The 106636-nt window shown below is 74.2% G+C and carries 105 protein-coding genes, 2 pseudogenes and 3 riboswitches; of the genes and pseudogenes, 46 read left to right on the top strand and 61 right to left on the bottom strand.

The window, feature by feature from the left end; all coding sequences use genetic code 11:
• From IH44_RS48205 to rsmH, 3 genes and pseudogenes are all read right to left on the bottom strand, one after another.
• Nucleotides 1–326: pseudogene (locus IH44_RS48205) on the bottom strand (hypothetical protein); the annotation flags it as partial.
• Nucleotides 323–790: a cell division protein FtsL gene (locus IH44_RS0120175; RefSeq protein WP_327059362.1), complete on the bottom strand. Its 468-nt coding sequence runs from the start codon at nt 788–790 to the stop codon at nt 323–325. The gene IH44_RS0120175 and the pseudogene IH44_RS48205, both read right to left, overlap by 4 nt.
• A gap of 126 nt (nt 791–916) precedes the next feature.
• Entirely contained in the window at nt 917–1885 is a 969-nt protein-coding gene (gene rsmH, locus IH44_RS0120170; protein ID WP_030461033.1) for a 16S rRNA (cytosine(1402)-N(4))-methyltransferase RsmH, read from the bottom strand.
• A gap of 658 nt (nt 1886–2543) precedes the next feature.
• Here rsmH and IH44_RS0120165 point away from each other — a divergent pair.
• The 3 genes from IH44_RS0120165 to IH44_RS0120155 are packed head-to-tail and all read left to right on the top strand — an operon-like array spanning nt 2544 to nt 7310.
• Entirely contained in the window at nt 2544–3563 is a 1020-nt protein-coding gene (locus IH44_RS0120165) for an AAA family ATPase (RefSeq protein WP_030461032.1), read from the top strand.
• A 1-nt stretch (nt 3564) separates the two neighbouring features.
• On the top strand, nt 3565–4893 hold the full coding sequence (locus tag IH44_RS0120160) for a DUF58 domain-containing protein (RefSeq protein ID WP_035955693.1): 1329 nt from the start codon (nt 3565–3567) through the stop codon (nt 4891–4893).
• Nucleotides 4890–7310: a DUF3488 and transglutaminase-like domain-containing protein gene (locus tag IH44_RS0120155; protein ID WP_030461030.1), complete on the top strand. Its 2421-nt coding sequence runs from the start codon at nt 4890–4892 to the stop codon at nt 7308–7310. Before IH44_RS0120160 ends, IH44_RS0120155 begins: the two co-directional genes overlap by 4 nt.
• 168 nt (nt 7311–7478) lie before the next feature.
• On the opposite strand, the gene IH44_RS0120150 is transcribed toward IH44_RS0120155, so the two are convergent.
• The 3 genes from IH44_RS0120150 to IH44_RS0120140 form a co-directional block, all read right to left on the bottom strand.
• On the bottom strand, nt 7479–7856 hold the full coding sequence (locus IH44_RS0120150) for a DUF3040 domain-containing protein (protein WP_030461029.1): 378 nt from the start codon (nt 7854–7856) through the stop codon (nt 7479–7481).
• 229 nt (nt 7857–8085) lie between these two features.
• Entirely contained in the window at nt 8086–8838 is a 753-nt protein-coding gene (locus IH44_RS0120145) for a methyltransferase domain-containing protein (RefSeq protein ID WP_030461028.1), read from the bottom strand.
• 146 nt (nt 8839–8984) lie between these two features.
• Complete coding sequence (locus tag IH44_RS0120140; protein ID WP_030461027.1) at nt 8985–9515, bottom strand: SAV_6107 family HEPN domain-containing protein; 531 nt, start codon at nt 9513–9515, stop codon at nt 8985–8987.
• Nucleotides 9516–10017: 502 nt separating this feature from the next.
• Here IH44_RS0120140 and IH44_RS0120135 point away from each other — a divergent pair.
• On the top strand, nt 10018–10617 hold the full coding sequence (locus IH44_RS0120135; protein ID WP_030461026.1) for a DUF4126 domain-containing protein: 600 nt from the start codon (nt 10018–10020) through the stop codon (nt 10615–10617).
• A 45-nt stretch (nt 10618–10662) separates the two neighbouring features.
• Complete coding sequence (locus IH44_RS0120130; RefSeq protein ID WP_030461025.1) at nt 10663–12051, top strand: NAD(P)/FAD-dependent oxidoreductase; 1389 nt, start codon at nt 10663–10665, stop codon at nt 12049–12051.
• 7 nt (nt 12052–12058) lie between these two features.
• Here the strand turns inward: IH44_RS0120130 and IH44_RS42920 are convergent, their stop codons facing one another.
• Together IH44_RS42920 and metF are read right to left on the bottom strand one after the other, a co-directional pair.
• Nucleotides 12059–12868, bottom strand: a complete 810-nt coding sequence (locus IH44_RS42920) for a hypothetical protein (protein WP_051817091.1) — start codon at nt 12866–12868, stop codon at nt 12059–12061.
• 105 nt (nt 12869–12973) lie between these two features.
• A complete protein-coding gene (gene metF / locus IH44_RS0120120; RefSeq protein WP_030461023.1) occupies nt 12974–13888 on the bottom strand; it encodes a methylenetetrahydrofolate reductase [NAD(P)H] in 915 nt (304 codons plus the stop codon).
• A 182-nt stretch (nt 13889–14070) separates the two neighbouring features.
• Between metF and IH44_RS0120115 the strand changes: the two genes are divergently transcribed.
• Nucleotides 14071–15177: a polyprenyl synthetase family protein gene (locus IH44_RS0120115; protein ID WP_030461022.1), complete on the top strand. Its 1107-nt coding sequence runs from the start codon at nt 14071–14073 to the stop codon at nt 15175–15177.
• 7 nt (nt 15178–15184) lie between these two features.
• On the opposite strand, the gene IH44_RS0120110 is transcribed toward IH44_RS0120115, so the two are convergent.
• From IH44_RS0120110 to IH44_RS0120095, 4 genes are all read right to left on the bottom strand, one after another.
• The gene (locus IH44_RS0120110) at nt 15185–15850 is read right to left on the bottom strand and encodes a VanZ family protein (RefSeq protein ID WP_030461021.1); all 666 of its coding nucleotides are present in this window, start codon (nt 15848–15850) and stop codon (nt 15185–15187) included.
• Between the two features lie 219 nt (nt 15851–16069).
• Nucleotides 16070–16717: a thiamine phosphate synthase gene (gene thiE, locus IH44_RS0120105; RefSeq protein ID WP_030461020.1), complete on the bottom strand. Its 648-nt coding sequence runs from the start codon at nt 16715–16717 to the stop codon at nt 16070–16072.
• On the bottom strand, nt 16714–17079 hold the full coding sequence (locus IH44_RS0120100; protein WP_030461019.1) for an Rv2175c family DNA-binding protein: 366 nt from the start codon (nt 17077–17079) through the stop codon (nt 16714–16716). Before IH44_RS0120100 ends, thiE begins: the two co-directional genes overlap by 4 nt.
• Before the next feature lie 16 nt (nt 17080–17095).
• Nucleotides 17096–18292: an FAD-dependent oxidoreductase gene (locus tag IH44_RS0120095; protein WP_030461018.1), complete on the bottom strand. Its 1197-nt coding sequence runs from the start codon at nt 18290–18292 to the stop codon at nt 17096–17098.
• 138 nt (nt 18293–18430) lie between these two features.
• Nucleotides 18431–18543, top strand: a riboswitch (TPP riboswitch).
• Here IH44_RS0120095 and thiO point away from each other — a divergent pair.
• The 5 genes from thiO to pknB all read left to right on the top strand — a co-directional run bounded on the left by thiO (nt 18512) and on the right by pknB (nt 22881).
• Nucleotides 18512–19693, top strand: coding sequence for a glycine oxidase ThiO (thiO, locus tag IH44_RS0120090; protein WP_051817095.1), 1182 nt, complete (start codon nt 18512–18514; stop codon nt 19691–19693). (Overlaps the previous riboswitch by 32 nt.)
• Nucleotides 19690–19899 carry a sulfur carrier protein ThiS gene (thiS, locus tag IH44_RS0120085; RefSeq protein WP_030461016.1) on the top strand — a complete coding sequence of 70 codons (210 nt, stop codon included), beginning with the start codon at nt 19690–19692 and terminating at the stop codon, nt 19897–19899. The genes thiO and thiS overlap by 4 nt, the downstream gene beginning before the upstream one ends.
• A 3-nt stretch (nt 19900–19902) precedes the next feature.
• Entirely contained in the window at nt 19903–20694 is a 792-nt protein-coding gene (locus tag IH44_RS0120080; protein WP_030461015.1) for a thiazole synthase, read from the top strand.
• Nucleotides 20695–20772: 78 nt separating this feature from the next.
• Nucleotides 20773–21129, top strand: a complete 357-nt coding sequence (locus tag IH44_RS0120075; RefSeq protein WP_157852403.1) for a hypothetical protein — start codon at nt 20773–20775, stop codon at nt 21127–21129.
• Nucleotides 21130–21144: 15 nt separating this feature from the next.
• Nucleotides 21145–22881: a Stk1 family PASTA domain-containing Ser/Thr kinase gene (gene pknB, locus IH44_RS0120070; protein ID WP_051817090.1), complete on the top strand. Its 1737-nt coding sequence runs from the start codon at nt 21145–21147 to the stop codon at nt 22879–22881.
• Nucleotides 22882–22932: 51 nt separating this feature from the next.
• Here pknB and IH44_RS0120065 read toward each other — a convergent pair whose 3' ends face one another.
• Nucleotides 22933–23562, bottom strand: a complete 630-nt coding sequence (locus tag IH44_RS0120065) for a sulfite oxidase-like oxidoreductase (RefSeq protein ID WP_030461012.1) — start codon at nt 23560–23562, stop codon at nt 22933–22935.
• Nucleotides 23563–23860: 298 nt separating this feature from the next.
• Here IH44_RS0120065 and bfr point away from each other — a divergent pair, with 298 nt between their 5' ends.
• Nucleotides 23861–24343, top strand: coding sequence for a bacterioferritin (bfr, locus tag IH44_RS0120060; RefSeq protein WP_030461011.1), 483 nt, complete (start codon nt 23861–23863; stop codon nt 24341–24343).
• A gap of 42 nt (nt 24344–24385) precedes the next feature.
• Here the strand turns inward: bfr and IH44_RS0120055 are convergent, their stop codons facing one another.
• Together IH44_RS0120055 and IH44_RS0120050 are read right to left on the bottom strand one after the other, a co-directional pair.
• Nucleotides 24386–24634, bottom strand: coding sequence for a bacterioferritin-associated ferredoxin (locus IH44_RS0120055; protein ID WP_030461010.1), 249 nt, complete (start codon nt 24632–24634; stop codon nt 24386–24388).
• A 131-nt stretch (nt 24635–24765) separates the two neighbouring features.
• Nucleotides 24766–26097: a class II 3-deoxy-7-phosphoheptulonate synthase gene (locus IH44_RS0120050; RefSeq protein WP_030461009.1), complete on the bottom strand. Its 1332-nt coding sequence runs from the start codon at nt 26095–26097 to the stop codon at nt 24766–24768.
• Nucleotides 26098–26399: 302 nt separating this feature from the next.
• Here IH44_RS0120050 and IH44_RS0120045 point away from each other — a divergent pair, with 302 nt between their 5' ends.
• The 5 genes from IH44_RS0120045 (at nt 26400) to IH44_RS0120025 (ending at nt 31584) form a co-directional block, all read left to right on the top strand.
• Complete coding sequence (locus IH44_RS0120045; RefSeq protein ID WP_030461008.1) at nt 26400–28337, top strand: anthranilate synthase family protein; 1938 nt, start codon at nt 26400–26402, stop codon at nt 28335–28337.
• Between the two features lie 105 nt (nt 28338–28442).
• Entirely contained in the window at nt 28443–28793 is a 351-nt protein-coding gene (locus tag IH44_RS47325; protein WP_051817089.1) for a CU044_2847 family protein, read from the top strand.
• A complete protein-coding gene (locus IH44_RS0120035; protein ID WP_030461006.1) occupies nt 28790–29689 on the top strand; it encodes a serine protease in 900 nt (299 codons plus the stop codon). The genes IH44_RS47325 and IH44_RS0120035 overlap by 4 nt, the downstream gene beginning before the upstream one ends.
• A 2-nt stretch (nt 29690–29691) precedes the next feature.
• Entirely contained in the window at nt 29692–30681 is a 990-nt protein-coding gene (locus IH44_RS0120030; RefSeq protein ID WP_030461005.1) for a hypothetical protein, read from the top strand.
• A 9-nt stretch (nt 30682–30690) separates the two neighbouring features.
• Nucleotides 30691–31584, top strand: a complete 894-nt coding sequence (locus IH44_RS0120025) for a transporter substrate-binding domain-containing protein (RefSeq protein ID WP_030461004.1) — start codon at nt 30691–30693, stop codon at nt 31582–31584.
• Nucleotides 31585–31597: 13 nt separating this feature from the next.
• Here the strand turns inward: IH44_RS0120025 and IH44_RS0120020 are convergent, their stop codons facing one another.
• From IH44_RS0120020 to IH44_RS0120010, 3 genes are all read right to left on the bottom strand, one after another.
• A complete protein-coding gene (locus IH44_RS0120020) occupies nt 31598–32269 on the bottom strand; it encodes a response regulator transcription factor (RefSeq protein WP_030461003.1) in 672 nt (223 codons plus the stop codon).
• Nucleotides 32259–33371 (bottom strand): MacS family sensor histidine kinase, encoded by a 1113-nt coding sequence (gene macS, locus IH44_RS0120015; protein ID WP_051817094.1) that lies wholly within the window; start codon nt 33369–33371, stop codon nt 32259–32261. The genes IH44_RS0120020 and macS overlap by 11 nt, the downstream gene beginning before the upstream one ends.
• A gap of 129 nt (nt 33372–33500) precedes the next feature.
• Nucleotides 33501–34337 (bottom strand): 1-acyl-sn-glycerol-3-phosphate acyltransferase, encoded by an 837-nt coding sequence (locus tag IH44_RS0120010; RefSeq protein ID WP_035955720.1) that lies wholly within the window; start codon nt 34335–34337, stop codon nt 33501–33503.
• A 176-nt stretch (nt 34338–34513) separates the two neighbouring features.
• Here IH44_RS0120010 and IH44_RS0120005 point away from each other — a divergent pair, with 176 nt between their 5' ends.
• A complete protein-coding gene (locus IH44_RS0120005; protein WP_030461000.1) occupies nt 34514–35293 on the top strand; it encodes a carboxylesterase in 780 nt (259 codons plus the stop codon).
• A 10-nt stretch (nt 35294–35303) separates the two neighbouring features.
• The gene (locus IH44_RS0120000; RefSeq protein WP_030460999.1) at nt 35304–35933 is read left to right on the top strand and encodes a hypothetical protein; all 630 of its coding nucleotides are present in this window, start codon (nt 35304–35306) and stop codon (nt 35931–35933) included.
• Between the two features lie 51 nt (nt 35934–35984).
• On the opposite strand, the gene IH44_RS0119995 is transcribed toward IH44_RS0120000, so the two are convergent.
• The 5 genes from IH44_RS0119995 to IH44_RS0119975 all read right to left on the bottom strand — a co-directional run bounded on the left by IH44_RS0119995 (nt 35985) and on the right by IH44_RS0119975 (nt 40012).
• Nucleotides 35985–36755: an endonuclease/exonuclease/phosphatase family protein gene (locus IH44_RS0119995; RefSeq protein ID WP_051817088.1), complete on the bottom strand. Its 771-nt coding sequence runs from the start codon at nt 36753–36755 to the stop codon at nt 35985–35987.
• A gap of 160 nt (nt 36756–36915) precedes the next feature.
• Nucleotides 36916–37857, bottom strand: coding sequence for an ROK family glucokinase (locus tag IH44_RS0119990; protein WP_030460997.1), 942 nt, complete (start codon nt 37855–37857; stop codon nt 36916–36918).
• Nucleotides 37858–38053: 196 nt separating this feature from the next.
• On the bottom strand, nt 38054–38362 hold the full coding sequence (locus IH44_RS49735) for a DUF5304 family protein (RefSeq protein ID WP_030460996.1): 309 nt from the start codon (nt 38360–38362) through the stop codon (nt 38054–38056).
• A 43-nt stretch (nt 38363–38405) separates the two neighbouring features.
• On the bottom strand, nt 38406–39572 hold the full coding sequence (locus IH44_RS0119980; RefSeq protein WP_030460995.1) for an ArsA family ATPase: 1167 nt from the start codon (nt 39570–39572) through the stop codon (nt 38406–38408).
• Nucleotides 39573–39580: 8 nt separating this feature from the next.
• Nucleotides 39581–40012, bottom strand: coding sequence for an SRPBCC family protein (locus IH44_RS0119975; RefSeq protein WP_030460994.1), 432 nt, complete (start codon nt 40010–40012; stop codon nt 39581–39583).
• 247 nt (nt 40013–40259) lie between these two features.
• Between IH44_RS0119975 and IH44_RS0119970 the strand changes: the two genes are divergently transcribed.
• Complete coding sequence (locus IH44_RS0119970; protein ID WP_030460993.1) at nt 40260–42056, top strand: long-chain fatty acid--CoA ligase; 1797 nt, start codon at nt 40260–40262, stop codon at nt 42054–42056.
• A 225-nt stretch (nt 42057–42281) separates the two neighbouring features.
• Here the strand turns inward: IH44_RS0119970 and IH44_RS0119965 are convergent, their stop codons facing one another.
• Nucleotides 42282–43427: a glycosyltransferase family 4 protein gene (locus tag IH44_RS0119965; protein ID WP_030460992.1), complete on the bottom strand. Its 1146-nt coding sequence runs from the start codon at nt 43425–43427 to the stop codon at nt 42282–42284.
• 256 nt (nt 43428–43683) lie between these two features.
• Between IH44_RS0119965 and IH44_RS0119960 the strand changes: the two genes are divergently transcribed.
• Together IH44_RS0119960 and IH44_RS0119955 are read left to right on the top strand one after the other, a co-directional pair.
• Entirely contained in the window at nt 43684–45042 is a 1359-nt protein-coding gene (locus IH44_RS0119960) for a glycosyltransferase family 87 protein (protein ID WP_051817087.1), read from the top strand.
• A gap of 103 nt (nt 45043–45145) precedes the next feature.
• Nucleotides 45146–46048 (top strand): carbohydrate kinase family protein, encoded by a 903-nt coding sequence (locus IH44_RS0119955; protein ID WP_030460990.1) that lies wholly within the window; start codon nt 45146–45148, stop codon nt 46046–46048.
• A gap of 74 nt (nt 46049–46122) precedes the next feature.
• Here the strand turns inward: IH44_RS0119955 and IH44_RS47320 are convergent, their stop codons facing one another.
• From IH44_RS47320 to IH44_RS0119925, 6 genes are all read right to left on the bottom strand, one after another.
• Entirely contained in the window at nt 46123–47172 is a 1050-nt protein-coding gene (locus tag IH44_RS47320) for a hypothetical protein (protein ID WP_051817086.1), read from the bottom strand.
• Between the two features lie 227 nt (nt 47173–47399).
• Complete coding sequence (locus tag IH44_RS0119945; protein ID WP_081966990.1) at nt 47400–48446, bottom strand: C40 family peptidase; 1047 nt, start codon at nt 48444–48446, stop codon at nt 47400–47402.
• Between the two features lie 208 nt (nt 48447–48654).
• Entirely contained in the window at nt 48655–49734 is a 1080-nt protein-coding gene (locus IH44_RS0119940; RefSeq protein WP_030460987.1) for a C40 family peptidase, read from the bottom strand.
• A gap of 10 nt (nt 49735–49744) precedes the next feature.
• Nucleotides 49745–49898, bottom strand: a riboswitch (cyclic di-AMP (ydaO/yuaA leader).
• Nucleotides 49899–50277: 379 nt separating this feature from the next.
• A complete protein-coding gene (locus IH44_RS0119935; RefSeq protein WP_030460986.1) occupies nt 50278–51315 on the bottom strand; it encodes a C40 family peptidase in 1038 nt (345 codons plus the stop codon).
• 184 nt (nt 51316–51499) lie between these two features.
• A complete protein-coding gene (locus IH44_RS0119930) occupies nt 51500–52885 on the bottom strand; it encodes an NYN domain-containing protein (protein ID WP_030460985.1) in 1386 nt (461 codons plus the stop codon).
• Between the two features lie 180 nt (nt 52886–53065).
• Nucleotides 53066–53332, bottom strand: a complete 267-nt coding sequence (locus tag IH44_RS0119925) for a hypothetical protein (RefSeq protein ID WP_030460984.1) — start codon at nt 53330–53332, stop codon at nt 53066–53068.
• A gap of 149 nt (nt 53333–53481) precedes the next feature.
• On the opposite strand from IH44_RS0119925, the gene IH44_RS0119920 reads away from it, so the two are divergent.
• On the top strand, nt 53482–54285 hold the full coding sequence (locus tag IH44_RS0119920; RefSeq protein ID WP_232795018.1) for a rhomboid family intramembrane serine protease: 804 nt from the start codon (nt 53482–53484) through the stop codon (nt 54283–54285).
• Nucleotides 54282–54563 (top strand): Lrp/AsnC ligand binding domain-containing protein, encoded by a 282-nt coding sequence (locus IH44_RS0119915; protein ID WP_030460982.1) that lies wholly within the window; start codon nt 54282–54284, stop codon nt 54561–54563. The genes IH44_RS0119920 and IH44_RS0119915 overlap by 4 nt, the downstream gene beginning before the upstream one ends.
• A gap of 4 nt (nt 54564–54567) precedes the next feature.
• Here the strand turns inward: IH44_RS0119915 and IH44_RS0119910 are convergent, their stop codons facing one another.
• From IH44_RS0119910 to IH44_RS0119900, 3 genes are all read right to left on the bottom strand, one after another.
• A complete protein-coding gene (locus tag IH44_RS0119910; protein WP_030460981.1) occupies nt 54568–55932 on the bottom strand; it encodes an aminotransferase class V-fold PLP-dependent enzyme in 1365 nt (454 codons plus the stop codon).
• A 48-nt stretch (nt 55933–55980) separates the two neighbouring features.
• Nucleotides 55981–56098: riboswitch (SAM riboswitch) on the bottom strand.
• A 194-nt stretch (nt 56099–56292) separates the two neighbouring features.
• The gene (gene trpD, locus IH44_RS0119905) at nt 56293–57366 is read right to left on the bottom strand and encodes an anthranilate phosphoribosyltransferase (RefSeq protein WP_030460980.1); all 1074 of its coding nucleotides are present in this window, start codon (nt 57364–57366) and stop codon (nt 56293–56295) included.
• A 131-nt stretch (nt 57367–57497) separates the two neighbouring features.
• Nucleotides 57498–57923, bottom strand: coding sequence for a hypothetical protein (locus IH44_RS0119900; RefSeq protein ID WP_030460979.1), 426 nt, complete (start codon nt 57921–57923; stop codon nt 57498–57500).
• Between the two features lie 305 nt (nt 57924–58228).
• On the opposite strand from IH44_RS0119900, the gene IH44_RS0119895 reads away from it, so the two are divergent.
• From IH44_RS0119895 to IH44_RS0119875, 5 genes are all read left to right on the top strand, one after another.
• Nucleotides 58229–58849, top strand: coding sequence for a heme-copper oxidase subunit III (locus IH44_RS0119895; protein WP_030460978.1), 621 nt, complete (start codon nt 58229–58231; stop codon nt 58847–58849).
• Nucleotides 58850–58940: 91 nt separating this feature from the next.
• Entirely contained in the window at nt 58941–59762 is an 822-nt protein-coding gene (locus tag IH44_RS0119890) for a c-type cytochrome (protein ID WP_030460977.1), read from the top strand.
• Between the two features lie 8 nt (nt 59763–59770).
• Nucleotides 59771–60826, top strand: a complete 1056-nt coding sequence (locus tag IH44_RS0119885; protein ID WP_232795017.1) for a ubiquinol-cytochrome c reductase iron-sulfur subunit — start codon at nt 59771–59773, stop codon at nt 60824–60826.
• On the top strand, nt 60823–62481 hold the full coding sequence (locus IH44_RS0119880) for a cytochrome bc complex cytochrome b subunit (RefSeq protein WP_030460975.1): 1659 nt from the start codon (nt 60823–60825) through the stop codon (nt 62479–62481). Before IH44_RS0119885 ends, IH44_RS0119880 begins: the two co-directional genes overlap by 4 nt.
• Nucleotides 62482–62587: 106 nt before the next feature.
• Nucleotides 62588–62953, top strand: a complete 366-nt coding sequence (locus IH44_RS0119875; protein WP_030460974.1) for a GntR family transcriptional regulator — start codon at nt 62588–62590, stop codon at nt 62951–62953.
• A gap of 77 nt (nt 62954–63030) precedes the next feature.
• Here the strand turns inward: IH44_RS0119875 and IH44_RS0119870 are convergent, their stop codons facing one another.
• The gene (locus IH44_RS0119870) at nt 63031–64635 is read right to left on the bottom strand and encodes an amidohydrolase (RefSeq protein ID WP_030460973.1); all 1605 of its coding nucleotides are present in this window, start codon (nt 64633–64635) and stop codon (nt 63031–63033) included.
• Between the two features lie 25 nt (nt 64636–64660).
• Complete coding sequence (locus IH44_RS0119865) at nt 64661–65293, bottom strand: TetR/AcrR family transcriptional regulator (RefSeq protein WP_030460972.1); 633 nt, start codon at nt 65291–65293, stop codon at nt 64661–64663.
• Nucleotides 65294–65402: 109 nt separating this feature from the next.
• Here IH44_RS0119865 and IH44_RS0119860 point away from each other — a divergent pair, with 109 nt between their 5' ends.
• Entirely contained in the window at nt 65403–66836 is a 1434-nt protein-coding gene (locus IH44_RS0119860; RefSeq protein WP_030460971.1) for a cytosine permease, read from the top strand.
• A 70-nt stretch (nt 66837–66906) separates the two neighbouring features.
• Here the strand turns inward: IH44_RS0119860 and IH44_RS0119855 are convergent, their stop codons facing one another.
• From IH44_RS0119855 to coxB, 4 genes and pseudogenes are all read right to left on the bottom strand, one after another.
• Nucleotides 66907–68214 (bottom strand): Ig-like domain-containing protein, encoded by a 1308-nt coding sequence (locus IH44_RS0119855; RefSeq protein ID WP_081966994.1) that lies wholly within the window; start codon nt 68212–68214, stop codon nt 66907–66909.
• A gap of 219 nt (nt 68215–68433) precedes the next feature.
• The gene (locus IH44_RS0119850; RefSeq protein ID WP_030460969.1) at nt 68434–68850 is read right to left on the bottom strand and encodes a cytochrome c oxidase subunit 4; all 417 of its coding nucleotides are present in this window, start codon (nt 68848–68850) and stop codon (nt 68434–68436) included.
• Nucleotides 68847–70537 (bottom strand): annotated as a pseudogene (locus IH44_RS41220) (cbb3-type cytochrome c oxidase subunit I). The gene IH44_RS0119850 and the pseudogene IH44_RS41220 overlap by 4 nt, the downstream one beginning before the upstream one ends.
• The gene (gene coxB / locus IH44_RS0119840) at nt 70534–71394 is read right to left on the bottom strand and encodes a cytochrome c oxidase subunit II (protein WP_030460968.1); all 861 of its coding nucleotides are present in this window, start codon (nt 71392–71394) and stop codon (nt 70534–70536) included. Before coxB ends, IH44_RS41220 begins: the two are co-directional and overlap by 4 nt.
• A gap of 353 nt (nt 71395–71747) precedes the next feature.
• Here coxB and IH44_RS0119835 point away from each other — a divergent pair, with 353 nt between their 5' ends.
• Nucleotides 71748–73142, top strand: a complete 1395-nt coding sequence (locus IH44_RS0119835) for a cysteine desulfurase/sulfurtransferase TusA family protein (protein WP_030460967.1) — start codon at nt 71748–71750, stop codon at nt 73140–73142.
• 9 nt (nt 73143–73151) lie between these two features.
• Here the strand turns inward: IH44_RS0119835 and IH44_RS0119830 are convergent, their stop codons facing one another.
• A complete protein-coding gene (locus tag IH44_RS0119830) occupies nt 73152–74129 on the bottom strand; it encodes a carbohydrate kinase family protein (RefSeq protein ID WP_030460966.1) in 978 nt (325 codons plus the stop codon).
• 204 nt (nt 74130–74333) lie between these two features.
• Between IH44_RS0119830 and IH44_RS0119825 the strand changes: the two genes are divergently transcribed.
• Together IH44_RS0119825 and IH44_RS0119820 are read left to right on the top strand one after the other, a co-directional pair.
• Nucleotides 74334–74552 carry a hypothetical protein gene (locus IH44_RS0119825; RefSeq protein WP_030460965.1) on the top strand — a complete coding sequence of 73 codons (219 nt, stop codon included), beginning with the start codon at nt 74334–74336 and terminating at the stop codon, nt 74550–74552.
• 85 nt (nt 74553–74637) lie between these two features.
• A complete protein-coding gene (locus IH44_RS0119820; RefSeq protein ID WP_030460964.1) occupies nt 74638–75264 on the top strand; it encodes a hypothetical protein in 627 nt (208 codons plus the stop codon).
• 82 nt (nt 75265–75346) lie between these two features.
• On the opposite strand, the gene erpA is transcribed toward IH44_RS0119820, so the two are convergent.
• A complete protein-coding gene (gene erpA, locus IH44_RS0119815; protein WP_030460963.1) occupies nt 75347–75700 on the bottom strand; it encodes an iron-sulfur cluster insertion protein ErpA in 354 nt (117 codons plus the stop codon).
• A 206-nt stretch (nt 75701–75906) separates the two neighbouring features.
• Between erpA and IH44_RS0119810 the strand changes: the two genes are divergently transcribed.
• Nucleotides 75907–76788, top strand: a complete 882-nt coding sequence (locus tag IH44_RS0119810; protein WP_030460962.1) for a GNAT family N-acetyltransferase — start codon at nt 75907–75909, stop codon at nt 76786–76788.
• Between the two features lie 3 nt (nt 76789–76791).
• On the opposite strand, the gene IH44_RS0119805 is transcribed toward IH44_RS0119810, so the two are convergent.
• From IH44_RS0119805 to IH44_RS0119795, 3 genes are all read right to left on the bottom strand, one after another.
• Nucleotides 76792–78159 carry a pyridoxal-dependent decarboxylase gene (locus IH44_RS0119805; protein ID WP_107066579.1) on the bottom strand — a complete coding sequence of 456 codons (1368 nt, stop codon included), beginning with the start codon at nt 78157–78159 and terminating at the stop codon, nt 76792–76794.
• 145 nt (nt 78160–78304) lie between these two features.
• Nucleotides 78305–78766: an Lrp/AsnC family transcriptional regulator gene (locus IH44_RS0119800; protein ID WP_051817085.1), complete on the bottom strand. Its 462-nt coding sequence runs from the start codon at nt 78764–78766 to the stop codon at nt 78305–78307.
• A gap of 167 nt (nt 78767–78933) precedes the next feature.
• Nucleotides 78934–79860: an NADP-dependent oxidoreductase gene (locus IH44_RS0119795; protein ID WP_030460959.1), complete on the bottom strand. Its 927-nt coding sequence runs from the start codon at nt 79858–79860 to the stop codon at nt 78934–78936.
• A 181-nt stretch (nt 79861–80041) separates the two neighbouring features.
• Between IH44_RS0119795 and nadA the strand changes: the two genes are divergently transcribed.
• Complete coding sequence (nadA, locus tag IH44_RS0119790; protein WP_030460958.1) at nt 80042–81223, top strand: quinolinate synthase NadA; 1182 nt, start codon at nt 80042–80044, stop codon at nt 81221–81223.
• Nucleotides 81224–81321: 98 nt separating this feature from the next.
• On the opposite strand, the gene IH44_RS0119785 is transcribed toward nadA, so the two are convergent.
• A complete protein-coding gene (locus IH44_RS0119785) occupies nt 81322–81615 on the bottom strand; it encodes a hypothetical protein (RefSeq protein WP_030460957.1) in 294 nt (97 codons plus the stop codon).
• A gap of 27 nt (nt 81616–81642) precedes the next feature.
• Complete coding sequence (locus IH44_RS0119780) at nt 81643–82431, bottom strand: PspA/IM30 family protein (protein WP_081966988.1); 789 nt, start codon at nt 82429–82431, stop codon at nt 81643–81645.
• A 204-nt stretch (nt 82432–82635) separates the two neighbouring features.
• Between IH44_RS0119780 and IH44_RS0119775 the strand changes: the two genes are divergently transcribed.
• Both IH44_RS0119775 and IH44_RS0119770 read left to right on the top strand, forming a co-directional pair.
• Nucleotides 82636–83238: a DUF3043 domain-containing protein gene (locus tag IH44_RS0119775; protein WP_030460955.1), complete on the top strand. Its 603-nt coding sequence runs from the start codon at nt 82636–82638 to the stop codon at nt 83236–83238.
• A 209-nt stretch (nt 83239–83447) separates the two neighbouring features.
• Nucleotides 83448–84140 (top strand): bifunctional 2-polyprenyl-6-hydroxyphenol methylase/3-demethylubiquinol 3-O-methyltransferase UbiG, encoded by a 693-nt coding sequence (locus tag IH44_RS0119770; RefSeq protein ID WP_030460954.1) that lies wholly within the window; start codon nt 83448–83450, stop codon nt 84138–84140.
• A 27-nt stretch (nt 84141–84167) separates the two neighbouring features.
• On the opposite strand, the gene IH44_RS0119765 is transcribed toward IH44_RS0119770, so the two are convergent.
• Nucleotides 84168–84368: a hypothetical protein gene (locus IH44_RS0119765; RefSeq protein WP_030460953.1), complete on the bottom strand. Its 201-nt coding sequence runs from the start codon at nt 84366–84368 to the stop codon at nt 84168–84170.
• Nucleotides 84369–84460: 92 nt separating this feature from the next.
• Here IH44_RS0119765 and cobU point away from each other — a divergent pair, with 92 nt between their 5' ends.
• Nucleotides 84461–85021 (top strand): bifunctional adenosylcobinamide kinase/adenosylcobinamide-phosphate guanylyltransferase, encoded by a 561-nt coding sequence (gene cobU, locus IH44_RS0119760; RefSeq protein ID WP_051817084.1) that lies wholly within the window; start codon nt 84461–84463, stop codon nt 85019–85021.
• Nucleotides 85022–85032: 11 nt separating this feature from the next.
• Complete coding sequence (locus IH44_RS0119755; RefSeq protein WP_030460951.1) at nt 85033–86151, top strand: nicotinate-nucleotide--dimethylbenzimidazole phosphoribosyltransferase; 1119 nt, start codon at nt 85033–85035, stop codon at nt 86149–86151.
• A gap of 312 nt (nt 86152–86463) precedes the next feature.
• Here IH44_RS0119755 and IH44_RS0119750 read toward each other — a convergent pair whose 3' ends face one another.
• Entirely contained in the window at nt 86464–87198 is a 735-nt protein-coding gene (locus IH44_RS0119750) for a hypothetical protein (RefSeq protein WP_030460950.1), read from the bottom strand.
• 144 nt (nt 87199–87342) lie between these two features.
• The gene (locus IH44_RS0119745) at nt 87343–88593 is read right to left on the bottom strand and encodes an aromatic acid exporter family protein (RefSeq protein ID WP_030460949.1); all 1251 of its coding nucleotides are present in this window, start codon (nt 88591–88593) and stop codon (nt 87343–87345) included.
• A 223-nt stretch (nt 88594–88816) separates the two neighbouring features.
• On the opposite strand from IH44_RS0119745, the gene IH44_RS0119740 reads away from it, so the two are divergent.
• Nucleotides 88817–90055, top strand: a complete 1239-nt coding sequence (locus IH44_RS0119740; RefSeq protein ID WP_157852399.1) for an MFS transporter — start codon at nt 88817–88819, stop codon at nt 90053–90055.
• A gap of 112 nt (nt 90056–90167) precedes the next feature.
• Here IH44_RS0119740 and IH44_RS0119735 read toward each other — a convergent pair whose 3' ends face one another.
• Nucleotides 90168–90338 (bottom strand): hypothetical protein, encoded by a 171-nt coding sequence (locus IH44_RS0119735; RefSeq protein ID WP_030460947.1) that lies wholly within the window; start codon nt 90336–90338, stop codon nt 90168–90170.
• A gap of 131 nt (nt 90339–90469) precedes the next feature.
• Here IH44_RS0119735 and IH44_RS43685 point away from each other — a divergent pair, with 131 nt between their 5' ends.
• From IH44_RS43685 to IH44_RS42910, 4 genes are all read left to right on the top strand, one after another.
• Entirely contained in the window at nt 90470–90643 is a 174-nt protein-coding gene (locus IH44_RS43685) for a CsbD family protein (protein ID WP_030460946.1), read from the top strand.
• Between the two features lie 55 nt (nt 90644–90698).
• Nucleotides 90699–90992 carry a hypothetical protein gene (locus IH44_RS0119725; RefSeq protein ID WP_030460945.1) on the top strand — a complete coding sequence of 98 codons (294 nt, stop codon included), beginning with the start codon at nt 90699–90701 and terminating at the stop codon, nt 90990–90992.
• A gap of 63 nt (nt 90993–91055) precedes the next feature.
• A complete protein-coding gene (locus tag IH44_RS0119720) occupies nt 91056–91403 on the top strand; it encodes a PadR family transcriptional regulator (protein ID WP_030460944.1) in 348 nt (115 codons plus the stop codon).
• Nucleotides 91400–92374: a hypothetical protein gene (locus IH44_RS42910; protein WP_030460943.1), complete on the top strand. Its 975-nt coding sequence runs from the start codon at nt 91400–91402 to the stop codon at nt 92372–92374. The genes IH44_RS0119720 and IH44_RS42910 overlap by 4 nt, the downstream gene beginning before the upstream one ends.
• Before the next feature lie 110 nt (nt 92375–92484).
• Here the strand turns inward: IH44_RS42910 and IH44_RS0119710 are convergent, their stop codons facing one another.
• Nucleotides 92485–93450, bottom strand: a complete 966-nt coding sequence (locus IH44_RS0119710; protein WP_030460942.1) for a GlxA family transcriptional regulator — start codon at nt 93448–93450, stop codon at nt 92485–92487.
• Between the two features lie 122 nt (nt 93451–93572).
• Here IH44_RS0119710 and IH44_RS0119705 point away from each other — a divergent pair, with 122 nt between their 5' ends.
• The gene (locus IH44_RS0119705) at nt 93573–94469 is read left to right on the top strand and encodes an NAD-dependent epimerase/dehydratase family protein (RefSeq protein WP_030460941.1); all 897 of its coding nucleotides are present in this window, start codon (nt 93573–93575) and stop codon (nt 94467–94469) included.
• Between the two features lie 3 nt (nt 94470–94472).
• Here IH44_RS0119705 and IH44_RS0119700 read toward each other — a convergent pair whose 3' ends face one another.
• The 9 genes from IH44_RS0119700 to IH44_RS0119660 form a co-directional block, all read right to left on the bottom strand.
• A complete protein-coding gene (locus IH44_RS0119700) occupies nt 94473–95351 on the bottom strand; it encodes a helix-turn-helix domain-containing protein (RefSeq protein ID WP_051817082.1) in 879 nt (292 codons plus the stop codon).
• Nucleotides 95352–95400: 49 nt separating this feature from the next.
• Nucleotides 95401–96285 (bottom strand): trans-aconitate 2-methyltransferase, encoded by an 885-nt coding sequence (locus IH44_RS0119695; protein WP_051817081.1) that lies wholly within the window; start codon nt 96283–96285, stop codon nt 95401–95403.
• Entirely contained in the window at nt 96282–97769 is a 1488-nt protein-coding gene (locus IH44_RS0119690) for a 4-hydroxyphenylacetate 3-hydroxylase N-terminal domain-containing protein (protein ID WP_051817080.1), read from the bottom strand. The genes IH44_RS0119695 and IH44_RS0119690 overlap by 4 nt, the downstream gene beginning before the upstream one ends.
• Nucleotides 97766–98326 (bottom strand): flavin reductase family protein, encoded by a 561-nt coding sequence (locus IH44_RS0119685; RefSeq protein WP_051817079.1) that lies wholly within the window; start codon nt 98324–98326, stop codon nt 97766–97768. Before IH44_RS0119685 ends, IH44_RS0119690 begins: the two co-directional genes overlap by 4 nt.
• Complete coding sequence (asnB, locus tag IH44_RS0119680; RefSeq protein ID WP_030460936.1) at nt 98323–100152, bottom strand: asparagine synthase (glutamine-hydrolyzing); 1830 nt, start codon at nt 100150–100152, stop codon at nt 98323–98325. The genes IH44_RS0119685 and asnB overlap by 4 nt, the downstream gene beginning before the upstream one ends.
• Entirely contained in the window at nt 100152–100895 is a 744-nt protein-coding gene (locus tag IH44_RS0119675; RefSeq protein ID WP_051817078.1) for a hypothetical protein, read from the bottom strand. Before IH44_RS0119675 ends, asnB begins: the two co-directional genes overlap by 1 nt.
• A 167-nt stretch (nt 100896–101062) precedes the next feature.
• Nucleotides 101063–102382 carry a UDP-glucose/GDP-mannose dehydrogenase family protein gene (locus tag IH44_RS0119670; protein ID WP_030460934.1) on the bottom strand — a complete coding sequence of 440 codons (1320 nt, stop codon included), beginning with the start codon at nt 102380–102382 and terminating at the stop codon, nt 101063–101065.
• Between the two features lie 69 nt (nt 102383–102451).
• On the bottom strand, nt 102452–102895 hold the full coding sequence (locus tag IH44_RS0119665; RefSeq protein WP_030460933.1) for an NUDIX domain-containing protein: 444 nt from the start codon (nt 102893–102895) through the stop codon (nt 102452–102454).
• 28 nt (nt 102896–102923) lie between these two features.
• A complete protein-coding gene (locus IH44_RS0119660; RefSeq protein WP_030460932.1) occupies nt 102924–104690 on the bottom strand; it encodes an asparagine synthetase B in 1767 nt (588 codons plus the stop codon).
• Between the two features lie 247 nt (nt 104691–104937).
• On the opposite strand from IH44_RS0119660, the gene IH44_RS0119655 reads away from it, so the two are divergent.
• Nucleotides 104938–106329 carry a hypothetical protein gene (locus tag IH44_RS0119655; protein WP_030460931.1) on the top strand — a complete coding sequence of 464 codons (1392 nt, stop codon included), beginning with the start codon at nt 104938–104940 and terminating at the stop codon, nt 106327–106329.
• Nucleotides 106330–106363: 34 nt separating this feature from the next.
• On the opposite strand, the gene IH44_RS49135 is transcribed toward IH44_RS0119655, so the two are convergent.
• Nucleotides 106364–106636: response regulator transcription factor (locus IH44_RS49135; RefSeq protein WP_030460930.1), on the bottom strand; the 273-nt coding region annotated here is incomplete at its 5' end.

Genomic DNA, 106636 nt, shown 5'->3' with positions numbered 1-106636 from the left:
TCGCGGTGCCCGGCGGCGGCGCGCGGCCGGGCCGGACGGGCGGGGGCGCCGTCGGCGGTGCGGCGCGGCTCGGCGACCCGGCGGCGCGGCGACTGCTCGGCGGAACGGCCCGAACCGGCGCGCCCCGCACCGGAACGGCCCGCGGCGGAACCCGAACCGGCGCGCCCCGCAACGGGCTTGGCCGGCTTGTCGGCCCCGGACCGGCCGCCGGAACGGCCCGCGCCCGCGCCCGCGCCGGAGCCCGAACCCGAGCCCGAGCCCGAGCCGGAGCCGGAGGCGGAGGCGGTGCGGCGCGGCCGGGGCGCGTCCCCGGGCGGGCGGCTCACCGCTGCGCCCCGGCGGACGGCGGGGCGGACGCGGGCGGGGTGGCGGAGGCGGGCGGGGCGGGCGCGAGGTCGATGCCGGGGTCGCCGGGGCTCGCGCTCGCCCCGGGCGAGGCGGCGGCGGCCGGGTCGGAGGGCGCGGCGGTGCTGGGGCGCGGCACCGGCGGCTTGTCCTCGGCGGGCTTGGCGGTGCCGGTGACGGTGCCGTCGGGGTTGAGGAAGGCCGGGTCGCCGCCGGCCACCATGCCGAGTTCGCGGGCGCGCCGCTCCAGCGCGTCGGGCGCGGACTGCTCGGCGATCTGCTGCTGCAGGGTCTGCTGCTGGTCGGTGGCCCCGGTGGTCTGCTTCTTGAGCCGGGAGAGGGTGAACGATCCTTCGTTCAGGGCGGTGTTGAGCATCAGCAGCCCGAGCAGCCCGGCCGACAGCAGGGTGACCACCAGCACCGCGAAGGGGGTGCGCCCCCGCATCGAGCGCGCCCCGGGCCGGACGGTGATCCGTGCCCTGCCCCCCTGCCCGGGGACGCTCCCCCGGGTCCGCTCGCCGGCCACCGGCACCGCTCCACTCCCCTTCGCTCCGCTGCTCCCGGCGGCTGGCTACCTCCGGGTCCGTCTGATCCTCTCCGCCACGCGCAGCCGCACGGGCGCGGCGCGCCGGTTCTCCTCGATCTCCTCCTCGGTGGCCAGTTCGGCTCCGCGGGTGAGGAGTTTCAGCCAGGGCTGGAGCTCCTCGGGGATCACCGGCAGGCCCGGCGGGGCGGTGGAGGTGGCACCCGCCTGGAGGTACTGCTTGACCAGGCGGTCCTCCAGCGACTGGTAGGACATCACCACGATCCGGCCGCCCACCGCGAGGGCGTCCAGCGCGCCGGGGATGGCCCGGTCCAGCACCTCCAGTTCGCCGTTGACCTCGATCCGCAGCGCCTGGAAGGTCCGCTTGGCCGGGTTGCCGCCGGTGCGCCGGGTGGCGGCCGGGATGGCGTTGCGGACCAACTCCACAAGACGAGCACTGGTGCTGAACGGTTCCCGCTCGCGCTCGCGCAGCACCGCGGAGGCGATCTTCCCGGCGAACCGTTCCTCGCCGTAGACCTTGAGGATCCGGGCCAGGTCGCCGTGGCTGTAGGTGTTGAGCACCTCGGCGGCGGAGATGCCGCGGGTCTGGTCCATCCGCATGTCCAGCGGGGCGTCCTGGGCGTAGGCGAAGCCGCGGTCGGCCTCGTCCAGCTGCATCGAGGAGACGCCGAGGTCGAACAGCACGCCGTGCACCTCGGGGACGTCCAACTCGTCCAGGACCCGCGGGATCTCGTCGTACACGGCGTGCACCAGGGTGGCCCGGTCGCCGAACGGGGCGAGCCGCTTCGCGGAGAGCTCCAGGGCCTGCGGGTCGCGGTCGACGGCGATCAGGCGGACGTCCGGGAAGCGGGTCAGCAGGGCCTCGCTGTGGCCGCCCAGGCCCAGGGTGGCGTCCACCACGACGGAGCCGGGTGCCGAGATCGCCGGGGCGAGGGCGTCCAGGCAGCGCTCCAGCATCACCGGGACGTGCCGGGGGGCGGGGCTGTCGGTACTCATACGGGGGCGGGGCCCTTCCTCAGGTGCGGTGTGGCCGGGCCATTCTCGCGCACCGGGCCGGCCGGCCCGCACACCGCCCGTGGTCCCCGCCCGCTCGCTCGGGGGAAGGAGCGACCGCCCGGCACCGGGGAAGGTGCGCCAGGTGGGCACGGAGCGGGAGGAGGCCGCGGATTGCGTACGGGCCGGCCGGCCCGGCGCGGAGAGCGGGCCGCCCGCCCGGTTGCCGGGCGCCGTCCGCCGTGCTCCACTGCGCCTGCAGCCTATCGTCCGCGCCCCGGCAGTCAACGTTCCGCTCCGGCGCACCACCCGGCCGGCGGTATCGGTTTGCGCAGGTGGGGCCGGTGTGCGGGCCCGGACGGGGGCGGGGCGCGGGGCCCGGCCCCCCGCGCCGGGCGAACCGGGGCGAAGGCGCCCGAACGGCCCCGGCCGGACCGGCGGCGCCGCCCTCGGGCGAGCGGGGCGCCCGTCCCGGTCCGCGGGATCCGCCGGGCCGCGCGAAACCGCCGGGGCCCGTCCCCCGTCCCAAACCGGGACAGCCTTCGCGTGTCGCCCGGCCGGGTGACTTCTGACCGGGGGACAGGGAAGAATGCGCCAAGTATTCGGGGTGGGCCGGGCTCGAACCAGCCGCCCGGTGACTGGGCAACATGGGAGCGTACGGGTGACGACCATCAACGGACAGGGCACCGACCAGCCGGAACCGGGGCGCTACGACCGGCGGGAACCGGCCGGTCTGGCCGAGCTGGCGGCGGTGGTCGGCCGGGTCCGGAAGTCCGTGGAGAGCGTGATCGAGGGCAAGCCGGAGGCGGTCCGGATCGCGCTGACCGTGCTGCTCGCCGAGGGCCACCTGCTGCTGGAGGACGTGCCCGGCGTCGGCAAGACCATGCTGGCCAAGGCCCTGGCCCGCTCGGTGGACTGCACGGTGCGCCGGATCCAGTTCACCCCGGACCTGCTGCCGTCCGACGTCACCGGCACCAACGTGTTCGACCAGCACCAGCGGGACTTCGAGTTCCGGCCCGGCGCGATCTTCGCGCAGATCGTGGTCGGCGACGAGATCAACCGGGCCTCGCCGAAGACCCAGTCCGCGCTGCTGGAGTCGATGGAGGAGCGCCAGGTCACCATCGACGGCACCACCCACGAACTGCCCTCGCCGTTCATGGTGATCGCCACCCAGAACCCGGTCGAGATGGAGGGCACCTACGCCCTGCCCGAGGCCCAGCGCGACCGCTTCATGGCCCGGGTCTCGATCGGGTACCCCAGCGCCGACGCCGAGTTCGCCATGCTCGACCTGCACTCGGCGGCCAACCCGCTGGACGACCTGCAGCCGGTCGCGCACGCCGCCGACCTGCTCAAGCTGATCGACCTGGTGAAGACCGTCTACGTGGCCGACCCGGTCCGCCGCTACGCCGTCGACCTGGTCGCCGCCACCCGCACCACCTCCGAACTGCGGCTCGGCGCCTCCCCCCGGGCCACCCTGCACCTGGTCCGGGCGGCCCGCGCGCACGCCGCCCTGGACGGCCGCGACTACGTGCTGCCGGACGACCTCCAGGCGCTCGCCGTCCCGGTGCTGGCCCACCGCCTGCTGCCCACCTCGGAGACCCAGCTGAGCCGCCGCACGGTCGAGCAGGTGGTGCTCGACCTGGTGGCCCGACTGCCCATCCCGCGTCCGCAGGGCCGCTGAGGTGGCGCGCCCCGCCCGCGCCTCCGGGGTGCGCGCCGCGCTGCGCGGACTGACCACCCGGGGGCGCTCCTTCCTGGCGGCCGGTGTGACCGCCGCGCTCTGCGCGTTCCTGTTCGGCCAGCCCGCCCTGCTCCAGGTCGGGGTGCTGCTGGCGGCGCTGCCGCTGGCCGCCGCCGCGCTGCTGGTGCGCACCCGCTACCGGGTCGCCTCCGGCCGCCGGCTCAGCCCGCAGCGGGCCGCGGCCGGCCAGGAGGCCCGGGTGCACCTGCGGCTGGACAACGTCTCCCGGGTGCCCACCGGCCTGCTGCTGCTGGAGGACAAGGTCCCGTACGTGCTGGGCCCGCGCCCGCGCTTCGTGCTGGACCGGGTCGAGCCGCGCGGCTTCCGCGAGGTGTCCTACCGGGTCCGCTCCGACCTGCGCGGCCGCTACCCGCTGGGCCCGCTGCAGCTGCGGCTGTCCGACCCGTTCGGGATGTGCGAGCTGACCCGCGCGTTCAGCGCCGCCGACGTGCTGACCGTCGTCCCGCAGGTCCAGGACCTGCCGCCGGTCCGGCTGCCCGGCGAGTCCGGCGGGCAGGGCGAGTCCAACACCCACACCCTGGCGCTGGCCGGCGACGACGACGTCATCCCGCGCGAGTACCGGCACGGCGACGACCTGCGCCGGGTGCACTGGAAGTCCACCGCCCGGTACGGCGAGCTGATGGTCCGCCGGGAGGAGCAGCCGCTGCAGGCCCGCGCCACCGTGCTGCTGGACACCCGGGAGACCGCGCACCGCGGCTCCGGCCCGGCGTCCTCGTTCGAGTGGGCGGTGTCCTGCGCCGCCTCGGTCGCCGTCGACCTGGTGCAGCGCGGCTACCGCACCCGGCTGCTCACCGACACCGGCTTCTCGGTGCCCGACCCCGGCACCGGCGGCACCGGGGCCGGGGCGGCCGAGTCGGTCGGGATGCTGCTGGACGCGCTGGCCGTGGTCGAGCACTCCGACGGCGGCACCCTGGCCCGGGCCGAGGAGGTGCTCCGGCTCGGCGGCGAGGGCCTGCTGGTGGCGGTGGTCGGCGACCTCGACGAGGAGCAGGCCGAGCGGCTGGCCCGGCTGCGCCGCCGCACCGGCGGCGCCGTCGCCCTGCTGCTGGACACCGGCACCTGGTCCGGGCTGCGGCTCCTGCTGCCGGACACCCCCGACGAGGAGGCCGCCGCCCGGGTCGCCCGGCTGCGCGAGTCCGGCTGGACGGTGCTGCCGGTGCGGGCCGGCGACTCGCTGCCCGCCCTGTGGCGGGCCGCGGACCGCACCCAGAACACCACCGTTCCCTACCGAGACGAGGTCGGCGCGTGACCACCCGGGCCAAGTTGACGCTCTGCGCGGCCCTGGCGACCGCCCTGGCGGCGCTGTGCCTGTCCCCGCTGTTCCGGGACTCCTTCGCGCTGGCCCCGCACGGCCTGCTGATGATCGCCGTCACGGCCGGCGCCGGCGCCGGGCTGCGCGCCCTGCCGCTGCCCCGGGCCCTGGTGACGCCGCTGCAGCTGCTCGTGGTGCTGTACGTGCTGATGCTCACCACCGTGCAGTCCGCGATGAGCTTCGGCGTGCTGCCCGGCCCGGGCGCCCTGGACGCCGTCTCCACCCTGCTGAGCAGCGGCGGCACCGACATCCAGGAGTACGCGATCCCCGCCCCGGCCACCGACGGCCTGCGGCTGATCGTGGTCGGCGCGATCGCCCTGGTGGCCGTGCTGGTCGACGCGCTGGCGGTCACCTACCGCCGGGCCGCCGCCGCGGGCCTGCCGCTGCTCGCCCTGTACTCGGTGGCCGGCGGCCTGGTCGACTCCCCCGGCGGCATGTGGCTGTGGTTCCTGTTCGGCGCGGCGGGCTTCCTGGCCCTGCTGTACACCGAGGGCCAGGACCGGCTCACCCGCTGGGGCCGGGTCTTCCACGGCACCGGCCGCTCGGCCGTGACGCTCTCCAACGGCGGCCGCCGGATCGGCGTGATCGCGCTGGCCGCCGCCCTGCTGCTGCCGGTGTTCGCCCCCGCGGTCGGCCCCGGCCTGTTCGGCAGCGTGGGCGGCCACAGCGGCGAGGGCGGCGGCAACGGGAACGGCAAGGGCGACGAGCGCTCGCTCAACCTGGTCGTCGCGCTCACCGCCAACCTGCGCTCCAGCGACGACACCCCGCTGCTGAGCTTCTCCACCGACGCGCCCGACGCCGACCAGCTCTACCTGCGGATCGCCGCGCTCAGCGAGTTCAACGGCCAGGAGTGGCTGCCCGGCGAGCAGAACGCCCAGCCGCTGCCCGCCACCGTGCCCGCCCCCGAGGGCCTCGCGCCGAACCTCCCCACCACCACGGTCCGCACCAAGGTCACCGTCACCGAGCAGCTCAGCACCGCCTGGCTGCCGATGCCGTACCCGATGTCCTGGCTGGAGGTACCGAACACCGGGAACTGGCGCTTCGACCCGGCCGGACGCACCGTCAGCGGCGCCAACGGCCAGAAGAGCAAGGGCCTGACGTACTCGGTCGGCTCGGTCGCGGTCAACGCCACCCCCGCCCAGCTGCGCGCGGCCGGCCCGGCCCCCGAGGACATCACCAAGCGCTACCTGGGCCTGCCGTCCAACCTGCCGCCCGTGGTCGCCGAGACCGCCAAGGACGTCACCAAGGGCAAGAGCACCCCGTACGACCAGGCGGTCGCCCTCCAGCAGTACTTCACCAGCGGCGGCTTCACCTACAACACCAAGATCGAGGCCCGCACCGGGCCGGACGCCATCGCCAAGTTCCTCCAGGACAAGGAGGGCTTCTGCGTCCACTTCGCCGCCACCATGGCCGCGATGTCCCGCTCGCTGGGCATCCCGGCCCGGGTCGCCATCGGCTTCACCCCGGGCACCGGCAACGGCACCGACCGGGTGGTGCGCAGCTCCAACTACCACGCCTGGCCCGAGCTGTACTTCGACGGCTACGGCTGGATGCGCTTCGAGCCGACCCCGAACCGGGGCAGCACCCCGCTGTACTCCGTCCAGCAGACCACGCCCACCAGCGCGCCCAGCGCCGCCCCGAGCAGCGCCGCGCCGAGCGACCAGCCCTCCGCCCAGCCGTCCTCCTCCAGCAGCTGCCCCCCGCAGCAGCACCGGATCGGCGACTGCGCCGACGAGCAGGCCCAGGCCGCCCACCAGGGCGACAGCACCTCGTGGTGGCTGTCCTGGCCGGGCCTGGTCACCGTGCTCGCCGTCCTGCTGCTGCTGGCCGCGCTGGCCTTCCCGCTGCTCTGGCGCACCAGGCTGCGCCGCCGCCGCCTCGGCGCCGGCCGCCACCTGTCCGGCGCGGACGGGCCGCGGCTCACCGACGAGCAGGTGCTCGCCGCCTGGGCCGAACTCGTCGACTCCGCCTGGGACCTGGGCATCCCGCCGGACGAGGCCCGCACCCCCCGCAACGCCGCCCGCCGGCTCGCCGAGGACGCCGGCCTCGACGCCGACGCCGCGGCCGCCGCGGGCCGGGTCGCGCTGGCCACCGAGCGGGTCATGTACGCCCGCGAGTCCGAGGCGCCCGCGCACCTCGGCGGGGACGTCCGCACCGCCCGGCAGGCGCTGCTGGTCCGCGCCACCCGCACCCGCCGGCTGCGCGCCCTGCTGCTGCCCGCCTCCGCGGTCCGCCTCTGGTGGCGCGCCCAGGACCGGGCCGCCGCCCGCCGGGAGCGCACCGCCGAGCGGGCGGCCGCGGTGCGGGCCGCGCTGGCCAGGCCGTTCCGGCGGCGGAAGAAGGAGCAGGAGTGAGGCCCCGCCCCGCCGGGTGACCACCGGGGAGCCGGGGCCCGGCCGGGGCCCCGGGCGCCCTGGGCTCCCCGAGCGCCCTGGGCTCCCCGAGCGCCTTGGGCGCACACGAAAGATCCGCCCGGCGGAGGGTTTCCCCTCGCCGGGCGGATCACGTCTCGGTGGGTGCTGCTACAGCCCGCTCTGCTCGTCGCGGCGCCGCTGCCAGCGCTGTTCCATACGGTCCATGACGCCGGTCCGCCGGCGTGGCGCTGCCGCCTGCCGTGGGCCGGGCCCGGCCGGGCCGCGCCGCCACGCGGTGACCGCGAGGACCGCACAACCAAGCATCACCAGGAACCCGACCACACTGACCCAGATGACCTGCGTGACCAGGCCGCCCATGAGCAGCGCGACGCCCGCCACGAACCCCGCCACGGCCAGGTAGACCCGCCGACGGGTGTAGGTGTGCAGGCCGGTTCCCTCGAGCGCTGACGCGAACTTGGGATCTTCGGCGTACAGCGCTCGCTCCATCTGCTCGAGCAGTCGCTGCTCGTGCTCCGAGAGCGGCACGGAGTCCTCCTACTCGTCGGTCGCGGGGCGACCGGTCCGCCACCCCTGGCTCGGGCCTGTGTGGTCCATATGCCCCACCGGTCTGGCCGTCATGCTTACCGGCTTTACCCAGATCATACGGTCCACGGCCCTGGTTCGGCGTGGTCAATCAGGCGTGGCTCGGGCCACCTCGGCGGTGGTCCCACCCGTGCAACGAGCGGGGGGCCCGCTTGGTGCCCCCCGCCGGGGGTCAGATCGCCTCGGCGAGCAGGTGCAGCTGGGTGGCGACGGCGTGGAAGGCGGGCTGTTCGGCGGCCGCGAGCTCGAGCTTGAGCAGGGCGTCGAGCGCGCCGGGCTCGGTGTCGACCAGCACGCCGGGGACGAGGTCGGCGAAGACCCGGATGCCGTGCACGGAGGTGACCCGCAGCCCGGCGCCGGCGGCCAGGGCGTCCAGCTGCTCGCCGGTGAAGCGGCGGGGCATCGGGTCGCCGGCGCCCCAGCGGCCGTCGGCGGCGTCCAGCGCGGTGCGGGCCTCGGTGAACTGGCCGGCCACCGCGCGGGCCAGCACGGCGCCGTTGCGGTTGGCGGCGAGCAGGCTGACCAGGCCGCCCCCGCCGAGGGTGCCGACCAGGTTGCCGAGCGCCTCGGCGGGGTCGTCGACGACCTCCAGGACGCCGTGGCAGAGCACCGCGTCGACCGATCCGGCCGGGACGAGGTCGGGCAGCGTCTGAGTGTCGCCCTGGACGGCCCGGACCAGCTCGGTGACGCCCGCCTCGGCGGCCCGGCGCTCCAGCGCGAACAGCGCGTCGGGGCTCGGGTCGACCACCGTCACCCGGTGGCCCAGCCGGGCCACCGGCACCGCGAAGTTGCCGGTGCCGCCGCCGGTGTCGACGACCTCCAGGACCGGCCGTCCGAGCTCGGCGGAGCGCCGCTCCAGCGCCTCCCGCAGCACCTCCCACACCACGGCGGTACGCAGCGCACTGCGGGGACGAGTCGGATACAAGGCGGCACCCCTCTTGGCAGGTTCTTCCACGGCGGTCTTCCACGCCGGGAACGGCTCCCAGCTTATCCGCCGGGGCCGGACGGCTCCGGCGCGGCGCAGCCGCCGCGGCCGCCGGGCGCTGCGGTCAGGGGTGCAGGGCGCTGCGGTCAGGGGTGCAGGGCCAGGATCCGCTCCACGATGCGCAGGTACAGGGCGGTGTTGCGGATCAGGTCGTCCGCGTCCCGCGGCCCGGCGGCGCCGGCGATGCCCGCCTCGGCGGCGGCCCGGCGGCGGGCGCCGGCCGCGAAGTAGGCGGCCCACTCGGCGAGTTCGGGGGCGACCTCGGGCAGCAGCTCCCAGGCCGGGCGGATCGCCTGGCGGCGGCGCGGGTGGCGCACCGGGCGGCCGCGGACGGCGAGCACGGCGGCGGTGGCCCGCAGCGCGGCGAGGTGCGCGGTGGCGTAGCGCTCCAGCGGGTCCTGTCGGCCCCGGGCGTGCACCAGGGTGCGGTGCGCGTGCCGGAGCAGTTCGAGCGCGGCGGGCGAGGCCGAGCTGCGGCGCAGCACCGGGTGCGCGTCCCCGCCGCGGCCGGCCGGCAGGGTGGGCTGCTCGACGGCGGGCCGCCCGGCGGCGGTTCGGTCGGCGGCGGATTGATCGACGGCAGGGCGGGCGACAGGCTCAGGACGGCTGATGGTCATGGGTCTCCCCCGTTCACTCCGGACCTTTGCCCGGACCGGTCGGTCCGCGCATGCATCCATCGTGAACGGGGGGTCTGACAACTCGGAGTCCCCCGACTCCGCGGGGTCCCCCGACCCCGTCCCGTCGTCCCCGTCCGGCCGGATCCCCAGGATCCCCCCCGGGGGAGGGAGGGCCGGGCTCCGCCGCCCCGTGTCGGCGGTGCCCGGCCCTCCCGCTCCGGCCGCTGGTCGCGCTCCGGGCCTGTGGTGCGGGCCGTCGTTCCCCCGGACCGGCGGCCTGCCCAGAGCGCTCCCGGGTGGCTCCGCCCGGCGGCGGCCTTCCCGGTGCGCACTACTCTGCCGCCGGGCGGGAGCGGTGGGTATCCGTGCGGGTACTCAACCGGCGATCTGAGTACGGATACTCAGTCCGCCCGGTCGGCCTCCCCTCCCGGGCCGTCGGCCGGGCCGGGTACGGTGGCCGCGTCCCGTCCGAGGTCCGGGCGGGTACGGGGAGGGGGCCGCGGTGGGAGCCGTTCCGCTGATCTTCACCAGCGGCTGGGCGAGCGGGATCAACGCCTACGCCGTGGTGCTGCTGCTGGGCCTGTTCGGCCGCTTCGGCGGGGCCGACTCGGTGCCACCGGTGCTGGAGCGCACCGACGTGCTCGTCGCCGCCGGGGTGCTGTTCCTGTGCGAGGCGGTGCTGGACAAGATCCCGTACGTGGACAGCGTCTGGGACGTCGTCCACACCTTCGTCCGGCCGGTCGCGGGCGCGACGGTGGGCGCCCTGCTGGCCGCCCACGACCCGGGCTCGCTCGGCGAGGTCGCGGCCGGGGCCCTCGGCGGCACCACCGCCCTGGTCAGCCACGGCGTCAAGGCGGGCCTGCGGATGGCCGCCAACACCTCGCCCGAGCCCGCCTCCAACATCCTGCTCAGCCTCGCCGAGGACCTCTCGGTCGCGGGCCTGGTCACCCTGGCGATCTTCCACCCCTGGCTGGCCGCGTCCACCGCCGCGGTGCTGCTCGCCCTCGGCGTGCTGGTGGTCTGGTTCGCGGTCTCCCGGATCCGCCGCTTCTGGCTCCGCCGCCGGGAGCGCCGGCTGGCCCGCGCCGCCGCGGCGGCCTGAGGCCGGGCCCGGGGCCCGGCCCGGGGGCGCATAGGATCTGCTGCCATGGCTCGGATCATCGTCGTCGGTGCAGGCATGGGCGGACTGGCCGCCGCTTCGCGGTTGGGCACGCTCGGGCACCGGGTGACGGTGCTGGAGGCCGCCGGGACGCACGGGGGGCAGGTCGGGGCGTACCGGCGGGACGGGTTCGGGTTCGACACCGGGCCGGGGCTGCTCGCGCTGCCCGCCGTCTACCGGGACCTGGCGCTGAAGACCGGGCGGGAGCCGCTGGAGCAGCTGGTCGGGCTGCGGCCGGTCGACCCGGAGAGCCGGCACCTGTTCCCGGACGGGACGGAACTGCTGCTGCCGAACGCCTCCCGGGGCGGGGTGGGCCAGGCGCTGGACGCGGCGTTCGGCGCGGGGACGGGCGCCCGCTGGGGCGAACTGCTCAACCGGGGGCGGACGGTGTGGGAGGCCACCCGGCGCCCGCTGCTGGAGGAGCCGCGCCCGGCCGCCGACCCGGCGGACCCGTACCCGGTGCCGCCGCGGCGCGGGCTGTCCCGGCTGCTGCCGCGCGGGCGGCACACCCTGGCCGACGCGGCCCGGGAGCTGGGCGGCGGCCCGGGCCCGGCCGCGCTGCTGGGCGAGTACGCGCTGCGGTACGGCCTGGACCCGCGGTCCGCGCCCGCCTCGGCGACGGTGCTGCCGTACATGGAGCAGTCGTTCGGCGTCTGGTACGTGGACGGCGGGCTGCGGGCGCTGGCCGACGCGGTGTTCGAGCGGTGCGGGAAGCGCGGGGTGGAGTTCCGGTTCGACACCCCGGTGCGGGCCCTGGAGCAGGACGGCGACCGGGTGGTCGGCGTCCGCACCGACCAGGGGGTGCTGGCCGCGGACGCGGTGCTCTCCGCCGTCCCCGGCCTGGGGGTGGCCGAGCCCGCCGCGCCCGCGCCGGGCCGGTTCACGGTGCTGCTCGCGCTGGACGGCGCCCGCCCGGCCGGCACCGCGCACCGCACCGTGGTGCACGCCGCGGACCCGGCGGCCGAGGCCCGCGCGGTGTTCGCCGGACGGGCGCTGCCGGACCGGCCGACCGTGCAGGTGCTGCGCCCGGACGACCCGGCGCTGGTGCCCGGCCCGGACGCGGAGGCGGCCGTGCTGACCGTCACGGTGCCCGCCGGGCTCACCCCCGCCGACGCCGAACGGGACGCCTACGCCGGGCGGTTGCTCGACCACCTGGCCGCCGCGGGCCTGGACCTGCGCCCCCGGGTGCGCTGGCGGGAGACCCGGCTGACCGCCTCGGTGCCGGTGCCCTCGCTGGCCGGCGGCCACCTCGCGCAGGCCAACCGGCCGGGCCCGGCGGGCCTGTACCTGATCGGCGCGCACGCCCACCCGGGCGGCGGGCTGGCCCGGGTCGGGATGTCCGCCTCGATCACCGCCGGGCTGCTCGGCCCGGCCTGACGGAGCGTCAGTACTGCTGCTGGTAGTACCAGTTCTGGTCCGGCGACTGCTGCTGCTGGGGCTGCGGCTGCTGCGGGATCCAGGGCTGCTGGTACTGCTGCTGGGTGTACGGGTCCTGGTAGACCGGCTGCCCGTACTGGTCGTAGCCGATCAGCTGCAACTGCGGCTGCTGCTCCGGCTGTTGCTGGAACTGCGGCTGCTGGAACTGCGGTTGGTACTGCTGCTGGTACTGCTGGTGGTCGGCCCACTGCTCCTGCTGGGCGTAGCCGTGGTCCTGCTGCTGGTAGCCGTACTCCTGCGGCGCCTGCTGGGCGTACTGCGGCTGCTGCGGGACCTGGTAGGCGTTCGGGTCGTCGGCGTAGACGCCCGCGTCGAGCTGCTGGAACTCCTCGTAGCCGGCCGCGCGGTCGTCGAACGGGTCGGCGGACTCGTCCTCGATCGGGCCGACCTCGCCGACCGGGGCGACCGGTTCCGGCTCGGCCGCGGCGGCGGCCGTCGCGCCGGTGGCGGCGGCCAGCAGCGGGACCTTCGCCAGCGGGCCGGGCAGGGCGCCGTCGGGGCGGCGCAGCGACCAGCCGACCGGGCGGCCGCGCTTGACCGAGCCGGTCACCAGCACCTGGCCGAGTCCGAACGCGGCGGCGCCCGCCGCTATCACCGGCAGCGAGGAGGTGCGCATCCCGGCGACCACGCCGAGGAAGCCGAGCAGCGCGAGCGCCCGCCAGTGCAGCGGGGCCCGGTGCTGGAGCAGGAGTTCGGCGGTCAGCCAGAGCGCGACCAGGGCCAGCGCGCCGTAGAGGAGCAGGTACCCGAAGCTCATCCCGCAACCTCCAGACGCCACCATCACCGCGCGGTTGCGGGCGACTGTACAGCCTCCGGGCGAACAGCACCGCATCCCGGACCGGGCCGTCCGCGCGGCCCGTGCTCAGCGGGTGTGCAGGCCCAGGTTCTGGTAGATCTCCAGCGTCGAGGTGGAGTGGTTGAGGGTGATGAAGTGCAGGCCGGGGGCGCCCTCCGCGAGGAGGCGCTCGGCCATCGCGGTGGCGTGCTCCAGGCCCGCCGCGCGGACCGCGACCGGGTCGTCGGCGACGGACTCCAGCTTGCGCCGGAAGTCGGGCGGGAAGTCGGAGCCGGACAGCTGCGGGAAGCGCACCAGCTGGCGGATGTTGGTGACCGGCATGATCTCCGGGATGATCGGGGTGTCGCAGCCGGCCGCGGCGACCCGGTCGCGCAGCCGCAGGTAGTCCTCGACCTCGAAGAACATCTGGGTGATCGCGTAGTCCGCGCCGGCCCGGCACTTGGCGACGAAGTGCCGGATGTCCTCGTCCCAGTTCTCCGAGCGCGGGTGCATCTGCGGGAACGCCGCGACGCCCACGCAGAAGTCGCCGATGTCCTTGATCAGCCCGACCAGTTCGGCGGCGTAGCTGACGCCCTCGGGGTGGCGCACCCACTCGCCCATCGGGTCGCCGGGCGGGTCGCCGCGGACCGCGAGCACGTTGCGCACGTTCTGGTCGGCGTACTGGCCGATGATGTTGCGCAGTTCGGCCACCGAGTGGTCGACGGCGGTGAGGTGGGCGACCGGGGTCAGGGTGGTCTCGGTGGCGATCCGGCCGACCAGGTCGACGGTGCGGCCGCGCGAGGAGCCGCCGGCACCGTACGTCATGCAGACGAAGTTCGGTTCCAGGCACTCGACCCGGCGGATCGCGTCCCAGAGCTTGCGCTCGCCCTCGTCGTTGCGCGGCGGCATGAACTCGAAGGAGAAGGAGCGGTCGCCTGCCGCCAGCAGGTCGCGCACGGTCTGTGCGCGGTCGCTTCTGGTGGAGGGAATCCCGAGTGCCATGCAGGCAGGTTAGCCGTCGGCGGCGCGGCCCGGACAAACGACGTCCAGCAATTGAGACACCACGTGAGATTTCCGGCCGCGGGCCGGGCCGCCCCGCGCGCCCCGGGCCCGGCCTCGGTGGAACGGGGCACCCGACCGCGCACGTTAATCTGACTGTCAGCCCCCTCGATCCGGAGTTCCAGGTGCCCTCCTCCATCCGCCTTCCCCGCAACCCCGTCGACGCGGAGGACGTGCGCGAGCGCGTGAACACCACCCTCGGCGCGTTCATGGCCGAGCGGGCCGCCCTGCTCTCCGGCATCTCCGACGACCTCGGCCCGGTCGCCGACGCCCTGCGCGACTTCCTGCTCGACGGCGGCAAGCGGCTGCGCCCCGCGTTCTGCTACTGGGGCTGGCGGGCGGCCGGCGGCGCCGACGACGAACCCGGCATCGAACGGGCCGCCGCCGCACTGGAACTGCTGCAGGCCAGCGCCCTGGTCCACGACGACCTGATGGACCGCAGCGACACCCGCCGCGGCCTGCCCGCCGTCCACCGCCGCTTCGAGAACCTGCACCGGGCCGGCGGCTGGCGCGGCGACCGCGAACAGTACGGGGCGAGCGCGGCGGTCCTGCTCGGCGACCTGCTGCTGATCTGGTGCGACGAGCTGTTCCAGCGCTCCGGGCTGCCGGTCGCCGCCGTCTCGGCCGCCAAGCCCGCCTTCGACCTGATGCGCACCGAGGTCATGCTCGGCCAGTACCTGGACGTGCTGGAGCCGGTCGCGGGCGACTCCACCGACGCCGGCGCGATCGACCGGGCCCGCACCGTCCTGCACTACAAGTCCGCGAAGTACACCATCGAACGCCCGCTCCAGGTCGGCGCGCTGCTGGCCGGCGCCGGACCCGACCTGGTCGACGCCCTCGGCTGCTTCGGCCTGCCGCTCGGCGAGGCGTTCCAGCTCCGCGACGACCTGCTCGGCGTCTTCGGCGACCCCGCCGTCACCGGCAAGCCCGCCGGCGACGACCTGCGCGAGGGCAAGCGCACCCTGCTCGTCGCCCACGCCATGCGCGGCCTGTGCCCGGCCGACGCCGCCCGCCTGGACGCCCGGCTCGGCGCCCCCGGCCTGGATGCCGGCGAGATCGCCGCCCTGCGCGACCTGATCACCCGCAGCGGCGCCCCCGAACTCGTCGAGGCCCGGATCGACGCCCTGCTCGCCGAGGCCCTGACCGCCCTCGACGCCGCCCCGATCGCCGACGGCCCGACCCGCGAAGTGCTCCGGGCGCTGGCCGACGCCGCCACCGTCCGCAAGTACTGACGGACCGTCAGGACGCCCGGCGCCGCCACCAGCGGCGCGAGGCCAGCGCCGCCAGCGCCGCCCCGACCGCGTTCAGCAGCACGTCGTCCACCGAGGAGACCCGGTCCAGCCGCAGCACGTACTGGGCCGTCTCCACCAGCACCGAACCCGCCGCCCCCAGCGCCAGCACCCGCCACGCCGAGGCCAGCGCCGCGAACCGCAGCGGCGCCAGGAACCCGAACGCCGCGAACACCAGCATGTTGCCGACGATCTGCGCCACCGCGGTCGCCGGCGGCCCGGCGCCGACGATCTCCGCGATGTCGTGCAGCGGCACCAGGTTCACCCGGCGGCGCGGACCGCCCGGGTCGACGCCCGGCAGCAGGATCATCCACACCCACGGCACCGTCCCGTAGACCATGCCGACCTCGGCCAGCGCCGAACGCCGCGCCCACCCCGCCGCCACTCCGGCCGCCCGGCGGCGACGGGCCAGCGCCCACACCGCCAGCACCGCCACCGGCAGCGCGGCCGCCGCCAGGAACACGATCCCGTTGACCGTCCCCACCCAGCCGTTCCACCCGGCGTGGTCACCGAGCGGCCGCTGGGCGAGGAACGCGACGGCGGCGGCGCCGAGCAGCGCCGGAACGAGGAGCGCCACCCGGCGGGCGCGACGGGCGGCGGACAGGGTCTGATCCATGCCTGCACGGAGTACCGCCCGGCCCCGCCCGGTTCCCGCCCGGGGCCGGATCTTCCCGTGTCGGATCTTCCCGTGGTCGGCCGGATCTTCCGCCGGTGGCCCTTCCGCTCCGCGGTTCCCGACCGGGGGCGGGGCTTTCCTCTTGGACCGGATCTTCCCCTGACTGCCCTTCCGCCTCGCGCAGTTCCCCGCGCCCCTGACGGGGCTCGGGACGCGGCGTCAGCGGAGGCGGGCCGCCAGGGCGGTTGCGGCGGCGCGGGGGTCTTCGGCGGCGGTGAGGGCGCGGACGACGACGATGCGGGTGGCGCCGGCGGCCAGGACCTGGTCGAGGTTGCCGGCGTCGATGCCGCCGATGGCGAACCAGGGGCGGTCGGGGCGGCGGGCGGCGGCGTGGCGGACCAGGTCGAGGCCGGGCGCGTGGCGGCCGGGCTTGGTGGGGGTGGGCCAGACCGGGCCGGTGCAGAAGTAGTCGACGCCGGGTTCGGTGAGCGCGGTGTCGACCTCGGTCTCGCTGTGGCAGGAGCGGCCGATCAGCACGTCCTCGCCGAGGATGCGGCGGGCGACGGCGACCGGCAGGTCGTCCTGGCCGAGGTGCAGCACGTCGGGGCGGGCGCCGTACGCGACGTCGGCGCGGTCGTTGACGGCGAGCAGCTTGCCGTGGCGCCGGGCGGCGTCGGCGAAGACCTCCAGGTGCTCCAGCTCCTGCTTGGCCTCCAGGCCCTTGTCGCGGAGCTGGACGATGTCGACGCCGCCGCTGAGCACCGCGTCCAGGAACTCGGGCAGGTCGCCCTGTTCGCGGCGGGCGTCGGTGCAGAGGTAGAGCCGGGCGTCGGCCAGGCGCTGCCGGGCGGTGGGTGCGGCGGTCACAGGGCCATGGCCTGGGCGCGGCGCTTGACCTCGGTGCCGCGGTTCTCGCGCAGGGCCTGGATCGGGCTGCCGGGCAGGGAGTCGTCCTCGGTGAACATCCACTCGAGGATCTCCTGGTCGGAGAAGCCGCAGTCGCGCAGCACGGTGAGGGTGCCGGCCAGGTGCTTGACCAGGCCGTCGTCCTCGATGAAGTCGGCGGGGACCTGCAGGGAGTTGTTGGGGCCGCGGCGGACGGCCAGCAGGGTGCGGTTCTTCACCATGGCGCGGACCTCGGTGATCACCACGCCCCACCGCTCCGAGATGTCGGGCAGGTACAGCCACGCGGGGACCAGGGCGTCAATCTTGGGATCAATCTCGCTCACTCCCCCAGCCTAGGCGCTACCGGGCCGCCGCCTTCAACTGGACGGCCGGGTCGGCGGCCCGGGCCGGGTCGAGCGCGCCGCCGCGTTCGATCAGGCGGCGGCCCTGGGCCAGGTCGCGCGGCCGGTCGACGGCGAGCAGCGCGACGAGTGCGCCCTCGCGCAGCCAGAGCACCGTCCAGTCGGGGTCGGACGGGGAGCCGCGCCACAGCAGGTGGTCGGCCCCGGCGTGCCGGCCGGCGTACTGGACCATGCGGCCGAACTGCTCGGACCAGAAGTAGGGGACGGGGTCGTAGGGGGCGTCCAGGGTGCCGAGCAGCGAGGCCGCGGCGGCGGCGCCGGAGTGCAGGGCGTGGTCCCAGTGCTGGACGGCGAGCCGGGTGCCGGAGCGGACGGAGGGGTAGGAGGCGCAGTCGCCGGCCGCGAGGACGCCGGGCAGGGCGGTGCGCAGCCGGTCGTCGACCGGGATCGTGCCGTCGGGGTCGGGGGCGAGCGGGCCGCCGCGCAGCCAGTCGGTGGCGGGGGCGGCGCCGATGCCGACCAGGACCTCGTCGGCGGGCAGGTGGGTGCCGTCGGCGAGCAGCACCCCGCCGTCGGCGGCTCCGGCGACGGCGGCGCCGCAGCGCAGGTCGACGCCGGCGTCGGCGTACCAGTCGGCCATCAGGGCGCCGAGTTCGGCGGGCAGGGCGCCGGCCAGCGGGGTGGCGGCGGCTTCGACGACGGTGACCTCGCAGCCGAGGTGGCGGGCGACGGTGGCGGTCTCGGCGCCGATCCAGCCGGCGCCGACCAGCACGATCCGGCGGCCGGGGGTGAGGGCGGCGCGCAGCGCGTGGGCGTCGTCGACGGTGCGCAGGGTCCGGGCGCCGGGCAGGCCGGGGAGGGTGCGGGGTGCGGCGCCGGTGGCGATCACCAGGGCGTCGTACGGGAGTTCGCCGCGGTCGGTGTGCAGGACGCCGTCGGCCAGGCCGGTGGCGCGGCGGCCGGTGAGCAGGTCGACGCCGAGGCCGTGCCAGTCGATCTCGAAGGCGGTGGCGTCGGTCTTGCCGAGCAGCACGTCCTTGGAGAGCGGGGGGCGGTCGTAGGGGAGGTGGAGTTCCGCGCCGACCAGGGCGAGCGGGCCGTTCCAGCCGCCCTGCCGCAGGTTGAGGGCGGTCTGGGCGCCCGCCATGCCCGCGCCGACCACGACGACCCGGTCCGTTGCCTTCAGCTCAGCCACCACGGCGTCCACCCCGAGTCCGGGCGGTGCCGACGAGGGAGCCGTGGCGGAGCCACGGCGACTGAGGAGAAGCCGTCCGGGCGACAGCCATCGGCCCGCGACGCCGCCCTCCATTTGGCGGTCGGTCTAAGGTGGGGGTACTTACCTCACGGGAGCCCGGTGCACCGGGCTGAGAGGCGGGCTGTGGCGGCCCGCGACCGTCCGAACCTGATCCGGGTCATGCCGGCGAAGGGAGAATCAGCGGCTGTGGCACCTTCCGACGCGCCTGACGTGCTGGTGGTCGGCGGCGGCATCATCGGTCTCGGCGTGGCCTGGCGCACCGCGCAGCGCGGCCTGTCCGTCGCGGTGGTCGACCCGCACCCGGGTGGCGGTGCGGCGCAGGTCGCCGCGGGCATGCTCGCCCCCGTCACCGAACTGCAGTACGGCGAGGAGCCGTTGCTGCGGCTGGGGATGGCGTCGAACGAGCGGTACGCCGCGTTCGCCGCCGAACTGACCGAACTGACCGGGCTGGACACCGGCTACCGGGCCACCGGCACGCTGGCGGTGGCGCTGGACTCCGACGACCGCGCGGAGCTGCGCGAACTGCACGCCTTCCACGGCCGGTTGGGCCTGGCCTCGGAGTGGCTGACCGGCCGCGAGTGCCGCCGGCTGGAGCCGATGCTGGCGCCGGGCGTGCGCGGCGGGCTGCACGTCGCCGACGACCACCAGGTGGACGGGCGCCGGCTGGCCGCCGCGCTGGTCGCCGCCTGCGCGCTGGCGGGCGTGGCCTTCCACCGGGCGGAGGCCGCCGAGCTGCTGGTGGCGGACGGCCGGGCCGTCGGCGTGCGGCTGTCGACCGGCGAGCGGCTGGCGGCGGGGCGCACGGTGCTGGCCGCCGGTTCGCGCAGCCACCTGCTGCCGGGCCTGCCGGACGGGGTGCTGCCGGCGATCCGCCCGGTCAAGGGGCAGGTGCTGCGGCTGCGGATGCCCACCGCGCACGGGCCGTTCCTGTCCCGGAACGTGCGGGCGGTGGTGCGCGGGCAGCACCTGTACCTGGTGCCGCGGGCCGACGGCGAGCTGGTGGTCGGCGCGACCACCGAGGAGCTGGGCCACGACACCACCGTCACCGCGGGCGGCGTCTACGAGCTGCTCCGGGACGCGCACGAACTGGTGCCCGGCATCACCGAGTTGCCGTTGGTGGAGACCTGCGCGGGCCTGCGTCCGGGCTCCCCCGACAACGCTCCGGTGCTGGGCCCGACCGCGCTGGCCGGGCTGGCCGCCGCCACCGGGCACTACCGCAACGGCGTGCTGCTCACCCCGGTCACCGCCGACCTGCTCGCCGACTACCTGGCCACCGGCGAACTGCCCGCCCTGGCAGCCGACTTCACCCCTGACCGCTTCGCCCCGAAGGTCCCCGCATGAACACCGTCGCCCTGACCGTCAACGGCGAGCCGCGCACCCTGCCCGCCACCACCACGCTGGACGTGGTGGTCGCCGAGGTGTCGGCCGCCAACACCGGCGTCGCCGCCGCCGTCAACGAGGCCGTGGTGCCCCGCAGTTCGTGGCCCGCCACCACCCTCGGCGAGGGCGACCGGGTCGAGATCCTCACCGCCGTCCAGGGAGGCTGAACCATGGCGGACGACGCACTCGTCATCGGCGGGACCACCTTCGACTCCCGCCTGATCATGGGCACCGGCGGCGCCCCCAGCCTGGAGGTGCTGGAGCAGGCGCTGCGGGTCTCCGGCACCGAGCTGACCACGGTGGCGATGCGCCGGGTCGACACCGCCACCCAGGGCTCGGTCCTGGAGGTGCTGGCCCGCAACGGCATCCGGGTGCTGCCCAACACCGCGGGCTGCTACACCGCGGGCGAGGCGGTGCTGACCGCCCGGCTGGCCCGCGAGGCGCTCGGCACCGACTGGGTGAAGCTGGAGGTGATCGCCGACGAGCGGACCCTGCTGCCCGACCCGATCGAACTGCTGGACGCCGCCGAGACGCTGGTCGACGACGGCTTCACCGTGCTGCCGTACACCAACGACGACCCGGTGCTGGCCCGCAAGCTGGAGGACGTCGGCTGCGCGGCGATCATGCCGCTGGGCTCGCCGATCGGCTCCGGCCTGGGCATCCGCAACCCGCACAACTTCCAGCTGATCGTCGAGGCGGCGAACGTCCCGGTGGTGCTGGACGCGGGCGCGGGCACCGCCAGCGACGTCGCGCTGGCGATGGAACTCGGCTGCTCCGCCGTCATGCTGGCCTCCGCGGTGACCCGCGCCCAGGAGCCGGTGCTGATGGCGGAGGCGATGCGCAAGGCCGTCGAGGCGGGCCGGCTGGCCCACCGCGCGGGCCGGATCCCGCGCCGCTACTACGCCGAGGCGTCCTCCCCCACCGCGGGCCTGGCCGACACCCGCGAGCGCCCCGCGTTCTGACGCCCCCGGCCGCCGCGTGTCCCGGTTCGGGAACGGTTCGCCCGGCGGCCGTGCCCGGACCGCGGGCAGGCTGCCAGCATGGCAGCACCGTACGGGAACCGGGGGGGGGATCTCATGGTGGGGGCGGACGGCCGCGAGGCGGACGTGCTGGGCGCGGTGCTGGCCTGCGGCCCGGTGGTGCTGCTCGACGGCTGGGCGCTGTCCCAGTCCCTGGGCACCCGGGCGGCGGGACTGGTCCTGGTGCTGATGGTCCCGGTGCTGATCGGCGCCGGGATCGGTGCGGGCACCGCGCCGTCGGGCTCGCCGCCCTCGGTGCGGCTGCTGCGGGCCGGGATCGGCGCCCTGGCCGCGCACCTGCTGCTGGCCGCCCTGCTGCTGGTGCTGTTCGCGCTGCGCCGCCCCGCCGACAGGCCCGTCCCGATACCGAACCCCTAGACTCCTCAGGTGGACATGACCCTCGACGACCCCCTGCACGGCGTGCTGCTCGACGGCCGCTACCGGGTCGAGCAGCGGATCGCGGTGGGCGGCATGTCGACCGTCTACCGGGGCACCGACACCCGGCTGGACCGCACCGTGGCGCTGAAGGTGATGCACCCCTCGCTGGCGGGGGACGGCGAGTTCACGGCCCGCTTCATCCGGGAGGCGAAGGCGGTGGCCCGGCTCGCGCACCCGAACGTGGTGAACGTGCTGGACCAGGGCGCCGACCCGCGGGCGGTGTTCATGGCGATGGAGTACGTCCCCGGCCGCAACCTGCGCGACGTGCTGCGCGACCGCGGCGCGCTGTCGGTGCGGGCCGCGCTGGACGTGCTGGAGCCGGTGCTGGCGGCGCTCGGCGCGGCGCACCGGGCCGGGCTGGTACACCGGGACGTCAAGCCGGAGAACGTGCTGATCACCGACACCGGCATGGTGAAGGTCGCCGACTTCGGCCTGGTCCGGGTGCTGGCGGGCGCCGACTCGACGGCCGCCTCGACCACCGAGACCGGGCAGCTGCTGGGCACCGTCTCCTACCTGGCGCCGGAGCAGATCCGCCAGGAGCCCACCGACCAGCGGGTGGACGTCTACGCGACGGGCATCCTGCTGTACGAGATGCTGACCGGCGGCAAGCCGCACACCGGGGAGAACGCCGCCCAGGTGATGTACCGGCACCTGCACGAGGACGTCCCGCCGCCGTCCCGGACCGCCCCCGCGGTGGGCCCGGAGCTGGACGCGATAGTGGCCGCCGCGACCGCCCGCGACCCGCAGGCCCGCCCGTGGGACGCGGTGGAGCTGCTGGCCTCGGTGCAGCGGGCCCGCCGCTCGCTGCCCGCCGCGCAGCTGGACGCCGAGCCGCCCGCCTCGACCCGGCCCACCCCGCGCTACGGCCCGGGCGAGGCCACCGCGGTGATCGAGAAGGTCCCGGCGCTGGAGCGCACCAGCGTGCTGGAGGTCCCGCCGGAGCTGCTGCCGCCGGTGCGCCCGGTGGTGAACGACGACCCGCCGCGCGGCCGCCCGGACCGGGCCCGCGGCCGGGGCCCCGGCCGCCGGCCGGTGGTCTGGTCGGCGGTGCTGGTGGCGCTGCTGCTGCTGGTCGGCGGGGTGACGTACGCGCTGTCCAGCGCGGTGTACGCGACGGTGCCGAGCGTGCTGGGGCAGAGCCGGGAGCAGGCGTCGGCGACGCTGGACGGGCAGGGCCTGCACGGGGCGTTCAGCGAGCAGTTCAGCGAGTCGGTGCAGGCCGGCCGGGTGATCTCCACCGACCCGGGGGTGGGCGTCCGGGTCCGCAAGAGCGACCCGGTGAAGGTGGTGCTCTCGCGCGGCCCGGAGCGGGTCCAGGTCCCGGACCTGGCGGGCCGTCCGCTGGCGGACGCCACCAAGGCGCTGGGCGGGGCCCGGCTGGTGGCGGGCGGGACCACCGAGGAGTTCAGCGACACCGTGCCGAAGGGCTCGGTGATCTCCACCGAGCCGGCGGCGGGCGCCGCCCTGTCGCCGAACTCACCGGTGGCGCTGACCGTCTCGCAGGGCATGCACCCGGTGCCGGACGTCGGCGGGATGAGCAAGGAGGACGCGAGCAAGGCGATCCAGGACGCCGGGTTCGTGCCGCAGGTCGCCGGGCTGATCCCGATCGGCAAGGTCACCGGCCAGTCCCCGCAGGCGGGCACCCCGGCCCGGCAGGGCAGCACCGTGACGATCACCGTCAGCCTGTTCTAGCCCCTGCGGGGCACAGCCGTTCCGAGCGCAGCCGTTCCGGTCCGGTCGGCCTCAGCGCAGCGGGCCGTCCCCGGGCTGCTCCTGGTAGGAGTAGCGCTGCTCGCGCCACGGGTCGGCCAGGTTGTGGTAGCCGCGCTCCTCCCAGAAGCCGCGCCGGTCGGCCCGCATGTACTCGACGGCGCGCACCCACTTGGGGCCCTTCCAGGCGTACAGGTGGGGCACCACCAGGCGGACCGGGAAGCCGTGTTCGAGGGTGAGCGGGCGGCCGTCGTGGTGGGTGGCGAAGACGGTGGCCGGGTCGGCGAAGTCGGCGAGCCGCAGGTTGGCGCTGTAGCCGTACTCGGCCCAGACCATCACGTGGGTGACGGCCGGGTCGGGCGGGACGAGGTCGAGCACGGTCCGCGCGGCGACGCCGGTCCACTCGTTGCCGAGCATCGAGAACTTGGTGACGCAGTGGAAGTCGCCGCGGACGGTGGTCTTGGGCAGCGCGTGGAAGGCGGTGAAGTCCCAACTGGCCTTCTCCGCGTCGGCGGTGGCCCCGAACACCTGGAAGTCCCAGCTCTCCGGCTTGAACCGGGGCACCGGCCCGTAGTGCAGGACCGGCCAGCCGCGCTGCGGGCGCTGCCCCGGGGGGAGCCTCGGGTCAGTCGGCGGCTGCGGTTCCGATCGGTGCTGACCCATGCCTCCATGGTGACAGACGGCGGACGGCGAATCGCGCGCGCCCTCGCCGCACGCCCCCGGCGGAAATCCGACCGCCGGAGGGGGGCACCGCACCCCGAATCCGCGCGCGCGTTCGGGCCAGATACCGCCGAACGGCCTAATCGATCCGACATCACCGCAGGTCAGAGCGGTGCGAAGCGGGCGGAAATACCGCCCGCGACCGCGTCTGTAAGCGTGAACTTACTGGAAGCGCACCCGTTCAACTGCCACGATGCGGGGCATCCGGACAGCGACCGGAATGCGCACAGGAAGGCAGGCCATGCAGGGCGACCCCGAGGTCATCGAGTTCCTCAACGAGCAGTTGACCGCCGAACTCACCGCCATCAACCAGTACTTCCTGCACGCGAAGATGCAGGAGAACTTCGGCTGGACCAAGCTCGCCAAGTACACCCGGCACGAGTCCTTCGACGAGATGAAGCACGCCGAGGTGCTGACCGACCGGATCCTCTTCCTGGACGGCCTGCCGAACTACCAGCGGCTGTTCCACGTCCGGATCGGGCAGACCGTCAAGGAGATGTTCGAGGCCGACCGACAGGTCGAGGTCGAGGCGATCGACCGGCTGCGCCGCGGGATCGTGGTGATGCGCGCCAAGAACGACGTCACCTCGGCGAACATCTTCGAGTCGATCCTCGCCGACGAGGAGCACCACATCGACTACCTGGACACCCAACTGGAGCTGCTGGACAAGCTCGGCGAGGCGCTCTACATCGCGCAGCTGATCGAGCAGCCCGAGAGCAGCTGAGCCGGGAGCAGCCGAGCGGGAGCAGCCGAGCCGAGGGCTGCGTCAGGCGGCCCTGGGGGCGCCCTCCGGGGCGGCTCCCGGGTCGGCCAGGCCGAGGCGCTCGGCCAGCCGGGCGGTGGGGCAGGGGCGGGCGCCGTGCTCGCCGAGCAGCGCCTGGATGCGCCGCACGCAGGAACCGCAGTCGGTGCCGGCCCGGCAGCCCTGGGCTATCTGGCGCGGGGTGCTGGCCCCCTCGTCGATCTTCTGCTTGACCTGGGCCTCGGTGACCGCATGGCACATGCACACGTACATGTGCGGCCCCTTCCACGTTCGGTGCGGTGTACTGAGCCTTACCTTACCTGGCGCTCCGGGTACGAAGAAGGCCCCTCCGCACCGGATCGCCCGGAAACGGAGGGGCCTTCGTCACATCTGCCGCTACGGCCTCACTGGCCGCGGTACATCTCGGCGACCAGGAACGCCAGGTCCAGCGACTGGCTGCGGTTGAGCCGCGGGTCGCAGGCCGTCTCGTAGCGCTGGTGCAGGTCGTCGACCAGCACCTCGTCGCCGCCGCCGACGCACTCGGTGACGTCGTCGCCGGTCAGCTCGACGTGGATGCCGCCCGGGTGGGTGCCGAGCGCGCGGTGCACCTCGAAGAAGCCCCGGACCTCGTCCAGCACGTCGTCGAACTTGCGGGTCTTGTGGCCGCTGGAGGCCTCGTAGGTGTTGCCGTGCATCGGGTCGGTGATCCACACGACCTGGGCGCCGGACGCGGTGACCTTCTCCACCAGGGTGGGCAGGTGGTCGCGGATCTTGCCCGCGCCCATCCGGGTGATGAAGGTGAGGCGGCCGGGCTCGCGCTCCGGGTCGAGCCGGTCGATCAGGGTCAGCGCGTCGTCCACCGTGGTGGTCGGGCCGAGCTTGACGCCGATCGGGTTGCGGATCTTGGACGCGAACTCGATGTGCGCGTGGTCCAGCTGCCGGGTGCGCTCGCCGATCCACACCATGTGGCCGGAGACGTCGTACAGCTCGCCGGTGCGCGAGTCGGTGCGGGTCAGCGCCGTCTCGTAGTCCAGGATCAGCGCCTCGTGCGAGGAGAAGAACTCGACCGTCTTGAACTCCTCCGGGGCCACCCCGCAGGCGTTCATGAAGGCCAGCGCCTGGTCGATCTCCCGGGCCAGCTGCTCGTAGCGCTGCCCCGCCGGGGAGTTGCGCACGAAGTCCTGGTTCCAGGCGTGCACCTGGCGCAGGTCGGCGTAGCCGCCGGTGGTGAAGGCGCGCACCAGGTTGAGCGTCGCCGCGGAGGCGTTGTACATCCGCTTCAGGCGCTCCGGGTCCGGGATCCGGGCCTCGGCGGTGAACTCGAAGCCGTTCACCGAGTCGCCGCGGTAGGTCGGCAGGGTGACGCCGTCGCGGGTCTCGGTGCTCTTCGAGCGGGGCTTGGAGTACTGGCCGGCGATCCGGCCGACCTTCACCACCGGCACGGACGCCGCGTAGGTGAGCACCGCCGCCATCTGCAGCAGGGTCTTCAGCTTGTTGCGGATGTGGTCGGCCGACACGGCGTCGAACGCCTCGGCGCAGTCGCCGCCCTGGAGCAGGAACGCCTCACCACGCGCGACGGCCGCGAGCCGGGCGCGCAGCTGGTCGCACTCGCCGGCGAAGACGAGGGGCGGATAGGAGGCGAGCTCGGCAAGGGTCTTGCGCAGAGCCTCTTGGTCCGGCCATTCAGGCTGCTGCGCCGCGGGCAGGGACTGCCAGGAGTGGTTAGTCACGGTCACAGGGCAAGGCTACGGGTTGGCACAACCGGATTGGGGATGCCGCCCGGTGGGTGAGACAGCTCGTGGACATCCGGCCGATCCCTCCCGCCGCCGCCCGCCGGTGGGCTAAGGTCGGCTCCGTGACCGCGACGCACACCTTCTCCTGGTGGTGGGCCAGCCCGTTGGGCGGCCCACGGATCGCGCGTCCCTAGCGACGAACGACGGCCGCCCTCCGGGGCGGCCGTCGACGTGTGTGTGCAGCGTCACGGCCTCCCGGAGGCGGCGGAACCCCGCAGCAACCTCCCGGAAGGAACACCGCAGTCGTGACCACCACCACCGCCGACCTGCTCGCCCGGCTCACCGCCCCCGGCGCCCCGGCCTTCGCCCTGCTGCACCGCCGCGCCCCCCGGCTGGCCCCCGACACCGTCGAGCTGCTGATCGGCGAGGTCTCCGACCACGCGGCGCTGGCCGACCTGCCCGTCCCGGCCGGCGTCCCGGCCGGCGGCCCCCGGCACGACCTGCTGGCCCTCGTCCCGTACGCGCAGATCCGCGAACGCGGCTTCGCGGCCCGGCAGGACGGCACCCCGCTGCGGGCGCTGTCCGTCGAGGAGCAGTACGCGCTGCCGCTGGCCGGGGTGCTGGCCGCGCTGCCCGACGCGCCGGTTCGGCTGCGCGGCGGGGAGTTCGACATCGACGACGAGGAGTACGCGGAGATCGTCCGCCGGGTGATCGCCGACGAGATCGGGCGCGGCGAGGGCGCCAACTTCGTGATCCGGCGCGACTTCCGGGCCGAGCTGGCCGGGTACTCCACCGCCACCGCGCTCACCCTGTTCCGCCGCCTGCTGGAGCACGAGCGCGGCGCGTACTGGACCTTCCTGGTGCACACCGGCGACCGGGTGCTGGTCGGCGCCTCCCCCGAGGTCCACGTCCGGCAGTCCGGGGGCACCGTGGTGATGAACCCGATCTCCGGCACCTACCGCTATCCGGCCGCCGGCCCGACCGCCGAGTCGCTGCTCGAATTCCTGCACGACCCCAAGGAGTTGGAGGAGCTCACCATGGTGGTCGACGAGGAGCTGAAGATGATGTGCGCGGTCGGCGACCTCGGCGGGCAGGTGCTCGGCCCCCGGCTGAAGGAGATGTCGCACCTCGCGCACACCGAGTACGAGCTGCGCGGCCGCACCTCGCTGGACGTCCGCGAGGTGCTGCGGGAGACCATGTTCGCCGCCACCGTCACCGGCAGCCCCGTGCAGAACGCCACCCGGGTCATCGACCGCTACGAGCGCGGCGGCCGCGGCTACTACTCCGGCGCGCTCGCCCTGATCGGCCGCTCCGCCAGCGGCGGCCAGCAACTGGACTCGCCGATCTGCATCCGGGCCGCCGACATCGACCCCGCCGACGGCTCGCTGGTCGTCCGGGTCGGCGCCACCCTGGTCCGGCACTCCGACCCGCACTCCGAGGTCGCCGAGACGCACGCCAAGGCCGCCGGCGTGCTCTCCGCGATCGGCGCCCGCCCGGCCCGCTCCGCCCGGCAGAGCGCCGCCCGGCCCCGGCTCGGCGAGGACCACCGGGTGCAGGCCGCGCTCGACGCCCGCCGGGCCGGCCTGGCCCCGTTCTGGCTGCGGATGCAGCAGCCCGCCGCGCCGCTGCCCGGCGCCGATACCCTGATCGTCGACGGCGAGGACACCTTCACCGCGATGCTCGCCCACCTGCTGCGCTCGCTCGGCCACACCGTCACCGTGCTCCGCCACGACACCCCCGGCCTGCGCGAGCGGGCCGCCGCCCACCCCGGCCCGCTGGTGCTCGGTCCCGGCCCCGGCGACCCGGCCGACCCGGCCGACCCGAAGATGGCGCTGCTGCGCCCGATCGTCGCCGACGCGCTGGCCGCCGCCCGCACCGGGGCGCGCACCGCGCCGCTGCTCGCGGTCTGCCTCAGCCACCAGCTGCTCGCCGCGCAGCTCGGCCTGCCGCTGGCCCGCAAGGCCGTCCCCTACCAGGGCGCCCAGGAGAGCATCGACCTGTTCGGCACCCGCCGCACCGTCGGCTTCTACAACACCTTCACCGCCCGCTGCGACGACCAGGCCGCCGCCCGGCTGGCCGCCGAGGGCGTCGAACTCGCCCGGGACGCCCGCACCGGCGACGTGCACGCGCTGCGCGGGCCGGGCTTCGCCGGGCTGCAGTTCCACCCCGAGTCGGTGCTCACCCGGGAGGGGGTGCGGATCGTCGCCGACCTGCTGCGCACCGCCGCGGCCGTCGGCGGCTGAGACCGACCGACCGACGCATGATCCCGCCGGTTCCGGAAAGGTATGGATCTCGCCGAACCTGACTGGTATTCATGTCCTGCCGCACAGTCATGAGTTGGGGGATACATGACGTACTCGTCCGTGCCCGGCACCGTCGAGATCACCATGGACGACGGCAGCGTCCTGCACGCCGCCGTCCGACCGGGCTCCGAACGCGCCGCGGGAGACGCCGGCGCGGTCTCCGCCACCGTCGCGCACAGCCTCGGCGAAGTCCGGCGCACGGTGCGCTCGGTCGGGCGGTGGGCCCGCGAGACGGCCCGGGAGGCGGGCGACCCGGACGGCTTCGAGGTGGAGTTCGGCCTCACCCTGGGGATGAAGTCCGGCCGGCTGATCGGCGTCCTGGCCGAGGCCAGCGGCGAGGCCAGCCTGGTGGTCCGGCTGAGCTGGAAGCGGCCGGACGACCGCCCCGCCGAGTGAGCCCGTCCACCGCGCCCGCCGCGGCGGTCCGGCTCACCGACCCGGCCGGGACCTTCCTCGGCAGCGGCTTCCACCTCGGCGCGGGCCTGCTGGTCAGCTGCGCGCACGTGGTGCACGGCCGCCCGGAACTCACCGCCCGGCAGGGCGGGTCGGCCCACCCGGTGCGCGCCGTCCGGCTGTTCCCGCCCGAGCCCGGGCCCGGCGCCGCCTACCCGGAGCCGGACCTCGCCCTGCTCACCGCGCCCGGGCTGGCCGGCGCCCCGGCGGTGCCGCTGGGCGGCGCCGACCCGGCGGGCGACTCCGCCGTCCTGGTGCACGGCTTCGCGGTCAACCCGGTGACCGGCGAGGTCGGCCCGGAGTCGGCGCTGCTGGCCGTCGCCGGGCCGTCCGGACTCGGGCTGCGGGTCCAACAGGGCTGGATCCAGCGCGGGTTGAGCGGCAGCATGGCGGTCGACCGGCAGGGCCGGGTGGTCGGCGTGGTCAAGGCCACCGCGGACGGCGGCGGCCCGGCCGGCGGCTGGCTCACCCCGCTCTCCGCGCTGCTCCCGCTGCTGCCCCCGGAACTGGCCCCCGCCCCCGCCCCCGCGCCCCTGGCGGCGGTGACGGCCGGCCAGGTGGCCCGGCTGCTCGGCGCCCCCGCGCTGTTCCAGGACCCGGCGGCCCGGCTGGAGCTGGTCCAGGCGGTCGGCGAGCGGCTCGGCCCCGGCGAGGAGATCCGGGTGCCGTACCACGCGCACGCCGCCGTGCACCTGCGCGCCGTCGCCGCGGCCTGCCTGCACCACCGCCGCCCGGACCGGGCGCTGCGCGCCCTGCTCGCCGGGGCCCGCGAACTGTGCGGCCCGCACCGGGCCCTGGACGAGCTCGCCGCCCTGCTGGCCGTCGACCCGGAGGAGTGAGGATGGACCGCTGCACCTGGGAGACCCGGCAGCTGCTGGAGCGCATCCTGTCGGGCTGGCACGAGCTCGCCCCCGTCCTGCCGGACCTGGAGCAGCATCTGGCCGAGACCGTCCGGTACCCCGTCCACGTCCAGCACTACGAACTGTCGGTGTCCGCCCGCCGGATCGCCCGCTTCCTGGCCGAGGAGCACGGGCAGCCCGGCGCCGCGATCGGGCACCTGCACGACTGGCTGGTCAGCGTCACCGGCGCGCAGTTGCGCAACGACTGGGTGGCGTTCCTGGCCCGGGTCCAGGGCGCCCCCGGGCTGACCGTGCGCGAGCGGGCCGACCTGGTGGTGATCGCGGGCGTGCTGTGCTTCCCGCCGGTGACCCCGGTCCGGGCGGACGGCCGGCGGCTGGTCGAACTGGCCACCCACGCGCTGGTGATCGGCAGCCCCACCCTGCTGCTGGAGGACCTCGCCGCCCAGCAGGAGCAGGAGTTGGCGCAGCACGCCCGGGCGGCGGTGGAGAAGTCCCACCACGGCCCGCAGCCGCCCAAGGAGCCGGACCCCGGGCCGGGGCCGCGGCCGGTGCCCCGGCCCGTGCTGGCCGCCGCCGCGGTGGTGGCCCTGCTGGCCGCGGCCGGCCTGGGCACGGTGCTGCTGCTGCCGGACGGCCCGACCGTCCTGCAGGAGCAGCAGGTGATCTGGACCCGCTCCACGGTCGAGCCGAACGGCAAGGTCAGCGCGTCCGTGGACATCCCCGCGGGAGCGACCCGGCTGGACGCCCAGCTGCTGCTGGCCGACCCGGCGCCCGGCACCGGCAGCTGCCACGACCTGAAAGCCCGACTCACCACCGACCAGGGCGACGAGAGCGACTGGCAGGCTCCCGGCCAACGGGTCTCCGTCGCCGTCCCTCCCGGCCGCACCACCATGACGCTCAACCTGTGGCTGCGCGGCATGGCCGGCTGCGCCCAGCAGGTCCAGATCCAGAACGTCCGGTTCACCCGCTAGGAGACCCCCGTGCCCATCCCGCGCCCGCTCCGCCTGGCGGTCGTCCTCGCCCTGCTCGCCCCGGCCGCGGCCGGCTGCGGCGGCGGCGACGAGCCCGCGTTCAGCAGCGACCGGATCAACATCGGCTTCAAGGGCGACCGGCCCGGCATGTCCGAGTTCACCGACAAGGGCACCTACGACGGCTTCGAACCGCACCTGGCCACCATGGTCACCGGCACGATCACGGTCGGCAAGAAGCCGCTCACCTACACCGCGACGCCGGTCACCACCGCCAACTGGGAGGACGCCCTGCTCGACGGCCAGGCCAACCACAACAAGGCCGACCTGGTGATCGCCGACGTCTCCGAGCGCGACGACCTCAAGAAGGAGTACGACCTGGCCGGCCCCTACCTGCAGACCCCGCTGGGCGTGCTGCTGAAGGCCGACGATACCCGGGCGGTCGGCAAGGCCGAGGACCTCAGGGCGCTGCGGGTGTGCGTGTCGACCGGCACCACCGCCGAGGCCCAGCTGAACGAGATCGGCGGCCTGCCGCCCGTCCACGGCGAGAACCTCACCCAGTGCCTGGCCCGGGTCGACGACGGCACCGCGGACGCCGTGCTCTCCGACTACCTGGTCCTCAAGGGCGTCGCCGCCAACTCCGGCAGCAACGGCCGGCGCGCCTACCGGGTCGCCCGGGACGCGCACATCGGCAAGACCCAGTTCCTGATGATGGTCCTGCCCAAGGGCCACCAGAAGGCCTGCGAGCAGCTCCGCAAGGCGATCAACGACTACCTGCAGACCCCGGACTGGATGAACAGCCTGCGCCGCTACTTCGACTTCGCCCCGGCCGACTTCACCGACAAGGAGCTCCGCGACACCTTCCAGCCGATCACCACCTCGGCCGGCGACCGCTGCTCGGCCTGAACTCCCGCCCGGCTCAGCCGAGTTCCTCGTCCAGGCCCTGCTCGATCGCGTACCGGACCAGCTCGACCCGGTTGTGCAGCTGCAGCTTGCCCAGGGTGTTCTGGACGTGGTTCTGCACGGTGCGGTGCGAGAGCACCAGGCGGTCGGCGATCTGCCGGTAGGACAGGCCCTTGGCGACCAGCCGCAGCACCTCGGTCTCGCGCGGGGTGAGCTGCGGGGCGGCGGGCTCGGCCGGGGTGCCGGGCTCGCCAGCGAGGCGGCGGAACTCGCCGAGCACCAGGCCCGCTAGGCCGGGGGTGAACACCGGGTCGCCGACCGCGGTGCGGCGCACCGCGTCGAGCAGCTCCTCGCGGCCCGCCGACTTCACCAGGTAGCCGGTCGCGCCGGACTTCACCGCCTCCAGCACGTCCCCGTGCTCGCCGCTCGCGGACAGCACCAGCACCCGCACCGCCGGGTCGGCCTCCACCACCCGGCGGCACACCTCGGCGCCGGACAGCGACGGCAGGTTGAGGTCCAGCACCACCACCTGCGGGGTGCTGGCCCGGGCCCGGCGGACCGCCTCCTCGCCGTCCCCCGCGGTGGCGACCACCGCGAACCCGGCCTCGGCCAGGTCCCGGGCCACGCCCTCGCGCCACATCGGGTGGTCGTCCACCACCATCACCCGCACCGGCTGATCAGCCGTCATGTCCCCTCCTCGGCCACCGCAGTTCCACCTCGACGCCCTCGCCGGGTACCGAGTACAGCTCGGCGCTGCCGCCGAGGTCCAGCATCCGGCCGCGGATCGACTGCGCGACCCCCAGCCGGCCGTCGCGCTGCGCCTCGGCCAGCCGCCCGGCCGGGAAGCCGGGCCCGTCGTCGCGCACCGACACCGTCACCGCGTCCGGCTCGTCCTCGACCAGGATCCAGGCCCGGGCCGCCTCCCCCGCGTGCCGGCGGACGTTGTCCAGCGCGGCGGCCACCGCGGCGGCCAGCTCGGCCGCGGCGGCGGCGGGCAGCAGGACGGGCGTGGCGGGCGCGGCGACGGTGATCCGCTCGTCGGCGTGCCGGGAGACCAGCGGGCGCAGGTCCTGCTCGCCGTCCGGTTCGGGCTGCTCGGGCAGCCGTCCGCCGGTCATCAGGGCCCGCAGCGCCCGTTCCTGCTCGCCGGCCAGCCGGCCGAGCTCGGCGGCGTCGCCCTGCTGGCGGTGGACCAGGGCGAGCACCTGCAGCACCCCGTCGTGGATGTCCCGGGAGAGGCGCTCGCGCTCCCGGGTGGCGGCCTCCACCTGGAGCGCCCGGGTGAGCACCGCCTCGCTGGCCCGGGCCAGTTCGATCACGTAGCCGATGGCGCAGCCCGCGAGCAGCAGCAGCACGATGTTGTGCAGGTTGTCGGGGCTGACCCCGCCGTGCCCCAGGATGTTGGCCGCGCCGATCACCGCGCCGGCGAACGCGGCGGGCCGCCAGCCGCCCTTGCCCGCGAAGCCCAGCACGGTGCCGGCCGCCCAGATGGTCGGCAGGGTCGGCGCGCCCGCGTGGATCCGGGCCGGGGTGTCGATGTACCCGCTCATCACGATGCCGGTGACGGCCGCGGCCAGGTCGGTGCCCAGCACCGGCCAGGTGCACCGCTGCGGCCCGGCGAACGCCCGGGTGGAGGCCAGCGTCCACAGCGACAGCGCGCCCAGGAAGATCCAGCCGGACACCGGGTGCAGGAACTCCCGGTACGCGGTGAAGTACCGCAGCACCGCGTACGCCAGCGCGAGGACCCGGAAGTACCCCATGGCGCGCCACAGCGGCAGCTCCACCGACATCCCGCCGGCCGCCACCGCCGCCGCCACCCCGGCGGGCGCCACCGGCACGGCCGGCGCGGCCGGCCGGCGCCGCGGCGCCGCGACGGGTCTGTGGTCCTCGCTCACCCCGAGCCCCCTCGTGACGGGCCGTCAGGCCCCGGCGTCCTTCGCGTCGTCCGCGGCCGCCTTGCCGTCCGCAGCCGTCTTGCCGTCCGAACCGGCCTCCGCCTCGGCCTTGGCCGCCTTGGCCTCGGCGTCGGCCTCCGCCTTCTCGGCCTTCTGCTGCGCCTTGCGGTCGGCGTCCGCGGCCTTCTTCTCCTCGGCGAGCTGCCGCTTGGCGGCGGTCGCGTAGATGTCCACGTACTCCTGGCCGGACAGCCGCATGATCTCGTACATCACCTCGTCGGTGACCGAGCGCAGGATGAACCGGTCGTTCTCCATGCCCTGGTAGCGCGAGAAGTCGAGCGGGCGGCCGATCCGGATGCCGGGCCGGACGCCGAAGTTGGGCACCACCTGGCCGGGGGGCTGCACCTTCTCGGTGTCGATCATCGCCACCGGGATCACCGGCGCGCCGGTGGCCAGCGCGACCCGGGCCAGGCCGCCGACCTTGCCCCGGTACAGCTTGCCGTCGGGCGAGCGGGTGCCCTCCGGGTAGACGCCGAACAGCTCGCCGCGCTCGACCACCGCGATGCCGCTGCGGATCGCCGCCTCACCGGCGCCGCGGGCGCCCGAGCGGTCCACCGGCAGCTGGCCGACGCCCTTGAAGAACGCGGCGGTCAGCCGGCCCTTGATGCCGGGCGTGGTGAAGTACTCGGCCTTGGCGATGAAGGTCACCCGGCGCTTGAGCAGCGCCGGCAGGAAGAACGAGTCGGAAAACGAAAGGTGGTTGCTGGCGAGGATGGCCGGACCCTCGTCCGGGATGTTCTCCTCGCCCTCCATCCACGGCCGGAAGAAGATCCGCAGCAGCGGCGCGACGATCATCTTCATCAGTCGGTAGAACAACCGGGGCCTCCTGTGGTGCGGACCGGACGATCCTAATGCCCCCGTCTGCCGCCCGGTGCACCCGGCGAACCGCCGGTGCCCGCGCCGGGCCCCTGTACGGCGCATCGCACCCGTGGGACGATCGAGCTACCCCCACCTGCCCGCACCTCCAGGAGTCCTGCATGCCGCTGCTGCCGGGAGCCGAGCCGTACCGCCGCGCGGGCGGTCCGGTCGGTGTGCTGCTGGTCCACGGTTTCACCGGTTCACCGCAGTCCATGCGTCCGTGGGCCGAACACCTCGCCGAGGCCGGCCTGACCGTCTCCGTCCCGCTGCTGCCCGGCCACGGCACCCGCTGGCAGGACCTCCAGCCGACCCGCTGGGAGGACTGGTACGCGACCGCCGGGGCCGCCTTCGAGGAGCTCGCCGCCGACTGCGAGCAGGTCTTCGTCTGCGCGCTGTCGATGGGCGGCTCGCTGGCCCTGAAACTGGCCGCCGAGCACGGCGACCGGATCTCCGGACTGGTGCTCGTCAACCCGTCGGTGCGTTCCGACAACCCCGCGACGGTGCTCCTGCCGGTGCTGCGCCACCTGCTTCCCTCGCTCCCCGGCGTGGCCGGCGACATCGCGCTGCCCGGTGCCGCCGAGGTCGGCTACGACCGCCTGCCGCTGCACGCCGCCTGGTCACTGTCGAAGCTGTGGGAGGGCGTCCAGCAGGGAATGCCGGCGGTGACCCAGCCGGTTCTGCTGATGCACAGTCCGCAGGACCACGTGGTCTCGCCGCGCAACTCGGCGCTGGTGCTCGCCCGGATATCCTCGACCGATGTGACGGAGCTGCTGCTCGAGCGCAGCTTCCACGTGGCCACGCTGGACCACGACGCCGGTCTGATCTTCGGGGCGAGCCTCGACTTCGTCCGGCGGCTGGCCCCGGCAGCGGCGGTCGATGCCGGGAACCACTCGGGCTGAAAGGCCGAATGTGAACGAGACCAGCAAGGCGAACGACGACGAGGACCTGCCCCGCGACGAGCCGGCGGCGGCCCCCGACTCCCCCGCCCCGGCCGCCGGGGCCGACGGGGGCGCGCCCGCTCCGGCGCCGCGCCGCCCCGCCGCGGGCAGCCAGGCCGAACAGGACGCCATCTTCGCCGCGCTGGTCGCCCAGTTCGACGACCCGGTCGACCTCACCGACCCGGCCTGGCCCGAGGTGGAGAACCTGCGCGCCCAGCACGAGCGCGGCGAGCGGCCCCGGCCGACCGCGCCCGCCGCCGGCAGCGGCGGCCTGGGCGACTTCACCCCGCGCCCGGTGCCCCGCCCGGGTGACGGTCCGCGCGACTTCACCCCCGCCGAGGACCCGGACGAGGGCCACTTCGTCCCGCCGGAGCCCCCGCCGCTGCCCGCCGCCGACACCACCGCCAAGTTCGCCTGGCTGGCCGTCCTGGGCGGCCCCGCGCTGCTGCTGTTCGACGCGGTGGTGTGGCGCGAGGTCTCCGGCTGGCCCGCCTGGGTCGGCATCCTGTCCTTCCTGGGCGGCTTCGGCACCCTGGTGGCCCGGATGAAGGACCGCGACGAGGACGAGCCGGAGGACCCGAACGGCGGCGCCGTCGTCTGAACGCCCGCCGCCCGCCCGGGGGTTGACGACAGACCCTAGGGCTGAGAGTCCCTAGGGCTGCGGGTCCGGGGCCGGGACGCGCAGCGCGGCCAGCACCGGCAGGTGGTCGGTGGCCGCCCGCAGGTCCGCCGCCGTGACGCCCGGCAGCGGGTACGGCACCCCGCAGCCCAGCACCTCGACGTCCGGCGTGGCGAACACCCCGTCGATCCGCTGGTAGGGCTGCGCGGGCACCGAGGTGTACGTCCCGCCCCAGGGCGCCGCGGCGTGCGCGTCGGTCAGTTCCGCCGCGAGGCCGCGCCAACCCGGGCCCTCCGGCGGCTCGTTGAAGTCTCCGGCGATCACTCCCGGTTCGCCCGGCCGCAGTTGGCCCCGCAGCAGGCCGAACTGCCGCAGCCGCTCGGCGGGTTCGAGGCTCAGGTGGCAGCTGGTCACCGAGAACGGGCGGCTTCCGCCGATCCGCAGCAGCGCGCTCGCGAAGCCGCGCGCGTGCAGCCCGCGGGTCTTGGGCAGCAGCACGTCCCGCAGCTCCAGCAGGTCCACCCGCAGGTTGCCCAGCAGCAGCGGCCCCGCCGCCACCCGCCCGCCGCCGGCCAGGATCACCAGGCCGGTCCGGTGCGCCAGCCAGGCCGCCGCCTTCTCGGTCTTCCAGTACCGGGGCGACTCCTGCACGCACACCACGTCCGGTTCGCAGGCCCGGATCACCCGGGCCACCGCGGCCCGGTCGTCCCGCAGCGACCGCACGTTGTAACTCAGCACCCGCACCCGGCGCGCCCCGTCCGGCTCCGCCCCGGACGACGCCAACGCAACCTCAGTGTCCGTCACCTGACCGACAGTAACAGGGATGGGGCGGCGGTTGGTTGAGGAAGCGTGCAGCGGCCGGGAGGCCGTGCCGCAGCACGCGACCGGGGCGCGGGGAGCGGCGCGCGGCGGGCGTCACCGCCCGGCCCGTGCCGTTCCCCGCGCCCCGGTCGGGCGCCCGTCGTCAGATCCGGGCCAGGTCCGCCGCGCCCGCGATGCCGGACGCCGAGCCCATCGACGCCAGCACCACGTGGGCGCGGGGCCGGGCCGGGCCGCCGGTCAGGTACTTCTCGAAGCTCGCCGCGACCGGGTCGAGCAGCAGGTTGCCGGAGTCCGAGACGCCGCCGCCGAGGACGAAGACGGCCGGGTCGAACAGCGCGGCGAGGTCGGCCATGCCGCGGCCGAGCCAGTCGGCGAGCTCCGCGTAGCAGGACAGCGCCAGCGGGTCGCCCTCCTCGGCGGCCTCGGTGATGTGGATGCCGCGGATGGTCTCGGCGACGCCGTCGTTGAGGTCGAGCATCCGCTTGCCGGCGATCGGGTCGGCGGCGGCGCGCTCGCGGCCGTAGCGGCGCAGGGCGCGGCCGGAGCCGTACTGCTCCCAGCAGCCGTGGCCGCCGCAGCCGCACTCCAGGCCGTCGGGGACCATGTTGAGGTGGCCGATCTCGCCGGCCACGCCGAACCGGCCGCGGTGCAGCCGGCCGTCGAGGACGATGCCGCCGCCGATGCCGGTGCCGACGGTGATCAGGACCATGTCCTCGTACTCGGCGGCGGCACCGAACCGGAACTCGGCCCAGGCGGCGCAGTTGGCGTCGTTCTCGACGACGGTCTCCAGGCCGGTGAGCTCCTCGACCCGCTGCTTGAGGGGCTCGTTCTCCCAGGCGATGTTCGGCGCCATCAGGACGGTGGAGCGGTCCCGGTTGACGAACCCGGGCGCGCCGACGCCGACCGCCGCGACGTCGGGGAACTGCTCCTTCAACTCCCGTACGCCCTGGGCGATGGCGTCGACCGCCCACTGGGGGTCGGCCGGGGTCGGCACCCGGGTCTTGGCCAGAATCTCGCCGGACTCGTCGACCACGCCTGCTGCGATCTTGGTACCGCCGACGTCCACGCCGATGGTCAGAGCCATGTGTCCCTCAGCTATTCACTCGTTCCCGCTCAGCGGAACCGTACCCGCTGAGGGGTACCCACGTATACAGCCAGGCGTACATTATTCGAAGGCAATTGCCGACCCATTGGTCATGGTGCCTTCAGAAGTCATACCAACGGTACCGTTCGGTAATGAGTTTTCATCGTAGCGTGACGACGATATTCGACCGCCTTAACTACTTGTCGGAGGGCCCGTCGGCCCCGTCCAGGTCCACCCGTTCGGTCCCGGCGTGTTGGGGCGCGGACCAGCTCCGCTCGTGGCCGGCCACCGCGGCCCGGTAGGCGGCCAGCAGCTCACCGCCCGCGGCGGCGAGGTGGCCGTACACCTCGGGGTTCGACTCGCGCAGCCGGCCGCCGAACTCCACGGCCTTGCCGCCCAGTGCGGTGGCGAACCTCCGCACCTCCTCCACCAGCGGCGCGAACTCCCCCGCCCCGGACGGCCGTTCCCGCTCCTGCCGCTCCGCGTCCTGCTGTTCCGTGCTCACCGCGCCACTCCCTCTCTTCTCCGGCGTTCTTCCCCGGTCCCGTCTACCCGCGCGGCCACAGCGCGGGATCGGGCGTGAACCGCACCGACAGCACCCCGTCCGCCAGTCCGGCCCCGCTGACCGTGCAACGGCGCAGACCGGACGGGAGTGCCAGGACCCGCCGGTAACCTCCGACGCCGAGCACCAACTCGTCGCCGCGGCGCAGCAGTTCGAGCTCGCCCCGGTCGGCGCCGGGCAGCGGCAGGTGCCAGACCAACCGGTTCTCCTCGGCCAGCCGGTCCTCGACCCGGGGCTCGGCCGGGGCGGGCGGCCGGGGCGCGCCGGCCGCGTAGAGCCGCTCGGCGAGCGCCTCCAGGTCGCCGTCGGGCTGCCGGGCGACCAGCACCGGCGCCCCGCCGACCTGCTCGGCGACGGCGGCCAGCTGCTCGTCCTGCCGGGCGGCCGCGGCGGCCAGCCAGGGGTCGGCGGAGCCGGTCGCGGCGGCGGGCAGCGCGCCGTGCGCGACCACCGCGTCCAGCGGGAGGCCGTGCAGCGCCAGCCCGGCCCGGATCCGGGCCAGCGCGCGCGGCGCCGGGCGGGCGGCGTCCAGCACCAGGCGGACGGTGGTGCCGGGCGCGGTGATCGCGGCGGCCGCCTCGGCGAGCGCGGCGGACGCGGCGGCCCGGGCCTCGAACAGCTTGTCGGTGGGCATCGGGACGCCGGCCAGGCCCGCCAGCAGCGGGCGCAGCGCCCGGGCGGCCTGCCGCTGCTCGGGCAGCAGCCGGGCCAGGTAGCGCTCCAGCTGGGCGGGCAGCGCCAGGGTGGCGATCAGCTCGGCGGGCGGCGGGGCGGCGACCACCAGCACCTCGGCCTTGGCCCGGGGCAGCGCCCGCAGCAGGGCGAGGGCGCGGGTGCCGGGCAGCGGGGCGAGCTCGTCGGGGTCCAGCGGCTGGGCGCCGATCAGGTCGAGCGCGGGGGCGAGCCGGTCGCGGTAGCCGTCGAGGGCGGCCCGGAAGGCGGCCTGCTCGTCGAGCCGGACGGCGGCCAGGTGCCGCTCCAGGTCGACCGGTTCGGGCCCGAGCCGGACGCCGAGCAGGTCGTCCACGGCGCGGTGCGGGTCGTCGGCGGCCAGCAGCAGGGTGTCGCTGCCCTGCCGGGCGTGGTGCAGGGCGGTGGCGGCGGCGATCCGGCCGGACTCCGGGCCGCTGACCAGTACGGTGCGGGTGGCCACGAGCCGGGTCAGCCCTCGACGCGCTTCTTCAGGCCGGCCAGCGCCCGGTCGATGATGACCTTCTCGGCCTTGCGCTTGATCATGCCGAGCATCGGGATCTTGACGTCCACGGCCAGCTGGTAGGTGACCTCGGTGCCCTTCCCGGCGGGGGCGAGCGCGTAGGAGCCGTCCAGGGAGCGCAGCATCTGGCTGCTGACCAGCGTCCAGCTGACCACCCGGTCGCCGTCCCAGGTGTAGGCGAGGGTGTGCTCGTCGCGGATCGCCCCGGCGTCCAGCAGCAGCCGGACCTTGGCGGCGCGGCCGTCGGGGCCGGTCTCCAGGACGTCGATCTCCTTCACCTCGCCGGTCCACTCCGGGTAGGCGGCGAAGTCGGCGATCACCGCCATGACCTCGGCCGGGGTGGCGTCGATGACAATGCTCGACCTGGTGTGCTCCGCCATTGCGGCCTCCGCGATCTCCCTGTGCTGCTGTACGCCCAGCAGAGGCTATCGCGGGCGGGACCGCGCGCTTCCCGCGCGGGCACCTACCGGCGGGTCACCTCCGCGCTGCCGTAGGGTGCGAATCGGCCCGCCGCACTTCCGACCTGCGGTGTGACGATCGGAACACCGGGGCCGACCCCCCTGGCCGAACCCGCCTACCCGGCAGTAACGTCCAGTCGTCCCGCAGCGTCGCAGACGAGGAGCAGTCTTGCTCGACGAGTTCAGCCTTCCGGCCCGCTACCAGGTCCCGAGCGACGGCAACCTCGCCGACCTGGTCCACCAGAACGCGGAGCGCCACCCGGGCGTCGCTGTGCTCAGCCGCAAGTCCGCCGGGCAGTGGCAGGACCTCACCGCCGCACAGTTCCTCGCCGAGGTGCACGCCGTCGCCAAGGGCCTGATCGCCACCGGCGTCGGCCCCGGCGACCGGGTCGCCGTGATGTCCCGCACCCGCTACGAGTGGACGCTGCTCGACTTCGCGATCTGGACCGCCGGCGCGATCACCGTCCCGGTGTACGAGACCTCCTCCGCCGAGCAGGTGCAGTGGATCCTCGGCGACTCCGGCGCGCTCGCCGTCGTCACCGAGACCGACCAGCACGCCGCCGTGGTCGAGCAGGTCCGCGGCGAACTGCCGGAGCTCAAGCACACCTGGCAGATCGAGCGGGGCGGCATCGCCGAACTGACCCGGACCGGCGCCGGCGTCGACGACGCGGTCGTCGCCGAACGCCGGCGGCTGGCCCGGCCGGACTCGATCGCCACCATCGTCTACACCTCCGGCACCACCGGCCGCCCCAAGGGCTGTCAGCTCACCCACGGCAACTTCCTCGCCGAACTGGGCAACGTCACCGCCCGGATGCCCGAGCTGTTCCGCACCGGCGAGTCCTCCGTCCTGCTCTTCCTGCCGCTGGCCCACGTGCTCGGCCGGATCGCCGAGATCGCCGCCGTCATCGCCCCGGTCAAGCTCGGCCACGTCTCCGACATCAAGAACGTCACCGCGGAACTCGGCTCCTTCCGGCCGACCCTGATCCTCGGCGTCCCCAGAGTGTTCGAGAAGGTCTACAACACCGCCCGCGCCAAGGCCCAGTCCGACGGCAAGGGCAGGATCTTCGACCGCGCCGCCGACACCGCCGTCGCCTACAGCCGGGCCCTCGACGCCGGCGGCCCCTCGCTCGGCCTGCGGATCCGCCACGCCGTCTTCGACAAGCTGGTCTACAGCAAGCTCCGGGCCGCCCTCGGCGGCCGCTGCAAGACCGCCATCTCCGGCGGCGCCCCGCTCGGCGAGCGGCTCGGCCACTTCTACCGCGGCATCGGCTTCTCCGTCCTGGAGGGCTACGGCCTCACCGAGTCCTGCGCCGCCACCGCCTTCAACCCCAACGACAAGCCCAAGATCGGCACCGTCGGCCAGCCGCTGCCCGGCTCCGCGATCCGGATCGCCGAGGACGGCGAGGTCCTGCTCAAGGGCCCGCAGATCTTCACCGGCTACTGGAACAACCCCGCCGCCACCGCCGACGCCCTGCAGGACGGCTGGTTCGCCACCGGCGACCTCGGCTCCCTCGACGACGAGGGCTACCTCACCATCACCGGCCGCAAGAAGGAGATCATCGTCACCGCCGGCGGCAAGAACGTCGCCCCCGCCGTGATCGAGGACCGCATCCGCGCCCACGCGATCGTCGGCGAGGTCATGGTGGTCGGCGACCGCAAGCCCTTCATCGCCTGCCTGGTCACCGTCGACGACGAGTTCTTCCCCCGCTGGAAGGCCCTCAACAACAAGCCCGCCGACGCCACCGTCGAACAGCTCCGCGACGACCCCGACCTGCTCGCCGCCGTCCAGGCCGCCGTCGACGACGGCAACCAGGCCGTCTCGCACGCCGAGGCCGTCAAGAAGTTCCGCCTCCTCACCACCACCTTCACCGAGGCCGGCGGCCACCTCACCCCCTCCCTCAAGCTCAAGCGCAACGTCGTCCTCAAGGACTTCGCCGCCGAGATCGAGAGCCTCTACACCCGCTAGGGGCCCACCCGAGCGACATCAGGGGCGCCGGGAAGAACTGCCGCGCCAGGCCCTGCGCAAGCAGGGGCGCGGGGAACTGCGCGGCCAACCGAGCACCCACAGCCAGATCGCCTCGTAGGACAGCGTGTTGCACTATCCCGCGACCGCACCGACGTGCGACTCCCGCCGCGCGCAGTTCCCCGCGCCCCTGCTTTCGCACCATCCCGCCCGCGTCCCGCGCCCGCCCTACCGCTCCGGCGACAGCAACCCCGTCAGCCGCTCCGCGAGCATGTCCCAGCGCCAGGCCTCGTGCACCCACTTGCGCCCGGCCTCGCCCATCTCGCGTCGCAGACCCTCGTCGCCGAGCAGCCGCACCAGCCGCTGCGCCAGCAGCTCCTCGCCGCCCTCGCCCGGCACCACGTACCCGGTCTCGCCCTCGCGGACGGCGTCCGGCGCCCCGCCCGAGTCCCCGGCGACCACCGGCAGTCCGGTCGCGGAGGCCTCCAGGTAGACGATGCCGAGGCCCTCGACGTCCAGCCCGCCCCGCCGGGTGCGGCAGGGCATGGCGAAGACGTCGCCGGCCCCGTAGTGCGCGGGGAGCTCCTCCCAGGGGACGGCGCCGGTGAAGACCACCGAGGAGCGGACGCCCACCGTGTCGACGAGCTTCTCCAGCTCCGCCCGGTACGGCCCGCCGCCGACGATCAGCAGCACCGCGTCGGGCTGGACGGCCAGCACCCGCGGGAGGGCCCGGATCAGGGTGTCCTGCCCCTTGCGCGGCACCAGCCGCGACACGCACACCACCACCGGCCGCTCGCTGAGCCCGAGCCGGGCCCGGACGGCGTCGCCCCCGGAGTCCGGCCGGAAGGTGGACTCGTCGACGCCGGGCGGCAGTTGGACCATCCGCGCGGCGGCGGCCGGGCCGACCGCGCGGGCGATCCGGGAGCGGGTGTACTCGCCGAGGTAGGTGAGCACGTCGGTGCCGGCCCCGATCCGGCGCAGCAGCTGTGCGGAGAGCGGCAGTTGGGCCCAGGCGGCCTCGTGGCCGTGGGTCATGCCGAGCAGCCGCCCGGCGCCGGCCCGGCGCAGCGCGGGGGCCATCAGCCCGAGCGGGGCGGCGGCGCCGAACCAGACCGAGGTGCAGCCCTCGGCGCGGAGGATCTCCGCGGCCCGGCGGGTGACCCGCGGGGTGGGGACCATCATCCTGGTCCGGTCGCGGATCACCCGGAAGGGCTGCTGGGCGTCGAACTCGGCGACCTCCCGGCCGTCCTTCCAGGTGGAGGCGTACACCACGACGGACCCGGCGGGCTGCCGGACGGCCATGTTGTGGACGAACGCCTGGATGCCGCCGGGCCTGGGCGGGAAGTCGTTGGTGACGATGAGGGTCTTGTGCATTGCCGCGGCTCGCTCGGTCGGGGGGTGCTCGGACTACCTGTGAGTGGTCCGTACGATAGGTCACCGTGCCCGTTCGCCGGGAACGCGGCCCGGGCCCGGCCGGAGCGCCGGCCGCCCCGCCGCCCCGGGCGGTTCGGACACGGTTCGGTGACGCCGGTGGCGCCGCCGCAACCGTTCGGGCCCGGCGGCGGTCCTTCCGGTGAGGGCCCCGTCCGTCCGGTGTTCCGGCGTGCACGCGACGACCTGAAGGAGCGCAGTGGAGTCAGCCCAGGCCGAGAGGTCCGGTGGCGCGGAGCCGTCGGCGCCGTCGTCCCCGGCCGGTGCCGCGCCGAGCCGCCGTCCGCTGTGGGCGCTGGCCGCCGGCTGGGTGGCGACCCGGGCGCTGATCGTCCTGATGGCGCTCAACGTGCTGCGGATCGGCGACGTCAGCTCCGACATCTCGGTGATCTACCACAGCTGGTACGAGGTGCTGCGCACCGGCACCTTCCCGCTGGACGACGTGACCTGGCAGTACCCGCCGGGCGCGGCGCTGGTGATCCTGCTGCCGGGGCTGCTGCCCTGGTCGTACCTGGTGTCGTTCTTCGTGATCTGCGGGGTGGTGGACGCGGCCGCGATGGCGCTGCTGATGCGCGCGGGCGTCCGCCGGGGCCGCAGCTACCTGGGCGGCTGGTACTGGGTGGCGGGCGTGCCGCTGCTGGGGCCGACGGCGTACTGCCGCTACGACATCATCGTGACGGCGCTGGCGGTCGCGGGCCTGCTGGTGATGCTGCGGCGGCCGGCGCTGAGCGGGGTGCTGCTGGGCCTGGGCGGGCTGCTGAAGGTGTGGCCGCTGCTGGCGCTGATCGGTTCGCCGCGCGGCCGGCGGACCAGGCGGGCGTGGACCTCGGCGGTGGCGTTCGCGGCCGCGCTGGGCTTCCTGCTGACGGCGGGCATGAACGGGGCGTTCGAGTTCCTGAAGTTCCAGTCGGAGCGCGGCATCGAGATCGAGTCGGTGGGCGCTCTGCCGCTGCACTTCGCCCGGCTGGCGGGGTCCTGGCACGGCACCGTGACGATGAACTACGGCTCGACGGAGTTCCTCGGGCCGTGGGTGCCGGTGATCTCCAAGGTGATGGTCGGGCTGTCGGTGCTGGGCTTCGGCTGGCTGCTGGTGTGGCGGCTGCGGGCGGCCCGCTGGACGGCGGCGACCACCTTCGACGCGGCGCTGTGCGCGCTGCTGATCTTCGTCACGACCAGCCGGGTGATCTCCCCGCAGTACCTGATCTGGGTGGTCGGCCTGGTCGCGGTCTGCCTGACGGTGCGCGGCAGCAGCCAGCGGCCGGTGGCGGTGCCGGTGCTGGTGGCGGCGGCGCTGACCACGCTGGAGTTCCCGGTGATGTTCGGCGCGGTGAACCACAGCCAGCTGAGCGGCATCCTGGTGCTGACCGCCCGCAACCTGCTGCTGGTGGTGTGCACGGTGCTGTCGGCGTACCGGCTGTGGCGCTCGACCCGGCACCGGGAGGCGCTGACCACGGTGGTGCTGCCGGCCGGGCAGGCCACCCCGCAGTACCCGGTGCGGCCGGGCATCGCCTACGAGCAGGACCTGCTGGACGAGCTGACCCCGGCCGACCGCCCCTGACCTCCGGCTCCGTCCTCCGGAGGCGCTCCGACTCCCCCGAAGCACCCTTGCAAGTTTCTGAAAACTCTTGCAGGGGTGGCTTCCGGGCTGCCACCATCGCCGGATGATCGACTACGACATCCTGATCGTCGGCGGCGTCGGCGTGGACACCATCGTGCGGGTGGACCGGCTGGAGGTCCCCCCGGGCCGCGACTCGGTGGGCGTGCTCCCGGTGCTGGACTACCCCGCGCACACCGGCAACGGCGTGGCCCTGGCCTGCCTGGCGCTCGGCCTGCGCACCAAGTTCGCCGACTTCCTCGGCGACGACCCGCAGGGCGCCCTGATCCTCGCCGAGTACGCCCGCCGCGGCCTGGACTTCAGCCACCTGCCCGCCCCGGCCGGCACCCCGCGCAGCGTCAACCTGGTCGACCGGGACGGCCTGCGGTTCTCCTTCTACGACGGCCGGCACCCGGCGGACGCCCGGCTGCCGCGCGAGTTCTGGCTGCCGCTGCTGGAGCGCTCGGCGCACGTCCACCTGTCGATCACCGGCGTCAACCGGGACATGTACCCGGACATCGAGCGCCTGGGCCGCAGCAGCTCCACCGACCTGCACGCCTGGGACGGCGTCAACGAGCACCACCTGCACTACGCCCTCCGCTCGGACCTGGTGTTCCTCTCCGCGGCGGGCCTCGGCGGCCGCCCGGAGGCGGCGATGCGCGCGGTGCTGGCCCGGGGCCGGGCCGAGCTGGTGGTGGCCACCGCGGGCGCGGACGGCGCCTTCCTGCTCACCCGCGAGGACGCCGCGCCCCGGCACTTCCCGACCGTCGACCCGGGCGCCCCGGTCGTGGACAGCAACGGCGCGGGCGACGCCTTCGTCTCCGGCTTCCTGCACCGGCGGCTGGCGGGCCGCCCGGTGGAGGAGTGCATGCGGGCCGGCGCGGTGGCCGGCGCGTACACCTGCACCGTCGCGGGCACCCACACCGCGTTCCTGGACGCGGCCGGCCTGGAGCGGGCGCTCGCCGCCTGACGCGGGGGCGGCCGCCACCAAGCGGTGGGGCAAGACGGCACAGGAGCGCTCGCCGCCTGACGCGGGGGCGGCGCTCAGCTCCGGAGCTTGGCCACCTCGGCCGTCCAGTCCTTGGTGAACTCCGCGACCCCGATGCCGAGTTGGGCCTTCATGGCGCGTTCGAGACCGCCCTCGCCGAAGGCCCCGACGGTGCGGTAGAACGCCACCAGCCGGTCCTGCCCGTACCGGCGGGCGATCAGGTCGCAGGCCAGCCAGGCCAGCTCGTAGGCCTGGGCGATGCCGGCCGCCCCGGCCGCGAACGCCTCGTCGGCGGGCAGCGCGGCGGGCATCCGGCCGGCCTGGACGTCCTTGGCCAGCTCGGGGGCGATCTGCCGGACGGTGCGCCCGGTGTCCCGGTAGCCGGTGTAGTCGGCGACGCCCTCGGAGAGCCACAGCGGCGTCCAGGACCTGGTGTCGGCCCGGGTGGCGACGTGGGTGGCCTCGTGGGTGACCACCACCCGGCGGCCGAGCTCGCTGAGCTGCCGGTAGGCGTCGGGGTTGACCACGATCCGGTCGGCGGGGGTGTGCACGGGGGCGCCGCCGACCGCCAGGGTGACCGCGGCTATGCCCTGGTAGGCGTCCGCGGAGACGTCCATCCGGCGGGCGAACTGCTGCTCGGTGAGCGGCAGTTCGAGCAGCAGCCGGCCCGCGAACGGGCCCCAGACCGCCTCCACGGCGGGCACCGCGCGGTCGGCCAGCTCGGCCAGCGCGGCCAGTTCCGCCCCCTCGCCGAGGCCGAGCACCAGGCTGTGCCGGCCGTCCGCGGCCCGGACGGTGCCCAGGTCCCAGGGCGCGGCCGCGCCGGTCGCCGTCTCCCGGGCCACCCGCCAGCCGTCCGCCTCCCGCACCAGCTCGACCTGCCGCTCCAGCAGCGCCGGGTAGTCGTCCACCCCGGCCAGCCGGTAGCCCAGCTCGGCGCCGACCCGCACCCGGTCCGCGTCGGCCGGCGGCTCGGCGAAGGAGGTCAGCCGCAGCGTGTACTCGGCGAAGCGCAGCCCGGCGGTCCGGGCCAGCAGGTCCCGGTCGGCCTCCTCGGAGCCGTCCGCGGAGACCGCCAGCAGCGCGGCGGTGTCCCGCCCGGCCACCGCCCGGGCCCGCTGCCCGAGCAGCCGGACGGCGGTCTCCCGCAGCCCGGGGGGCGCCGCGGCGGGCGCGGCGGGGGCCGGGCGGCCGGGCCGCAGCAGGGGCAGCGACAGCTGGGTGGCCCCGGCGGCGGCCAGCAGCAGGGCGGCCCGCCGGGACAGCGGAGCACCGGCCCGCGGCGGCCCGGCGGCCGTCGTCAGGTCGGTGACCAGGGGTTCGTCGACGAGGCTCAGATCCGCACCACCGAGCTGACCGGCATCGCGCTGACGCTCTCGTAGCGGACCCGGGCGCCGGGGTGGGGCGCGTGCACGACGACGCCCCCGCCGGCGTACATGCCGACGTGGTGCCTGTCGTTGAAGAAGATCACCAGGTCTCCGGGCCGGGCTTCGGCGAGGCTCACCCGCCGGCCGGCCGAGGCCTGCTCCTGCGAGGTCCGCGGCAGGGTCACTCCGGCCTGCCGCCATGACCAGTACATCAGACCGGAGCAGTCGAAGGTGCCGGGGCCGGTCGATCCGTAGACGTACGGGGAGCCGATCCTCGAGACGGCGGCGGCCAGCGCGGCGGCGGCCCGGTCGGAGGAGGGCGGCTGGTCGCCGAGGTCGATCCGGTCGGTGCCGCGGGTGGCGCGCTGCCGGGCGGCCCGGGCGTCGTCGGCCGCGATCCCGGCCCGGTCGGCGGGGGCGAGGCCGTTCAGCAGCCGCTGGGCCCGGGCCAGCCGTTCGCGGACGTCGTCCTTGGCGGCGGCCAGCCGCTGCCGGGCCTGTTCGAGCTCGGTGAGCTTGGCGCCGGCCTCGTGCCGCCGCTCGTCGAGCCGGCGCGCCCGCTCGGCCACGTCGCGCAGCCGGTCGCCCTGCCGGGCGGTGGCCTGTTCGAGCGAGCGGGCGCCGGTGAGGTAGCCGGCCGGGTCCTGGTCCAGCATCAGCCGGACCGCGGGGTCGATGCCCTGGGCCCGGTACTGGGCGGCGGCGACGGCGCCCAGGTCGCCGCGCAGCCGGTTCAGCTCGTCCTGCCCGGCGGCGACCTGGTCCTGCAGGGTGCCGGCCTCGGCCTGCAGCCGGCGCTGCTGCTCCAGCGCGGCGTTGTACTGCTCGGAGGCCCGCTCGGCCTCCTCGTAGAGCTGGTCGACCTGCGCCTTGACCTGGTCCTTGGTCGGCGCGGGGTCGGCGTGCGCGCCGCCGACGGTCAGGCCGAGCGCGCTGGTGGCGGCGGCGGTGAGCGCCAGGGCCCGGGCGAGGCGCTGGACGCCGGGCAGTGGGGTGCGGCGGGGCACGGACACGCGCGACGGCTCCGTTCTGCGACCGGCCTCCGCCGCCGTCCGCGGTCGGACGGCCGTCCTCGCGGGGGCCCGGGGGCAGAGGTTAGCGAGTCGGATCGATCCAGTCCAAACCCCGACAGCACCGAATATTTGACCATGAATCGGACACCCGAACGGAAACGGCCCGGCACCCCGTGCGGGGTACCGGGCCGACGGCTCCGACGGAGCGTCAGATCCGGACGATCCGGTTGATCGGCATGACCGTCGCCGACTCGTAGCGGACCTGCGCGCCGGTGTGCGGGGCGTGGATGATCTGCCCGTTGCCGACGTACATCCCGACGTGGTGCTGGTCGCCGTAGTAGATGATCAGGTCGCCCGGGCGGGCCTTGGAGATGTCGGTGCCCAGGCTGGTGCCGGCCCCGGCCTGCGCCTGCGAGGTGCGCGGGATCGACACGCCGGCCTGCTTGTAGGCCCACTGCATCAGCCCGGAGCAGTCGAAGGTGCTCGGACCGGCCGCGCCGTACGAGTACCAGCTGCCGAGCTTGGAGACGGCCGCGCCGACCGCGTTGCCCGAGAAGCTGGAGGACGCCGGGGCGTTCAGCTCGACCCGGGTGGTGTCGCGGGAGGCCCGCTGCGACTGCTGGGCGGCGTCGGCCTTCGCCCTGGCGTCGTCGGCGGCCTTGGCCTCGGCGGCGGCGAGCTGCTCGCGCTCCTGCTGGGTCAGCGTGTTGAGCAGGTCCTGGGCCTTGGCCAGCTTCGCCTGGACGTCCTCCTTGTCGGCCTTGAGGGCCTTGGTGGTGGTGTCCAGTTCGGCGAGCTTGGACTCGGCCTCCTTGCGCTGCGCGTCGAGCTGCGCCTGCTCGTCCTTGAAGGTCTTCAGCAGGTCGGCCTGGGTGGAGCCGACCGCGTTCAGCGCGCCGGCCTGGCCGAGGAAGGCGTCCGGGCTGCTGGAGAGCATCAGCTGCATGGTCTGCGGCATGCTGCCGGTGCGGTACTGCTCGGCGGCGATGCCGGCCAGCGCCTCGCGGGCGGTGGTGACGTGCTCCTGCTGGCGGGCGAGCTGGTCCTGGAGCTGGCCGACCTGCTGCTGCAGCGCCTGCTGCTTCTCGACCGAGGCGTTCAGCGCCTCGGTCTTGACCTCGGCCTGCTCGTTGAGCTCGTCGACCTGGGCCTTGACCTGGTCCTTGGTCGGCGCCGGGTCGGCGTGCGCGCCGCTCTGGGCGGACAGCGCCACGGCAGCGGCGGCGGTGGCAGTGAGAATCGAGACCCGGGCACGGCCGACGGGCTTGGGACGGCGATGGGACGCCACGAAGGCGGACTCCTTCTTCCTCACACCGCCTACCGGGTGAGCTGACGGGTTCGGGCCGGAAGAGATGCCCTACGGCGCTTCACCGACCGCGCGCGGCGGTCGACCGGGCGCCGATTCACCCCGGGGGAACATGGTTCCCCGGCTCCGTTCGACAGCACCCCCGCAGGGGTATCCCCGTCGGCAGACCCGGTGTTGACGGTCTGCCCGCTGCGTCACGGACTCGGCGGCGACCTCCGCCGCCGCCCCCCTTGGGCGATCGACACTGCGGTGGTCGAGGCACGACCCTAGTAACCGATCCGTGATCCGTTCAAATCCTTGTCGGAAAAAAATCTGATTCTGAATCAAACACCCCGGTAAATCTGACCGAACGTGATCGATTCCTTACCCCGAGCACAGCGTTTCCCGCCATTCACCCGGGAAACACCACACCCGGGCGTGTCTCGAATCACAGGGTGATTCCGACCCGCCCGGGCGTGTCACGGTGCGTCAATTGTTGCCCAGTGGGGCGTTTGTCCGATTCGTCGGGCCGTCAGGCCCGCTCGCTCAGACCCGGCGGATGGTCGAGATCGGCAGGGTGTCGACCTTCATCGTCTTCACCACGTCACCGGTGCGCGGCGCGTGCACCACCAGGCCGTTGCCGATGTACATGCCGACGTGGTGCCGGTCGCCGTAGTAGACGACCAGGTCGCCGGGCTGCGCGTTGTGCCAGTCGGTGCCCACGTTGGTGCCGTAGCTGCCCTGGTCCTGCGAGGTGCGCGGCAGCGAGACCCCGGCCTGCTTGTACGCCCACACCATCAGGCCGGAGCAGTCGAAGGTGCTGGAGCCGGTGGCGCCCCACACGTACGCCGAACCCTGCTTGCTGAGCGCGGCCGCCACCGCGGTCGCCGCGTAGCCGCTGGCCGGCGGCAGGCTCTTCGGGTCGATCCGGTCCGCGCTGCGCGAGGCGGTGCCGCCGGAGCCCTGGAGGATCGCGGCGCGGTCCGCGGCGTTCAGCTTGGAGAGCAGCTTCTGCGCCTCGGCGAGCTTGCTCTGCACGTCGTTCTTGGCGTCGTTGAGCGCCTGGGTCTGGCTGTCCAGCTCGTGCAGGACCTGGGCGGCCTCCTGCTTCTGCTGGTCCAGGCGGCGCTGCTGGTCCTTGAGCGACTTGAGCGTCTCGGCCTGGGTGCTGGCCGCCTGCCCGAAGGAGGTGGCCTGGGTGAGGTAGTGGTCCGGGTCAGAGGAGAGCATCAGCTGCATCGACGGGTCGACGCCGCCCTGCCGGTACTGGTCGCCGGCCACCGCCGCCAGCCCGGAAGCCAGCTCGGTCAGCTGCTCCTGGCCGCGGGCCACCTGGTCCTGCAGGTCGTCGGCCTGCTTGCGCAGCTGGTCGGCCCGCTCCTTGGCGCCGTTGTACTTCTCGGCCGACTGCTCCTGCTCCTCGAGCAGCTTGTCGACCTGCGCCTTGACCTCGTCCTTGTTCGGCTGGGCCGGCGCGGCGTGCGCACTGGCCTGGGCCGTCAGGGCGACCGCGGTCGCGGCGGCGGCGGTGAACACGGAGATCCGCGCACGGCTCGGCTGCTTGGGACGGCGGTGGGAGGCCAAGGGTGAGCTCCTTCTTCCTGCTGGACTCACCCCGACGAGTGAAGGTCCGGAATATAGGTTTGACGCCAGACCCTAGTGAAGTCCCAGCCCCCGCGTCCACTCCCGGGGGCTTCCGGTTCCGCCTCCCCGCCCCCCTTCACCGGACCGTCACACCCCGGCCGCCCGCAGGCCCGCTGACCGCCCCTCAGCTGCGGGCCAGCCGGTTCAGCAGCAGCACCGAGGCCACCGGCCGCGCCCCCGCCTTGCGGACCCCGTCGGCCACCTCCTTGTCGGCGGAGACCACCACCACCGGACGGCCCTGCGGCTCGGCCCGCACCAGCCGCCGGATCAGCTCGTCCGCGGTCTCCCCGGTCCGGCTGAACCGCACCCGCACCCCGCGCGGCGGCGCCATGATCACCGGCACGTCCAGGTCCTGGCCGTCGAACACGCAGGTCACCTCGGCCTGGGTGCGCTGGGCCAGCATCGCCAGCCCGCCCAGCAGCCTCAACCGCTGCTGCTCCAGCGGCAGTTGCGGGTAACCGGTCTTGGTCACGTTGTAGCCGTCCACCACCAGGTGCACCTGCGGGATCGCCAGCAGCTGGTCCAGCAGCGCCGGGTCGTCCTCGGCCAGGCCGCGCCGGGCCACGTCGTGCGGCGAGGCCGAGCCGGGCTCGACCGCCTCCACCAGGTCGGCCGGGCGCAGCCCGGTCACCGGCAGCGCCAGCTCGCGCTGCAGGCCCTGCGCCGACTGCAGCACGCTGTCCAGCAGCAGCCGCAGCCGCATGTCCTCGACGCTGCGGCCCTCCCGGGCGGTGCGCCGCCCGCTCTCCACCGCGGCCTCCAGCTCGGCGATCCGGTGCCGCAGTCGCCGGGCCTCGCTCTCGGCGGCGCTGCGCTCGGCCGCCGCGGCGGCCCTGGCCGCCTCCAGCTCCCCGGCCAGCCGGCGGCTCTCGGCCTGCGCCCGGCGGGTGTCCGCCTCCAGCGAGCGGACCTTCTTGCGCAGCGACTCCGCCTCCTTGCGCACCCCCTCGGCCTCGGCCCGGTGCCGCTCCAGCTCGCCGCGGGCGGCGGCCCGGGCCTCGGCCAGCTCCTCCTGGAGCTTCCCGGCCAGCCGGGCGGCCTCGGCGGCCGCGCCCTCGGCGTCGGCCCGCTCGGCCTCCTCGCCGGCCTCCTCGACCAGCCGGGCCCAGCCGGCCGGGCGGACCAGGTAGGCGGCGGCCGCGACGTCCATCGGGTCGGCGGCGGCCGGGACGGTGCCGGTCTCCAGCGCCTGCACCAGGTCGGGCTGGCCGAGCCGCAGCCGTTCGGCTATCCGGACCCGGAACGCCGGGTCCGACTCCAGCGCGGCGGCCAGCGCGGTCGCCGCGTACTTGGCCCGCCGGGCCGGGGTGAACTTGGCGTACGGGCGCAGCGAGGCGGGCAGTTCGCCCGCCGCGATGCCGCCGAGCGCGTCGGAGGCGATGCCGACCACCCGCCGGCGCACGCCCTCGGGCAGGGGGCGCCCGGCCGTCTCCGCGCCGCCGTGCGGCTCCGGGGCCGGGCCGGGCGCGGTCCCGTCCGTGCCCGCGGGCGCGTTCGCTGCCTCCGCCACTGTCCTCGGCTCCGATCCTGGTCCGGGCGGGCCCTCCCGGCGGGTGCCGGGCGGGCGTTGCTGTCCGCCGCTACTGCTCGATTGTCCCGTCTACCGTGCCGCACCGACAGCACCCCGCCGACGAGTCCGCCCCGCGCCCCCGTCCGGGGCGGACGGGAACGCGGGGCGGTGGGAACTGCGTCAGCCCTGCTGGGCGTCGCCCTCGGCGGGCTCCTCGGCCCCGGGACGGGCCACCAGCTCGACCTGGTCGACGGCGTTGCACCAGCGGCAGCGCACCGACTCGATGGTCTCGGACAGCACATGGGTCTCCTCGACCTTGGACTCGCCGGAGAGGTCGAAGTGCAGGAAGTCGGTCACCCGGGACGAACGGGTGACGTCGAAGCGGGTCAGGTTGCCGCACAGGGTGCAGCGCCAGCGGGTCTCGGCGGTCGGCGCGGCAATGCTCATCAGTGGTCCCTCTCGGCTGGTCCCGGTTCCGGGCCTCCAGCCTATTGCCTGCGGCCGGGCGGACGGATCACCGGTCCACAGCCCGGACGCTCACCCGGCCGGCCCAGCGCCCGGTGTCGCGGGTGCGCCCCCGAGGAATGCTGACCGGTATGGTGCTCTCCGCCCCCGCCCGGGCCGGTTCGCCGGCGGCCGAGCGGGCCGCCCGCACCCCGGTCGCCACGTACCTGCTGATCGCGCTGGCCGCCCTGGTCATGCTGCTCGGCCCGTCCGGCCCCAACCCGCTGTACGGCAGCGGCGACGCCCGGGCCTGCGCCGAGCAGCGCTACGAGCACCGCTGGGGCGCCGTCCCGGCCGAACTGCTGGGCGGCCGCCCCCTGACGGCCGCCCAGCTGTCGGCGCTCCCCCCGGCGGCGCCCGGCTGCGTGCTGCCGGCCACCCCCGGCAAGAGCCCCGAACTGTCGGTGCTGACCGCGCTGTTCGTCCACGCGGGCTGGCTGCACCTGATCGGGAACCTGCTGTTCCTGTACGTCTTCGGCCCGGCCGTGGAGGCCCGGCTGGGCCGGGTCCGCTTCCTGGTCGGCTACCTGGCGATCGGCTGCCTGGCCACCTACGGCTACGCGCTGGCCGAGTCCGGCACCCCCGACGCGGTGCGGGCGCTGGTCGGCGCGTCCGGCGCGATCGCCGGGGTGCTGGGCGCGTTCCTGCGGCTGTACCCGCGGGCCCGGGTGACCGCGCTGGTGCCGCTCCTGCTGTTCCTCCCGCTGCGCTTTCCGGCCTGGCTGGTGCTCGGCCTGTGGTTCGTCCTGCAGTCCTGGTCGGTCACCTCCGGCGGTGACGGGGTGGCCTACCTGGTGCACGTGATCGGCTTCGTGACGGGCTGGTTGTTCGCGTGGGCCGCCCGTCCGGCGGGCGATACCCTGAGCGGACCTTCTCGAACGGGAGTTGCCCAGTGATCACCGCGATCGTCCTCATCAACACCGACGTCGACCGGATCCCCGAGATCGCCGAGGCGATCGCCGCCATCGAGGGCGTCAGCGAGGTCTACTCCGTCACCGGCACCTACGACCTGGTCGCCATGGTCCGGGTCCGCAACCACGAGGACCTGGCCGAGGTGATCCCCGGCCGCCTCAACAAGGTCCCGGGCGTGACGAACACCGAGACCCACATCGCCTTCCGCACCTACTCCCAGCACGACCTGGAGGCCGCGTTCTCGCTCGGCCTGGACGGCTGAGCGCTCAGCGCTGCTGCTGGGTGTCTACGACGCAGCGGCCGCCCTCGTTGCGGTAGCTCCACTTCGCGCCGTCGCTGACCAGCTCGCGGACGGCGGTCAGGAACCGGTCGACGTGCTCGACCGGGGTCCCGGCGCCGAAGCTGACCCGGATCGCGTTCAGGCTGCGCTCGCCGGGCAGCGACGGCTCCGGCGCCCCGCACTCGCTGGGGGCCGCCTCCTCGCCGCCCAGCAGGGTGCGCACCAGCGGGTGCGCGCAGAACAGCCCGTCCCGGACGCCGATGCCGTACTCGGCGGACAGCGCGGCCGAGAAGTGCGAGCTGTTCCAGCCGCGCACCACGAAGGACACCACGCCGACCCGGTCCGAGCCCTCGCCGAACAGGTTGAGCACCCGCACCTCGGGGATCGCCGCCAGGCCCTCGGTCAGCTTCGCCACCAGCGCCCGCTCCCGGGCCTCCAGCGCCTCGAAGCCCGCCTCGTCCAGCGCCCGGCAGGCCGAGGCGATCGCGTACGCGCCGATCACGTTCGGCGAACCGGCCTCGTGCCGGGCCGGGCCGGTGTGCCACTCGACCGCCACCGAGCCGTCCAGCTCCCGGGCCACCGTCCGGCTCGCCCCGCCGCCGGCCAGGTACGGCTCGGCCGCGTCCAGCCAGTCCGAGCGGCCCGCCAGCACGCCGGCGCCGAACGGCGCGTACAGCTTGTGCCCGGAGAACGCCACCCAGTCGACGTCCAACTCCCGCACCGAGACCCGGTGGTGGGGCGCCAGCTGGGCCGCGTCCAGCACCACCCGGGCGCCGTAGCGGTGCGCGACCGCGGTCAGCTCCTTGACCGGCCACAGCTCGCCGGTCACGTTGGACGCGCCGGTCACGCAGAACAGCTTCGGGCCCTCGGCCGCGCCCAGCAGCGCCTCCTCCAGCGCCGCCACCGCCTCGGCGTGCGAACGCGGCGCCCGCAGGTAGCGCACCGCCAGGCCCTCGCGCCGCCACGGCAGCAGCGAGGCGTGGTGCTCGGTCTCGAACGCGAACACCTCGGTCCCGGCCGGGACCGCCCCCGCCAGCAGGTTCAGCGAGTCGGTGGTCGCCCGGGTGAACACCACCTGGTCCCCGTCGCGCAGGTCCAGGAACTCGGCGACGGTCCGCCGGCTCTGCTCGAACAGGTCGGTGGACAGCTGCGACAGGTACCCGGCCCCGCGGTGCACCGACCCGTAGTACGGCGCGTACGCCGCCACGTCGTCCCACACCCGCTGCAGGGCCGGCGCGCTCGCCGCGTAGTCCAGCGCCGCGTACCCGACCTTCTCCCCGGAGGCCAGCGGGACCTCGACGTCCCCGCCCAGCACCGCCAGCGGCTCGCAGATCTCGGTGACAACAGACATGGGTGCACTCCTCCACGGGGTCAGGACCCCGGAAGTGCACCCACCGGAAGTCCGCGCTTGCCACGCGGACTGATCGCCACGCGGCCCGGTCCTCACCCAGGGCACCCCGCCACGGACGGAGGGTTGCCGGACAGCAAGCTGGGGCTTGTCGCTGCCACTCATGACCTGCGGAAGACAGTACACGAGACCGCCCCGGTCTCAACACCTGTCCGCATCCCGATACGGAACCGGGCCCCGCCGGGGCCCGGAGAACGGCCGACCGACCCTGTCCGTCCCAGCCGAAAGCCCTTGCCGCCGGGGGCAGTTGGCGCCAGGGGCAGCTGGCGCCGGAAACCCGGAACGGCCGCCCCCGGCCCGCCGTCAGGCCCGGGTCGCCTCCGCCCAGCGCTTCAGCAGCTCCCCCGCCGTCCCGGAGTCGATCGCCGCCGCCGTCCGCTCCATCGCCGCCGCGATCTGTTCGACCAGCGGCGCGTCCCCGAGCTCCAGCGCGACCAGCGCGGCCGCGCTGTTGAGCAGGACGGCGTCCCGCACCGGCCCGCGCTCGCCGTTCAGCACCCGGCGCGCGACGTCCGCGTTGTACTCGGCGTCGGCGCCGCGCAGCGCCTCGATCCCGACCAGGTCGATCCCGACCTCGCGCGGGTCGAACTCGAGCTCCGTCACCTCGCCGCCGCGGATCACCCAGACGTGCGAGGTGGTGGTGACGGTCAGCTCGTCGAGCCCGTCGTCGCCCCGGAAGACCAGGCCCTGCGCGCCGCGCCGGGCCAGCACGCCGGCGATCAGCCCGGCCAGCCGGGTGTCGAAGCAGCCGACGGCGTGCGAGGTGACCTTCGCCGGGTTGGTGAGCGGGCCGAGGATGTTGAAGACCGTCGGGACGGCCAACTCGGCGCGCGCCTGGGCGGTGTGGCGCATCGAGGGGTGGAACTTGGCGGCGAAGCAGAAGGTCAGGCCGACCTCCTCGGCCACCGCCGCGACCCGGTCGGCGGACAGCTCCAGGTTGACGCCGAGCCGGCCGAGCACGTCCGAGGAGCCGGTGGCCGAGGAGGAGGCCCGGTTGCCGTGCTTGATCACCTTCGCCCCGGCCGCGGCCGCGACCACCGCGGACATGGTGGAGATGTTGACGGTCTTGGCCCGGTCGCCGCCGGTGCCGACGATGTCGACCGCGGGCCCGGGGATCTCCAGCGGCAGGGCGTGCGCGTACATCGCCTCGACCAGGCCGGCGATCTCCTCGACCGTCTCGCCCTTGCCGCGCATGGCGATCAGGAAGCCGGCCACCTGCACGGGGCTGGCCTCGCCGCTCATGATCCGGTCCATCGCCCAGGCGGTGTCGGCCTGGCTGAGGTCGTTGCCCCCCAGCAGCGAGCTGAGCAGGCCGGGCCAGGTGCGGACCACCTGCGCGGGGTCGCTACCGCCGTTCGCAGAGTGCGCGTTCACCATGGCTGACTCCAGCTCTCGTCATCGTCCCGGAGGGATCCCAGAGGAATGACGTCAGCCTATCGAGGGAGCGGGGACGGCCGCCCGGGGTTGCCGTCCCCTTCTCTCCAGTTGAGACGCGCCGGTGGAACGGGTCAGCGCCCGGCGGGCGCCCGCCGGGCCAGCCGGGCCCGCAGCAGCGCGGTCGCGGCGTCGGCGAGGGCGACCGGGTCGACGGGGTGCGAGATCGCGGCGTCGGCCCGGCTCCAGGCGGCGAGCCAGGAGTCCTGCGGCCGGCCGATCACCACCAGCACCGGCGGGCAGCCGTAGATCTCGTCCTTCAACTGCCGGGTCAGGCCCAGCCCGCCGACCGGGGCGGCCTCGCCGTCCAGCACGCACAGGTCGATGCCGCCCTTCTCCAGGGCGCGCAGCACCGCGGGGGCGGTGGCGCACTCCAGGTACTCGAGGGCGGGCACGTCCGCGGCGGGCCGCCTGCCGAGGGCGAGGGTCACCTGCTCACGGGTGTTGCGGTCGTCGCTGTAGACGAGAACGGTGAGCGTCTCGTCGGAGTGCTGCGCCATGGCCCCTGCTTCCTGGTGCTCGTCCTCTTATATGTGTGCCCACGCCGGGCGGCCCCGACCGAACGGCCCAGTGTGACCCGGACCACGTCCTGGGACGGATGCTACTCCCGCGCGCCCGTCCTGCGGAGACCCCGACGCGATCTCGCTCAAGCCGCCGCGCCCCGGACTCACCCCGCCGGCCCAGTAGGCTCACCCGGTCCGAACAACCGTCAGAAAACGGGCGGTGCGCGAGGCGGGCATACCTCACGCACCGGACACTCCGAGGGACACCCCCCGGCGTGAAGACGGAATAAGGGACCGACATAATGTCCGTCGTGGCGACAGCAACAGCAACAGAAACCGGACACGCGCACGGAGCGGTCAACAGGCCGAACCTGGTCAGCGTCGGAACCATTGTCTGGCTGAGCTCGGAGCTGATGTTCTTCGCGGCCCTGTTCGCGATGTACTTCACCCTCCGCTCGGTCAAGGGCGCCGAGTTCTGGCACGAGAAGGCCCATGCCCTCAACGTGCCCTTCTCCTCGGTCAACACCACGATCCTGGTGCTCTCCTCCCTCACCTGCCAGCTCGGCGTGTTCGCCGCCGAGCGCGGTGACGTGAAGAAGCTGCGCTCGTGGTTCACGATCACCTTCGTGATGGGCGCCATCTTCATCGGCGGCCAGATCTTCGAGTACACCGAGCTGGTCAAGAAGGACGGCCTCTCCCTGTCCTCGGACCCGTACGGCACGGTGTTCTACCTGACCACCGGCTTCCACGGACTCCACGTGACGGGTGGTCTGATCGCCTTCCTGCTGGTCCTCGGACGGACCTACGCGGCGCGGCGCTTCACCCACGAGCAGGCCACCGCGGCGATCGTGGTGTCGTACTACTGGCACTTCGTCGACGTCGTGTGGATCGGCCTGTTCGCGACCATCTACCTGATCAAGTAACAGCCGCCCCGCCCCTGACCCGGCGTCACCTGGACGCGTGGGAGTCAGGGGCAGGCTGCTGCCGACCAGATCCTGACACCGGGGTTATTCCGTGAAAAAGCTCTCCGCACGACGGCGCCACCCACTGGCGGCGGTCGTCGTCCTACTTCTCGCCCTGGCGGCCACCGGGGGGCTGTACGCCGCTTTCGCGCCCGCCGAGAAGGCGCAGGCCGACAGCTCCGCGCAGTCGCTCGCCATCGACGAGGGCAAGAAGCTCTTCGCCGTCGGCTGCTCCTCCTGCCACGGCCTGAACGGCCAGGGCACCTCCGACGGTCCGTCGCTGGTCGGCGTCGGCTCCGCGGCTGTCGACTTCCAGGTCGGCACCGGCCGCATGCCGGCCCAGCAGCCGGGCGCCCAGGTCCCGCGCAAGAAGAACATCTACTCCCAGGCCGAGATCGACCAGCTGGCCGCCTACGTGGCCTCGCTCGGCCCCGGCCCGGTCGCGCCGGACAGCAAGCAGTACCAGCCCTCCGACGACCCGGTGACCAACGCCGAGCAGGTCGCCAAGGGCGGCGAGCTGTTCCGCACCAACTGCGCCCAGTGCCACAACTTCGCCGGCAAGGGCGGTGCGCTGACCAACGGCAAGTTCGCCCCGTCCCTGGAGGGCGTGGACGCGAAGCACATCTACGAGGCCATGCAGACCGGCCCGCAGAACATGCCGTCCTTCCCCGACACCACCATGCCGGAGGAGCAGAAGCGCGAGATCGTGGCGTTCGTCCGCCACACGAACGACGAGCCCAACCAGGGCGGTCTCGCCCTGGGCAGCCTCGGTCCGGTGACCGAGGGCCTGTTCGGCTGGATCTTCGGTCTCGGCACGCTGATCGTGATCGCGATCTGGGTCGCCGCCCACACCACCAAGGCCAAGAAGTCATGAGCCACGACATGTCAGAGAACCTGCCGGAGGCGCACGACGCCTCCCACGGCACGGACGTCGCCACCCACGGCGACCCGTTCGCCGACCCGGGCCTGCCGGCCCACGAGCCGCGTCGGACCGACATCGACGAGCGGGCCGCCAAGCGGGCCGAGCGCCAGGTGTCGCTGCTGTTCGTGGTGTCGATGCTGGCGACCGTCGGCTTCATCGCGTCGTACGCGTCGATCGACGCCGACAAGATCGTCTACATCTTCCCGCTGGGCCACGTCAGCGCGCTCAACTTCGCCCTGGGCATGACCCTCGGCGTGGCGCTGTTCTGCATCGGCGCGGGCGCGGTCCACTGGGCCCGCACCCTGATGTCGGACCACGAGCTGCCGGCCGAGCGCCACCCGATCGAGGCCGACGACGACGTCCGCAACGACGTCATCGAGCAGTTCAAGACCGGTGCCGCGGAGTCGGCCTTCGGCCGCCGCAAGATGATCCGCAACACCCTGATCGGCTCGATGGCCCTGGTGCCGCTGTCCGGCGTGGTGCTGCTGCGCGACCTCGGCCCGCTGCCGGAGAAGAAGCTCCTGCACACCGGCTGGGTGGAGGCCACCGCCAGCAAGCCGATCAAGCTGGTCAACATGAACACCGACCAGCCGATGAAGCCCGAGGACATCATCCAGGGCTCGCTCACCTTCGCCAAGCCCGAGGGCCTGGAGGAGTCGGCTGAGGACTTCCAGCAGAAGATCGCCAAGGACGCCCTGATGCTCATCCGGATCGCCCCGGAGGACATCAAGGACACCAAGTCCCGGGACAAGGGCTTCGAGGGCATCCTCGCCTACTCGAAGATCTGCACCCACGTCGGCTGCCCGATCTCGCTGTACGAGCAGCAGACCCACCACGCGCTCTGCCCCTGCCACCAGTCGACCTTCGACCTGGCGGACGGCGCTCGCGTCATCTTCGGCCCGGCCGGCCACCCGCTGCCGCAGCTGAAGATCACCACCGATGAGCAGGGCTTCCTGGTCGCCACCGGCGACTTCGACGAGCCCGTCGGCCCGAGCTACTGGGAGCGTCCGCGATGAGTTCCGCAAGCGGCACCAACAGTGCCTCCAAGCCGGCCAGCACGCGGGCCAAGCCCGCGAACAAGGCCGAGGCGGCTGCCGACTGGGTCGACGGCCGGCTCGGGCTCTACTCCCTGGCCAAGGCCAACCTGCGCAAGATCTTCCCGGACCACTGGTCCTTCATGCTCGGCGAGATCTGCCTCTACAGCTTCATCATCATCATCCTCACGGGTGTGTACCTGACGCTGTTCTTCAAGCCGAGCATGGCGGAGACCGTCTACCACGGCACCTACCTGCCGCTGAACGGCATCAAGATGTCGGAGGCGTACGCCTCCACGGTGAACATCAGCTTCGAGGTCCGCGGCGGTCTGCTGATCCGTCAGATCCACCACTGGGCCGCGCTGGTCTTCGTGGCCGCGATGTTCGTCCACATGATGCGCGTCTTCTTCACCGGCGCGTTCCGCAAGCCGCGCGAGATCAACTGGCTGTTCGGCTTCCTGCTGCTGTGCCTGGGCTTCTTCGACGGCTTCTTCGGCTACTCGCTGCCGGACGACCTGCTGTCGGGCACCGGCATCCGCTTCATGGAGGGCGCGATCCTGGCGGTGCCGATCGTCGGCACCTACATCCAGATGTTCCTGTTCGGCGGCGAGTTCCCGGGCACCGACATCATCCCGCGCTTCTTCACCATCCACGTGCTGCTCATCCCGGGCATCATGCTGGGCCTGCTGGTCGCGCACCTGATCCTGGTCTTCTACCACAAGCACACCCAGTGGGCGGGCCCGGGCAAGACCGAGAAGAACGTCGTCGGCATGCCGCTGATGCCGGTCTACATGGCCAAGGCCGGCGGCTTCTTCTTCCTGGTCTTCGGCATCATCGCGGCGATGTCCGCGATCGCCACGATCAACCCGGTCTGGGCGTACGGCCCGTACCGTCCGGACCAGGTCTCCACCGACGCCCAGCCCGACTGGTACATGGGCTTCGCCGAGGGCCTGATCCGCTTCATGCCGGGCTGGGAGGTCTCCGTCTGGGGCGGCCACACCCTGAACCTGGGTGTGTTCATCCCGCTGATGATCTTCCCGCTGGTCCTGGTCGCCATCGCGGTGTGGCCGTTCATCGAGTCCTGGGTCACCGGCGACAAGCGCGAGCACCACATCCTGGACCGCCCGCGCAACGCCCCGGTCCGCACCGCGTTCGGCGCGGCCTGGATCGCGCTGTACCTGGTCCTGCTGGTCGGCGGTGGCAACGACCTGTTCGCCACCCACCTGCACATGTCGATCAACACGATCACCTACGCGGTCCGCGTCGGCTTCTTCGTGGTGCCGGTCCTGACCTTCATCGTCACCAAGCGCTGGTGCCTCGGCCTCCAGCGCCGCGACAAGGAGAAGGTGCTGCACGGACGCGAGTCCGGCATCATCAAGCGCCTGCCGCACGGCGAGTTCGTCGAGGTCCACACCCCGCTGGCGCAGAAGGACCTGCACACCCTCACCGCCCACGAGCAGCCCCAGCCGCTGGAGCTGCCCGCCGAGACGGACGAGAACGGTGTGGCCCGCAAGGCCGGCGTGATCACCAAGACCCGGGTGAAGCTCTCCGAGGGCTTCTACGGCGAGGGCAACCAGATCGCCAAGCCCACCACCGAGGAGTACCACGAGATCACCAGCGGCCACGGCCACCACTGATCCCGTGTAGCTGTCACGCCACGTCAGAACCCCCACCGGCCCCGGCCGGTGGGGGTTCTGGCATATTCGGACGGGACTTCCCCTGACGCCCTGTTATGTTGGCCGGGTGCACGTGGCGATCGATCCCCAGTCCCCCACACCGCCCTACGAGCAGGTCCGCTCGCAGATCGCGGCCCAGGCCCGTAGCGGCGAGCTCCCGATCGGCCTGAAGCTCCCCACCGTCCGCGCCCTCGCCGAACGGCTCGGCCTCGCCGCGAACACGGTGGCCCGCGCCTACCGCGAGCTGGAGGCCGACGGCGTGGTCGAGACCCGCGGCCGGGCCGGCACCACCATCGCCCCCACCGGGGACACCTCCCACCGCCTCGCCGCCACCGCCGCGACCGAGTACGCGGCCCGCGCCGCCCACCTCGGCCTCAGCTACGACGAGGCCCTGGCCGCGATCGCCACCGCCCTGGACGCCGCCTACCGCTGACCGGCACGGCACGACGGCGCGGCCGGCCCCCTCCCCGGGGGTCCGGCCGCGCCGTCCGTCCTGCCGTCCTGCCGCCGTCACACCGCCCGGTGCGTGACCTCGCCGTCCGAGACCGTCAACAGCACCGGGACGCCCGCCAGTTCGGTGTCCGGCACGGTCAGCGGGTCTTCCGCGAGGACGGTCAGGTCCGCCCGGTGGCCGACCGCGAGCCGTCCGGCCCGGTCCTCCTCCCCCGCGGCCCAGGCCGGGGCGAGGGTGTAGCCGGCCAGCGCCTGGAGCGGCGTCAGCGCCTGCCCGGGCAGGTGCGGCGGCTGCCGCAGGTCGCGGGCGGGCCGCCGGTGCCGGGCGCCGGCCATCACGCCCAGCGGTTCGAACGGCGCGATCGGCCAGTCCGAGCCGAGCACCACCCGGGCGCCGGCCGCGGCCAGGTCGCGGCAGCGGAAGGCCCGGTTGGCCCGCTCCTCGCCGAGCCGGCGGGACCAGTTGTCGGTGTGGTCGGCCCGGGTGTACTCGGTGCAGTGGGTGGGCTGCATCGAGGCGGCCACGCCCAGCGCGGCGAACCGGGCGACGGTGTCGTCGGGCACCGTCTCGACGTGCTCGACCCGGTGCCGCACCGCGCCCCTCCCGTGCGCGGCCACCGCCCGCTCCACCGCGTCCAGGACGTGCCGGACGGCCGCGTCCCCGATCGCGTGCGTGGCGGTCGGCACCCCGGCCCGGTGGAGTTCGCCGATCACCCGGGTGTACTCGGCCGGGTCGGGCCAGAACGCGCCGGTCGACTCGCCGTGGCAGTCCGGGCGTTCCAGCCAGGCGGTGCCGTTGTCGATGGTGCCGTCCATGAAGAGCTTCGCCCCGTCGACCCGCCAGCGCCGGCCGCCCCCGCCCTGGCGCCGGACCAGTTCGGCCAGGTCCGCCGGGCTCGCGCCGGGCTGCACCCAGGGGGCGATCCGCAGCCGCAGCGGGAGCTGTCCGCGCTCCTCCAGGGCCGCGTAGACGGCCAGGCTCTCGCCGTTGGCGTCCATCGCGTGGCCGCCGGTGAGGCCGGCGGCGGCCATCCGCCGCAGCACCACGGCGGTGGCCCGGCAGAGCTCCTCGAAGCTCGGACGGGGGGCGACCGCCTCGACCAGTTCGCAGGCGGCGTCCTCCAGCAGCAGGCCGGTCGGGCGGCCCGCCGGGTCGCAGACCACCTCGGCGGAGCCCTGCTCGAAGCGGCGCGGCCCGTCGATCCCGGCCAGTTCCAGCGCCCGGCGGCTGGCCAGCACGGAGTGCGCGTCGAACAGGTCGATCGCGGCGGGGACGCCGTCCAGCACCGGGCCCACGCTGTCGGCGGAGACCGGCAGGTCGCCGAAGGCGTTCGGGTCCAGGCCCCAGCCGCGCAGCCACTGCCCGGCCGGCAGCTCCCGCACCGCCCCGGCCAGCGCGGCCCGGACGCCCTCCAGGTCGGTGCACCCCGACAGGTCCACCCCGGCGGTGCGCTCGGCGCCCGAGACGGGGTGCAGGTGGCCGTCGGTCAGCCCGGGGACGACCACCGCGCCGCCCAGGTCGAGCACCTCGGCACCGGCCGCGGCGGCCGCCCCGAACCCGGCGATCCGGCCGCCGCTCAGGACGAGCGCGTCGTGCGGCAGGAAGTCCCCGCTGCCGGGGTCGAGCAGCCGGGCGTTGGTCAGGACGAGGTCGGGGTGCACGGGTGGCTCCTCAGCGGTGGTGCGGTCAGTGCGGGGTGCCGAACGCCCCGGCCGGCAGGCCGAGTTCGCGTTCGGCGAGGGCGTGCGCCATCCCGGTGACCGCCCCGGGTCGTCCGGTGCGGTCGGTGTTGGCGTGCGCCCCCAGGCCGTCCAGGACGACCAGGAGCTGGATCGCGGTGACGTGCGGGTCCGGGGTGCGGAACTCCCCGGACGCGACGCCCTCGCGCAGCAGTGCCGTCAGTCCGTCTCGCCAGAGCGCCTCCTGCTGGCCGACCCGTTCCCGCAGGGCGGGCCGGAACCGGCTGAGGTGGCGGGCGTTCAGCCACAGCCGGCTCAGCTCGTCGTAGCGCGGCCCCTCGGTGCGATCGAGGAAGCGGGCCAGGCGCCGGACCGCCGGGAGGGCGGCGTCGGCGTCGGGCAGCAGCTCGGCCAGTTCCCCGGACGCGGCGGCGCCGAAGGCTTCGGCGACCAGTTCCTCGGCGACCGGGAAGTAGTGGCTGATCAGTCCGGGACGGACGTCCAGCTCCTCGGCGACCCGCCGCATCGTGATGCACTCCAGGCCCTCGGCGAGGGCGATCCGGGCCGCGGTGGCCACGATCTCCGCCCGCCTGGCCTCGGGGTTCTTGCGCACCCGTTTCGACTGGCCGCTTGACGACATGCCCCGCACGCTATTGGATGTGCGACCAATAGACAAGCCGCCTTCCGCATCGGCCGCTCCCGCACCGCCGACCGCACCGGCACCCGCACTCGAAACCTCGGAGGACTCCATGGAATCCACGATTCCAGACCCCCACACGGAGCTCCCCACGCCCCCGCCGGCGGCCGACCGGGCCGGACGGATCGAGGCGCACGGCATCGACCACATCCCCGACGCCGAGCGCCACGGCCGCCCCCGCGACCTGTTCGCCGTCTGGGCCGCCCCCAACGTCAGCTACCTCAACCTGGTCGTCGGCGGCACCCTGGTGCTGATCGGACTCGACCTGTGGCAGTCGCTGGCCGTCATCGCGGCCGGCAACCTGCTCTGGGCCGGCGTCGGCCTGCTCGCCGTCAGCGGCCCGGCCGCGGGCGCCCCCAGCGAGGTCATCATGCGGGCCATGTTCGGCGTCCGCGGCAACCGGGTGAACATCGCCGTCACCGGCTGGCTGGTCTCGGTCTGCTACCTCGCCCTCAACTGGGCCGCCGCCTCGCTCGCCGCGTTCGGCCTCGCCGAACGGGCCGGGATCACCCCGGGCACCCCGCTCAAGGTCCTGGTCATCGTGCTGATCGCGGCCGCCACGCTGGCCATCTCGGTCTACGGCCACGCCACCATCGTCCGCCTGTACGGGCCGTTCACCCTGGTCCTGACCGCGGTCTTCCTGCTGCTCACCGGCTACCTGCTGACCGGCGGCCACACCGACTGGCACTACCGCCCCGCCGACCCCCTGCACGGCACCGCCCTGGTCGCCGCGCTGGCCGGCGGCACCGCGCTGATCGCCTCCGCCCCGCTGTCGTACTCCACCAGCGCCGACTTCTCCCGCTACCTCCCCCGCACCACCCCGCCCCGCGCGGTGGCCGGCTGGACGGCGCTGGGCGCCTTCGTCCCCAGCGTCCTGTTCACCGCCCTCGGCAGCCTCGCCGCCACCACCCTCGACATGACGGACCCGCAGTCCGCCCTCACCGCCGTCCTGCCCGGCTGGTTCCGGCCGCTCTTCCTGCTCGCCATCGTCCTCAGCGCGATCGCCAACAACGCCATGACCGCCTACTCTTCCGGCCTCGCCCTGCAGGCCGTCGGCCTGCGCATCCGCCGCTCCCGCAGCGTCGCCCTGGACGGCGCGCTGGGCATCGCGCTGACCCTGTACGCGCTGCTGGTCTCCAACTTCCTCGACACCGTCAACAACATGCTGGAGCTGATGGTCGCCATCACCGGCCCGGTGATGGCCGTCTACGCCACCGACATCCTCTGGCGCCGCAACCGCTACCGCGGCCCCGACCTCACCGACGAGTCCCCCGCCTCCCCCTACTGGTACTCCCACGGCGTCAACTGGGCCGGCGCGGCCGCCCTCGTCCTCGGCACCGCCGCCGCCACCCTCTGCCTCTCCACCCAGCTCTTCACCGGCTGGGCCGCGCAAGCCCTCGGCGGCACCGACCTCTCCCTGCCCGCCGGCATGCTCACCGCCGCCGCCGCGTACTGGTTCCTGATGCCCCGCCGCCGCACCGCCTGACCCGCGTCGGCGAACGGCGAGGTCCGCCCGGCCGGAGCCCCACGGCTCCCCGGGCGGACCTCGCCGCACGTCACCGGCCCGCGGCCCGCACCGCCCCCGTCGAAGCGGAGACCGAGGCCGAGACCGAAGCCGAAGCCGAAGCCGAACCGCTCGCACCCGCGCTCGCGCCCGCCGACGGGCCCGGCGTCGCGTTCACCCCCGCCTCGGGCGCCGCCGTGCTGACCGGCTTGCCCAGCGCGCTGTGCTTCACGTACTCGTCGAAGCTCACGTTCCAGTCACCGAACCCGTTGCCGAACGGCTCCATGTCGTGGCCCTTGCTGTTGACCACCTGCACGATGTCGCCGACCCGGGTGTTGTCGAAGAACCACTTCGCCTCGTCGGTGCTCATGCCGGTGCAGCCGTGGCTGACGTTCTCCTTGCCCTGCGCCCACACCGACCACGGCGCCGCGTGCACGTACTCACCGCTCCAGGTCACCCGGGTCGCCCACTTCACGTCCAGGTCGTAGGACTCGCTGCTGCCCGCCGCGATGCCGATCGTCTCGCTGCTCATCCGGACGTCGGACTCCTGGCCGAGCACCACCTTGACGCCGTTGCGGGTGTCGAAGCCGGGCTTGCCGGTGGTGACCGGGATGGTCTTCACCACCTCGCCGTTGCGCTTGTACGTCAGCTGGTCGGTGCCCGCGTCGACCACCGCCTCGATCCGGTCACCGGTGCGCAGCGCGAGGGTCTGCTCCTCGCCGCCGTAGACGCCGTCGGATATCCGGATGCCGGGCAGGTCGTAGGCGAGCTTGACGGTGGTGTTGGCGGGCCAGTACTCCTGCGGCCGGAAGTGCAGGTTCTCGTCGTCGACCCAGTACCAGGCGCCGGTGACGGCGGGCTGCGAGGTGACGACGAGCCCGCGTTCGATCTGCTGCCGGGCCGCCGGGTCGGTGACCGCCTCGGAGAGCTTGACGGTGAGCGGCTGGCCGACGCCGTAGACGCCGCTGCCCGCGCTGTCGGGGCCGAGTTCGGCGGTGACGACGTGCTGCGCGTCGGCGGTGGTGAAGGCGGAGTCGGCCTCGCCGTGGCCGCCCTTGCCGTCCTCGGCCGCGACCTTGACGGTGTACGCGGCGCCGGCCCGGAGCGGGTCGGTGGTCTGCCAGTGCTGCTGGTCGGCGGCGAGCTGACCGGCCACCGGCTTCCCGTCGGGGCCGGTGACGGTGACGGTGCCGAGCTTGGCGGTGCCGTCCGTGGTGACGCTGAACGCCTTCGCCGGGTCGGCCTTCTCCCCGGCGGCCGAGGTGTGGATCAGCGGGGCCACGTCGATCTGACGGGCCGAATCCTTCTCGGCGGACCCGCCGCCGGAGGAACAGGCCGCGGCCGGTGCCAGTACCAGCACGGCGGCCAACGCGGTCCGGGAACTGCCATGTATCCGAGAGCCCTTCAACGGAACCTCCCAGGGGTATGAACCTGCCTCAGAGCGTAGGAAGGCGTCACCCGAGCGGCACTCCGGGTAACCCGGTCGGGGGACAACCCCCGGGGTTCCCGGGGAAACGACGGGGCCGGGCACCCCCCGAGGGGAGTACCCGGCCCGCCGTGCGGCTTGCGCGATCCGGAACTACTGGTTCTGGTTCTCGCCGCGGTAGAACTCGAACACCCAGCCGAACAGGCCGATGAGGATGATCGGGATCGACCAGAACAGCAGCCACCAGCCGAAGATGACGCCCAGGAAGGCCAGCGCGCCACCGATCGCCAGGGAGAGCGGCTGCCAGCTGTGCGGGGCGAAGAAGCCCACCTCGCCGGCGTCGTCCGAGACCTGGGCCTCGGGGTTGTCGCCCGCGCCGGTGTCCACCCGCTTGGCGGTGAACGCCAGGTAGAAGCCGATGAAGGCGCACAGGCCGAAGGCCAGGAACAGCGCAGTGGTGCCGGCGGCCTCCAGGCCGTGGTCCGACTTCATGGTCCACACCATGTAGGTGATGGCGATCGCCAGCACGAACACGGAGAGACCCGCGAAGATCTTGCCCTGTTCCTTCATCGGGCGTCACCCTCCTTCTTGCCCTTGCCCAGCGACGGACGGTCGTACTGCGCGGGGGTCACGCCCTCGAAGTGCTTGGCCGCCTCGCCGTGGTTCTCCAGGTAGTCCAGCGCGGCGATCTCCGGGTGGTGCAGGTCGAAGGCCGGGGACTCGGAGCGGATCCGGGGCAGGGTGGTGAAGTTGTGCCGCGGCGGCGGGCAGGAGGTCGCCCACTCCAGCGAGCGGCCGTAGCCCCACGGGTCGTCGACGTTGACCTTCTCGCCGTGGTGAAGCCGTCGCTCGCCAGGTAGTCGGCGTAGCGGCGCGGCATGCCCTCGGCGCCCAGCCAGTGCTGGACCAGGAAGGTGGTGTGGAAGCCGATGAAGAGCGTCCAGAAGGTGATCTTGCCGAGGCGCTCGTCGAGCATCTTGCCGGTCATCTTCGGCCACCAGAAGTGGAAGCCGGCGAACATGGCGAAGACGACGGTGCCGAACACCACGTAGTGGAAGTGCGCGACGACGAAGTACGAGTCCGAGACGTGGAAGTCGATCGGCGGGGAGGCGAGCAGGACGCCCGTCAGGCCGCCGAACAGGAAGGTCACCAGGAAGCCGACCGTCCAGAGCATCGGGGTCTCGAAGCTCAGCGAGCCCTTCCACATGGTGCCGACCCAGTTGAAGAACTTCACACCGGTCGGGACCGCGATCAGGAAGGTCATGAACGAGAAGAACGGCAGCAGGACCTGTCCGGTCACGTACATGTGGTGCGCCCACACCGTCACCGAGAGGCCGGCGATGGCGATGGTCGCGGCGATCAGGCCGGAGTAGCCGAACATCGGCTTGCGGCTGAAGACCGGGATGATCTCGGAGACGATGCCGAAGAACGGCAGCGCGATGATGTACACCTCGGGGTGGCCGAAGAACCAGAACAGGTGCTGCCAGAGCAGCGCTCCACCGTTCGTCGGATCGAAGACGTGCGCCCCGAACTTCCGGTCCGCCTCCAGGGCGAACAGCGCGGCCGCGAGGACCGGGAAGGCCAGCAGGACCAGCACGGCGGTCAGCAGGACGTTCCAGACGAAGATCGACATCCGGAACATCGTCATGCCGGGCGCGCGCATGCAGATGATCGTGGTGATGAAGTTGACCGCGCCGAGGATGGTGCCGAAGCCGGAGAAGGCCAGACCCATGATCCACATGTCGGCGCCGATGCCCGGCGAGCGGACCGCGTCCGACAGCGGCGAGTAGGCGAACCAGCCGAAGTCGGCCGCGCCCTGCGGGGTCAGGAAGCCCGCCACCGCGATGATCGAGCCGAACAGGTACAGCCAGTAGGCGAACATGTTCAGGCGCGGGAAGGCGACGTCGGGGGCGCCGATCTGGAGCGGCATGATCCAGTTGGCGAAGCCCGCGAACAGCGGGGTGGCGAACATCAGCAGCATGATCGTGCCATGCATGGTGAACGCCTGGTTGAACTGCTCGTTCGACAGGATCTGGGTGCCCGGGCGGGCCAGCTCGGCACGCATGACCAGGGCGAGCACGCCACCGATCAGGAAGAAGGCGAACGAGGTCGCCAGGTACATCGTGCCGATCGTCTTGTGGTCGGTGGTGGTGAGCCACTTGATGATCGCGTTGCCCGGCTTGCGCACCCGCGGAGTCCCCGAGGTGACGGCCCCGGCTCCCCCACCGGCCGCGGCGGGCTCGTTGAGGATGGTCACTTCTCTTCACTACTTCCCGTGGTGGGGAGGATGCCTGCGGGAACCGCGCCGGCCTGGCCCTTGTCGCGGAGGTCCTTGAGGTGCTGCTGGTACTCGTCGGCCGTGACGACCTTGACGTTGAACAGCATCCGGGAGTGGTCGACACCGCAGAGCTCGGCGCACTTGCCGCGGTAGGTGCCGAGCGCGGTCGGAGTGACCTGGAACTCGTTGACCACACCGGGCACGACGTCCATCTTCATCATGAAGTTGACGGGCCAGAAGTCGTGGATGACGTCGTTGGAGGTCAGCCGGAACTTCACGGTCTCGTTGATCGGCAGGTAGAGCGTCGGAGGCTCCTTGGTGCTGCCGACCTCGTACGCGGCGGTGGTGCTCGCCGGGTCCGGGATCTCGGAGTTCTCGTAGTTGAACGCCCAACTCCACTGGAAGCCCACCACGTTGATGGTGTGCTGGGGCTTCGCGTCGACCTTCGTCAGGGTGGCCTCGTCGCGGGCGACGAAGTAGAAGAGCACCGAGACGATGACGAGGGGGACCGCGGTGTACAGCGCCTCGATGGGCACGTTGTACCGGGTCTGAGCGGGGACCTCCACCTTGGTGCGGCTGCGCCGGTGGAAGATCACGCTCCAGATGATCAGACCCCACATCAATGCACCAACAACCAGAGCCGCGATCCACGAGCCCTGCCACATGTGAAGGACCAGCGGGCCTTCCTTCGTGACGGGACTGGGGAGGCCAAGCCTGGGCAGGTCGTTGGCCGAGCAGCCGGTGGCGGTCGCGATGACGAGGCCCAGTGCCAGCGCCTGAGGCAGCTTCCGCCGCATCGTGCGCCGCGGCGAGCGGTCGGAGCCGTTGGGACTCACGTAGCGCCTTCCCGAAGTCTCGCCCGGGAACGCACCACCGTCCGGAGTCCGTTGTCAGGTCTCCTCGGTGATCCGGCCACGGGCACGGTTTGAATGCTTATGCGGGCCAAACGCTACTCCATCCTTATGCGGCACTCACGGGCAGCCCCCGGTAACGCGCCGCCCGGCTACCCGATCAGCCCCCGGGGGGTGAAGCACCTCTGAACGACGGATGGAGTCGCAGGTCATGGCGGACATCCGAGCCTCTCACGGCCGAACGGGCGACCTTGCTGCGACACGCGGGTGACGGGGCGTCGGGCGGCTGACGGGACGGGAGGAATCACCCCGTATGGGGCGTCGTCTACGGTGGCCGGGTGCCCTACTTCGACGCCGCCTCCACCGCCCCTCCGCACCCCGTCGCCCGGCAGGCCCTGCTCGCCGCCCTCGACGAGGGCTGGGCCGACCCGGCCCGGCTGCACCGGTCCGCCCGGCAGGCCCGGATGCTGCTGGACGCCGCCCGGGAGACCGTCGCCGAGGTGCTCGGCGCCCGGGCCGACGAGATCGCCTTCACCGCATCCGGCACCCAGGCCCTCCAGTTGGGCGTCCTCGGCGCCCTGCGCGGCCACCGCCGGCGCGGCGCCCACCTGGTGCACTCCGCCGTCGAGCACTCCGCCGTGCTGCACACCGCCGAACGCTGGGAGGCCGACGGCGGCAGCGCCACCGCCGTCCCGGTCGACCGCCACGGCCGGGTGTCCGCCGAGGAGTTCGCCGCCGCGGTGCGCCCCGACACCGCGCTCGCCGTGCTGCAGTCCGCCAACCACGAGGTCGGCACCCTGCAGCCGGTCGCCGAGACCGCCGCGCTGCTCGGCGACGTCCCGCTGCTGGTCGACGCCGCGCAGAGCGCCGGGCGGCTGCCGGTCCCGGCCGGCTGGTCGGTGCTCGCCGCGAGCGCGCACAAGTGGGGCGGCCCGGCCGGTGTCGGCGTGCTCGCCGTCCGCAAGGGCGTCCGCTACTCCTCGCCGCTGCCGGCCGACGACCGGGAGGGCGGGCGGGTGCCCGGCTTCACCAACGTCCCGGCGATCGTGGCCGCCGCGGCCTCGCTGCGCGCCGTCCGGGCCGAGGCCGAGGCCGAGAACGCCCGGCTGCGGGCCCTCGTCGACCTGATCCGCCGTCGGGTCCCGGAGCTGGTCCCCGCCGTCGAGGTGGTCGGCCACCCCGAGCTGCGGCTCCCCCACCTGGTGACCTTCTCCTGCCTCTACGTCGACGGCGAGGTGCTGCTCACCGAGCTCGACCGGGCCGGCTTCGCGGTCAGCTCCGGCTCCTCCTGCACCTCCAGCACCCTGACGCCCAGCCACGTGCTGGCCGCCATGGGCGTCCTCACCGAGGGCAACCTGCGGATCTCGCTGCCGGCCGGCACCACCCGCCCCGAGGTCGACGCCTTCCTCGAGGTCCTGCCCCGCGTCGTCGCCGAGGTCCGCGCCCCGCTCGGCCTCGACCTGCCCCCGACCGGCAGCGCCGACGCCCTGGTCCTCGACACCCTCGGCAAGCGCTGCCCGATCCCGGTCATCGAACTCGCCAAGCACGTCGGCGAGGTCGCCCCCGGCGGCCGGATCGCCGTCCTCTCCGACGACGAGGCGGCCCGGCACGACATCCCGGCCTGGTGCGAGATGTGCGGCCACACCTACGCGGGCGAGGCCCCCGCCGAGGAGTACGGCGGGGGCCACGGCACGGCCTACCTGGTCACCGTGCGGTCCGGCCAGGGGCGGTGACCAGGGGGACTAGAGGCTGAGCTTGCCGCGCAGCTCGGCCGCGGCCTCGGGGCCGTAGGCCGTCTCGAAGCGCTGCAGGAAGTGGCCGCCGCGCAGCTCGTACTCCTGGGTGCCGACGGTCTCGATCACCAGGGTGGCGAGCATGCAGCCGATCTGGGCGGCGCGCTCCAGGCCGAGGTCCCAGGAGACGCCGGCCAGGAAGCCGGCCCGGAAGGCGTCGCCGACGCCGGTCGGGTCGGCCTTGCGCTCCTCGGCCGGGCAGCCGACCAGGATGTCGGGCTCGTCGAGGCGCTGGATCCGGACGCCCTTGGGGCCGAGGGTGGTGACCCGGGTGCCGACCCGCCGGAGGATCTCGTCCGCCGACCAGCCGGTCTTGGACTCGATCAGCGCCGCCTCGTACTCGTTGGTGAAGAGGTAGGCCGCGCCGTCGACGATCTCCCGGATGTCCTCGCCCTCCAGGCGGGCCAGCTGCTGGGAGGGGTCGGCCGCGAAGGCGTAGCCGCGGGTGCGGCACTCCTGGGTGTGCCGGACCATCGCGGCCGGGTCGTCCGCCCCGATCAGTACCAGGTCGAGGCCGCCGACCCGGTCGGCGATCGGCTGGAGCTCGATGTTGCGGGCCTCGGCCATCGCGCCGGTGTAGAAGGACGCGATCTGGTTGTGCTCCTGGTCGGTGGTGCACATGAAGCGGGCGGTGTGCCGGGTCTCCGAGATGTGCACGGAGTGGGTGTCGACGCCGTGCCGGTCCAGCCAGCTGCGGTACTCGGCGAAGTCGCCGCCGGCCGCGCCGACCAGGACGGGGTTCAGGCCGAGGACGCCCATGCCGAAGGCGATGTTCGGGCCCACCCCGCCGCGGCGGATGTCCAGGGTGTCGACCAGGAAGGACAGTGACACCGTGTGCAGCTGCTCGGGCACCAGCTGGTCGGCGAAACGCCCGGGGAAGGTCGTCAGGTGGTCGGTGGCGATCGAGCCGGCGACGGCGATGCGCACGGGGTCTCCTCTGGCGGCCCGGCAGTGGCCGGAGCTGGGGGCAACAACCCACCCACGGTACCGGCCCGACCGGGTGCTACCGAGCGGTAGGGCTGTCTTCCGGCCCGGGGGCGGCCTAGGGTCACGAGTACGGGGGCCGGACGCGGCCCCCGTCCAGTCCGCGGCACCGTGGCCGCGGCACGGCGATCGGAGCAGGTGTTCCGCATGGTGATCGATCACTCCTCCGGGTGGCTGTCGGCCCGCCGCTCCGACGAATCCGAGGCCGAGACGCTGGCCGAACTGCTGGACTCCTCGCGCCGGTTGGGCCGTTTCTGGCCGGTCGCCGGGCCGGTCCCGGCGGTGGCCGCGCCGGCCGCGACGGGGGTGCGGGTGCCGGTGGAGGCGCGCCGGCTGGTGGCGGCCATGCCGGAGTACGGCGGGTAGCGGAACCGGTTTCCTCCGGGGCACGTCAAACCGGCGCGGTACCGCTCACCGCGGCGCCGCACGACCCTCGGGAGGAACGCAGATCATGGACGACAGCACCGCAGCCGTCTCCACCAAGGCCCCGTACGCGCGCCGGGCCGCCGCCGCGCTGGCTGGCGCGGCCCTCGCGGCCGGCCTGCTGACCGCGTGCGGCAGCTCGGGTTCGCCCGCCACGGCCACCGCCAGCGCCTCGCCGTCCGCGAGTGCGTCCGCGAGCCCGTCCGCCAGCGCCAGCCCCGACCCCGGCACCGGCGCGCACCCCAGCCCCGGCACCGGCGGGACGGCCTCCGCCCCGGCCGAGGCGAGCCCGCAGCCCTCGGCCGGGCAGCCGACCACGCCCGGGATAGCCGTCGGCGAGCGCCCGCCGACCGCGGTGAAGATCCCCGCGACCGGCTACCGGCAGGACAGCCCGACCCAGCTGACGGTGTTCTTCACCGCCGGGATCTGCGACAAGTACGGGGTCCGGCTGGAGGAGGACGCCCCGCCGGTGGTGAAGCTGCGGCTGGTGGTCACCAAGACCGCCGAGCCGGGCAAGGCCTGCCCGCAGCTGATCAAGGAGCAGGAGGCGACCGTCACGCTGCCCACGCCGATGACCGGCGGCGGCGTGGTGGACACCGCGACCGGCCAGCAGCTGCCCGTGCAGAGCGGCATCGCGGGCGGCGACCCGCGCTGACCCGCCGCCCCCGGAACGCCGCGAGGGCGGCTCCCCCGTGCTGGGGGAGCCGCCCTCGGCGCGCCGGGCCTCGGAGCGAGGCCTAGCTGAACGAGTCGCCGCAGGCGCAGGAGCCGGTGGCGTTCGGGTTGTCGATGGTGAAGCCCTGCTTCTCGATGGTGTCCACGAAGTCGACCGTGGCACCGCCCAGGTAGGGGGCGCTCATCCGGTCGGTGACGACCTTGACGCCGTTGAAGTCCTTGACGACGTCGCCGTCCAGCGAACGCTCGTCGAAGAACAGCTGGTAGCGCAGGCCCGAGCAGCCGCCGGGCTGCACGGCGACGCGCAGCGAGAGGTCGTCGCGGCCTTCCTGCTCCAGCAGGCCCTTGACCTTGGCCGCAGCGGCCTCGGTGAGGAGGATGCCACTCTCGACGGTGGTCTCGTCCTGGACGGTCATGCTTACTCCCGGTCTGTGACGACTGTGATCCGCCAGTGCCAACCAGCGGCCCCCCGGATTCATTTCCGGGAGGTGGTGCGTTCGGGGGACATTTTTCGTCGCCCACTCCCCCACGTACCCCATGCTCGCACACCGGGCCCGACGGGTCACCGCCCGCTTCGGCAAACCGCTACCGCCCGCGCGGCGGGCGCAGCAGGATGTGACGGGTGATCATTCGTCAGCTCAAGGACACCGCCGAGGACGCCGAGGCGGTCCAGCGGGTCTCCCGCGCCGCGTTCCGCGACCTGGACGGCCGGCCCCGGGACGACCCCGACCGGCCCGGCGACGAGGTCCACCGGATCAGGGCGCTGGCCCGGGCCCGGCACCTCGCGGTGACGGACCCGGAGGGGTGCTGGATCGCCGAGCAGGACGGCGAGGCCGTCGGGGTGGCGCTGTCGCTGCGCCGCGAGGGCGTCTGGGTGCTGCCGCTGTTCGTCGTGCTGCCCGCCGCGCAGGGCCGGGGGGTGGGCCGGCTGCTGCTGGAGCGGGCCGCCGGGTACGGGCGGGGCTGCCTGCGCGGGATGCTGTGCGCCTCGCCGTCCCCGGCGGCGGCGCGGCGCTACCGGGCGGCCGGGTTCACGCTGCACCCCGCGATGCGGCTGACCGGGCAGGTGGACCGGGAGCGGCTGCTGGACCCGGGCGACATCCCGGTGCACGCGGGCAACGCGACGCACCTGCACCTGCTGGACTCGGTCGACCGCCGGGTGCGCGGCGCGGCGCACGGGCCGGACCACCCGTTCATGCTGGCGCACTTCGAGGAGCTGCTGGTCGCGGACACCCTGGCGGGCACCGGCTACTGCTACCGGGACGGCGGCACCGTGCAGTTGCTGGCCGCGACCTCCAAGCGGATCGCGGCCCGCCTGCTGCGCGAGGCGCTCGCCCGGGTGCCGGTGGGCACCGAGGCGAGCGTCTCCTTCCTGACCGCCGAGCAGGAGTGGGCCGTGGACGTCGGCCTCGACCTGGGGCTGTCCCTGTCCACCCGCGGCTACCTGGCCCTGCGCGGGATGCGCCCGCCGGCGCCGTACGTCCCCAACGGCGGGTACCTGTAGGGCCTACGCCATGGTGTCGAGGATCTCCCGGACCATCTCCATGGTGGTGCCCGGGTGCAGGAAGGCGAAGCGGGCGACGGTCTCGCCGTCCCAGCCGGTGGGGGTGACGAAGCCGACCTGGTCGGCGAGCAGCTGCCGGGACCAGCGGTAGTAGTCGTCGTGGGTCCAGCCGGTGCGGCGGAAGCAGACGGCGGAGAGCTGCGGGTCGTGGAGCAGTTCGAGGTGCTCGGTGTCGCGGATCAGCTGCGCGGTGTCCCGGGCCAGGCGCAGGCCGGTCTCGATGGCGTCGGTGTAGGCCTGGACGCCGTGCACGGCGAGCGAGAACCAGAGCGGGAGGCCGCGGGCCCGGCGGGTGAGGTGGTAGGCGTAGTCGGTGGGGTTCCACTCGTCGCCCTCGGTGTGCAGGACGTCCAGGTAGGAGGCGTCCTGGGTGTGCACGGCGCGGGCCAGGCGCGGTTCGCGGTAGAGCAGGGCGGCGCAGTCGAACGGGGCGAACAGCCACTTGTGCGGGTCGACGACGAAGCTGTCGGCGTGCTCGATGCCGTCGTAGCGGTGGCGGACGGAGGGGGCGAACAGGCCCGCGCCGCCGTAGGCGCCGTCGACGTGGAACCAGAGGTCGTGCGCGCGGGCCACTTCGGCGATGCCGGCCAGGTCGTCGACGATGCCCTCGTTGGTGGTGCCGGCGGTGCCGACGACGGCGATGACCGTCTCGGGGTGCGGGTCGGCGGCGAGGGCGGCGCGCAGGGCGGCGCCGGTGAGGCGGCGGTCGACGGCGGGGACGAGGAAGGGCTCGACGCCGATGATGTTGAAGGTGTTCTTGACCGAGGAGTGCACCTGGTCGGCGACGGCGATCCGCAGCCGGGCCCCGGGCCCGACGCCCAGGCGGCGCCGGGCGGTGTCGCGGGCGACGACGAGCGCGGAGAGGTTGCCGGCCGAGCCGCCGGAGACGAAGGTGCCGCCGGCGCTCGCGGGCAGGCCCGCCCGGTCCGCTATCAGCCGGAGCACCTGGTTCTCGGCGGCGATCGCGCCGGCCGCCTCCAGCCAGGAGATGCCCTGCAGGGAGGCGCAGGAGACGACCATGTCGAAGAGCAGCGCGGCCTTGGTGGGGGCGCACGGGATGAAGGAGAGGTAGCGCGGGCTGTCGGCGGAGATGACGGCGCGGGACAGCTCGTGGTCGTAGAGCTTGAGCACGTCGGCGGGGTCGTTGCCGTGGTCGTTGAGCAGCCCGGCCAGGGCCTCGCGCAGGTGGGCGCCGTCGCCGGGGTGGTCGAGCGGGACGGGGTCGTACTGCAGCCGTTCGCGCATGTAGTCGAAGACGAGGTCGACCAGCTCGTTGTCCGGCTTGTGCATGCGGTCGGGGGCTGCGTACACGGGTGTCCTCTTCGCTGCGGGCGGGGCTGGGGGCATGATCAGCGTAGGCAGCGGGGGTGGGCGGGCGCGCGTCGGAACGCGGCCGTCGGGGGCCGGTTTCCTGCGTGTTCGGACGGGGTCGCGCAGGAAAGCTGCGTCGGACGGGTCAGATGAGTTGGGAGAGGACCACGGAGGAGCGGCTGCGCTGGACGCCGGGCTCCTTGCGGATGCGTTCGATGACGGCTTCGAGGTGCCGGGTGTCGGCGGCCCGCAGGTGGACGAGGGCGTCGGGGTCGCCGGTGACCGTCCAGGCGGCGGCAACCTCGGGGAACTGGCGCAGCGAGGCGAGCAGCTCCTCGGGCGAGGTGCGGGCGCGGCAGTAGACCTCGACGAAGGCTTCGGTGCGCCAGCCGAGCAGGGCGGGGTCGAGGACGACGGTGAAGCCGCGGACCACGCCGCGCGCCCGCAGCCGGTCGATCCGGCGGCGGACGGCGGTGGCGGAGAGGTTGGTGAGCAGCCCGATCTCGGCGTAGGAGGCGCGGCCGTCGCGGCTGAGGTGTTCGAGCAGCAGGCGGTCGGTGTCGTCGAGCGCCGCCTGGCCGAGGTCGGGCGGCCTGGGGGTGCTCATGCGACCCGCCTCGCTTCGCTCGGCAGGCGCTTCGCACGCGCGCGCTTCTCGATGCTGCGCTCGCTGCGCTCGCTCATGGCGGGGCTCCACGGTGGTGCGGGTGAGGGTGGTGAGCCGTGGGAGGAACGACTCTGCGGGCCCCATTGTCGCGGACGGCCGGAGTCCGGTCAGTCCACCAGCAGGACGATCTTGCCGCGGGTGCGCCCCTCGGCGTTGAGGGCCTGGGCGGAGGCGGCCTGGCTGAGCGGGAAGGTGGAGGCGACGGGGACGGTGAGCAGGCCGTCCTCGGCGAGCCGGGCGACGGTGGCGAGGTCCTCGGGGTCGGGGCGGGTGAAGACGTAGCGGCCGCCGCGGGCGGTGACGGTGTAGTCGACCACGGAGGCGATCCGGGCGGGGTCCTCGACCAGGCCGAGGGAGACCTCGACGGCGTCGCCGCCGACCAGGTCGAGCGCGGCGTCGACGCCGTCGGGGGCCAGCGCGCGGACCCGGTCGGCCAGGCCGGGGCCGTACTGGACGGGTTCGACGCCCAGGCCGCGCAGGAAGGTGTGGTTGTGCTCGCCGGCGGTGCCGATGACCCGGGCGCCGAGGGCGGTGGCGACCTGGCAGGCGACCGAGCCGACGCCGCCGGCCGCGGCGTGGATCAGCACGGTCTCGCCGCGGCGCAGTCCGAGCGCCCCGACCAGGGCCTGCTGGGCGGTGAGCCCGGCGGTGGGCAGCCCGCCGGCCTCGGCCCAGTCGAGCGCGGCGGGCTTGCGGGCCAGGGTGCGGACGGGGGCGGAGACGAGTTCGGCGTAGGTGCCGCTCTCGATGACGTCCTTGCGGACGTAGCCGATCACCTCGTCGCCGGGGGCGTACTCGGTGACGGCGCCGCCGACGGCCTGGACGACGCCGGCCAGGTCGAAGCCCATGACCAGCGGGAAGTGGGAGTCGAGGACGCCGTCGAGGTGCCCTTCGCGGATCTTCCAGTCGACGGGGTTGACGCCGACCGCGCGGGTGCGGACGAGTACGGTGTCCGGGCCGACCTTCGGGTCGGGGAGTTCGGTGTACTCGACCACGTCGGGGCCGCCGTAGCGGTTGATCACGATTGCCTTCATGGGTCCAGCCAACCGGACGGGGAGGCGGGTCCTCGCGTCGGAAGCCTCCATCCCGGTGAGCGGTTCTCGTCACATCGACAGAACGGCCATCGTCAGACTGACGACAACCGGTTATCATAGATAGCGTCAGATAGACGAGAAGGCTGGTGTTGATCCGGCCGCACCAGGAGGGCAGCCGCCCGTGACCACCACCACCGAGACCTACGGCACCGACCCCGCGCCCTCGCCGCTCGCCCTGCTGCTGCTCGGCCGGGAGGCCGACCCGAACAGCGAGCGCGGCGTGGAGTGCCCCGGCGACCTGCCCGCCGCCTCCGACCCCGACCTGGTGGCGCGCGCCCGCGCCGCGAAGGAGAAGCTCGGCGACCGGGTCTTCATCCTGGGCCACCACTACCAGCGCGACGAGGTCATCGAGTTCGCCGACGTCACCGGCGACTCCTTCAAGCTGGCCCGGGACGCGGCGGCCCGCCCGGAGGCCGAGTACATCGTGTTCTGCGGCGTGCACTTCATGGCCGAGTCCGCGGACATCCTCACCTCCGAGCGCCAGCAGGTCGTCCTGCCGGACCTGGCGGCCGGCTGCTCGATGGCCGACATGGCCACCGCCGAGCAGGTCGCCGAGTGCTGGGACGTGCTGACCGAGGCGGGCGTCGCGGACGCCACCGTGCCGGTGTCGTACATGAACTCCTCGGCCGACATCAAGGCGTTCACCGGCAAGCACGGCGGCACCATCTGCACCTCGTCCAACGCCAAGCGCGCCCTGGAGTGGGCCTTCGAGCAGGGCGAGAAGGTGCTGTTCCTGCCGGACCAGCACCTGGGCCGCAACACCGCGGTGCTGGAGATGGGCATCTCGCTGGACGAGTGCGTGCTCTACAACCCGCACAAGCCCAACGGCGGGCTGACCGCCGAGCAGCTGCGGAACGCGAAGATGATCCTGTGGCGCGGGCACTGCTCGGTGCACGGCCGGTTCAGCGTGGAGTCGGTGAACGAGGTCCGCGAGCGGATCCCGGGCGTGACCGTGCTGGTGCACCCGGAGTGCAAGCACGAGGTGGTCACCGCCGCCGACCTGGTGGGCTCGACCGAGTACATCATCAAGGCGCTGGACGCCGCCGAGCCCGGCTCGAAGTGGGCGATCGGCACCGAGCTGAACCTGGTCCGCCGGCTGGCCAAGGCGCACCCGGACAAGGAGGTCGTCTTCCTCGACCGCACCGTGTGCTTCTGCTCGACCATGAACCGGATCGACCTGCCGCACCTGGTGTGGGCACTGGAGTCGCTGGTCGAGGGCCGGGTGCCGAACGTGATCACGGTGGACGCCGAGACCGAGAAGCACGCCAAGGCCGCGCTGGACCGGATGCTGGCCCTGCCGTAACGATTCGCCCCGCGCCCGCGGGGTCAGGCGGCGCGCAAGGCAAGAGGGCGGGCACCCCTTCCGGGGTGCCCGCCCTCTCGTCACGTGTGGCGCCCGAACTACTCCGGGAGGCCGGGGATCAGGCCGTCGCCCTCGTCCCGCAGCAGCTCGCGGACCTGCTCCAAGGACGCCTCGGCGTCCGGGAGGATCAGGTCCGACGGCTCCAGCGACTCCGGCGGAAGCGGCGTGCCGACCTCACGGACCGCCGCGAGCAGGCTGCCGAGCGCGGCCCGGAAGGCCGCCTCGTCCCCTGCCTCGACGGCCTGGAGCAGCTCGTCGTCCAGCTGGTTCAGCCGGTTCAGGTCACCCTCGGCGACCTCGAACTGCCCCTCACCCAAGACCCGCATGATCATGCTGGTGCGTCTCCCCTGCTGCCGGGCTTACTTGTTGTAGTTGATGGTCGGCGGCGGGGTGTCGTTCTTCCCCTGCTCGATCGCCTGCGGCTGGGAGGCGGGGGTGCCGCCGGTCAGCTCAGCCTTCATCCGGGCCAGCTCCAGCTCGACGTCGCTGCCGCCGGCCACCCGCTCCAGCTCGGCCTCGATGTCGTCCTTGCGGCCGAGGCCGCTGGCGTCGTCGAGCGCGCCGGAGGCCAGCAGCTCGTCGATCGCGCCCGCGCGGGCCTGCATCTGCGCGGTCTTGTCCTCCGCGCGCTGGATCGCCAGGCCGACGTCGCCCATCTCCTCGGAGATGCCGGAGAAGGACTCCGCGATCCGGGTCTGCGCCTGGGCCGCGGTGTAGGTGGCCTTGATGGTCTCCTTCTTGGTGCGGAAGGCGTCCACCTTGGCCTGGAGGCGCTGGGAGGCGAGCGTGAGCTTCTCCTCCTCGCCCTGCAGGGCCTGGTACTGCGTCTCCAGGTCGGTGATCTGGGACTGCAGGTTGGCCTTGCGGCTGAGCGCCTCGCGGGCCAGGTCCTCGCGGCCGAGGGACAGCGCCTTGCGGCCCTGGTCCTCGTACTTGGAGGACTGCTGCTGCAGCTGGGTCAGCTGGAGCTCCAGGCGCTTGCGGGAGGTGGCCACGTCGGCGACGCCCCTGCGCACCTTCTGCAGCAGTTCCAGCTGCTTCTGGTAGGAGTAGTCGAGCGTTTCGCGCGGGTCCTCCGCCCGGTCCAAGGCCTTGTTCGCCTTGGAGCGGAAGATCAGCCCCATACGCTTCATGATTCCGTCGCTCATGGGCCTCGATAGCCCCCTTCTTCGGGCCTGGGTTTGCGTCTCGTGACAGGTCGAGTGTATGCGCGGCGGGGTCCCCGGCGCAGTGCACCAGCCTGCAACAATGCTGCTACGGCGGACGGCCGTTCGGCATCGTCCTCAGGATCGATATCGGTTCGCGTCCGGGGGCGCGCCGGAAAGCCGCCGGTCAACCCGTACGCTGGGAGTGTGTTTCGACGCCGCTCTGATGAATCCGCCGCCTCCTCCTCCACCGTCACGCTGACGAAGGAGGCCGAGAAGCAGGCCCGCGACCCGCAGGCTCCCAAGGGCCGGCCCACGCCCAAGCGCAGTGAGGCCGAGGCCCACCGGAAGACCCGGGTCTCCGTCCCGAAGGACCGCAAGGAGGCCGCCAAGCAGGCCCGCGAGCGGATGCGCGCGGAGCGCGAGAAGCAGCGCACCGCGCTGCTGGAGGGCGACGAGCGCGCCCTGCCGCCGCGCGACAAGGGCCCGGTGCGGCGCTACGTCCGCGACTTCATCGACTCCCGCTGGGCCGCGGCCGAGTTCTTCCTGCCGTACGCGGTGGTGGTGCTGGTGCTCAGCATCACCAAGGTCAACTACCTGCAGCTGCTCTCCACGCTGCTGTTCATGGTCTTCTTCGTGGTGGTCATCCTGGACTTCGTCCGGATCGGCCTCCAGCTGCGCAAGGGCCTGGCCACCCGCTTCCCGAACGAGAACACCCGCGGCGCGGTCATGTACGGCCTGATGCGCACCCTGCAGATGCGCCGGCTGCGGCTGCCCAAGCCGATGGTCAAGCGGGGCGAGCGGCCCTGACCGCGGAAGCCGTCCCGCCGTACTGGGCCCCGCCCGCGCAGCAGCCGGTCGGGGCCCTCGGCGCACCGGGCGTACCGGCACAGCACGGGTACGGGGCGCCGCAGGGGCGGCACGGACGGCTGCCGGCCCGGGGCGGGCCGTACCACAGCGGGGCGGGCGAGTGGCTGGAGCGGCACGGCGGGCTGCACAACCTGGTCCGCCACGAGCTGGTGACCCGCCAGCTCGCCGAGCAGCTCACCCGCGGCATCGCGCTGCGGGTGCTGGACGTGGGCTGCGCCGAGGGCACCCAGGCGCTGCGGCTGGCCCGGGCCGGTCACTTCGTCACCGGCATCGACCCGGACCCGGCCACCCTGGGCCTGGCCCAGCAGGCGCTGTCCGCCGAGCCCCCGGAGGTGCGCGAGCGCGTCCAGCTGCTCACCGGCGACGGCCACCAGGTCGGGCGCTGGTTCGGGCCGCGCAGCTTCGACCTGGTGCTCTGCCACGGCACCCTGATGTACCTGCCGGACCCGGACCCGATGCTGGCCTCGGTGGCCCGGATCCTGGCCCCCGGCGGGCTGCTCTCGCTGCTGGTCCGCAACGGCGACGCGCTGGCCATGCGGACCGGGCTGATGGGCGACTGGCGGGCCTGCCAGGAGGCCTTCGACTCCACCCGCTACACCAACCGCCTGGGCCTGCCCGCCCGCGCCGACCGGCTCGCCGAGCTCTCCGGCACGCTGGCCGGCTTCGCCGTCCCGGTCCGGCACTGGTACGGGGTGCGGGTGTTCACCGACACCATGCCGGACGAGGCCGCCCCGGTCGACGGCCGGCAGCTCGCCCAGCTGCTGGACGCCGAGGAGCGGGCCGGCCGGCAGGACCCGTACCGGCAGGTCGCCGCGCTGCTGCACGTCGTCGCCGGGAAGTGACGCCGGGGGCGGGGCGCTGACGGGGCGTCAGGCCTCGTGCAGGCTCATCGGGTAGACGTCCCGCCCGTCCTCGACCAGGACCACCCGGTCCACCCCGTCCTCCAGCAGCGCCTTCCACTCCTCGCCGATCCAGGACTCGGCGTCCCCCTGGCTGGAGAACTCCTCGGCGCCGTTCGCCGGCTCCACCACGGTGCCGTCGCTCTTCTCGTACCGCCAGGTCCACACCATGCCGGGCTCCTCCGCGAATCGTGCCACTGGGATCGTGACGGTAGCGTGCCCACCCCGCGAGGGGGCGAAGCTCCGTCCGGCAGGATGATCGCATGGCACTCCCCCGCACCCTGCTCCTCGGCGGCGCCCGCTCCGGCAAGTCCACCCATGCCGAGCGGCTGCTCGCCGACCGTTCCGACGTGCTGTACGTGGCCACCTCCGGGCGGCGGGACGGCGACGCCGACTGGGCCCGGCGGGTCGACCTGCACCGGGCCCGGCGGCCGGAGACCTGGCGGACCGCCGAGACCTGCGAGCTGGAGGCGGTGCTGGCCGACGACCGCGACCGGGCGCCGGTGCTGATCGACTGCCTGGCGCTGTGGCTGACCGCGGTCATGGACGAGCACCGGGCCTGGGAGGACGAGGTCTGGCTGGACGGCGGGCAGCGGGCGGTCGAGGAGCGCTGCGCGGCCCTGGCCGCGGCCTGGGCCGGGACCGCCCGGGAGGTGGTCGCGGTCTCCAACGAGGTCGGGATGGGCGTGGTGCCCGCCACCGCCGCCGGACGGCGCTTCCGGGACACCCTCGGGCGGCTGAACATGGCGGTGGCCGACGCCTCCGAGCAGGTGCTGCTGGTGGTCGCCGGACAGGTGCTGACCATCAAAGCGGTGTCCGTGTAGATTGCCGACCGATGGACACCACCGTGGATCTCGACACTTTCTCCTCGCTCGTCGAGCGGCCCGACGAGGGTGCGCGACGCGGCGCCGAGGAGCGCTGGCAGCAACTGGCCGTGCCGCGCGGCGGCCTGGGCCGGCTCCAGGAGCTGGGGGCCTGGCTGGCGTCCGCCCAGGGCGAGGCGCCGATCCGCCCGCTGACCGGCGCCCGGGTGCTGCTGTTCGCCGCCGACCACGGCGTCGCCTCGCTCGGCATCTCCACCCTGCAGCCCCGCGGCGGCACCGCCGACCGGGTCCGCGCCGCGCTCGACGGCACCGCGCCGGTGGCCGTGCTGGCCCGCCGCTACGGGGCGGACGTCCGAGTGGTCGACATCGCCGTGGACGCCGACCCGAACGAGTTCCCCGAAGAGGTCGTCCGGCACCGGGTCCGCCGCGGCTCCGGCCGGATCGACGTCGAGGACGCGCTGACCGCCGAGGAGGCCGCCCGCGCCTTCCGGGCCGGCATGGCCGTCGCCGACGAGGAGGCCGACGCCGGCACCGACCTGGTGCTGCTCGGCGACCTGGGCGTCGGCTCCACCACGGTGGCCGCCGTACTGATCGGCGCGCTGTGCGGCACCGACGCCGCCGCCGTCACCGGCCGCGGCTCGGGCGTCGACGACCGGACCTGGATGGTCAAGTGCGCCACCATCCGCGACGCGCTGCGCCGGGCCCGCCCGGTGCTCGGCGACCAGCTCGCGCTGCTCGCCGCGACCGGCGGCGCCGACTTCGCCGCGATCACCGGCTTCCTGCTGCAGGCCGCCGTCCGCAAGCTGCCCGTCGTACTGGACGGGGTGGTCTCGGCGGCCTGCGCGCTGGTCGCCCAGCGGATCGCCTTCCGGGCCCCCGAGTGGTGGCGCGCCTCCGCGCTGACCGGCGAGCCCGCCCAGGCCAAGGCGTACGACCGGCTGACCCTGGCACCGCTGCACGAGGCGGGCGTCACCATGGGCGAGGGCGTCTCCGCGGTGCTGGCCCTGCCGCTGCTCCAGGCCGCGGGCGACACCCTCGCCGAGCCGGCCGCCGTCCCGAGCGCCAAGCCGCTCCCGCCGCGGGCCCCGGCCAAGCTGCCGACGGCGGCGGACCTGCTCGACCGCTACTGACCCCGGTGGGCAACGAGCACGCCCAGCAGGGGACGGGGCAGGAGTCGGAGGGCGCTGTGTCTTCGCCTGCCGATCCCGCGCAGTTCCCCGCGCCCCTGACGGGGCGTGAGGCGGGGCACGGGACGGACGACGGGCACGCGCAGCAGGAGGCGGGGGCCGCGGTGGAGGTGACGGTCTCCGGCGGGGCGGGCGCCGGGGGCCGGCTGGTGGTCAGCCCGTCGTCCACCAGCCAGACGCCGCACAGCAGGGCGGCGCCCGCGGTGCCGACCCGCAACAGGGCGGCACCGCGGGCGCGCCGACGCGCGGTCCGGCTCAACGGCGGGAACGGCGGCGCCGGCGCACGACCAGGTAGCCGGCCCCGGCGACCAGGGCGGCGCCGACCGTGACCTCCGCCGGGTTCCAGTCCCGCGAGGACCCGCCGGCCCCGGCCGCGACCCCGCCCTGCGGCGTCCGCCCGGGCCCGCCCGCGCTCGGCCCGCCGGAGCCGCCCGGGCCGGAGGGCGAGGTGCCGGGCGACGGGGAGGTGGACGAGGAGGGGGACGGGGACGGCGAGGTGCCGCCGCCGGCCGGCGAGGGCGAGCCGCTGGCGCTCGGCGACGGGGAGGGGCTGGTGCCGACGCCCGAGCAGTCGACCGTGAACACCTTGTGCTTGGCGGCGCCGTTCTCGCCCGCGAAGTTCCAGAACAACTCGTAGTGGCCGTCCGGCAGTTGCGGCAGCACCGGCGGGGTGAAGCCGTGGCCGGTGACCAGCGTGATCTGCCCGGTCCGCAGGTTCGTGGCGGTGCCGGTCGGCGGCTGCTGGTCGATGTGCCAGGTCACCTGCTGGACGGTGTCGAAGTCGAAGGCGTCCAGGTAGAAGGAGCAGACCTTCGGCTGGTCCCTCTGGTCGTCCGTCGGGGTGCCGACCTCGTGGATCTTCACGTCGCCGTTGTCGCCGGGCGCGGCGTACGCGGGGGCGGCGAACGCGGCCAGCGGCAGCGCGGCGGCGCCGGCGAGGGCGGCGACGCGCAGGGACAGCAGGTGCCGTCCGGCAGGGGTGGGGGCCATGGGAGCTCCGGGGGGAGAGGGACGGGGGACGGGCCGGCGCGCTGCCGGCACCCTCCAGAGAGTCCTCGGCCCCGTTCGGGGGCTCGCCGCAACACACCCGAACCGGTACGACGTTTCCCCCCGACGGCCCAATGGCGGCCACCGTCAGGCGGCCTCCCGGCGGGGGCGGCGCAGGCGGCGGGGGCGCAGGCGTTCGCCGCGGGCCAGGCGGCGCAGGCGGGAGAAGCGGGAGAAGCGGTCGCGGTTGGCGACGGAGGCGCGGTCGAGCTCCTCCATCAGGCGGCGGCCGCGGTGTTCGAGGTCGAGCTCGTCGAGGATGCGGTCGACCTCGGCGAGCAGCGAACCGTGCAACTGCCAGGCTTCCGGGCTCTCCTGGACGCGGCGGAGCAGCAGTTGGGCGGCGTTCTCCCGGCAGGACCAGGCGGCGGCGAGTTCGGCGGCCAGCCGCTGCTCGGCCTCCTCGGCGTTGCGGCTGACCTGGGTGGTGACCAGCACCGCGAAGCTCACCAGCGCCCCGCCGACGTGCTCGAACAGCTCCTCCAGGGCCACCGCGACGTCGTCGGGGAAGAGCCGTTCGCCCGGGCCGCGCCGCTTGGCCAGGTCGGTGAGCGAACGGGCGATCACCCGGATGACGACCACGCAGATCTCCAGGGTGTCCAGCCCGGTGCGCAGCACCAGCCGGGAGAGCAGGCCCTCGCTGATCCGCGGGTTCAGCCGCAGGCTGTCCTCGGCCTGGCGCAGCGCCCCGTCGACCTCGCTGATCGCCTGGTCCAACCGCCGTGCCTCGTACAGCCGTTCGGCGGCCCGTTCGACCGGGACGGGGCGGCCGAGCTCCTCGGCCAGGCCGAGCAGCAGGTGGCGGGCCCGGCGGGCCAGGTCCTCGATCGACTCGCCGGCCGTGTCGATCCACACCGGGGGCGCTATCACCAGGTTGAACAGCAGGCCGACGCTCGCGCCGATCACCGTCTCCAGCACCCGGTCCCAGGCCTGGGTGGTGACCTGCGAGACGCCGAGGATCAGCATCGCGCTGATCGCCACCTCCTGGACGAACTCGTCGACCCGGACGAACCGGCCGACCACCAGCGAGGCCAGGATGATCAGCCCCAGGCTCCACCAGGACAGCCCCACCACGGTGGAGAAGCCGATGGCGATCAGCACCCCGACGACCACCGAGTTGACCCGCCGGATGCTGGTGGTCAGCGTCGAGTACACCGTCACCTGCACCACCAGCAGCGCCGTCAGCGGCGCGGTCAGCGGCACCGGTTCACTGCTCAGCCAGGTCGCCACCACGTACGACAGCGTCGCCGCGACGGTGGCCCGCACCGTCTGCACGACGAACGCATCCCTGGCTCCGCGACGCACCACCGCGGCCACCGACTCCGGAACAAAGCGCATGCAGCCCTTCTATCCCTGCCGCGACCCGATCACACCGCGCACACGCTGACGGCCCGTCAGGGTGTGAGCCCCGGTCACAGGACAAACGCCTGTCTGGCTGCGGCCGCGGCCCGCCGCCCACGATGGCCGCATCGGACGCCCCTGTTCCCCGCGCGCGGCCGAACGCGTCCGCGGTCCGAGGACGCGCCGCGCGATCCGACGACCGGACGAGGTGGTGGTCGCCGTGAGCGACGTCTCCGACCTGACCGAACGCACCGACAAGACGGTGCCAGCCCCGGAGGCACTGCGGCCGCTGCGCTACGCCGGGGTGTTCGCGCTGCTGTTCCTGTTCGGCACCGAGACCTTCCTGGTCTCGCCGCTGCTGCCGACCATCGCCGAGTCGATCGGCTCCACCGAGGCCGCCGCCGCCTCCACCGTCACCGCCTACGTGCTGGTGTACGCGGTCTTCGCCCCGTTCCTCGGCCTGCTCAGCGACCGGTTCGGCCGCCGCCGCACCCTGCTCGCGGGCGGTCTGCTGTTCGTGCTGTCCAACGCGGCGGCCGCGCTCTCCACCGACCTCACCCTGCTGGTGCTCTCCCGCGCCCTGGCCGGTCTGGCCGCCGCGGCCGCCGGACCGGCGATCTGGGCGCACATCGCCGAGACCGCCCCCGAGGCGGTGCGCGGCCGCGCCCTCGGGCTCGGCATGGCGCTGTTCTCCACCGGCCAGGTGGTCGGCGTGCCGCTGGGCGGCGTGCTGGCCGGGGCGGCGGGCTGGCGGGCCGCGTTCTGGGCGCTCGCCATCGGCACCTTCGCGGCGATCGCCCTGCTCACCCGGCAGGTCGCCCCCGCGCAGGGCAGCGCGGCGGCGGGCGGGGCCGTCCGGGCGATCCTGGCCGGCTGGCGCGACCCGGTGCTGCGGCGCGCGCTGCTGGTCAACACCGTCTTCAACGCGGCCAACCTGGGCGCGTACACCTTCCTCGGCGCGGTCCTCGACCGCCGCTTCGACCTGTCGGTGCAGGCCCTCGGCCTGGTCGGCGTCCTGGTCGGCGCGGGCAGCGTGGCCGGTTCGCTGATCGGCGGACGCCTCGGCGACAAGGCCCGCGGCGCGGGCCGCACAGACCTGCCGCTGCTCGCCCTCTGGGGCCTGCTGCTGGCCGCGGGCATCGCCCTCGCCACCAGCGCCCCGGGCCTGCCGCTGTCCCTGCTGGGCGTGCTGGTCTGGTTCACCGCGAGCGGGGCCTTCGTCACCGACCAGCAGACCCTGGCTGGCAGCGTCGCCCCCGCCCACCGCGCCACCTCCAGCGCCTGGCTGACCTCGACCATGTACGCGGGCACCGGCCTGGGCGCGTGGGCGGTCGGCGCGTTCTCCGACGTCACCCACGGCGCCCTGCTGATCGGCACCGGCCTGGCCCTGGTCGCGGCGGCGGGCGCCTGGCTGGTGTCGCGCGGCCTGAAGCAGAACGCCGAGCAGCGGAACGCCTGAGCAGCGGAACGCCTGAGCAGGGGGAAGGACGACACCCCTGAGCAGGGGGAGGGACGACCAGGGGCCCGCCGGGTGACGGCGGGCCCCTGGTCGTCGACGGTCCGGAGACCGGTCACCAGCGGTACCAGCGGTGCCGACCGCCGGAGGGGTGCGTGCCGCGGGCCGCGAAGCCGATCAGCCAGACCACCAGGACGATCACGGCGACCAGCCAGAGGATCTTCACCGCGAAACCGGCGCCGAACAGCAGCAGCGCGAGGAGCAGGACCAGCAGTAGGGGAACCACGACGACCTCCCGGGACTCGATTGTCACGGCCTCTGCTGCCCGGGGCCGGGCCGGACATTCGGGGGAATCTTCCGGCGGATCCGGGGCAGCCGACCGTCCGTCAGCGAGGAACCGACAGCCGGGAGGCGGACATGGCGATGGGTGACAAGGCCGAGAACACCGGCGAGAAGATCAAGGGCGCCGTCAAGAAGAACGTCGGCAAGGCCGTCGGCAACGAGCGCCTGGAGGCGGAGGGCCGGACCGAACAGGCCAAGGGCGACCTCAAGCAGGCCGGGGAGAACGTCAAGGACGCCTTCCGGCGCTGAGCCGCCCGCCCGGCCGAGCAGGCCCCGGGCCCCGGACACCGAACACCCCTCGCGGGTGACGGAGTCCGGGGCCCGGCCGCGTCCGCGCCCCGCCCCCGCCGCGGCCTACTGCCCGGCCGACCGACTGCGCACCGAGGAGATCCTCACCCGTACCGGCCGCTACATGCTCGGCAACCTGGTCACCTCCGTGATCGCCGGCCTCGCCACCGCCGTGTGGTGCGCCGCCGTCGGCGTGCCCTACGCCGCCGCCCTGCCGGGCATCGTCGGCGCCCTGGTCGCCGTCCCGGCCGCGGTGGCCCTCGGCCTGCTGCTGGACGAGTTCGTCCTCCCGCACCTCGACCGCCGCTGACCGTCCCTCGATCGCCATAAGTAAATGATCGACATATGGCGACAGTAGTCCTAAGGTACTCCCATGACAGACCGTCAACTCCGCGAGCCGACCCGGCTCGTGCTCACCGCGCTGGCCGATGCCCCCCGGCACGGTTACGCGATCATCCAGGAGGTGCTGGCCATTTCCGGCGGCCGCACCAGGCTCAGTACGGGCACCCTCTACACCGCGCTCGACCGGCTGCTCCACGAAGGCGTGGTCCGGATCGAGCGCGAGGAACTCGTCGACAGCCGACTGCGCCGCACCTTCGCCCTCACCGAGCAGGGCCGGGACGTGCTGGCCGAGGAGGCCCGACGCCTTCGCCTGGCCGCCGCCGAGGCCGAGCGCCGGCTGACCGTCGCCCGCCTGCGCCCGAACGGAGCCCCCGCATGAGCACCCACGACGTACCGCCGGTCGCCCGCCTGCTGATGCGCCTCTACCCCCGCCGCTACCGGGCCGCCCACGGCCAGGACATCGCCGCCGTCTTCGCCGAGACCACCCGGGGCCTGCCCCCGCGCGCGGTGCTCCGCGAGCACGTCGACCTCGCCTCGCACGCCCTGCGGCTGCGGCTGCGCATCGGCCCCACCGATCCGGCCGGCCGGCTGCTGGCGGCCGCGGCGCCCGTCGCCCTCGCCCTCGCCGCCGGCCGCGTTCTGGCCTTCCTCCCGGCGCAGTCGTACGACGCGGTCCACCGGATCCGCTACCCGTTCCCCGCTCTCGGCCTCGGCAACGCCGTCGCGTCGGCGGTCGTGCTGCTGGCCGACAGCCTGCCCTGGCTCCTTGCGCTCGCGTTCGCCCTCGCGGGCCGCTGGCGGGCGGCCCGGACCACCGGGGCACTCGCCGCGCTCACCAGCATCGGCCTCCAACTCCGGGAGCCGGTGCACAGCCTGTGGCAGGTCTACTGCACGGCCGTCCCGGCGATCGTCGGCGCGCTGCTCCTCCTCGCGCCGACCGGCCTGGTGGACGCCACGGCGCGGGGCAGGCGGGAGGCCGCCGCCCTCGCGCTGGGCATCGCGGTCCCGATGATCGCGGTGCTCCACTACGAGGTCCCGCTGCTCGGCACCCTGCTCCTGTCGCGCGCCAGCACGCTCACGCTCTGGCAGTGCACGGTGGTCGCCGTGCTCCTGCTGCTGCGCCTGTCCGGGCGCCGCCTCGACGGGTTCCGGGCCGCCGGGGTGCTCCTCGCCGTCCTGCCCTGGCTGACGAACCTCGTGCTCGCGGCCGCGGACAGTTCGCAGCGGTCGCCCGTGGTGGCCCTGTACGGGGGAGCCTGCCTCGCCCCGCTCGCCGTCGCGGCCGCCCTGGCCGGAGCGGTCCGGGTCGGCCGCCGGGTCAGGGCGAACGAACCGTCCCGCCCCGCCTGAGCGCGTCCCCGCCGCGGTCACCCCCGGAGCCGCTACCGGGGGGGGTGGCCGCTTCGCGGGTCCCGGCTCCGCGGCCGCGCCCGTTCCGGCGGGCCGGGCCTCGATCCGGATCACCGGTGCGCTGCCCGGGCGCGGTCGGGGTGCCGGAAGGCGTTGCGGTAGGCGGCCGGGGTCATGCCGAGGTGGCGGCCCAGGTGCTGGCGGAGGGACTCGCCGGAGCCGAGGCCGCTGCGGTCGGCGACCTGGTCGACGGTGAGGTCGGTGGTCTCCAGGAGTTCGCGGGCGCGCAGCAGGCGCTGCTGGAGCAGCCACTGGAAGGGGGTCAGGCCGGTCTCGGCGGTGAAGCGGCGGGTCAGGGTCCGCACGCTGGTGCGGGCCCGGGCGGCGAGGTCGGCGAGGGAGAGCGGCCGGTCGAGGTGCTGCAGGGCCCAGACGCGGGCGGCGTCGAGCGGGGAGTCGGTGCGGGCGGGCAGCGGGGTGCTGACGAACTGGGCCTGGCCGCCCTGGCGGACGGGGGTGACGACGGCGGCGCGGGCGGCCCGGTTGGCGACGGCCGCGCCGTGGTCGGTGGCGATCAGGTGCAGGCACAGGTCGAGGCCGGCGGCCGAGCCCGCGCCGGTGACGATCCGGCCGTCCTCGGCGAAGAGCCGGTCGGCGTCCACCCGGACGGCGGGGAAGGCGCGTTGCAGTTCGTCGGCGAGGGCCCAGTGGGTGGTGGCGGTGCGGCCGTCCAGCAGTCCGGCCTGGGCGAGGACGAAGGCGCCGGTGCAGATCGAGGCGATCCGCTTGCCCGCGGCGGCGGCCTCCCGCAGGGCGTCCAGCGCGGCCGGGTCGGCGTCGTGGCGGCTGGCGGTGGAGGGGACGACGACGGTGTCGGCGGCGGCGACCGCCTCCAGGCCGTGCCGGACGACGACGTCGAGGCCGCCGTGGCCGGGCAGCACGCCGGGCACGGGCGTGCAGACCGTGACGGTGTAGCAGGGGCGGCCGTCCTCGACCGCAGCGTCGAACAGCACCGAGGGCATGGACAGGTCGAAGGGCTTGACGGGCGGGACGGCCAGGACGGCGACGCGGTGCATGGCTGGATCCTTGGACTCCGTGGCTATCGGGCCACTGACCCTACCCCCTTGCCGCAGGGCAGAGTTGGCCGGGCGGAGGGCCCCCGCGACCACGTTCCCCAGCAGAGCAAGGAGGCACCACCATGGCCGGAGCAGTCGTCATCGGAGCGGGCGCGACCGGGACCGCGACCGCCAGGCGGTTGGCCGAGCGCGGCGAGCAGGTCCGCCTGGTGACCCGCGGCGGCGGCGGGCCCGAGCATCCGGGCATCGAGCGGATCGCCCTGGACGCGGGCCGCACCGGGGAGTTGGCCGAGGTGCTGGCCGGGGCGGACACCGTCTTCAACGCCGCGATGACCCCGTACCACACCTGGCCGCAGACCCTGCCGCCGCTGTTCGACTCGATCCTGGCGGCGACCGAGCGGGCCGGGGCCGACTACGTGATGCTCGGCAACCTGTACGGCTACGGGCCGACCGCCGGGCCGGTGACCGAGCGGACCCCGCTGGAAGCGCGCACCCGCAAGGGGCGGGTGCGGGCCGAGCTGTGGCGGCGGGCCGAGCGGGCGCACGCCGAGGGGCGGCTGCGGGTCACCGAGGTGCGGGCCGGGCAGTACCTGGGCGCGGGAGCGGTCTCGCCGTTCACGCTGCTGGTGACGCCCCGGGTGCTGGAGGGCGAACTCGCCCTGGTGCACGGCAATCCGGACGCGGCGCACTCCTTCTCGTACACCGAGGACGTCGCGGCGGCGCTGGTCGCGGTCGCCCGCGACGACCGGGCCTGGGGGCGGGCCTGGCACGCCCCGGTGGTCACCACGACGGTGCGGGAGGCGGCGACCGCGCTGGCCGCCCTGCACGGGGCGCCCGAGCCGCGCCTGGAGCAGCTCACCGAGCGGGAGTTGGCACTGCTGGCGTTCGGCGACCCGCTGTGGCGGGAGTTCGCCGAGCTGGGCTACATGGCGGAGCGGCCGTTCGTGGTGGACGACGGCGACCTGCGCGAGGTCTTCGGGTTGAAGGCGTCGACGCTGGGCGCGGCGCTGGTGGGCTGAGGCTCAGCGGGCGGCCCCGGCCGCCAGCAGTTCGGACCCGCGGTCCGCCCCCGCGGCTGCCAGCTCGGTCATCCGGGCCGCGTCGGCGGGGGTGGACGGGGTGAAGAGCAGCACCAGCGCGGAGGGGTCGTCGACGGGGTGGAAGGAGCTGAGGGTGAGCCGGACCGGGCCGAGGCCGGGGGGCTCCACCAGGACGGTGCGGGCGGTGAGTTCGGCGACCGAGTGGCAGCCCCACCAGTGGCGCAGCTCGGGGGCGTCGCTCTCCAGGCGGCGGTAGAGCTCGCCGGTGCGCGGGTCGGCGAGGGCGGGGCCGGCCTGGGCGCGGAAGTGCTGGAAGACGTTCATGGCGAGCGGCTCCCAGTCGTGCAGGACGCCGCGCAGGCGGTGGTCGACGGCCATCAGCCACATCAGGTTGCGCCGGTCGGCGGGGACGGTCTCGGGGGCGCCCCACAGCGCCGACCAGGCGGCGTTCCAGGCCAGCAGGTCGAAGTGCCGGTCGAGCAGCACGGCCGGGCTGGCCGGCCAGGAGTCGAGCACCGGGCGGACGGCGTCGGCCAGCCGCCCGGCGGCGGTGCGGTCGGTGTCGGCGGGGACGGGCTCGTGGTAGCCGGCCAGCCGCATCGCGTGCCGCAGGCCCGCCGCGTCCAGCCGCAGGGCCCGCGCCACCGCCTCCAGGACCTGCCGGGAGGCGGTGACGCGGCCCTGTTCGAGCCAGGTGTACCAGGCGAGGCCGACGCCGGACAGCGAGGCGACCTCCTCGCGGCGCAGCCCGGGGGTGCGCCGCCGGGCGGTGGCGGTGAGTCCGACGTCGGCGGGCTGGAGGAGTTCGCGGTGGGCGCGCAGGAACGCGCCGAGTTCCTGGCCGGTGGCGGGGGTGGACACGGTGCTCGCTCCTCGTCGCGGGTGGTTCCCGGGGTACGTCGGTTCCAGGTTAGGCCGGGAGCGGGCCGGTTCCGGATCCTGCAACAAACTCCTCACGTGCCGTCAACTCCCAGCGCCGAACGGGCATGTGGCTGACGTGCCCGCGTTCGGACTGCCGCCGCCAGGCGGCCGCGCCGACGGCCCGGTAGAAGTCGGCGCGGCGCTCCTCGGGCAGCACCTGCGCGTAGTAGTCGCCGAAGGTCGCGGCGTGGAAGTGCTCGTACTGCTCGGCGGACTCCACGGTGACCACCGCGTCCCGCTCGGCGTGCCCGGCGACCTCCAGGTACGGGGCGAGGACGGTCAGCAGGTCGTCGACGGTGCGGGTGCGGGTGGCGATCGGCAGCACGCCGTGCGCGGCGAGCAGCGCGGGCACGTCCGCGGCGGGGGTGCCGAGCGCGGCGAGCGCCTCGCGCACCAACTCGTCCTCGCCGCCCAGGCCGTGGGCGTCGCGGGCGGGGTGGTAGGTGGTGAGCAGGAAGCGCCCGCCGGGGGCGAGGTGGGCGGCGACCCAGGCGAAGACCCGGTCCTCGACCGGGTACAGCCAGTGCAGCACCGAGGTCTGGGTGATCACCTGGGCGCGGTGCGGCAGCGGCTCGGGCGCGGTCAGGTCGGCCCGGTGCAGCTCGGCCCGCTCCCCGTACGGGGCGAGGCGGCGGCCGGCCTCGGCGATCCGGTGCTCGGAGCGCTCCAGGCCGACGGCCAGCCGCAGCGAGGGGAAGCGCTCCAGGGCGCTCTCCAGCAGCTGGCCGATGCCGCTGCCGAGGTCGATCAGCGTCTCGGGGCTGCCGGTGACCCGGTCCAGCACCCAGTCGCGGTCCTGGACCTGGCGCAGGCGGCTGGCGTCGGCGTACCCGGCGAGGGTGCGGGCCTGGATCTCGACGGCGGACGGGCTCACGCGCGGGCCTCCTGGTCATCGGTGCCGGTGGTGTCGGGGGTGTCGAGCAGGGCGAGCAGCCGGGCCCGGGCCTCGGACTGGTCGTGGCGGTGGTAGACGGTGATCCGGTTGCGGGCCAGGTCGCCGCGGTGGACGTACTCGTACAGGTCCTGGCGCTGGCCGAAGCCGTCGCCGGTCAGCTCCCAGGCGAGGCGGAACAGCCGGGACTTGCGCTCCACGTCGGTGCCGCGGCCGCGCATGTAGCGCTCCAGGTGCGGGCGCAGCCTCGGGTGGGCGAGGTCGCCGGGGGAGGGCTGCATCAGCAGGCCGGAGGCGCCGATCCGGCGGACGATGTCGACCGCCTCGCCCGCGACCTCGGCCGACCACACCCGGGAGGCGAAGGTGTCGCCGGGCGCGAACAGCCCGGCGTCGGTGGGCGCGCCGCGGTTCTCGGCGGCGTCCAGGAAGTAGCCGGTCAGTTCGGCGTACCCGGCCAGCCGGCCCAGGTCCTCCTGGATGTTGCGGAAGGAGTCGACGCCGATCGACTCGGCGAGCAGGGTGGCGGTGGCCAGCAGGGTGCGCAGCCGCTCCCGGTAGCGGATGTGGCCGACGTAGGCGCTCCAGGCGTTGATCCGGCCCAGGCCCTCGCGGGCCAGGGCGGCGTCGCGCAGCAGGAACACCCGCTCCCAGGGCACCAGCACGTCGTCGAAGAACAGCATCGCGTCCTGCTCGTCGTACCGGGCCCCGATCGGGTGGCCGTGGCCCCACGGGGCGGTGCCGAGCGGCTCGCGGGCCAGCGTGATCAGGCCCGGCGCGTTCAGCGGCAGCGCGAACCAGACCACGAACTTCTCGGCCCGGTTGTCGGTGAACGACGCCGACAGGTACACCAGCACCTCGTGCGCCAGCGGCGCCAGCGTGGTCAGCTGCTTGGCGCCGCGCACCACGATGCCCCGCTCGTTCTCCTCCAGCACCCGCAGCGCCAGGTCCGGGTCGTCCAGCGGGCTCGCCGAGCGGTCGATCTGCGGGTCGCCCAGCGCGTGCGACAGCACCAGGTCGTTCTGCGCGCAGTACCGGTACCAGGCTTCGGCGTTGGCCCCGAACCGGGGGTCGGCGGTGGCCAGCCGGTGCCGGAAGTCGTACACCCCCACCGCGATCGAGGCCATGAACGCGGGCGAGCGCCCCTGCTGGCCGAGCGCCTGGGCGTGCCAGAACTCGGCACTGCGCCGCTGCACCCGCAACTCCTCCAGCGTGGTGGGCGGTTGGTAGGCCCGGGCCAGCCGCAGCCCGCTCTCCGGGTCCTTCCAGGTCAGCAACTCGCGGTGCTCGGGCTCGTGTTGCAGGTCCAGCAGGCGGGCCAGCTCGTCGGCGGCCGGCCGGAAGGCCGGGTGCGACGCCGGATCGGCGATCCGCTGCCCGTCCAGGTACAGCTCGCGGCCGTCGTCGAGTTCGGCCCGGTAGCGGTCGCCGGTGAGCAGGCCGCGGGGCGTCGGGGACAGCAGGGTCATGCGCCGACTCCTCTGGTAGGGAAGTGAGTTGAGGTAGCGGACGGGGTCTCGGGGCCGAGCAGCCGGTAGCGGGCCGCGTGGTGCAGCAGGGGGCGGGCGTCGGCCCCGTCCTCGCCGGCCGCCGTCACCCGGCCGACCAGCAGCACGTGGTCGCCGACCGGGAGTTCGGCGTGCAGGCGGGCGTCGAACCAGGCCGCGCAGCCGGCCGGGACCAGGGCGCCGGCCGCTCCGGCGTGCACCGGCAGGTCGGGGAGCGGGCCGGCCGCGCGGCCCGCGCCCGGGGTGGCGAAGCGCCGGGCCAGCGGTTCCTGACGCTCCGTCAGGACGCTGACGGCGAACCGCCCGGAGTCGTGCACGGCGGCGGCCAGCGGGCTGCGCGCGGAGACCGCGACGCCGATCAGCGGCGGGTCGAGCGAGAGGGTGGCGAAGGAGGACACCGTCTTGGCGTACTCCTCCCCGCCCCAGCGGGCGGTGAGCACCGCGACCCCGGTCGGCCAGCGCCGGGCGGCGGCCCGCAGCGCGTCCGCGGTGACCGCGCTCCGCACGGGCGCGCTCACCGCAGGGCCACCTTGTAGGCGCGCAGCCACTCGTCGACCTGGACCAGGTGGTCGAGGCCGCCGACCGGGTTCGGGGCGGTGCGCGGGCTGGGCAGCGGGCGGCCCTCGGCGAGGTGGCGGCGGACCAGTCCGCGGTCGACCAGGTCGAAGACCGGGGCGGCCGGGTCGGCGAGCAGCTCGTGGGCCCGGGCGGTCAGCACCTCGGTGTAGCGGACCGCGGGGGTCGACGGGTAGCCGGACTTGGGGCGGTCGGTGACCTGCGGCGGCAGCAGGTCGCGCACGGCGTCGCGCAGCAGGCCCTTGGCGCGGCCGCCGGGCGACTTGAGCGCCCACGGCACGTTCCACAGGTACTCCACCAGGCGGTGGTCGCAGAACGGGACGCGCACTTCCAGGCCGACCGACATCGACACCCGGTCGACCCGGTCCAGCAGTGGCGGCAGCCAGCGGGTCAGCGCCAGGTGGAAGGTCTCCCGGACCTTCGCGTCCGCCGGGTCCTCCCCGGCCAGCCGCGGCACCGAGGCCAGCGAGGCCCGGTAGGCGGCCTCGGTGTACTCGGCGGGCCGGACCTCGGCGCGCACCTCCGGGCGCAGCAGCGCGGCCGGCGTGGTGCGGCCGTGCAGCCAGGGGAAGGTGCCGGAGGCGAGCGCCGGGGCGTCGTGGAAGTAGGGGTAGCCGCCGAACACCTCGTCGGCGGCCTCGCCGGACAGCGCGACGGTGGAGCGGCGGCGCACCTCGCGGAAGAGCAGGTGCAGCGAGGCGTCCATCTCGCCCCAGCCGGGCCGGTCGCGGGCCCGCAGCACCGCGTCGCGGGCGTCCAGCAGGTCGTCGTCGGGGATCAGCACGCTGGTGTGGACGGTGCCGATGTGCTCGGCGGCGGCCCGCACGTACGGGGCGTCCTGGCTGGTGCGCCAGGCGTCGGGGGCGCGGTCGGCGCTGCCGGGGAAGTCCACCGAGAAGCTGGTGATCTTGCCCTGGCCCTGGCGCTCCCGGGCGGCGGCGGCCAGCGCGGTGATCGCGGAGGAGTCGACGCCGCCGGACAGCAGGGTGCACAGCGGGACGTCGCTGGCCAGCTGGCGCTCCACCGCGTCGGCGAGCAGCTCCCGCACCCGCGTCCGGGTGGCCGGCTCGTCGTCGGTGTGCGGGGCCGACTCCAGCCGCCAGTACCGCAGTTCGCGCACCGCGTGCCGGGTGGCGAGCACCAGGTGGCCGGGGCGGACCTCGTGCAGGCCGCGGAACAGGCCGTGCCCGGCGCTGGGCGCGGCGGGCAGCGCGAACAGCTCGGCGACGCCCTCGGCGTCCAACTCGGCGGGCAGCAGCGGGTTCGCCAGCACCGCCTTGGGCTCGGAGCCGAACAGCACCCCGTTGGCGTGCCGGTGCCAGTACAGCGGCTTGATGCCCAAGTGGTCGCGCACCAGCAGGAGTTCCTCCCGCCGGGCGTCCCACAGCGCGTACGCGTAGATCCCGTTGAACCGGGCCGGCGCCCGGTGCCCCCACTGCAGGTGGGCGCGGAGCACCACCTCGGTGTCCGAGCGGGTCCGGAACACGTGCCCGTGCGCCTCCAACTCGGCGCGCAGCTCACGGGAGTTGTACAGCTCGCCGTTGTACGCCAGCACCGCCCCGGCGGGCTCGGCGTCCGCGAATGGCTGCAGCCCGCCGTCCAGGTCGATCACCGCCAGCCGGGTGTGGCCGAGCGCCGCGTGCCGCGACAGCCACACCCCGTCGGCGTCCGGCCCGCGGCAGATCAGCGTCCCGGTCATCCGGCGGACGGTGTCGGCGCGCAGCCGCAGGTCGTCCGCCCAGTCCAGCCATCCGGTCACTCCGCACATCAGCGCGTCCCCGTCCCTTCCTCGGTGCCTTCGGTCGCGGCGCTCGCCTCCCAGTGGCAGCCGTGACCGGTCGGACCGGACTGCAGCCGGTACGCCGGACGGAAGCCCTTGGCGCGGATGTTCGCCGACAGCGCGTGGGTGCAGTACGTGCACGGCGAGGCCAGCGTGATCGTCACGCCGCTGCGCCGGGCCTGCTCCCGGTAGTCCCAGATCGCGCAGTGCGTGATCGTCAGCTCGGCCTTCTCCCGTCCGGGCGGCCGTTCGTCGTCGAACTCGTACTCGGAGCCGTACAGTTCGGCCTGCCGGGCGATCCGGTGGATCGGGTCCGCCGCGCCCCGGCCGTGGTCCGGCTCGACGGTGCGGTGCACCTCGGCGTTGGACGCCGCCCACGCCTCCAGCACCTGCTCGCCGTAGCGGCGCACCAGGAAGCGCTCCATCAGCGCCTGGCCGCGGAAGAACAGCCGCTGCCACTGCGCGGACGGCGCGGACTCCTCCGGCAGGTCGGCGAAGATCTCGCCCTGCAGCGCGAACCACTCCGCCAGCTGCGGCTGGTCGTCCAGCGAGACCAGGTAGCGGGTCAGCCCGGCCTCGGCCTCGTGCAGGCGCTGGCGCCACAGCGCGGACCGGTCCGCCTCCGACATCGACCGGTACGGCGAACGGCCCCACTCGGCCCCGCCGTCCGCCGGCCCCACCGGCAGCACCACCACCCGCCGCCGCCCCGCGCCCGCCCCGTCGACGCCCATCAGGTGTTCTCCCTCCGCCCGGCCCGCAGGTGCCTTCCTGCCAGCCACGCTAAGGACCCGCCACCCGCCCCCAGAAGCCCCGAACGGCTACCCCGGGGGCGACCTTCGTCGCCCCCGGACGCCGCCCCGGGGCGCCCCTCAGCCGGGCCTGCGAAGGAGACCCGGGGTCAGCGGCGACCGAGGGCCCGGTGGGTCCAGCCCGCCGCCCGCCAGCGGGCGGGGTCGAGGGTGCCGCGGCCGTCGATGACGCGGGGGACGGCGACGCGGGTGGCGAGATCGACCGGGTCGATGCGGGTGAACTCGGGCCACTCGGTCAGGTGGAGCAGCAGCTCGGCGCCGTCGGCCGCCTCGGTCGGGTGATCGGCGTAGTCGAGCCGGGGGTGGGCCTTGCGGGCGTTGTCGAGGGCCTTGGGGTCGAAGACGGTGACAGTGGCGCCGGCTTGGTGGAGGGCCTGGGCGACGGCGAGGGCGGGGGAGTCGCGGATGTCGTCGGTGTCGGGCTTGAAGGCGGCGCCCCAGATGGTGATCCGCTTGCCCTTGATCACGCCGTCCAGTTGTTCGCGGGCGAGGTCGACCGTGCGTTCGCGGCGGCGGTTGTTGATCGCGTCGACCTCACGCAGGAAGGCGAGGGCCCGGTCGGCGCCGAGCTCGCCGGCGCGGGCCATGAAGCCGCGGAGGTCTTTGGGCAGGCAGCCGCCGCCGAAGCCGAGGCCGGGCCGCATGCCCCGGCGGCCGATCCGGGTGTCGTGCCCGAGGGCCTCGGCCAGCAGTTGGACGTCGGCACCGGAGGTCTCGCAGACCTCGGCCATCGCGTTGATGAAGGAGATCTTCGTGGCGAGGAAGGCGTTCGCGGCGGACTTCGCCAGCTCGGCGGTGGCCAGGTCGGTGACGATCACCGGCGTGCCGGACTCGATGATCCTGCCGTATGCCTGGCGGACCACGGCTTCGGCCCGGGTGTTCTCGTCGGTGAAACCGAGGACGATCCGGTCGGGGTGAAGGGTGTCCTCGACCGCGTGGGACTCGCGCAGGAACTCGGGGTTCCAGCAGACCTCGACCTGGTCGCCGGCGGGGGCGAACTCGCGCAGGATGTCGATCACCTGCGGGGCGGTGCCGACCGGGACGGTGCACTTGCCGACGATCACGGCGGGGCCGGTCAGACGGGGAGCGAGCCGGCGGGCGGCGGTGAAGAGGTGGGTGAGGTCGTAGGCCGTCTCGCCGGGCTTCTGCGGGGTGCCGACGCCGATGAAGTGCAGATCGGCGAAGGCGGCGGTCTCCGCGTAGGAGGTGGTGAACCGCAGGGCGCCGGAGCCGGTGTGCTCGGCGAGGAGCTCGTCCAGACCGCGCTCGAAGAACGGGGCCCGGCCCTTGTTCAGGGCGGCGACCTTGTCGGGGTCGGTGTCCATGCCGAGGACCTGGTGGCCGAGTTCGGCCATCGCGGCGGCGTGGGTCGCGCCGAGGTAGCCGCAGCCGATGACGGTGAGCTTCACGAACGGTGTCCTTCCGAGAGGGGTGCGGCCGCCGGCTCGGCGCCCGGACCCCTCTTCAGGACAGGGGCGTCAGGCGCCAGGCCGGACGGCCAGGTAGCGGTGGATGCCGTGGCGGATGAACGGCGGGACGGTCAGGACGGGCAGGTGCTCGGGGGCGAAGAACTGGAGCTTGACGCCTTCGGCGAGCGGCAGGGCCTGCTCGTCGCCGTCCCAGGCGCCGGCGAAGAAGGTGATGATCTGGCCGGAGCCGACGTCGTCCTTCGTCTCGAAGAGCTCGGCGAGGTCCTCGACGGCCAGGCCCGCCTCTTCGTCGAGTTCGCGGACGATCGCCGCGGCCGGGGCCTCGCCGGGGTCGCAGCCGCCGCCCAGCAGGCTCCAGTGATCAGGCCAGGCGATGCCGGCGATGTCGTCGCGCAGGTGCAGCAGGAGTTCGCCGCGCCGGTTGGTGATGATCGCGACGGCCCCGCGCGGGTCGGCGGCGGACGGCTCGTCGGGGAGAGTCTGGGAGTCCATCTGCTCACCGTAGTGAGCCGACGGCCCGTCATGCCGCCGTCTCCACCGGCTGGTCGTTGAACCAGGCCGCGGCCATGAGCGACTGCATCCGGGTCCGGTCGAACCGCCCGCCGGGCTTGAGACCGCCGGCCAGCAGCGGCCGCAGCGAACGCGGTGCCTGGTCGAGAGCGGAGCTGATCTGGGCCCTCGCCCAACCCTCCAGCGGGCCGGACAGCCAGCTCGGGACCGGTGAGGCGAAGCCGAGCTTGTCCCGGCTGCCCCAGACCTCCCTCGGCAGGCCGAGGGCCTTCGCCGCGTCCCGCAGGATCCGCTTCCCGGCCGCCGGCTCGCCGATCTTGTGCCCGATGGGCAGCCGGTAGCAGAACTCGACCAGGTCCCGGGCCAGGAACGGCGAGCGCCGCTCCAGCGCGAACGCGGAGGCCAGCTTGTCGCTGGTCATCACCAGCGGGCGCCAGGCCGTGGCCAGGTCCGCCAGCGTCAGCCCCCGGGCCAGGTCCCCGCCCGCCCGCCGGAGCGCGTCGGTGACGACCTCGCGAAGGCACCCGTCCGGATCCTTCCCGCGCAGGATGAGCCGGACGATCGCCTCTGCCGGTTCCAGCGGCCCGCCGGCCGGGTGCAGGAGCTTGGAGGCCAGCGGCCGGTAGGACTCCATCCCGGCGTCCAGCACCGCTTGCGGCCCGAACAGGACGAGCGCGTGGCGGACGTAGCCCATCAGGAACTCGTCCGGCCCCAGCCCGCCGACCACGACCCGCAGACCGCGCTCGGCGATCGCCCGGTAGGCCATGTGCTCGGAGAACGTGGACGCGTTGCCCATCGGGTAGTCCAGCGCGTGCATGATCTCCGGCAGCGCGCGGGCGAAGTCCTGGGCGGTCGGCTCGATCACCACCAGTTCGGCGCCGATGTCGCGGGCGACGACGGCCGCCGTCGCGGACTCGTCCAGGCGGTCCTGGCCGGGGTAGCGGACCGTGACGCAGACCTGTGGTCGCATCAGGTAGGCCAGCACCGACGAGTCGAGCCCGCCCGACAGCAGCAGCGCGAAGTCGGAGCCGGGGGCCCGCAGCGGGACGCGGTCGGCCAGCAGGGTGGAGTACCGGGCGAGCGCGGTCTTGTAGTCGCCCTGCCAGGGCTCCAGACCCTCCAGAGCCCACCAGGTCTGCTGGGCGAGCGAGCCGGTGGCGACGTCGAAGGCCAGCAGGGTGGCCGGCGCGAGGAGCTGGATGCCCTGGAACGGGGTGTCGACGCCGGTCGGCGTCTCGATGCTGAGCATCTCCGGGCGGACGACCAGCGGAGCGGTGCCGTAGCCGGTCAGGGTGGTGACCTCGGAGGCGAACGCCAGGCGGCCGCCGTCCAGGCGCCAGTAGAGCGGCTTCTCCCCGAGCCGGTCCCGCGCGAGGAACAGCCGGCCCTCGCGCGGATCGTAGGCGGCCAGCGCGAACATGCCGTCCAGCCCGGCCAGGCAGCCGGGGCCGAGCTTGGCCCAGGCCCGCAGCACCAGGTGGGCGTCGCTCTCGCCGGACTCCAGCTCGATGCCCCAAGCCGTGGCGAGCTGCCGGTAGTTGTAGATCTCGCCGTTGAAGGTGAGGACGACGCCGCTGGCCGGGTCCACATAGGGGCCGGGCCGGGCGGTGGTGTCGACGATCAGCAGCGTGTTCATGGACAGCACCGTCCGGCCGTCGGCCGAGGTCAAGTGCCTCGTTCCGTCCGGGCCGCGGTGGTGCTGGGCCAGGCCCATCGCCGCGACCGTCATCTCGTGGCGGGCGGCGTCCGCGCCGGCCAGTCCTGCGATTCCGCACATCTGGTGGTCACCCCCGAGCGTGAATCGGTGAAGGCCCCCACCGGAAGGTCTGTGGTCCGCTCCGGTGGGGGCCCGGGGCATCAGACAACCGCGTCCGACGGGGTCGGGGCAGGGCTCGCAGGGGGGCTCACAACTTGCGAAAGCGGTTCACCGCGAGCGGCGAAGGCAATACCCTCGGTGATCCGGCGTCGGTGCCGGATGTACGACTTCCGTGCAGAGCCGCGCGGGACCGATTGAGGGGGACGCTGTGGCGTCGACCACCCGCCGGGCCAAGCCGCCGAACGACGCGCTGACCCGGATGATCGAAAAGTGTGACGGGGCCAGTCACAAGTCGCTGGCCCTGCGCGTGAACCAGCTGGCCCGTGAAGCCGGGCTGACCAAGACATATACGCATACCTCGGTGGCGAACTGGTGCCGCCGCGGCATGGTCCCGGACTGGCCGGTGCCCAAGCTACTGGCCCAGGCGATCGGTGAACGACTGGGTCGGCCGGTGCAGTTGGCGGAGATCGGCATGGCGGATGCGCAGACAGCGGACGCCTCGGTGGGGTTGGATTTCCCGCGAGATCCCGCCGACGCCGTGCGCGTCGCCACTTCGTTCTGGAGCACTGTGGACCGCCGAGACTTCCTCACCGGAACGGGCTTCGCCGTCTCCGCGTTCACCACCCCTGTCACCCGCTGGCTGGTCACCCCCTTCGACGACGCCGCCGCCCACCGCGGCCGGGGCCGGGTCGGCGCCGCCGACATCGCCGAACTGCGCGAGGCTGCCGACGACGCCCGGCGGTGGGACTCGAAGTACGGCGGCGGGAACTGGAAGGCCAACTCCGTCACCGCATGCCTCCAGGAGCGGGCGGTGCCGCTGTTGAACGGCTCGTTCAGCGACGACGTGGGCCGCGAACTGTTCTCGGTGACCGCCGAGCTGTCCCGTCTGGCCGGCTGGACCGCCTTCGACGTCGGCCAGCACGACGCCGCTCAGCGGCACTTCATCCAGGCCCTGCGCCTCGCCCGGGCCGGCGGCGACGTCGAGCTCGGCTGCTATGTGCTCACCACGATGGCGATGCAGACCCTGCTGCGGGGCTTCGCCAGCGAGGCCATCGACATGACCCAGGGCGCCTTCCAGCGCGCCAAGGGCGAGGCGGCCCCCCGGGTGCTGGCCTTCACCAAGCTCATCGAGGCCCGGGCCCACGCCCGCGACAACAACACCAAGGCCGCCTCCGCCGCGCTGGCCGCCTCCGAAAGCCTGCTCGACCAGGCCCGCGACGGCGCCGGCGAACCCGCCTGGATCGACTTCTATCACCACGCCCGGCTCTCCGCGGACGCCGCCGAGATCTTCCGTGACCTGAAGAACCCCAAGGCCGCCCTGGCCTGGAACGCACAGGCCGCCGCCATGCCAACCGGTGTGTTCACCCGCTCCGTCGGGATGCGCCTGGCGATCGTCGGCACCGCCCACCTCCAGGACCGCGACCTCGACCAGGGCCTTGCCCTCGGCAACCAGGCCGTCGACATCCTCGCCCGCGTCCAGTCCACCCGTGCCCTGGACTACGTCCGCGAGTTCACCACCGCCCTCGCCCCCTGGCGGCGTGAACCCGCAGTCCGTGAACTCCTCCAACGGACCCGCCAGGAACTCGGCATCGCGGCCTGAGCCGGGTGGGGCGGTGTGCGGGGGCGGGGGGTGGTCAGCCGGCCAGGCCGTGGCGGACGGCGTAGAGGGCGGCGCGGAGGCGGTCGGACTGGCCGGTCTTGCGCATGGCCTGGGTGAGGTGCTTCTTGACGGTGGCTTCGGCGAGGGCGAGGCGGCGGCCGATCTCCGCGTTGCTGAGGCCGAGGGCGAGTTGGGCGAGGACCTCGCGTTCGCGGTCGGTCAGGCCGGTCTGGTCGAGCGGCCGCTCGGTGGGAGCGGGGGTGGGGTGCGGGCGGACGACATCGCGGTGCTGATCGCGCGGCTGACG

The organism is Kitasatospora sp. NRRL B-11411 (assembly GCF_000721345.1).
Taxonomy (GTDB): Bacteria; Actinomycetota; Actinomycetes; order Streptomycetales; family Streptomycetaceae; genus Kitasatospora; species Kitasatospora cineracea.
The sequence above is the reverse complement of the archived record's forward strand: the minus strand, read 5'-3'. Positions and strand labels throughout refer to the sequence as shown.

Bases quoted from the DNA above. Each gene is read 5' to 3' on its own strand.
- IH44_RS0119660 (WP_030460932.1), bottom strand. From the start codon at position 104,690: ATGTGCGGAATCGCAGGACTGGCCGGCGCGGACGCCGCCCGCCACGAG.
- IH44_RS0120130 (WP_030461025.1), top strand. From the start codon at position 10,663: ATGGCTCGGATCATCGTCGTCGGTGCAGGCATGGGCGGACTGGCCGCC.
- IH44_RS0119800 (WP_051817085.1), bottom strand. From the start codon at position 78,766: ATGAGCACCCCCAGGCCGCCCGACCTCGGCCAGGCGGCGCTCGACGAC.
- IH44_RS0119710 (WP_030460942.1), bottom strand. From the start codon at position 93,450: ATGCACCGCGTCGCCGTCCTGGCCGTCCCGCCCGTCAAGCCCTTCGAC.
- IH44_RS0120075 (WP_157852403.1), top strand. From the start codon at position 20,773: ATGGCAGCACCGTACGGGAACCGGGGGGGGGATCTCATGGTGGGGGCG.
- IH44_RS0119690 (WP_051817080.1), bottom strand. From the start codon at position 97,769: ATGACCCTGCTGTCCCCGACGCCCCGCGGCCTGCTCACCGGCGACCGC.
- IH44_RS0120010 (WP_035955720.1), bottom strand. From the start codon at position 34,337: ATGAAGATGATCGTCGCGCCGCTGCTGCGGATCTTCTTCCGGCCGTGG.
- IH44_RS42920 (WP_051817091.1), bottom strand. From the start codon at position 12,868: ATGAGCTTCGGGTACCTGCTCCTCTACGGCGCGCTGGCCCTGGTCGCG.
- IH44_RS0119720 (WP_030460944.1), top strand. From the start codon at position 91,056: ATGACAGACCGTCAACTCCGCGAGCCGACCCGGCTCGTGCTCACCGCG.
- IH44_RS0119780 (WP_081966988.1), bottom strand. From the start codon at position 82,431: ATGAGCGACGGAATCATGAAGCGTATGGGGCTGATCTTCCGCTCCAAG.
- IH44_RS0119745 (WP_030460949.1), bottom strand. From the start codon at position 88,593: ATGCGCTTTGTTCCGGAGTCGGTGGCCGCGGTGGTGCGTCGCGGAGCC.
- IH44_RS0120055 (WP_030461010.1), bottom strand. From the start codon at position 24,634: ATGTACGTGTGCATGTGCCATGCGGTCACCGAGGCCCAGGTCAAGCAG.
- IH44_RS0119885 (WP_232795017.1), top strand. From the start codon at position 59,771: ATGTCAGAGAACCTGCCGGAGGCGCACGACGCCTCCCACGGCACGGAC.
- IH44_RS0119880 (WP_030460975.1), top strand. From the start codon at position 60,823: ATGAGTTCCGCAAGCGGCACCAACAGTGCCTCCAAGCCGGCCAGCACG.
- cobU (WP_051817084.1), top strand. From the start codon at position 84,461: ATGGCACTCCCCCGCACCCTGCTCCTCGGCGGCGCCCGCTCCGGCAAG.
- IH44_RS0119900 (WP_030460979.1), bottom strand. From the start codon at position 57,923: ATGGCGCAGCACTCCGACGAGACGCTCACCGTTCTCGTCTACAGCGAC.
- IH44_RS0120110 (WP_030461021.1), bottom strand. From the start codon at position 15,850: ATGGATCAGACCCTGTCCGCCGCCCGTCGCGCCCGCCGGGTGGCGCTC.
- IH44_RS0119665 (WP_030460933.1), bottom strand. From the start codon at position 102,895: ATGGACTCCCAGACTCTCCCCGACGAGCCGTCCGCCGCCGACCCGCGC.
- IH44_RS47325 (WP_051817089.1), top strand. From the start codon at position 28,443: ATGACGTACTCGTCCGTGCCCGGCACCGTCGAGATCACCATGGACGAC.
- IH44_RS0119925 (WP_030460984.1), bottom strand. From the start codon at position 53,332: ATGAGCATTGCCGCGCCGACCGCCGAGACCCGCTGGCGCTGCACCCTG.
- IH44_RS0119750 (WP_030460950.1), bottom strand. From the start codon at position 87,198: ATGGCCCCCACCCCTGCCGGACGGCACCTGCTGTCCCTGCGCGTCGCC.
- IH44_RS0119860 (WP_030460971.1), top strand. From the start codon at position 65,403: ATGGAATCCACGATTCCAGACCCCCACACGGAGCTCCCCACGCCCCCG.
- IH44_RS42910 (WP_030460943.1), top strand. From the start codon at position 91,400: ATGAGCACCCACGACGTACCGCCGGTCGCCCGCCTGCTGATGCGCCTC.
- IH44_RS0119765 (WP_030460953.1), bottom strand. From the start codon at position 84,368: ATGGTGTGGACCTGGCGGTACGAGAAGAGCGACGGCACCGTGGTGGAG.
- IH44_RS0119755 (WP_030460951.1), top strand. From the start codon at position 85,033: ATGGACACCACCGTGGATCTCGACACTTTCTCCTCGCTCGTCGAGCGG.
- IH44_RS0120080 (WP_030461015.1), top strand. From the start codon at position 19,903: ATGGCGGACGACGCACTCGTCATCGGCGGGACCACCTTCGACTCCCGC.
- thiO (WP_051817095.1), top strand. From the start codon at position 18,512: ATGCCGGCGAAGGGAGAATCAGCGGCTGTGGCACCTTCCGACGCGCCT.
- IH44_RS0119975 (WP_030460994.1), bottom strand. From the start codon at position 40,012: ATGGCGGAGCACACCAGGTCGAGCATTGTCATCGACGCCACCCCGGCC.
- IH44_RS0119910 (WP_030460981.1), bottom strand. From the start codon at position 55,932: ATGTCTGTTGTCACCGAGATCTGCGAGCCGCTGGCGGTGCTGGGCGGG.
- IH44_RS0119865 (WP_030460972.1), bottom strand. From the start codon at position 65,293: ATGTCGTCAAGCGGCCAGTCGAAACGGGTGCGCAAGAACCCCGAGGCC.
- IH44_RS0119965 (WP_030460992.1), bottom strand. From the start codon at position 43,427: ATGCACAAGACCCTCATCGTCACCAACGACTTCCCGCCCAGGCCCGGC.
- IH44_RS0119785 (WP_030460957.1), bottom strand. From the start codon at position 81,615: ATGATCATGCGGGTCTTGGGTGAGGGGCAGTTCGAGGTCGCCGAGGGT.
- IH44_RS43685 (WP_030460946.1), top strand. From the start codon at position 90,470: ATGGCGATGGGTGACAAGGCCGAGAACACCGGCGAGAAGATCAAGGGC.
- bfr (WP_030461011.1), top strand. From the start codon at position 23,861: ATGCAGGGCGACCCCGAGGTCATCGAGTTCCTCAACGAGCAGTTGACC.
- IH44_RS0119825 (WP_030460965.1), top strand. From the start codon at position 74,334: ATGGTGATCGATCACTCCTCCGGGTGGCTGTCGGCCCGCCGCTCCGAC.
- pknB (WP_051817090.1), top strand. From the start codon at position 21,145: ATGACCCTCGACGACCCCCTGCACGGCGTGCTGCTCGACGGCCGCTAC.
- thiS (WP_030461016.1), top strand. From the start codon at position 19,690: ATGAACACCGTCGCCCTGACCGTCAACGGCGAGCCGCGCACCCTGCCC.
- IH44_RS0119990 (WP_030460997.1), bottom strand. From the start codon at position 37,857: ATGGCTCTGACCATCGGCGTGGACGTCGGCGGTACCAAGATCGCAGCA.
- IH44_RS0120020 (WP_030461003.1), bottom strand. From the start codon at position 32,269: ATGACGGCTGATCAGCCGGTGCGGGTGATGGTGGTGGACGACCACCCG.
- IH44_RS0119675 (WP_051817078.1), bottom strand. From the start codon at position 100,895: ATGGGCGTCGACGGGGCGGGCGCGGGGCGGCGGCGGGTGGTGGTGCTG.
- IH44_RS0120175 (WP_327059362.1), bottom strand. From the start codon at position 790: ATGCGGGGGCGCACCCCCTTCGCGGTGCTGGTGGTCACCCTGCTGTCG.
- metF (WP_030461023.1), bottom strand. From the start codon at position 13,888: ATGGCACTCGGGATTCCCTCCACCAGAAGCGACCGCGCACAGACCGTG.
- IH44_RS0120065 (WP_030461012.1), bottom strand. From the start codon at position 23,562: ATGGGTCAGCACCGATCGGAACCGCAGCCGCCGACTGACCCGAGGCTC.
- IH44_RS0119820 (WP_030460964.1), top strand. From the start codon at position 74,638: ATGGACGACAGCACCGCAGCCGTCTCCACCAAGGCCCCGTACGCGCGC.
- IH44_RS0119895 (WP_030460978.1), top strand. From the start codon at position 58,229: ATGTCCGTCGTGGCGACAGCAACAGCAACAGAAACCGGACACGCGCAC.
- IH44_RS0120030 (WP_030461005.1), top strand. From the start codon at position 29,692: ATGGACCGCTGCACCTGGGAGACCCGGCAGCTGCTGGAGCGCATCCTG.
- asnB (WP_030460936.1), bottom strand. From the start codon at position 100,152: ATGTGCGGAGTGACCGGATGGCTGGACTGGGCGGACGACCTGCGGCTG.
- IH44_RS0120005 (WP_030461000.1), top strand. From the start codon at position 34,514: ATGCCGCTGCTGCCGGGAGCCGAGCCGTACCGCCGCGCGGGCGGTCCG.
- IH44_RS0119850 (WP_030460969.1), bottom strand. From the start codon at position 68,850: ATGAAGGAACAGGGCAAGATCTTCGCGGGTCTCTCCGTGTTCGTGCTG.
- IH44_RS0119795 (WP_030460959.1), bottom strand. From the start codon at position 79,860: ATGAAGGCAATCGTGATCAACCGCTACGGCGGCCCCGACGTGGTCGAG.
- IH44_RS0119705 (WP_030460941.1), top strand. From the start codon at position 93,573: ATGGCCGGAGCAGTCGTCATCGGAGCGGGCGCGACCGGGACCGCGACC.
- erpA (WP_030460963.1), bottom strand. From the start codon at position 75,700: ATGACCGTCCAGGACGAGACCACCGTCGAGAGTGGCATCCTCCTCACC.
- macS (WP_051817094.1), bottom strand. From the start codon at position 33,371: ATGTCGGTGGAGCTGCCGCTGTGGCGCGCCATGGGGTACTTCCGGGTC.
- IH44_RS0119920 (WP_232795018.1), top strand. From the start codon at position 53,482: ATGGTGCTCTCCGCCCCCGCCCGGGCCGGTTCGCCGGCGGCCGAGCGG.
- IH44_RS0120140 (WP_030461027.1), bottom strand. From the start codon at position 9,515: ATGACCATCAGCCGTCCTGAGCCTGTCGCCCGCCCTGCCGTCGATCAA.
- rsmH (WP_030461033.1), bottom strand. From the start codon at position 1,885: ATGAGTACCGACAGCCCCGCCCCCCGGCACGTCCCGGTGATGCTGGAG.
- IH44_RS0119955 (WP_030460990.1), top strand. From the start codon at position 45,146: ATGATCGACTACGACATCCTGATCGTCGGCGGCGTCGGCGTGGACACC.
- trpD (WP_030460980.1), bottom strand. From the start codon at position 57,366: ATGGTGAACGCGCACTCTGCGAACGGCGGTAGCGACCCCGCGCAGGTG.